128 protein-coding genes, 1 tRNA gene, 2 rRNA genes, 1 other RNA gene, 6 pseudogenes and 1 other annotated feature (1 of these 139 only partly in view) are annotated in these 113,295 nt (G+C 49.2%); of the genes and pseudogenes, 46 read left to right on the forward strand and 92 right to left on the reverse strand.

The features are described from left to right. From L350_RS0122495 to rluD, 6 genes are all read right to left on the reverse strand, one after another. A 23S ribosomal RNA gene (locus tag L350_RS0122495) occupies positions 1–1,118 on the reverse strand; the annotation flags it as partial. Positions 1,119–1,301: 183 nt separating this feature from the next. Continuing rightward, positions 1,302–1,377, reverse strand: a tRNA-Glu gene (locus L350_RS08320). Between the two features lie 84 nt (positions 1,378–1,461). Next, positions 1,462–3,003, reverse strand: a 16S ribosomal RNA gene (locus L350_RS08315). Positions 3,004–3,429: 426 nt separating this feature from the next. After that, the gene (gene clpB, locus L350_RS08310; protein WP_022649055.1) at positions 3,430–6,003 is read right to left on the reverse strand and encodes an ATP-dependent chaperone ClpB; all 2,574 of its coding nucleotides are present in this window, start codon (positions 6,001–6,003) and stop codon (positions 3,430–3,432) included. Positions 6,004–6,132: 129 nt separating this feature from the next. After that, positions 6,133–6,864, reverse strand: a complete 732-nt coding sequence (yfiH, locus tag L350_RS08305) for a purine nucleoside phosphorylase YfiH (protein WP_023298396.1) — start codon at positions 6,862–6,864, stop codon at positions 6,133–6,135. Next, entirely contained in the window at positions 6,861–7,841 is a 981-nt protein-coding gene (gene rluD / locus L350_RS08300; protein WP_022649057.1) for a 23S rRNA pseudouridine(1911/1915/1917) synthase RluD, read from the reverse strand. Before rluD ends, yfiH begins: the two co-directional genes overlap by 4 nt. Positions 7,842–7,972: 131 nt before the next feature. On the opposite strand from rluD, the gene bamD reads away from it, so the two are divergent. The 4 genes from bamD to pheA all read left to right on the forward strand — a co-directional run bounded on the left by bamD (position 7,973) and on the right by pheA (position 10,739). Next, the gene (gene bamD, locus L350_RS08295; protein WP_003863164.1) at positions 7,973–8,710 is read left to right on the forward strand and encodes an outer membrane protein assembly factor BamD; all 738 of its coding nucleotides are present in this window, start codon (positions 7,973–7,975) and stop codon (positions 8,708–8,710) included. Positions 8,711–8,977: 267 nt separating this feature from the next. After that, positions 8,978–9,319, forward strand: a complete 342-nt coding sequence (gene raiA / locus L350_RS08290; RefSeq protein WP_006811628.1) for a ribosome-associated translation inhibitor RaiA — start codon at positions 8,978–8,980, stop codon at positions 9,317–9,319. A 103-nt stretch (positions 9,320–9,422) separates the two neighbouring features. Next, positions 9,423–9,548 (forward strand) — a sequence feature (Phe leader region). After that, positions 9,424–9,471, forward strand: a complete 48-nt coding sequence (gene pheL / locus L350_RS24300) for a pheA operon leader peptide PheL (protein WP_100229775.1) — start codon at positions 9,424–9,426, stop codon at positions 9,469–9,471. (Overlaps the previous feature by 48 nt.) A 30-nt stretch (positions 9,549–9,578) precedes the next feature. Then, on the forward strand, positions 9,579–10,739 hold the full coding sequence (gene pheA / locus L350_RS08285; protein ID WP_023306733.1) for a bifunctional chorismate mutase/prephenate dehydratase: 1,161 nt from the start codon (positions 9,579–9,581) through the stop codon (positions 10,737–10,739). Here the strand turns inward: pheA and L350_RS08280 are convergent. Genes L350_RS08280 through aroF form a run of 3 tightly spaced genes read right to left on the reverse strand, consistent with a single transcriptional unit; the run spans position 10,736 to position 13,871 of the window. After that, entirely contained in the window at positions 10,736–11,608 is an 873-nt protein-coding gene (locus L350_RS08280; protein WP_022649059.1) for an SMP-30/gluconolactonase/LRE family protein, read from the reverse strand. The genes pheA and L350_RS08280 overlap by 4 nt on opposite strands. 60 nt (positions 11,609–11,668) lie before the next feature. Continuing rightward, positions 11,669–12,790 carry a bifunctional chorismate mutase/prephenate dehydrogenase gene (gene tyrA / locus L350_RS08275; RefSeq protein ID WP_032625630.1) on the reverse strand — a complete coding sequence of 374 codons (1,122 nt, stop codon included), beginning with the start codon at positions 12,788–12,790 and terminating at the stop codon, positions 11,669–11,671. Positions 12,791–12,800: 10 nt separating this feature from the next. Beyond that, complete coding sequence (gene aroF / locus L350_RS08270) at positions 12,801–13,871, reverse strand: 3-deoxy-7-phosphoheptulonate synthase AroF (protein WP_006811632.1); 1,071 nt, start codon at positions 13,869–13,871, stop codon at positions 12,801–12,803. Positions 13,872–14,348: 477 nt separating this feature from the next. Here aroF and L350_RS08265 point away from each other — a divergent pair, with 477 nt between their 5' ends. The 3 genes from L350_RS08265 to L350_RS08255 are packed head-to-tail and all read left to right on the forward strand — an operon-like array spanning position 14,349 to position 16,593. Further along, entirely contained in the window at positions 14,349–14,885 is a 537-nt protein-coding gene (locus tag L350_RS08265) for a regulatory sequestration protein YfiR (RefSeq protein ID WP_032626196.1), read from the forward strand. Continuing rightward, positions 14,878–16,098: a diguanylate cyclase DgcN/YfiN gene (gene dgcN / locus L350_RS08260; protein WP_032625633.1), complete on the forward strand. Its 1,221-nt coding sequence runs from the start codon at positions 14,878–14,880 to the stop codon at positions 16,096–16,098. Before L350_RS08265 ends, dgcN begins: the two co-directional genes overlap by 8 nt. A gap of 12 nt (positions 16,099–16,110) precedes the next feature. Beyond that, a complete protein-coding gene (locus tag L350_RS08255; protein WP_032625634.1) occupies positions 16,111–16,593 on the forward strand; it encodes an OmpA family protein in 483 nt (160 codons plus the stop codon). 2 nt (positions 16,594–16,595) lie between these two features. Here the strand turns inward: L350_RS08255 and L350_RS08250 are convergent, their stop codons facing one another. The 7 genes from L350_RS08250 to ffh form a co-directional block, all read right to left on the reverse strand. After that, positions 16,596–17,966 carry a PepSY-associated TM helix domain-containing protein gene (locus L350_RS08250; protein ID WP_032625638.1) on the reverse strand — a complete coding sequence of 457 codons (1,371 nt, stop codon included), beginning with the start codon at positions 17,964–17,966 and terminating at the stop codon, positions 16,596–16,598. Positions 17,967–18,004: 38 nt separating this feature from the next. Continuing rightward, on the reverse strand, positions 18,005–18,409 hold the full coding sequence (locus tag L350_RS08245) for a DUF2946 domain-containing protein (RefSeq protein WP_022649065.1): 405 nt from the start codon (positions 18,407–18,409) through the stop codon (positions 18,005–18,007). Positions 18,410–18,540: 131 nt separating this feature from the next. Further along, positions 18,541–18,888, reverse strand: coding sequence for a 50S ribosomal protein L19 (gene rplS / locus L350_RS08240; RefSeq protein ID WP_002914145.1), 348 nt, complete (start codon positions 18,886–18,888; stop codon positions 18,541–18,543). A gap of 43 nt (positions 18,889–18,931) precedes the next feature. Beyond that, entirely contained in the window at positions 18,932–19,699 is a 768-nt protein-coding gene (gene trmD, locus L350_RS08235; protein ID WP_032625641.1) for a tRNA (guanosine(37)-N1)-methyltransferase TrmD, read from the reverse strand. A gap of 31 nt (positions 19,700–19,730) precedes the next feature. Continuing rightward, a complete protein-coding gene (gene rimM / locus L350_RS08230; protein WP_003863136.1) occupies positions 19,731–20,270 on the reverse strand; it encodes a ribosome maturation factor RimM in 540 nt (179 codons plus the stop codon). 15 nt (positions 20,271–20,285) lie between these two features. After that, positions 20,286–20,534 carry a 30S ribosomal protein S16 gene (gene rpsP / locus L350_RS08225; RefSeq protein WP_022649067.1) on the reverse strand — a complete coding sequence of 83 codons (249 nt, stop codon included), beginning with the start codon at positions 20,532–20,534 and terminating at the stop codon, positions 20,286–20,288. 116 nt (positions 20,535–20,650) lie between these two features. After that, positions 20,651–22,012, reverse strand: coding sequence for a signal recognition particle protein (gene ffh / locus L350_RS08220; protein ID WP_032625643.1), 1,362 nt, complete (start codon positions 22,010–22,012; stop codon positions 20,651–20,653). A gap of 166 nt (positions 22,013–22,178) precedes the next feature. On the opposite strand from ffh, the gene L350_RS08215 reads away from it, so the two are divergent. Together L350_RS08215 and L350_RS08210 are read left to right on the forward strand one after the other, a co-directional pair. Then, positions 22,179–22,970 carry a cytochrome C assembly family protein gene (locus L350_RS08215; protein ID WP_014832951.1) on the forward strand — a complete coding sequence of 264 codons (792 nt, stop codon included), beginning with the start codon at positions 22,179–22,181 and terminating at the stop codon, positions 22,968–22,970. A 19-nt stretch (positions 22,971–22,989) separates the two neighbouring features. Continuing rightward, positions 22,990–24,276 (forward strand): HlyC/CorC family transporter, encoded by a 1,287-nt coding sequence (locus L350_RS08210; protein ID WP_026094274.1) that lies wholly within the window; start codon positions 22,990–22,992, stop codon positions 24,274–24,276. Positions 24,277–24,328: 52 nt separating this feature from the next. Here the strand turns inward: L350_RS08210 and grpE are convergent, their stop codons facing one another. Continuing rightward, the gene (gene grpE, locus L350_RS08205; RefSeq protein WP_003863126.1) at positions 24,329–24,922 is read right to left on the reverse strand and encodes a nucleotide exchange factor GrpE; all 594 of its coding nucleotides are present in this window, start codon (positions 24,920–24,922) and stop codon (positions 24,329–24,331) included. A 122-nt stretch (positions 24,923–25,044) separates the two neighbouring features. Between grpE and nadK the strand changes: the two genes are divergently transcribed. The 3 genes from nadK to bamE all read left to right on the forward strand — a co-directional run bounded on the left by nadK (position 25,045) and on the right by bamE (position 28,147). After that, the gene (nadK, locus tag L350_RS08200) at positions 25,045–25,923 is read left to right on the forward strand and encodes an NAD(+) kinase (protein WP_022649070.1); all 879 of its coding nucleotides are present in this window, start codon (positions 25,045–25,047) and stop codon (positions 25,921–25,923) included. A gap of 85 nt (positions 25,924–26,008) precedes the next feature. Further along, positions 26,009–27,670: a DNA repair protein RecN gene (recN, locus tag L350_RS08195; RefSeq protein ID WP_022649071.1), complete on the forward strand. Its 1,662-nt coding sequence runs from the start codon at positions 26,009–26,011 to the stop codon at positions 27,668–27,670. A gap of 138 nt (positions 27,671–27,808) precedes the next feature. Beyond that, positions 27,809–28,147 carry an outer membrane protein assembly factor BamE gene (bamE, locus tag L350_RS08190; protein WP_003863121.1) on the forward strand — a complete coding sequence of 113 codons (339 nt, stop codon included), beginning with the start codon at positions 27,809–27,811 and terminating at the stop codon, positions 28,145–28,147. Positions 28,148–28,208: 61 nt separating this feature from the next. Here bamE and L350_RS08185 read toward each other — a convergent pair whose 3' ends face one another. Together L350_RS08185 and L350_RS08180 are read right to left on the reverse strand one after the other, a co-directional pair. Continuing rightward, the gene (locus L350_RS08185) at positions 28,209–28,496 is read right to left on the reverse strand and encodes an RnfH family protein (protein ID WP_003863119.1); all 288 of its coding nucleotides are present in this window, start codon (positions 28,494–28,496) and stop codon (positions 28,209–28,211) included. Next, entirely contained in the window at positions 28,486–28,923 is a 438-nt protein-coding gene (locus tag L350_RS08180) for a type II toxin-antitoxin system RatA family toxin (protein WP_200480548.1), read from the reverse strand. The genes L350_RS08185 and L350_RS08180 overlap by 11 nt, the downstream gene beginning before the upstream one ends. Before the next feature lie 156 nt (positions 28,924–29,079). On the opposite strand from L350_RS08180, the gene smpB reads away from it, so the two are divergent. The 4 genes from smpB to L350_RS24305 all read left to right on the forward strand — a co-directional run bounded on the left by smpB (position 29,080) and on the right by L350_RS24305 (position 31,495). Further along, positions 29,080–29,562, forward strand: a complete 483-nt coding sequence (gene smpB / locus L350_RS08175) for an SsrA-binding protein SmpB (protein WP_003863115.1) — start codon at positions 29,080–29,082, stop codon at positions 29,560–29,562. Positions 29,563–29,651: 89 nt separating this feature from the next. After that, positions 29,652–30,015, forward strand: a transfer-messenger RNA (tmRNA) gene (gene ssrA / locus L350_RS23400). Between the two features lie 271 nt (positions 30,016–30,286). Continuing rightward, the gene (locus L350_RS08170) at positions 30,287–30,553 is read left to right on the forward strand and encodes a DinI family protein (RefSeq protein WP_000497436.1); all 267 of its coding nucleotides are present in this window, start codon (positions 30,287–30,289) and stop codon (positions 30,551–30,553) included. A gap of 255 nt (positions 30,554–30,808) precedes the next feature. Further along, the gene (locus L350_RS24305; RefSeq protein ID WP_144300343.1) at positions 30,809–31,495 is read left to right on the forward strand and encodes a hypothetical protein; all 687 of its coding nucleotides are present in this window, start codon (positions 30,809–30,811) and stop codon (positions 31,493–31,495) included. 49 nt (positions 31,496–31,544) lie between these two features. Here L350_RS24305 and L350_RS08165 read toward each other — a convergent pair whose 3' ends face one another. From L350_RS08165 to L350_RS23425, 60 genes and pseudogenes are all read right to left on the reverse strand, one after another. Further along, the gene (locus L350_RS08165) at positions 31,545–31,970 is read right to left on the reverse strand and encodes a tail fiber assembly protein (protein ID WP_032625648.1); all 426 of its coding nucleotides are present in this window, start codon (positions 31,968–31,970) and stop codon (positions 31,545–31,547) included. A gap of 1 nt (position 31,971) precedes the next feature. Further along, a complete protein-coding gene (locus tag L350_RS24705) occupies positions 31,972–32,886 on the reverse strand; it encodes a gp53-like domain-containing protein (protein ID WP_050595077.1) in 915 nt (304 codons plus the stop codon). After that, positions 32,886–33,566, reverse strand: a complete 681-nt coding sequence (locus tag L350_RS08160) for a baseplate wedge 1 family protein (RefSeq protein WP_032625651.1) — start codon at positions 33,564–33,566, stop codon at positions 32,886–32,888. Before L350_RS08160 ends, L350_RS24705 begins: the two co-directional genes overlap by 1 nt. Continuing rightward, positions 33,563–34,708, reverse strand: a complete 1,146-nt coding sequence (locus L350_RS08155; protein WP_050595078.1) for a baseplate J/gp47 family protein — start codon at positions 34,706–34,708, stop codon at positions 33,563–33,565. Before L350_RS08155 ends, L350_RS08160 begins: the two co-directional genes overlap by 4 nt. Positions 34,709–35,042: 334 nt before the next feature. Next, on the reverse strand, positions 35,043–35,567 hold the full coding sequence (locus tag L350_RS08150; protein WP_032625656.1) for a hypothetical protein: 525 nt from the start codon (positions 35,565–35,567) through the stop codon (positions 35,043–35,045). A 270-nt stretch (positions 35,568–35,837) separates the two neighbouring features. Then, on the reverse strand, positions 35,838–36,863 hold the full coding sequence (locus L350_RS08145; RefSeq protein ID WP_032625658.1) for a tyrosine-type recombinase/integrase: 1,026 nt from the start codon (positions 36,861–36,863) through the stop codon (positions 35,838–35,840). A gap of 8 nt (positions 36,864–36,871) precedes the next feature. Next, positions 36,872–37,456 carry a hypothetical protein gene (locus L350_RS08140; protein ID WP_032625661.1) on the reverse strand — a complete coding sequence of 195 codons (585 nt, stop codon included), beginning with the start codon at positions 37,454–37,456 and terminating at the stop codon, positions 36,872–36,874. Positions 37,457–37,762: 306 nt separating this feature from the next. After that, positions 37,763–37,942 (reverse strand): hypothetical protein, encoded by a 180-nt coding sequence (locus L350_RS08135; protein WP_032625663.1) that lies wholly within the window; start codon positions 37,940–37,942, stop codon positions 37,763–37,765. Beyond that, positions 37,939–38,601: a Gp138 family membrane-puncturing spike protein gene (locus L350_RS08130; protein ID WP_032625665.1), complete on the reverse strand. Its 663-nt coding sequence runs from the start codon at positions 38,599–38,601 to the stop codon at positions 37,939–37,941. Before L350_RS08130 ends, L350_RS08135 begins: the two co-directional genes overlap by 4 nt. A gap of 9 nt (positions 38,602–38,610) precedes the next feature. Further along, positions 38,611–38,961 (reverse strand): hypothetical protein, encoded by a 351-nt coding sequence (locus L350_RS0122510; RefSeq protein WP_032625667.1) that lies wholly within the window; start codon positions 38,959–38,961, stop codon positions 38,611–38,613. Further along, on the reverse strand, positions 38,958–40,058 hold the full coding sequence (locus L350_RS08125) for a hypothetical protein (RefSeq protein WP_032625669.1): 1,101 nt from the start codon (positions 40,056–40,058) through the stop codon (positions 38,958–38,960). Before L350_RS08125 ends, L350_RS0122510 begins: the two co-directional genes overlap by 4 nt. 56 nt (positions 40,059–40,114) lie before the next feature. Then, on the reverse strand, positions 40,115–40,789 hold the full coding sequence (locus tag L350_RS08120; RefSeq protein WP_032625672.1) for a hypothetical protein: 675 nt from the start codon (positions 40,787–40,789) through the stop codon (positions 40,115–40,117). A 215-nt stretch (positions 40,790–41,004) separates the two neighbouring features. Beyond that, positions 41,005–43,287, reverse strand: a complete 2,283-nt coding sequence (locus tag L350_RS08115) for a toprim domain-containing protein (RefSeq protein WP_408730880.1) — start codon at positions 43,285–43,287, stop codon at positions 41,005–41,007. 56 nt (positions 43,288–43,343) lie between these two features. Then, positions 43,344–43,562 carry a DUF4222 domain-containing protein gene (locus L350_RS08110; RefSeq protein ID WP_032625678.1) on the reverse strand — a complete coding sequence of 73 codons (219 nt, stop codon included), beginning with the start codon at positions 43,560–43,562 and terminating at the stop codon, positions 43,344–43,346. 3 nt (positions 43,563–43,565) lie between these two features. After that, positions 43,566–43,787, reverse strand: coding sequence for a hypothetical protein (locus L350_RS08105; RefSeq protein ID WP_032625681.1), 222 nt, complete (start codon positions 43,785–43,787; stop codon positions 43,566–43,568). Then, positions 43,784–43,978 carry a hypothetical protein gene (locus L350_RS08100; RefSeq protein WP_032625683.1) on the reverse strand — a complete coding sequence of 65 codons (195 nt, stop codon included), beginning with the start codon at positions 43,976–43,978 and terminating at the stop codon, positions 43,784–43,786. Before L350_RS08100 ends, L350_RS08105 begins: the two co-directional genes overlap by 4 nt. Beyond that, positions 43,971–44,849: a tyrosine-type recombinase/integrase gene (locus L350_RS08095; RefSeq protein WP_032625686.1), complete on the reverse strand. Its 879-nt coding sequence runs from the start codon at positions 44,847–44,849 to the stop codon at positions 43,971–43,973. Before L350_RS08095 ends, L350_RS08100 begins: the two co-directional genes overlap by 8 nt. Then, positions 44,842–45,087 carry a host cell division inhibitor Icd-like protein gene (locus L350_RS08090; protein WP_032625688.1) on the reverse strand — a complete coding sequence of 82 codons (246 nt, stop codon included), beginning with the start codon at positions 45,085–45,087 and terminating at the stop codon, positions 44,842–44,844. Before L350_RS08090 ends, L350_RS08095 begins: the two co-directional genes overlap by 8 nt. Before the next feature lie 570 nt (positions 45,088–45,657). Then, complete coding sequence (locus L350_RS08085) at positions 45,658–45,870, reverse strand: helix-turn-helix transcriptional regulator (protein ID WP_003826341.1); 213 nt, start codon at positions 45,868–45,870, stop codon at positions 45,658–45,660. A 123-nt stretch (positions 45,871–45,993) separates the two neighbouring features. Beyond that, entirely contained in the window at positions 45,994–47,226 is a 1,233-nt protein-coding gene (locus L350_RS08080) for an integrase arm-type DNA-binding domain-containing protein (protein ID WP_080686363.1), read from the reverse strand. 148 nt (positions 47,227–47,374) lie between these two features. Continuing rightward, positions 47,375–47,467: pseudogene (locus L350_RS24715) on the reverse strand (hypothetical protein); the annotation flags it as partial. Beyond that, a complete protein-coding gene (locus tag L350_RS08075; RefSeq protein ID WP_023325694.1) occupies positions 47,468–47,821 on the reverse strand; it encodes a contractile injection system sheath initiator in 354 nt (117 codons plus the stop codon). Further along, entirely contained in the window at positions 47,821–48,576 is a 756-nt protein-coding gene (locus tag L350_RS08070; protein ID WP_032625695.1) for a Gp138 family membrane-puncturing spike protein, read from the reverse strand. Before L350_RS08070 ends, L350_RS08075 begins: the two co-directional genes overlap by 1 nt. A gap of 40 nt (positions 48,577–48,616) precedes the next feature. Further along, a complete protein-coding gene (locus tag L350_RS08065; RefSeq protein WP_023150235.1) occupies positions 48,617–49,033 on the reverse strand; it encodes a hypothetical protein in 417 nt (138 codons plus the stop codon). 21 nt (positions 49,034–49,054) lie between these two features. Continuing rightward, positions 49,055–49,408: a hypothetical protein gene (locus tag L350_RS08060; RefSeq protein WP_032625700.1), complete on the reverse strand. Its 354-nt coding sequence runs from the start codon at positions 49,406–49,408 to the stop codon at positions 49,055–49,057. Between the two features lie 2 nt (positions 49,409–49,410). Next, positions 49,411–50,475 (reverse strand): hypothetical protein, encoded by a 1,065-nt coding sequence (locus L350_RS08055; RefSeq protein ID WP_032625702.1) that lies wholly within the window; start codon positions 50,473–50,475, stop codon positions 49,411–49,413. Positions 50,476–50,477: 2 nt separating this feature from the next. Then, entirely contained in the window at positions 50,478–50,780 is a 303-nt protein-coding gene (locus L350_RS08050) for a phage baseplate plug family protein (protein WP_032625704.1), read from the reverse strand. Then, positions 50,780–51,367, reverse strand: coding sequence for a phage baseplate protein (locus L350_RS08045; protein WP_032625709.1), 588 nt, complete (start codon positions 51,365–51,367; stop codon positions 50,780–50,782). Before L350_RS08045 ends, L350_RS08050 begins: the two co-directional genes overlap by 1 nt. Then, positions 51,367–51,927: pseudogene (locus L350_RS24880) on the reverse strand (lytic transglycosylase domain-containing protein); the annotation flags it as partial. The gene L350_RS08045 and the pseudogene L350_RS24880, both read right to left, overlap by 1 nt. A 117-nt stretch (positions 51,928–52,044) precedes the next feature. Next, positions 52,045–53,583 (reverse strand): annotated as a pseudogene (locus L350_RS24720) (lytic transglycosylase); the annotation flags it as partial. Further along, positions 53,573–53,737 (reverse strand): DUF6889 family protein, encoded by a 165-nt coding sequence (locus L350_RS24725; RefSeq protein ID WP_023229521.1) that lies wholly within the window; start codon positions 53,735–53,737, stop codon positions 53,573–53,575. The gene L350_RS24725 and the pseudogene L350_RS24720, both read right to left, overlap by 11 nt. A 23-nt stretch (positions 53,738–53,760) precedes the next feature. Continuing rightward, positions 53,761–54,213 (reverse strand): phage tail assembly chaperone, encoded by a 453-nt coding sequence (locus L350_RS08035; RefSeq protein ID WP_023332016.1) that lies wholly within the window; start codon positions 54,211–54,213, stop codon positions 53,761–53,763. A gap of 3 nt (positions 54,214–54,216) precedes the next feature. Then, complete coding sequence (locus L350_RS08030; RefSeq protein WP_032625718.1) at positions 54,217–54,657, reverse strand: DUF3277 family protein; 441 nt, start codon at positions 54,655–54,657, stop codon at positions 54,217–54,219. Between the two features lie 11 nt (positions 54,658–54,668). Then, on the reverse strand, positions 54,669–55,814 hold the full coding sequence (locus L350_RS08025; protein ID WP_032625720.1) for a DUF3383 family protein: 1,146 nt from the start codon (positions 55,812–55,814) through the stop codon (positions 54,669–54,671). 3 nt (positions 55,815–55,817) lie between these two features. Continuing rightward, a complete protein-coding gene (locus tag L350_RS08020) occupies positions 55,818–56,363 on the reverse strand; it encodes a phage neck terminator protein (RefSeq protein WP_023150228.1) in 546 nt (181 codons plus the stop codon). Continuing rightward, positions 56,356–56,760 carry a hypothetical protein gene (locus tag L350_RS08015; protein WP_032625723.1) on the reverse strand — a complete coding sequence of 135 codons (405 nt, stop codon included), beginning with the start codon at positions 56,758–56,760 and terminating at the stop codon, positions 56,356–56,358. The genes L350_RS08020 and L350_RS08015 overlap by 8 nt, the downstream gene beginning before the upstream one ends. Further along, entirely contained in the window at positions 56,760–57,266 is a 507-nt protein-coding gene (locus L350_RS08010; protein WP_023150226.1) for a hypothetical protein, read from the reverse strand. Before L350_RS08010 ends, L350_RS08015 begins: the two co-directional genes overlap by 1 nt. Beyond that, entirely contained in the window at positions 57,263–57,673 is a 411-nt protein-coding gene (locus tag L350_RS08005; RefSeq protein WP_032625727.1) for a DUF4054 domain-containing protein, read from the reverse strand. Before L350_RS08005 ends, L350_RS08010 begins: the two co-directional genes overlap by 4 nt. Beyond that, entirely contained in the window at positions 57,645–58,055 is a 411-nt protein-coding gene (locus L350_RS08000) for an STY1053 family phage-associated protein (RefSeq protein ID WP_032625729.1), read from the reverse strand. Before L350_RS08000 ends, L350_RS08005 begins: the two co-directional genes overlap by 29 nt. Positions 58,056–58,100: 45 nt before the next feature. Next, positions 58,101–59,048: a DUF2184 domain-containing protein gene (locus L350_RS07995; RefSeq protein WP_032625733.1), complete on the reverse strand. Its 948-nt coding sequence runs from the start codon at positions 59,046–59,048 to the stop codon at positions 58,101–58,103. 11 nt (positions 59,049–59,059) lie between these two features. Continuing rightward, the gene (locus L350_RS07990) at positions 59,060–59,563 is read right to left on the reverse strand and encodes a structural cement protein Gp24 (RefSeq protein WP_032625735.1); all 504 of its coding nucleotides are present in this window, start codon (positions 59,561–59,563) and stop codon (positions 59,060–59,062) included. Between the two features lie 11 nt (positions 59,564–59,574). Continuing rightward, the gene (locus tag L350_RS07985) at positions 59,575–60,849 is read right to left on the reverse strand and encodes a DUF2213 domain-containing protein (protein WP_032625738.1); all 1,275 of its coding nucleotides are present in this window, start codon (positions 60,847–60,849) and stop codon (positions 59,575–59,577) included. 261 nt (positions 60,850–61,110) lie between these two features. Then, positions 61,111–61,644 (reverse strand): phage head morphogenesis protein, encoded by a 534-nt coding sequence (locus L350_RS07980; RefSeq protein ID WP_032625740.1) that lies wholly within the window; start codon positions 61,642–61,644, stop codon positions 61,111–61,113. A gap of 70 nt (positions 61,645–61,714) precedes the next feature. Then, complete coding sequence (locus tag L350_RS07975) at positions 61,715–63,184, reverse strand: DUF1073 domain-containing protein (RefSeq protein WP_032625742.1); 1,470 nt, start codon at positions 63,182–63,184, stop codon at positions 61,715–61,717. A 1-nt stretch (position 63,185) separates the two neighbouring features. Further along, positions 63,186–64,802, reverse strand: a complete 1,617-nt coding sequence (locus tag L350_RS07970; RefSeq protein ID WP_032625744.1) for a terminase large subunit — start codon at positions 64,800–64,802, stop codon at positions 63,186–63,188. Positions 64,803–65,000: 198 nt separating this feature from the next. Further along, entirely contained in the window at positions 65,001–65,603 is a 603-nt protein-coding gene (locus L350_RS07965; protein WP_032625746.1) for a hypothetical protein, read from the reverse strand. A 244-nt stretch (positions 65,604–65,847) separates the two neighbouring features. Beyond that, positions 65,848–66,852, reverse strand: a complete 1,005-nt coding sequence (locus L350_RS07960; protein ID WP_032625749.1) for a tyrosine-type recombinase/integrase — start codon at positions 66,850–66,852, stop codon at positions 65,848–65,850. A 76-nt stretch (positions 66,853–66,928) separates the two neighbouring features. Then, positions 66,929–67,474, reverse strand: a complete 546-nt coding sequence (locus tag L350_RS07955; RefSeq protein WP_050595079.1) for a hypothetical protein — start codon at positions 67,472–67,474, stop codon at positions 66,929–66,931. After that, positions 67,471–67,911, reverse strand: a complete 441-nt coding sequence (locus tag L350_RS07950; RefSeq protein WP_032625751.1) for a lysozyme — start codon at positions 67,909–67,911, stop codon at positions 67,471–67,473. Before L350_RS07950 ends, L350_RS07955 begins: the two co-directional genes overlap by 4 nt. Next, entirely contained in the window at positions 67,911–68,186 is a 276-nt protein-coding gene (locus tag L350_RS07945) for a phage holin family protein (protein ID WP_032625754.1), read from the reverse strand. Before L350_RS07945 ends, L350_RS07950 begins: the two co-directional genes overlap by 1 nt. Further along, complete coding sequence (locus L350_RS07940; RefSeq protein ID WP_032625756.1) at positions 68,183–68,581, reverse strand: putative holin; 399 nt, start codon at positions 68,579–68,581, stop codon at positions 68,183–68,185. The genes L350_RS07945 and L350_RS07940 overlap by 4 nt, the downstream gene beginning before the upstream one ends. Before the next feature lie 116 nt (positions 68,582–68,697). Next, positions 68,698–69,312, reverse strand: coding sequence for a methyltransferase domain-containing protein (locus tag L350_RS07935; RefSeq protein WP_032625759.1), 615 nt, complete (start codon positions 69,310–69,312; stop codon positions 68,698–68,700). Beyond that, the gene (locus L350_RS23420) at positions 69,218–70,159 is read right to left on the reverse strand and encodes a hypothetical protein (protein WP_071993632.1); all 942 of its coding nucleotides are present in this window, start codon (positions 70,157–70,159) and stop codon (positions 69,218–69,220) included. Before L350_RS23420 ends, L350_RS07935 begins: the two co-directional genes overlap by 95 nt. Next, complete coding sequence (locus L350_RS07925; protein ID WP_032625764.1) at positions 70,156–70,704, reverse strand: motility associated factor glycosyltransferase family protein; 549 nt, start codon at positions 70,702–70,704, stop codon at positions 70,156–70,158. Before L350_RS07925 ends, L350_RS23420 begins: the two co-directional genes overlap by 4 nt. Before the next feature lie 303 nt (positions 70,705–71,007). Beyond that, on the reverse strand, positions 71,008–71,811 hold the full coding sequence (locus L350_RS07920) for an antitermination protein Q (protein ID WP_032625766.1): 804 nt from the start codon (positions 71,809–71,811) through the stop codon (positions 71,008–71,010). Then, positions 71,808–72,668, reverse strand: a complete 861-nt coding sequence (locus L350_RS07915; RefSeq protein ID WP_032625769.1) for a hypothetical protein — start codon at positions 72,666–72,668, stop codon at positions 71,808–71,810. Before L350_RS07915 ends, L350_RS07920 begins: the two co-directional genes overlap by 4 nt. Next, positions 72,668–73,642 (reverse strand): toprim domain-containing protein, encoded by a 975-nt coding sequence (locus L350_RS07910; RefSeq protein ID WP_032625772.1) that lies wholly within the window; start codon positions 73,640–73,642, stop codon positions 72,668–72,670. The genes L350_RS07915 and L350_RS07910 overlap by 1 nt, the downstream gene beginning before the upstream one ends. Continuing rightward, complete coding sequence (locus L350_RS07905; RefSeq protein WP_032625775.1) at positions 73,639–75,255, reverse strand: DEAD/DEAH box helicase; 1,617 nt, start codon at positions 75,253–75,255, stop codon at positions 73,639–73,641. The genes L350_RS07910 and L350_RS07905 overlap by 4 nt, the downstream gene beginning before the upstream one ends. Before the next feature lie 414 nt (positions 75,256–75,669). Next, positions 75,670–75,987, reverse strand: a complete 318-nt coding sequence (locus L350_RS07900; RefSeq protein ID WP_032625777.1) for a hypothetical protein — start codon at positions 75,985–75,987, stop codon at positions 75,670–75,672. Next, complete coding sequence (locus L350_RS23425) at positions 75,959–76,183, reverse strand: helix-turn-helix transcriptional regulator (protein WP_032625779.1); 225 nt, start codon at positions 76,181–76,183, stop codon at positions 75,959–75,961. The genes L350_RS07900 and L350_RS23425 overlap by 29 nt, the downstream gene beginning before the upstream one ends. Positions 76,184–76,281: 98 nt before the next feature. On the opposite strand from L350_RS23425, the gene L350_RS07890 reads away from it, so the two are divergent. The 17 genes from L350_RS07890 (at position 76,282) to L350_RS07810 (ending at position 91,152) form a co-directional block, all read left to right on the forward strand. After that, positions 76,282–76,950: a LexA family protein gene (locus L350_RS07890; protein WP_032625781.1), complete on the forward strand. Its 669-nt coding sequence runs from the start codon at positions 76,282–76,284 to the stop codon at positions 76,948–76,950. Positions 76,951–77,121: 171 nt separating this feature from the next. Then, a complete protein-coding gene (locus tag L350_RS07885) occupies positions 77,122–77,448 on the forward strand; it encodes a hypothetical protein (RefSeq protein WP_032625785.1) in 327 nt (108 codons plus the stop codon). Further along, complete coding sequence (locus L350_RS07880; protein ID WP_032625787.1) at positions 77,441–77,629, forward strand: hypothetical protein; 189 nt, start codon at positions 77,441–77,443, stop codon at positions 77,627–77,629. The genes L350_RS07885 and L350_RS07880 overlap by 8 nt, the downstream gene beginning before the upstream one ends. A 161-nt stretch (positions 77,630–77,790) precedes the next feature. After that, positions 77,791–78,156: a hypothetical protein gene (locus L350_RS07875; RefSeq protein ID WP_032625789.1), complete on the forward strand. Its 366-nt coding sequence runs from the start codon at positions 77,791–77,793 to the stop codon at positions 78,154–78,156. Further along, positions 78,149–78,361: a hypothetical protein gene (locus L350_RS07870; protein ID WP_023150192.1), complete on the forward strand. Its 213-nt coding sequence runs from the start codon at positions 78,149–78,151 to the stop codon at positions 78,359–78,361. The genes L350_RS07875 and L350_RS07870 overlap by 8 nt, the downstream gene beginning before the upstream one ends. Then, complete coding sequence (locus L350_RS24730; protein WP_023325729.1) at positions 78,333–78,554, forward strand: ParE family toxin-like protein; 222 nt, start codon at positions 78,333–78,335, stop codon at positions 78,552–78,554. Before L350_RS07870 ends, L350_RS24730 begins: the two co-directional genes overlap by 29 nt. Further along, on the forward strand, positions 78,551–78,775 hold the full coding sequence (locus L350_RS24735) for a hypothetical protein (protein ID WP_023325730.1): 225 nt from the start codon (positions 78,551–78,553) through the stop codon (positions 78,773–78,775). Before L350_RS24730 ends, L350_RS24735 begins: the two co-directional genes overlap by 4 nt. Before the next feature lie 100 nt (positions 78,776–78,875). Beyond that, positions 78,876–79,235: a hypothetical protein gene (locus L350_RS24320; protein ID WP_071993633.1), complete on the forward strand. Its 360-nt coding sequence runs from the start codon at positions 78,876–78,878 to the stop codon at positions 79,233–79,235. Continuing rightward, entirely contained in the window at positions 79,219–79,554 is a 336-nt protein-coding gene (locus L350_RS07855) for a hypothetical protein (protein ID WP_032625795.1), read from the forward strand. Before L350_RS24320 ends, L350_RS07855 begins: the two co-directional genes overlap by 17 nt. Beyond that, a complete protein-coding gene (locus L350_RS24740) occupies positions 79,544–79,753 on the forward strand; it encodes a hypothetical protein (RefSeq protein ID WP_000050710.1) in 210 nt (69 codons plus the stop codon). Before L350_RS07855 ends, L350_RS24740 begins: the two co-directional genes overlap by 11 nt. Continuing rightward, complete coding sequence (locus tag L350_RS07845) at positions 79,708–80,880, forward strand: Arm DNA-binding domain-containing protein (protein ID WP_032625797.1); 1,173 nt, start codon at positions 79,708–79,710, stop codon at positions 80,878–80,880. The genes L350_RS24740 and L350_RS07845 overlap by 46 nt, the downstream gene beginning before the upstream one ends. 325 nt (positions 80,881–81,205) lie before the next feature. Then, a complete protein-coding gene (locus tag L350_RS07840; protein WP_032625800.1) occupies positions 81,206–82,435 on the forward strand; it encodes a phage integrase central domain-containing protein in 1,230 nt (409 codons plus the stop codon). Between the two features lie 1,738 nt (positions 82,436–84,173). Then, on the forward strand, positions 84,174–87,158 hold the full coding sequence (locus L350_RS07830) for a hypothetical protein (protein WP_032625805.1): 2,985 nt from the start codon (positions 84,174–84,176) through the stop codon (positions 87,156–87,158). Next, a complete protein-coding gene (locus L350_RS07825; RefSeq protein WP_032625809.1) occupies positions 87,155–87,604 on the forward strand; it encodes a response regulator in 450 nt (149 codons plus the stop codon). Before L350_RS07830 ends, L350_RS07825 begins: the two co-directional genes overlap by 4 nt. Then, entirely contained in the window at positions 87,601–88,743 is a 1,143-nt protein-coding gene (locus L350_RS07820; RefSeq protein WP_032625812.1) for a 5'-methylthioadenosine/S-adenosylhomocysteine nucleosidase family protein, read from the forward strand. Before L350_RS07825 ends, L350_RS07820 begins: the two co-directional genes overlap by 4 nt. 751 nt (positions 88,744–89,494) lie before the next feature. Then, entirely contained in the window at positions 89,495–89,989 is a 495-nt protein-coding gene (locus L350_RS07815; RefSeq protein ID WP_032625814.1) for a hypothetical protein, read from the forward strand. A 344-nt stretch (positions 89,990–90,333) separates the two neighbouring features. Continuing rightward, entirely contained in the window at positions 90,334–91,152 is an 819-nt protein-coding gene (locus L350_RS07810; RefSeq protein ID WP_032625818.1) for a DUF4145 domain-containing protein, read from the forward strand. A gap of 31 nt (positions 91,153–91,183) precedes the next feature. On the opposite strand, the gene L350_RS23440 is transcribed toward L350_RS07810, so the two are convergent. Both L350_RS23440 and L350_RS07805 read right to left on the reverse strand, forming a co-directional pair. Next, positions 91,184–91,456, reverse strand: a complete 273-nt coding sequence (locus L350_RS23440; protein ID WP_071993634.1) for a hypothetical protein — start codon at positions 91,454–91,456, stop codon at positions 91,184–91,186. Between the two features lie 397 nt (positions 91,457–91,853). Further along, positions 91,854–92,879, reverse strand: a complete 1,026-nt coding sequence (locus L350_RS07805) for a RelA/SpoT domain-containing protein (RefSeq protein ID WP_032625820.1) — start codon at positions 92,877–92,879, stop codon at positions 91,854–91,856. A 1,318-nt stretch (positions 92,880–94,197) separates the two neighbouring features. Between L350_RS07805 and L350_RS07800 the strand changes: the two genes are divergently transcribed. From L350_RS07800 to L350_RS07770, 7 genes are all read left to right on the forward strand, one after another. Beyond that, the gene (locus L350_RS07800; RefSeq protein ID WP_032625822.1) at positions 94,198–94,638 is read left to right on the forward strand and encodes a hypothetical protein; all 441 of its coding nucleotides are present in this window, start codon (positions 94,198–94,200) and stop codon (positions 94,636–94,638) included. A 15-nt stretch (positions 94,639–94,653) separates the two neighbouring features. Further along, positions 94,654–95,607 carry an ankyrin repeat domain-containing protein gene (locus L350_RS07795; RefSeq protein ID WP_032625824.1) on the forward strand — a complete coding sequence of 318 codons (954 nt, stop codon included), beginning with the start codon at positions 94,654–94,656 and terminating at the stop codon, positions 95,605–95,607. Between the two features lie 201 nt (positions 95,608–95,808). Continuing rightward, positions 95,809–96,216, forward strand: a complete 408-nt coding sequence (locus tag L350_RS07790) for a hypothetical protein (RefSeq protein ID WP_032625827.1) — start codon at positions 95,809–95,811, stop codon at positions 96,214–96,216. Continuing rightward, the gene (locus tag L350_RS07785; RefSeq protein ID WP_032625829.1) at positions 96,213–97,412 is read left to right on the forward strand and encodes a relaxase/mobilization nuclease domain-containing protein; all 1,200 of its coding nucleotides are present in this window, start codon (positions 96,213–96,215) and stop codon (positions 97,410–97,412) included. The genes L350_RS07790 and L350_RS07785 overlap by 4 nt, the downstream gene beginning before the upstream one ends. A 188-nt stretch (positions 97,413–97,600) precedes the next feature. After that, positions 97,601–97,873: a hypothetical protein gene (locus L350_RS07780; RefSeq protein WP_032625830.1), complete on the forward strand. Its 273-nt coding sequence runs from the start codon at positions 97,601–97,603 to the stop codon at positions 97,871–97,873. A gap of 48 nt (positions 97,874–97,921) precedes the next feature. Continuing rightward, positions 97,922–98,308 carry a hypothetical protein gene (locus L350_RS07775; RefSeq protein WP_032625831.1) on the forward strand — a complete coding sequence of 129 codons (387 nt, stop codon included), beginning with the start codon at positions 97,922–97,924 and terminating at the stop codon, positions 98,306–98,308. A 26-nt stretch (positions 98,309–98,334) separates the two neighbouring features. Further along, a complete protein-coding gene (locus tag L350_RS07770) occupies positions 98,335–98,655 on the forward strand; it encodes a hypothetical protein (protein WP_032625832.1) in 321 nt (106 codons plus the stop codon). A gap of 137 nt (positions 98,656–98,792) precedes the next feature. Here the strand turns inward: L350_RS07770 and L350_RS07765 are convergent, their stop codons facing one another. Further along, positions 98,793–99,218 carry a hypothetical protein gene (locus L350_RS07765; protein ID WP_032625833.1) on the reverse strand — a complete coding sequence of 142 codons (426 nt, stop codon included), beginning with the start codon at positions 99,216–99,218 and terminating at the stop codon, positions 98,793–98,795. Between the two features lie 985 nt (positions 99,219–100,203). Here L350_RS07765 and L350_RS07760 point away from each other — a divergent pair. Beyond that, complete coding sequence (locus L350_RS07760; protein ID WP_032625838.1) at positions 100,204–100,767, forward strand: helix-turn-helix domain-containing protein; 564 nt, start codon at positions 100,204–100,206, stop codon at positions 100,765–100,767. A 543-nt stretch (positions 100,768–101,310) separates the two neighbouring features. Here the strand turns inward: L350_RS07760 and L350_RS07755 are convergent. The 3 genes from L350_RS07755 to L350_RS07745 form a co-directional block, all read right to left on the reverse strand. Next, positions 101,311–101,586: a hypothetical protein gene (locus tag L350_RS07755; RefSeq protein ID WP_032625841.1), complete on the reverse strand. Its 276-nt coding sequence runs from the start codon at positions 101,584–101,586 to the stop codon at positions 101,311–101,313. Positions 101,587–101,789: 203 nt separating this feature from the next. Then, positions 101,790–101,996 carry a helix-turn-helix transcriptional regulator gene (locus L350_RS07750; protein ID WP_032625843.1) on the reverse strand — a complete coding sequence of 69 codons (207 nt, stop codon included), beginning with the start codon at positions 101,994–101,996 and terminating at the stop codon, positions 101,790–101,792. A gap of 122 nt (positions 101,997–102,118) precedes the next feature. Continuing rightward, complete coding sequence (locus L350_RS07745) at positions 102,119–102,973, reverse strand: DUF6387 family protein (RefSeq protein WP_032625845.1); 855 nt, start codon at positions 102,971–102,973, stop codon at positions 102,119–102,121. A 226-nt stretch (positions 102,974–103,199) separates the two neighbouring features. Here L350_RS07745 and L350_RS24885 point away from each other — a divergent pair. After that, positions 103,200–103,328: pseudogene (locus L350_RS24885) on the forward strand (IS3 family transposase); the annotation flags it as partial. A 65-nt stretch (positions 103,329–103,393) separates the two neighbouring features. On the opposite strand, the pseudogene L350_RS23455 reads toward L350_RS24885, so the two are convergent. Then, positions 103,394–103,535, reverse strand: a pseudogene (locus L350_RS23455) (ATP-binding protein); the annotation flags it as partial. A gap of 180 nt (positions 103,536–103,715) precedes the next feature. Here L350_RS23455 and L350_RS07740 point away from each other — a divergent pair. Next, positions 103,716–104,708, forward strand: coding sequence for an ankyrin repeat domain-containing protein (locus L350_RS07740; protein ID WP_032625850.1), 993 nt, complete (start codon positions 103,716–103,718; stop codon positions 104,706–104,708). Positions 104,709–105,620: 912 nt separating this feature from the next. Further along, positions 105,621–106,526 (forward strand): hypothetical protein, encoded by a 906-nt coding sequence (locus tag L350_RS07735; RefSeq protein ID WP_032625852.1) that lies wholly within the window; start codon positions 105,621–105,623, stop codon positions 106,524–106,526. A 331-nt stretch (positions 106,527–106,857) separates the two neighbouring features. On the opposite strand, the gene L350_RS07730 is transcribed toward L350_RS07735, so the two are convergent. Then, positions 106,858–107,259: an RNA-binding protein gene (locus L350_RS07730; RefSeq protein ID WP_144300344.1), complete on the reverse strand. Its 402-nt coding sequence runs from the start codon at positions 107,257–107,259 to the stop codon at positions 106,858–106,860. A 272-nt stretch (positions 107,260–107,531) separates the two neighbouring features. On the opposite strand from L350_RS07730, the gene L350_RS07720 reads away from it, so the two are divergent. After that, positions 107,532–108,652 (forward strand): IS3-like element ISSen4 family transposase gene (locus L350_RS07720; RefSeq protein ID WP_085950818.1). Its coding sequence is split into 2 segments (ribosomal slippage): positions 107,532–107,790 and positions 107,790–108,652, totalling 1,122 coding nucleotides; the frame shifts between segments, so codons are not numbered across the junction. Here L350_RS07720 and L350_RS0122530 read toward each other — a convergent pair. Continuing rightward, entirely contained in the window at positions 108,645–108,920 is a 276-nt protein-coding gene (locus tag L350_RS0122530) for a PD-(D/E)XK nuclease domain-containing protein (RefSeq protein WP_032625857.1), read from the reverse strand. The genes L350_RS07720 and L350_RS0122530 overlap by 8 nt on opposite strands. A gap of 199 nt (positions 108,921–109,119) precedes the next feature. Here L350_RS0122530 and L350_RS07715 point away from each other — a divergent pair, with 199 nt between their 5' ends. Continuing rightward, positions 109,120–109,344, forward strand: coding sequence for a DUF2188 domain-containing protein (locus L350_RS07715; RefSeq protein ID WP_032625860.1), 225 nt, complete (start codon positions 109,120–109,122; stop codon positions 109,342–109,344). A gap of 37 nt (positions 109,345–109,381) precedes the next feature. On the opposite strand, the pseudogene L350_RS24750 reads toward L350_RS07715, so the two are convergent. From L350_RS24750 to L350_RS07700, 4 genes and pseudogenes are all read right to left on the reverse strand, one after another. Beyond that, positions 109,382–109,501 (reverse strand): annotated as a pseudogene (locus L350_RS24750) (Presumed portal vertex protein); the annotation flags it as partial. 215 nt (positions 109,502–109,716) lie between these two features. Next, entirely contained in the window at positions 109,717–111,027 is a 1,311-nt protein-coding gene (locus L350_RS07710) for an amidase (protein ID WP_032625863.1), read from the reverse strand. A gap of 54 nt (positions 111,028–111,081) precedes the next feature. After that, a complete protein-coding gene (hisD, locus tag L350_RS07705; RefSeq protein WP_032625866.1) occupies positions 111,082–112,377 on the reverse strand; it encodes a histidinol dehydrogenase in 1,296 nt (431 codons plus the stop codon). Next, positions 112,378–113,295, reverse strand: partial view of a nuclear transport factor 2 family protein gene (locus L350_RS07700; protein WP_015571629.1) — the 3' portion only. 225 nt of this gene lie beyond the right edge of the window; 918 of the gene's 1,143 nt are visible here — the last part of the coding sequence; its start codon lies beyond the right edge, outside the window; it ends in the stop codon at positions 112,378–112,380.

The raw sequence follows: 113,295 nt of genomic DNA on the forward strand, positions 1-113,295 counted from the left end.
CAGGCCGACTCGACCAGTGAGCTATTACGCTTTCTTTAAATGATGGCTGCTTCTAAGCCAACATCCTGGCTGTCTGTGCCTTCCCACATCGTTTCCCACTTAACCATGACTTTGGGACCTTAGCTGGCGGTCTGGGTTGTTTCCCTCTTCACGACGGACGTTAGCACCCGCCGTGTGTCTCCCGTGATAACATTCTTCGGTATTCGTAGTTTGCATCGGGTTGGTAAGCCGGGATGGCCCCCTAGCCGAAACAGTGCTCTACCCCCGAAGATGAGTTCACGAGGCGCTACCTAAATAGCTTTCGGGGAGAACCAGCTATCTCCCGGTTTGATTGGCCTTTCACCCCCAGCCACAGGTCATCCGCTAATTTTTCAACATTAGTCGGTTCGGTCCTCCAGTTAGTGTTACCCAACCTTCAACCTGCCCATGGCTAGATCACCGGGTTTCGGGTCTATACCCTGCAACTTAACGCCCAGTTAAGACTCGGTTTCCCTTCGGCTCCCCTATACGGTTAACCTTGCTACAGAATATAAGTCGCTGACCCATTATACAAAAGGTACGCAGTCACCCCATAAAGAGGCTCCCACTGCTTGTACGTACACGGTTTCAGGTTCTTTTTCACTCCCCTCGCCGGGGTTCTTTTCGCCTTTCCCTCACGGTACTGGTTCACTATCGGTCAGTCAGGAGTATTTAGCCTTGGAGGATGGTCCCCCCATATTCAGACAGGATACCACGTGTCCCGCCCTACTCTTCGAGTTCACAACCTGTGCATTTTCGTGTACGGGACTATCACCCTGTACCGTCGGACTTTCCAGACCGTTCCACTAACACACAAGCTGATTCAGACTCCGGGCTGCTCCCCGTTCGCTCGCCGCTACTGGGGGAATCTCGGTTGATTTCTTTTCCTCGGGGTACTTAGATGTTTCAGTTCCCCCGGTTCGCCTCGTTAACCTATGTATTCAGTTAACGATAGTGCAACGGATTGCACTGGGTTTCCCCATTCGGACATCGCCGGGTCAAAGGTTCATATCACCTCGCCGGCGCTTTTCGCAGATTAGCACGTCCTTCATCGCCTCTGACTGCCAGGGCATCCACCGTGTACGCTTAGTCGCTTAACCTCACAACCCGAAGATGTTTCACTTCATGATTGCGAAAATTTGAGAGACTCGAACACACATGAGCTGTGTGTCGTTTCAATTTTCAGCTTGATCCAGATTTTTAAAGAGCAAATATCTCAAACATGACTCGCAAGTCAGTTTTGAGATATGACGGCAGGTGACTTTCACTCACGAACCAGCAAGTGGCGTCCCCTAGGGGATTCGAACCCCTGTTACCGCCGTGAAAGGGCGGTGTCCTGGGCCTCTAGACGAAGGGGACGTACAGTCTCAATCGCAAGACGCCTTGCTATTTACTTTTCATCAGACAATCTGTGTGGACACTGCAAAGGCAGGTTCTTTAAGGTAAGGAGGTGATCCAACCGCAGGTTCCCCTACGGTTACCTTGTTACGACTTCACCCCAGTCATGAATCACAAAGTGGTAAGCGCCCTCCCGAAGGTTAAGCTACCTACTTCTTTTGCAACCCACTCCCATGGTGTGACGGGCGGTGTGTACAAGGCCCGGGAACGTATTCACCGTGGCATTCTGATCCACGATTACTAGCGATTCCGACTTCATGGAGTCGAGTTGCAGACTCCAATCCGGACTACGACGCACTTTATGAGGTCCGCTTGCTCTCGCGAGGTCGCTTCTCTTTGTATGCGCCATTGTAGCACGTGTGTAGCCCTACTCGTAAGGGCCATGATGACTTGACGTCATCCCCACCTTCCTCCAGTTTATCACTGGCAGTCTCCTTTGAGTTCCCGGCCTAACCGCTGGCAACAAAGGATAAGGGTTGCGCTCGTTGCGGGACTTAACCCAACATTTCACAACACGAGCTGACGACAGCCATGCAGCACCTGTCTCAGAGTTCCCGAAGGCACCAATCCATCTCTGGAAAGTTCTCTGGATGTCAAGAGTAGGTAAGGTTCTTCGCGTTGCATCGAATTAAACCACATGCTCCACCGCTTGTGCGGGCCCCCGTCAATTCATTTGAGTTTTAACCTTGCGGCCGTACTCCCCAGGCGGTCGACTTAACGCGTTAGCTCCGGAAGCCACGCCTCAAGGGCACAACCTCCAAGTCGACATCGTTTACGGCGTGGACTACCAGGGTATCTAATCCTGTTTGCTCCCCACGCTTTCGCACCTGAGCGTCAGTCTTTGTCCAGGGGGCCGCCTTCGCCACCGGTATTCCTCCAGATCTCTACGCATTTCACCGCTACACCTGGAATTCTACCCCCCTCTACAAGACTCTAGCCTGCCAGTTTCGAATGCAGTTCCCAGGTTGAGCCCGGGGATTTCACATCCGACTTGACAGACCGCCTGCGTGCGCTTTACGCCCAGTAATTCCGATTAACGCTTGCACCCTCCGTATTACCGCGGCTGCTGGCACGGAGTTAGCCGGTGCTTCTTCTGCGGGTAACGTCAATCGACAGGGTTATTAACCCTGTCGCCTTCCTCCCCGCTGAAAGTACTTTACAACCCGAAGGCCTTCTTCATACACGCGGCATGGCTGCATCAGGCTTGCGCCCATTGTGCAATATTCCCCACTGCTGCCTCCCGTAGGAGTCTGGACCGTGTCTCAGTTCCAGTGTGGCTGGTCATCCTCTCAGACCAGCTAGGGATCGTCGCCTAGGTGAGCCGTTACCCCACCTACTAGCTAATCCCATCTGGGCACATCCGATGGCAAGAGGCCCGAAGGTCCCCCTCTTTGGTCTTGCGACGTTATGCGGTATTAGCTACCGTTTCCAGTAGTTATCCCCCTCCATCAGGCAGTTTCCCAGACATTACTCACCCGTCCGCCACTCGTCAGCGAAGCAGCAAGCTGCTTCCTGTTACCGTTCGACTTGCATGTGTTAGGCCTGCCGCCAGCGTTCAATCTGAGCCATGATCAAACTCTTCAATTTAAGTTTGATGCTCGTGAATTAAACTTCGTAATGAATTACGTATGTTCACTCAGAGACTTGGTATTCATTTTTCGTCCGAGGACGTTAAGAATCCATGTCACTTTGAGTGCCCACACAGATTGTCTGATAAATTGTTAAAGAGCAGTGCCGCTACGTTTTCGCTGCGGCGCGGGGTGTGCATATTACGCTTTCCCGCTTCAGAGTCAAGCGTTTATTTTGCTTTTCTCTGCTGACCCGGCGGCGTGTGTGCCGTTGTTCCGTGTCAGTGGAGGCGCATTATAGGGAGTTCTTCTGAGGCTGCAAGTGCAAAGTGAAAATTATTTACTGACTGCTCACTTTCCAGGCAAAACACATCTCAGACATTAATTCTTGCCTGGTTTTTAAACAAAAACGAGCCGCAAGCGGCCCGTTTTTGCGTTTTGTGACTTACTGCACTGCCACAATTCGGTCTTCGTTGGCTTCCAGACGGATAACTTTGCCCGGAACCAGCTCCCCGGAGAGGATTTGCTGCGCCAGCGGGTTTTCGATCTGCTGCTGGATTGCACGTTTTAACGGACGCGCGCCATAAACAGGATCGTAACCATTCTCGCTCAGCAGTTTCAGCGCATCATCCGAGATGTGGATTTCATACCCACGCTCTTCCAGACGCTTGTACAGACGCTGCAACTGGATCTGCGCAATCGACGCAATGTGTTTCTCACCCAGCGGATGGAACACGACCACTTCATCAATACGGTTGATGAACTCCGGACGGAAGTTTTGGCTGACCACACCCAGCACCAGATCTTTCATATGGCTGTAATCCAGCTCACCGAAGCGTTCCTGAATCAAATCGGAACCCAGGTTCGAGGTCATGATCACCACCGTGTTACGGAAGTCGACCGTTCTCCCCTGCCCGTCCGTCAGGCGTCCATCATCCAGCACCTGCAACAGGATGTTAAACACATCAGGGTGTGCCTTTTCCACTTCATCCAGCAGGATGACGGAATAAGGACGACGACGAACCGCTTCCGTCAGGTAACCGCCCTCTTCATAACCGACATATCCCGGAGGCGCACCGACCAGACGCGAGACAGAGTGTTTCTCCATAAACTCGGACATATCGATACGCACCATCGCGTCATCGCTGTCGAACATAAAGTTAGCCAGCGCTTTACACAGCTCGGTTTTACCGACACCGGTTGGCCCCAGGAACAGGAACGAGCCGATGGGACGATTCGGATCGGACAGCCCCGCACGGCTACGACGAATGGCGTTAGATACCGCTTCGACCGCTTCGTTCTGGCCAATGACGCGCTGATGCAGATCCTGCTCCATACGCAGCAGTTTTTCGCGTTCACTTTCCATCATGCGAGCTACAGGAATCCCCGTCCAGCGCGCCAGCACTTCGGCAATCTCGGCGTCCGTCACTTTATTACGCAACAGACGCATGGTTTTGCCTTCCGACTGCGTGGCGATCTCAAGCTGTTTTTCCAGCTCAGGGATCTTGCCGTACTGTAGCTCGGACATCCGCGCCAGGTCCCCTACGCGACGCGCCTGCTCAATGGCAATTTTCGCCTGCTCCAGCTCCGCCTTGATTGTCTGGGTGCCAGAGAGGGAGGCTTTCTCAGCTTTCCACTCTTCTTCCAGCTCAGAATACTGACGCTCTTTCTCATCCAGTTCTTCGTTGAGCATATCGAGGCGTTTCTTACTCGCTTCATCAGACTCTTTGTTCAATGCCTGCTGTTCCAGCTTGAGCTGAATAATGCGGCGATCGAGTCGGTCCAGCTCTTCCGGTTTCGAGTCAATCTGCATACGGATGCTGGACGCCGCTTCATCGATAAGGTCGATGGCTTTATCCGGCAACTGACGGTCGGCAATGTAACGATGCGAAAGCGTCGCCGCCGCAACGATGGCCGGGTCAGTGATCTGCACATGATGGTGCAGCTCATAACGCTCTTTCAGACCACGCAAAATCGCGATGGTATCTTCAACGCTTGGTTCTGCGACAAACACCTTCTGGAAGCGTCGCTCCAGCGCGGCATCTTTTTCAATGTACTGACGATACTCGTCCAGCGTAGTGGCACCGACGCAGTGAAGTTCACCACGTGCCAGCGCAGGTTTCAGCATGTTCCCGGCATCCATTGCGCCGTCAGCTTTACCTGCCCCCACCATAGTGTGCAGTTCGTCAATAAACAGGATGACGTTGCCTTCCTGTTTCGCCAGATCGTTCAGCACGCCTTTCAGACGCTCTTCAAATTCACCGCGGTATTTCGCCCCGGCCACCAGCGCGCCCATATCCAGCGCCAGTACGCGACGGCCTTTCAGCCCTTCGGGCACTTCGCCATTAACGATACGCTGCGCCAGCCCTTCAACGATGGCGGTTTTACCGACGCCAGGCTCACCAATCAGCACCGGGTTGTTTTTGGTACGACGTTGCAGTACCTGAATAGTCCGGCGAATTTCTTCGTCGCGACCGATTACCGGGTCAAGTTTGCCCTGCTCGGCACGTTCGGTCAGATCGACCGTAAATTTTTTCAAAGCCTGACGTTGGTCTTCGGCTCCCTGGTCGTTCACGCTTTCACCTCCGCGCATTTTCTCAATCGCCTGGGTCACATTAGCGGTGGTTGCACCGGCGGATTTCAGCAGGTCGGTTAAGGTACCGCGTGATTCAAGCGCCGCCAGAACAAACAGCTCTGACGAAATAAAGTTGTCCCCACGTTTTTGCGCCAGCTTGTCGCAAAGGTTCAGTACACGCACCAGATCCTGTGACGGCTGTACGTCGCCACCGGTACCTTCTACCTGCGGTAAACGACTCAGCGCCTGATCGATGGCGGTGCGTAACTGGCCGGCATTAATGCCAGCGGACGTTAACAAAGGACGTATCGATCCCCCTTCTTGATTCAGCAAGGCGCTCATTAAATGAAGAGGTTCGATAAATTGGTTGTCGTGCCCCAGTGCGAGGGACTGGGCATCGGCGAGAGCAAGCTGGAATTTATTAGTAAGACGATCCAGACGCATAACTCCTCCCATAACAGGTCAAATTTGCTACTGGAGATTAAATGAGGTCATCCCTCAATTATTCAAGGTTAATAACCTGAATTATGTGAAAAGAAAACGGCGCGTACCGGATCGTCTTGATTCTTTAGGTTATATCAGCCAAATGAAACTTGCCATACGGCCTGTCGTCTTGTCACGGCGCCAGGAGAAAAAATCACCCTTTTCGGTGAATGTACAGCGATCTCCGCCAAAGATCTGGGTCACGCCGACATTATTAAGGCGCTGGCGGGCAAGCTGATAAATATCGGCCAGATATTTATCGCCGGACGCCACAAACGCATTAACCGCCTGAGGATCTTTTTCCATAAAAGCTTGCCGAACCTCAGGCCCCACTTCAAATGCCTGCGGGCCAATCGCCGGGCCAAGCCAGGCGATGAGATTTGCAGAATCGTCCTGGAAGCAGGCAACGGTCTCTTCCAGCACGCCTTCACACAGGCCACGCCAGCCCGCATGCGCTGCTGCAATCTCCGTACCGGCACGGTTACAAAACAACACCGGCAGGCAATCAGCGGTCATCACCGCGCAAACCGTTCCCGGCGTATTGCTGTACGAAGCATCGGCGCGTTTAGACGCATAGGGCTCACCCGTAAGCTTCAGCACCGCTTTACCGTGCACCTGCTCAAGCCAGACCGGTTTTGAAGGAAGGTTTCCCGCAGCAAACAGACGTTTACGGTTCTCTTCGACGTGCTCCAGGTTATCGCCACAGTGCGCACCGAGGTTCAAAGACGCCCACGCACCCTGGCTCACGCCACCGATACGGGTTGAACTACAGGCGGCCACGCCTTCAGGCAGTGGCCACTCCGGGACAATCAGTTTGGTCATAACCAGTCCACGTGATCCTTATGTTCTTCGAAATCTGCGCGCATCGCGTCGATAAGTTCCACCATATCCTGTGGGATAGGCGCATGCCATTCCATCTGAATTCCGGTGATTGGGTGGTAAAGACGTAGCATCGTCGCATGCAGCGCCTGGCGATCGAATTTACGCAGCACGGAGATGAATTCATCCGATGCGCCCTTTGGTGGACGCGGACGACCGCCGTAAACAGGGTCACCCACCAGCGGATGGGTAATATGCGCCATGTGCACGCGGATCTGGTGAGTACGCCCGGTTTCCAGACGCAGACGCAGGCGCGTATGAATACGGAAATGTTCCATGATGCGGTAGTGGGTCACCGCCGGTTTACCCATCGGGTGCACGGACATATGCGTACGCTTGGTTGGATGACGACTAATCGGCTCTTCCACCGTGCCGCCAGAGGTCATATGACCAATGGCCACCGCTTCATACTCACGGGTGATTTCGCGCAGCTGCAAAGATTCCACCAGTCGAGTCTGGGCGGGGATCGTCTTCGCCACCACCATCAGACCCGTGGTGTCTTTATCCAGACGGTGAACGATACCGGCACGCGGTACGTCAGCTATCGGCGGGTAATAATGAAGGAGTGCGTTAAGTACCGTACCGTCAGGATTACCCGCGCCCGGATGGACGACAAAGTCACGCGGTTTGTTGATGACCAGAATATCGTCATCTTCGTAGACGATATCCAGCGGGATATCCTGCGGCTCGAAGCGGACTTCCTCTTCGATTTCAGCATTGATGGCGACAGCTTCCCCACCAAACACTTTCTCTTTTGGTTTGTCCCAGATCTTGCCGTTTACCAGCACGCGCTGGTCAAGGATCCATTCTTTTATACGTGAACGCGAATAATCAGGGAACAATTCGGCCAAAGCCTGATCTAAGCGTTGACCGAGCTGATTTTCGGAGACTGTTGCGGTGAGTTCTACTCGTTGTGCCATAAACTGCTTCTTCGTTTAACGTTGGGTTTTACGGCTTTGCCGTTTAATATAGTGTGCTATTGTAGCTGGTCTTAATCGGGAGCAGGAACTGAGTTTCTCCCGGACAAACATTTGAGGAAAGTCAAAACGTCATGACGCGCATGAAATATCTGGTGGCAGCGGCCACGTTGAGCCTGGCTTTGGTGGGCTGCTCCGGTTCGAATGAACAGGTCCCTGACAATCCGCCGAATGAAATCTATGCGACTGCACAACAAAAGTTGCAGGACGGTAACTGGAAACAGGCGATAACGCAACTGGAAGCGTTGGATAATCGCTATCCGTTTGGTCCGTATTCACAGCAGGTACAGTTAGATCTGATCTACGCCTACTATAAAAATGCCGATCTGCCGCTGGCTCAGGCAACGATCGATCGTTTCATGCGTCTGAACCCTACCCATCCTAACATCGATTACGTGATGTACATGCGCGGCCTGACTAACATGGCGCTGGATGACAGTGCATTGCAGGGCTTCTTCGGGGTGGATCGTTCTGACCGTGACCCGCAACATGCGCGTGATGCTTTCAATGACTTCTCCAAACTGGTGCGTAGCTACCCGAACAGCCAGTACATTACCGATGCCACTAAGCGTCTGGTGTTCCTGAAAGATCGTCTGGCGAAATACGAGTACTCCGTTGCGGAATACTACACCCGCCGTGGCGCATGGGTTGCCGTGGTTAACCGTGTAGAAGGCATGCTGCGTGATTATCCGGATACCCAGGCCACGCGTGATGGCCTGAAGCTGATGGAGAATGCGTATCGCCAGATGCAGATGACGGCTCAGGCTGACAAAGTGGCGAAAATCATTGCCGCGAACAGCAGCAATACCTGATACCGCTACAACGCATAACGGCAGCCCGCAGGCTGCCGTTTTTTTATTCTTTCAGACTTAAGCTGAAGCGGTTTAGCTTCAACACATCCAGTCAACTATGACCGCAATTGCTGGCTTCGACAAGGTAAATCTCACCTCTTCCTGCCCTGCCTCACAAAAAAGATTCCCTGACAAAAACCGACAAAATAACGTGATCTAAATCACACATTTTGACATTAGGTCGGGTATGCTGGAATCACCAAGACGGAAAGACAAGAGGTAAAATTTATGACAATGAACATTACCAGTAAACAAATGGAAATTACTCCGGCAATCCGCCAGCACGTCGCAGACCGTCTCGCCAAACTGGATAAATGGCAAACACATTTGATTAATCCACATATCATCCTGTCCAAGGAGCCGCAGGGTTTCGTCGCTGATGCAACTATCAATACTCCAAACGGCCATCTGGTCGCCAGCGCTAAACACGAGGATATGTACACTGCAATTAACGATTTGATCAACAAGCTGGAACGGCAGCTCAATAAAGTGCAACACAAAGGTGAAGCCCGTCGCGCCACAACATCGGTGAAAGACGCCAGCTTCGCGGAAGAAGTTGAAGAAGAGTAATCCTTTAAATTGAGTGTACCGACAACGCGCCTTCGGGCGCGTTTTTTATTGACAGGATCAAAACAGTACAGGTACTTTAACCCTATCAATTTCAGGATGACCTAATGAAACAGACGCCGTTTTTCTTCGCATTCTTTTTTACCTTCCCCTGACCGGGAGGCGTTTCGTCGTGTGATAAAGAATGCGAAGACGAACAACAAGGCCTCCCACACCGGGAGGCCTTTTTTATTGATAACGATAAAATGAGACAGACAACACTATGACACCGGAAAACCCGCTCCTGGATTTACGCGTAAAAATCAGTGCACTCGACGAAAAGTTACTGGCCCTGCTGGCAGAACGCCGCGCGCTCGCCATTGAAGTGGGCAAAGCCAAGCTGGATTCTCATCGGCCGGTGCGCGATATCGATCGCGAGCGTGATTTACTGGAACGGTTGATACAGCTCGGCAAAGCGCATCATCTTGATGCCCACTACATCACCCGCCTGTTCCAGCTCATCATTGAAGATTCCGTTCTGACGCAACAGGCCCTGCTCCAGCAGCATCTGAACAAAACCAACCCGCACTCTGCTCGGATCGCTTTCCTCGGCCCGAAAGGTTCTTATTCTCATCTGGCGGCTCGCCAGTACGCAGCCCGTCATTTCGAAGAGTTCATTGAGAGCGGTTGTGCAAAATTTGCAGACATCTTCAACCAGGTCGAAACCGGCCAGGCAGATTACGCCGTGGTGCCTATTGAGAACACCAGTTCCGGCGCCATCAACGATGTTTACGATCTGCTCCAGCACACCAGCCTGTCGCTGGTCGGTGAGCTGACTATTCCTATCGATCACTGCGTGCTGGTCTCTGGCTCAACCGATCTGAGTCAGATCGAAACGGTGTACAGCCACCCGCAGCCGTTCCAGCAGTGCAGCCAGTTCCTGAACCGTTATCCGCACTGGAAAATTGAGTACACCGAAAGCACCTCGGCGGCGATGGAAAAAGTGGCGCAGGCAAACTCTCCTGCCGTCGCGGCACTCGGTAGCGAAGCGGGCGGCGCGCTGTATGGCTTACAGGTGCTGGAACGCAATCTGGCCAACCAGACGCAAAATATCACCCGTTTCGTGGTTCTTGCCCGCAAGGCCATCAACGTGTCCGACCAGGTTCCGGCGAAAACCACCCTACTGATGGCGACCGGCCAGCAGGCGGGTGCGCTGGTTGAAGCGCTGCTGGTGCTGCGTAATCACAACCTGATCATGACGAAGCTGGAATCCCGCCCAATACATGGCAACCCGTGGGAAGAGATGTTCTATCTCGACGTTCAGGCCAACCTGGAGTCTGCATCCATGCAGAAAGCCCTGCGCGAACTGGGCGAGATCACACGCTCCATGAAAGTACTGGGCTGCTATCCGAGCGAAAACGTGGTCCCGGTCGATCCGGCTTAATGTTCGATAAAGCGGCTTTTCTTCATCCCTGCCACATTTACAGGCAGGGTGAAGATGGCACCGGAAAGCGGGTATTTCGCCAGCTCCTCCGCCTCCATATTTTCCCGCGTGGTGGTGATAAACAGCGTTTTCATATCGTCGCCGCCAAAGCAGACCATTGTCGGGCAGCGTACCGGCAGCCGGTATTCTTCCAGCTGTTCGCCTTGCGGTGAAAACCGTGCGATACGCCAGCCGTCAAACAGTGCGCTCCAGTAGCAGCCTTCCTCATCCATTGCCGCTCCGTCGGGTATACCGTCTCCCTCACTAAAACGGCGAAACTCTTCGCGCTTACCGGGTTCCCCCTGCTCATCAAGCGGCGTACGGTAAATCACACCGTTCGGCGTATCAGAAGTAAACATCCACCGTTTGTCAGGACTAAACGCTAAACCGTTATGCCCCTGAATATCGCACTGGATCACTTTCGGTGTCAGGTCGTTGTCGATACGCATCAACATGGCGCCGTTATAATCTCCCGGCCCCCAGAACGTGCCCGCATAAAACCGTCCCTGATGGTCGGTGCCTCCATCGTTAAAGCGTGCAAGCTGCGGGTTGGACGGGTTATCGCAAACCTTACGCTGGAGCAGGCCGTGTTTATCGGTCAGCCAGATGGCGTTTCGCATCGCGACGATAAATCCGCCGCGTTCACGCAGGGCAAAACACCCAACTTCTTCATGGAATGAGAGCACCGAGTGTTCCGCGGTGGGCAGATGGTACCGATGAATCTCCCCTTCCAGAATATCCGCCCAGTAGAGCGCCTTCTCTTCAGCACTCCACGTCGGGCATTCGGGCAGATGCCCGGTATAGTTCAACAGCAGCTGTGGTTCAGCCATGACAGTTCCCCAAAATGAAAAAAGCCAGCATTGCTGGCTTTCAGTATATACATCATCAGATTACTGGCGACTGTCATTTGCCTGGCGCAACAGCGTGCGGCTTTCATTCTGGAATCGCGTGGCGTAATCACCGAACCAGTGCTCCACTTTACGGAAACTGTCGATAAACGCTTGTTTATCGCCGTGTTCCAGCAAGGTGATCGCTTCGCCAAAACGCTGATAGTAGCGCTTGATCAGCGCCAGGTTATTTTCAGACGACATGATGATGTCGGCGTAAAGCTGTGGATCCTGGGCAAACAGTCGCCCGACCATCGCCAGCTCCAGACGATAAATTGGCGAGGAAAGCGCCAGCAATTGTTCAAGCTGAACGTTCTCTTCCGCCAGGTGCAGACCATAGGCGAAGGTTGCAAAGTGGCGCAGCGCCTGAATAAACGCCATGTTCTGATCGTGCTCAACCGCACTGATACGGTGCAAACGTGCCCCCCAGACCTGAATCTGTTCCAGGAACCACTGATACGCTTCCGGCTGACGACCGTCGCAGTAAACCACTACCTGCTTCGCCAGGCTGCCGCTGTCCGGGCCAAACATCGGGTGTAACCCAAGCACGGGCCCGGTGTGCGCCGCCAGCATTGCCTGTAGAGGGCCATTTTTAACGGACGCCAGATCCACCAGAATGCAATCTTCCGGCAGCGGAGGAAGTTTCGCGATAATCTGCTCCGTCACATGAATCGGTACGCTGACGATAACCATTCCGGCATCCTTAATGAGCTCCGGCGCATGCGGCCAGTCCTCTTTTTCCAGGATGCGCACCTGATAGCCAGAAAGCGTCAGCATTTTTTCAAACAGACGCCCCATCTGGCCGCCGCCACCGACAATCACCACCGGACGCAGCGACGGACAGAGAGTTTTGAAGCCCTTGTCGTTTTCGCTGGAATAGGATTCCCGCATCACACGACGCAGGACATCTTCAATTAAGTCCGGTGAAACGCCCAGCGCCTGTGCCTCTTTACGGCGGGAGGCGAGCATAGAGGCCTCACGCTCCGGAACGTAAATTGGCAGGCCGTATTTGCTTTTAACTTCGCCGACCTCAGCAACCAGTGCCATGCGGCGCGCCAGCAGGTCCAGCAACGCCTTATCCACTTCATCAATTTGATCGCGTAATGCGGTCAATTCAGCAACCATAACTACCCTCTTATGCCAGACGCGTCGCCAGCTGGCCGTTCAAATCTTTGTGGATCTCACGCAGCAGCGCATCGGTGGTTTCCCAGCTAATGCAGGCATCGGTGACCGAGACGCCGGGCTTCATCGCGCTACGCGGCTGTTCCGATGACTGATTGCCTTCATGAATATTACTTTCAATCATCAGGCCGATAATGGAACGGTTGCCATCTTTAATCTGAGCAATAACAGATTCTGCAACCGCAGGCTGGCGACGGTAATCTTTATTCGAATTACCATGACTGCAATCTACCATCAGCGCCGGACGCAGTCCCGCCTGTTCCATCTCTTTTTCACACTGCGCGACATCCGCCGGGCTGTAGTTTGGCGCTTTACCACCGCGCAGGATCACATGCCCGTCCGGATTGCCCTGCGTTTGCAGCAGGCATACCTGGCCCGCCTGGTTGATCCCGACAAAACGATGGGGCATAGCGGCGGCGCGCATGGCGTTAATCGCCGTGGCCAGGCTGCCGTCGGTACCGTTTTTAAAACCAACCGGCATAGACAGGCCAGACGCCATCTCGCGGTGGGTTTGTGACTCGGTGGTGCGCGCCCCAATCGCAGACCAGCTAAACAGATCGCCGAGGTACTGCGGGCTGTTCGGATCCAGCGCTTCGGTTGCCAGCGGCAGCCCCATGCTGACCAGCTCCACCAGCAGGCGACGCGCAATCTTCAGGCCCGCTTCCACATCAAACGAGCCATCCATGTGCGGATCGTTAATCAACCCTTTCCAGCCAACCGTTGTACGTGGCTTTTCAAAATAGACGCGCATCACCAGATAGAGGCTATCGCTGACCTCCTCCGCTAATGCTTTAAATCGACGAGCGTACTCAATGGCGGTTTCAGGATCGTGAATGGAGCAAGGACCACATACCACCAGCAGGCGCGGATCGCGGCCTGCGATAATGTCAGAAATGGTCTGGCGAGAGTGCTCAATCTGAGCTTCCTGCGCGACGCTCAGCGGGAATTCCGCCTTCAGTTGATCCGGGGTGATTAACACCTGTTCGTCAGTGATATGTACGTTGTTCAGCGCGTCTTTTTGCATGATTGCGATCCTGTAAAACTCGTTTGCGATAGTGGTTTTCCTCGAAGAGGTGACACAACGATAACACATCAAGTAAAGATTTCAATCCAAAATGCGTACAGATTATTTTACAGCAGCCATTTAAATGCCAAATCACAGGTTAAAATCGTAAACATAAAATTACACATACGCTTTTAACGCCAGTCTACGCTCACACCAGGCACGCTATCCCGGCGCTGGCCGTTAGCTTAATTATCCTCGGGTGAATTGAGGGAAAGTTGCGTGGCTACATAAATTCTGGCAACAAAAATGAATAAAAGTATGAATTCCAGCAGACTTAATTGAGCCTGCCTAAATTACTTTGAATATCGTGCTCTGTAAGATTTAGCTTAGGTCAAGACAGGGATATTTCTGACATAATGACGGCTTTGAGAAAGAATGGTATTCTGCCGGAAATTCATAAGGACATCTATTTCCGGGGCGGTTTGGCGGATTCTGATGAGAAATACATTCTTGATCGCTTTGCTTCACCTCCCCCTGGCGCTAATGCTGTTCATTTTGGTGAGCCCTGCAAGGGCAGGCTCGTTCACGGAAACGGATAAATCAGTACGTTCGATTGTTTCTGGCATTGTGAGCTACACCCGATGGCCAGCACTGTCCGGCCAGCCTAAGCTCTGTATTTATGCCTCTTCCCATTACAGACAGGCGCTCAGCAGTGAAGATGAACACAACCCGTTGCCCTATAGTCCTGTCATTGTGCATAGCGATCGGGAAGCACTCGCAGCAAGGTGTGATGCCCTCTATTTCGGGAGCGAGTCGCCGACAAAACAACAGGAAATAATAAATCAATATCAGGGCCAGGCGTTGCTATTAATGTCAGAGCAAAATCCTGAATGCGTTATTGGCAGCGCATTTTGTCTGATAATAGAGCACAACAAGGTCAGGTTTTCCGTAAATCTGGATGCGCTGACGCGCAGTGGCGTAAGAGTCAATCCGGATGTATTAATGCTCGCACGGAATAAGAAGCATGAATAAGGAAGTCACACCAACACCGCGTCCGACGTTTAAAAGAACGTTGCGGCGAATCAGCATGATAAGCGTCATTATAACGATGACGTTTATATGGTTGCTGCTGTGTTTCGCTTCCGTGGTGACATTAAAGCAATACGCGCAAAAAAACCTCGAACTCACCGGCGCCACCATGAGCCACAGCCTTGAGGCTTCTCTGGTGTTCAACGATGCCGTGGCGGCAAATGAAACGCTGGCGACCCTCGGCAAGCAGGGGCAATTTGCTGTGGCGGAAGTGCTTAATGCACATCATAAACGGTTTGCCTGGTGGTCGTGGAACCCGGCGGATAATACCGACACGCTGGGCGCGCTGGTCAACCGGTGGTTGTTCCCTGTTCCTGTCGCACAGCCCATCATACATAACGGTAATGTGATTGGCGAAATTCGTCTGACCGCACGAGACAGCCTGATTAGCCACTTTATCTGGCTCTCATTTGCGGTCCTCACCGGCTGCATTCTTTTTGCCTCTGCCGTCGCATTGACCATCACCCGCTCGCTACATCATGGCATGGTTGTTGAAATGCAAAACATCACTGACGTTGTGCATGACGTCCGTACCAACCGCAACTTCTCTCGCCGGGTAACGGAAGGCCGCATCGAAGAGTTCCACCAGTTTGGTGAAGACTTCAACAGCCTGCTGGATGAAATGGAAGAGTGGCAGCTCAAGCTACAGGCGAAAAACGCTCAACTGTTGCGTACCGCCATGCACGATCCGCTCACGGGGCTTGCAAACCGCGCCGCGTTTCGCAACAACATTGCGGCCTTAATGAATGACGCTTCGGCAAAGACCAATTCTGCCCTGCTCTTCCTGGATGGTGATAACTTCAAGTTTATTAACGACACCTGGGGCCATGCCGCGGGCGACTGCGTACTGATCGAAGCCGCAAAAAGGATGGTCGAATTTGGCGAAAAACGTCATCAGTCTTACCGTCTTGGCGGCGACGAGTTTGCCATGATCCTTTATGGCGTCCACACCGCGCGTGAGGTCGAATATATTTGCGCTGCGCTGTCGCAGCAATTTATCCGTCCGTTTGATCTGCATAACGGACACACAGCATCAATGTCACTCAGCATTGGCTTTGCTCTGGCGTGGGAAAATGCCTCCGTCGAGGCATTACTGGAGCAAGCCGATCGCAATATGTACCTGGTCAAAAACCAGCGTTCGAAAACAACACCCTGAAAGGAAGACGATATGTTGAAGCGATACTTCGCGCCGTTGTTACTGGCATCTCTGGTTATGTCCGGGTGCCAGACGCCGGAGGGTAAATTCACACCAGAGCAAATCGCGGCCATGAAGTCCTACGGCTTTAACGAACTGAATGGCGACTGGTCCCTGGGCCTGTCGGATAAGATCCTGTTTGATAAAAATGACGCCAGACTGCGTCCGGAAAGTGAAACGCAGATCCAGACTATGGCCTCACGTCTGGCGGCAACCGGTCTGAATCACGCCCGGATGGACGGCCATACGGATAACTATGGCGAAGAGAGCTACAACGAAGCGCTTTCGTTAAAACGTGCCAATGTTGTAGCGGATGCCTGGGCGAAGGGCGCGAACATCCCGCGCAGCAACCTCACTACGCGGGGTTTAGGCAAAAAATACCCTCTCTGCAGCAACCGTACTGCGCAAGGGCGCGCTGAAAACCGCCGTGTTGCGGTAGTTATCAGCACGCCTTAAGGCTATTTAGCGGATGTGCCGGCGAGCGACACGCCTGAAGCCGCTCGCCAGCGCAGCCAGTCAATCACGATAAATACCGCCAGACTGACGCCCATTACCGGCAACGCCAGCCCCAGCAGGAGGCTTATCATGAACGTCACTCCTCTTCCCCACAGCGGCAATGCCAGCCAGCTTTGACAGAGCGTCTGTACCGGGTTCGCGGCTGACGTCGCAGGACGACGCATCCACCACATCCGGTATCCCCAGATAATCAGCACGCACAGCGCAACGCCAAACGCGATGAGCAGCAGCTGATTTGCCAGACCAAACAGGATCCCCATATGGAAATCCACGCCCCAGCGGGTGAGTTTAGCCATCAGCGGGAAATCCCCAAAGCGAGTCCTGTCCAGCACCTTCAGAGAGTGGGGGTCCACGGCAACGGCATCAACCTGCGTCGGCCAGCGGCGATCGATTTCCGTCACCGTCCAGGCCTGGTCGACCCTGCTTGCCGGACGGATCTCAACGTTGTTAGCATCAATTCCTGACTGGCGGGCGGCCTGCAATACGCTGTCAAAAAGCGACAGTTCAACAGGCATTTCAGGCATCGACATTCCGCCGTGATGACCACGATGTTCGGCGTGTTCATCCATCATTTCCGGCGCACCGGAAAGGGTGGTGTTTACCTGCGGCGTCAGCCAGTTCATCTCTGCACGCAGCTTATCGACGTTGCCACCGGCCCATTGTGACCAGGTTAACCCGGTGACTGAGAACAGCAGCATTCCCGCCAGTAAGGTCCAGCCTAAGATCACATGCAGGCGACGACGATTCTGGAAACGATTGTTAATACGGCGCTTCGGTCGGGTATAGAACCACAGCGCGATCCCGCCCAGGGCAGCAACCCACATCCACGAGGCGGCTAACTCGCTATAGAGGCGTCCGAGGTTGCCCAGCATCAGCGAGGTATGCAGGTAATCGATAGTCTGACGCAGCGGTAAAATCCCGCTGGTGCCGTAGACGGTCATATCCCCTCGAACCTCAAGGCTGGCGGGATCAATAAAAATAGCCCGATGCTCGGAGGGACCCAGCGCCGGGTCGGCAAACATCACGCGGGTCGTTTCGCCCTCTTCCAGCCCCGGACGAACGGCATGCAGACGCAGGTCTGATTCTACAGCCTTTTCGGCCGCGGCAATTTGTGCAGCAAGAGGCTGCACCTCACCCACGGCATCCGTGTGGAGTGCATGATGGTACAGCGCATTTTCAAGCTGCGGCGTGGCGACATACAGCGTACCGGTCAGCGCTGCGAAGAAAATAAACGGACCAACAAACAGCCCGATATAGAAATGGAGGCGACGCAGCAGGTTTCCCCATGCCGCGCGCGGAGTGCAGGTAGTCATACTTTTCCTTTTTAAGGCAAAAAGTGAGTGATTTTGTTTTAAAGGGAGAAAGCAGACCGACGCGGCGGCGCGCGGGTATCGGGGTAAAGCCAGGGGAAAAAGTGCCAGTGGCTGACCGCCTGACGAGGCGGCTTCATGCGCAACCGCTGCAACACCACGCTGAGCAGAACGATAAGCGCCAGCATCACGCCCGGCACATGCGCTAACAGCACGCAGTAGCCGCAGGCTTCCGCATGGTCAACTGGCATGGAATGCGGCATATCCCCATGATGCTCGTCCATCGACATCATGCTCATGTCATGGTGCATGCCCGGCATGGCGCTCATGGGATCTTTTTGCAGCGAGACGGAGATCAGCGGCGCCACGACGATCAGCAGGATCGCAAACAGCGCGGTCAATGCCGCTGCGCGTTTCCAGCTATGCTGATGCAGTACGTTATCCACTTACCCTCCACCCAAGAGGCGAACATTGTAAATGATTTATGACGGAAGGGTTAACGCGAGAGTTGCTATGAGATAAAAAAAGGCCAGCCTTTCGGCCAGCCCTTTCTGACAGGATGTCGCTTAAGCGAATCTTAGTTCAGACGCTCTTTAATACGAGCAGACTTACCAGTACGCTCACGCAGGTAGTACAGTTTAGCTTTACGTACAGCACCACGACGTTTAACAGCAATGCTGTCAACTACCGGAGAGTGAGTCTGGAAGACACGCTCAACGCCTTCGCCGTTGGAAATTTTACGAACAGTGAATGCAGAGTGCAGACCGCGGTTACGAATAGCGATAACCACGCCCTCGAATGCCTGCAGACGTTTTTTGGAACCTTCAACAACCCATACTTTCACTTCCACGGTGTCACCTGGACGGAAGGAAGGTACGTCCTGCTTCATCTGCTCTTGTTCAAGTTGCTTAATAATGTTGCTCATAATTTAATCTCTTATCCTGGGTAAACTGATATTCGGGAGCGTATTACGCTTTCCCATCATGTTCATGCTGCTGGTGCGCTTGTTCGGTTTTGAACTCGGCCAGCAACTTTGCTTGCTCTTCAGTCAGAGCCAGGTTTTCCAGAAGTTCAGGTCTTCTAAGCCAGGTCCGGCCCAGCGACTGCTTCAAACGCCAGCGACGTATCTCGGCATGGTTTCCAGACAGTAACACTGCCGGGACTTCCATCCCTTCTAACACTTCAGGACGAGTATAGTGTGGACAGTCCAGCAATCCATCGGCAAAGGAATCTTCCGTTGCCGAAGCTTCATGGCCCAGAACCCCCGGAATAAACCGGGCGACGGAGTCAATCAGCGTCATTGCTGGTAACTCACCACCGCTGAGAACGTAATCGCCGATAGACCATTCTTCGTCAATCTCGGTTTGAATTACGCGCTCATCTATCCCTTCGTAGCGACCACAGACCAGAATCAGCTTTTGATTCGTCGCCAGTTCGCTCACGCCCGCTTGATCAAGCTTGCGTCCCTGAGGTGACAGATAAATCACCTTCGCGCCTTCACCTGCCGCGGCTTTTGCTGTGTGAATGGCGTCCCGTAAGGGTTGCACCATCATCAACATCCCCGGTCCGCCGCCGTAAGGACGATCGTCCACGGTACGGTGCCGGTCATGCGTGAAGTCACGAGGACTCCAGCTCTGGATGCTCAGCAGGCCATTCTTTACTGCCCGGCCAGTTACCCCGTAATCGGTAATCGCGCGGAACATTTCAGGAAACAGGCTAATTATGCCAATCCACATAGCGCCGTCTTTTACCGTTTATCCGGAGAATTTAAAAACCAGGATCCCAATCTACTTCAATGGTTTGAGTAGTGAGATCGACTTTCTTGATAACCTGTCCATCGAGGAACGGGACCAACCGCTCCTTGATGCCAAATGCATCTTTCAGGTTTGCCTTAATGACGAGAACGTCATTTGACCCGGTTTCCATCATGTCGATGACTTTCCCCAGGCTGTAGCCTTCAGTGGTCACTACCTGGCAACCCATAAGGTCTTTCCAGTAGTAGTCACCCTCTTCCAGTTGCGGCAACTGCGACGAATCCACGACAATTTCACAATTAGTCAGCGCATTCGCGGCATCTCGATCGTCAATGCCTTTCAGCTTGATGATGATGTCCTGATTGTGGTGACGCCAGCTTTCCAGCTCGACCTCTTCCCACTTACCGGCTTTCTGGATAAACCAGGGCTGGTAATCAAAAATGCTATCAGCGTCTTCAGTGGAGGAAAACACTCTGAGCCAACCACGGATACCGTAGCAAGAACCCATTTTTCCCAATACGATCGGTTCAACAGGTGCTTTATTGCTCATCATGACCACCGTGACAGATTAAGCTGCTTTGTTTGCTGCTTTGATCAGCGTAGCAACGCGATCGGAAACAGTAGCGCCCTGGCCAACCCAGTGAGCGATACGATCCAGATCCAGACGAGTTTCTTCTTCTGCGCCAGAGGCCAGTGGGTTGAAGAAACCAACGCGCTCAATGAAGCGACCGTTGCGTGCATTACGGCTGTCAGTCACAACAACCTGGTAGAACGGACGCTTTTTAGCGCCGTGACGTGCTAAACGAATAGTTACCATAACATCCTCTTGTGTGAATAAAACAACCGGGCCCCATCGAGGAACGGAGCCCGGGTGTCATATTAAAAGCCCGAAAATTTTACTCATTTTCGGGCAAAAAGCAATCTCAAAAGCGATTATCGCCCAGGAAAACCGGGCGGCATCATGCCTTTCATGCCGCGCATCATCTTCGCCATGCCGCCTTTCTTCATTTTCTTCATCATGCGCTGCATGTCGTCGAACTGTTTCAGAAGGCGGTTAACGTCCTGGACCTGCATGCCGCAACCGGCTGCGATACGGCGCTTGCGGGAACCTTTGATGATTTCTGGCTTCGCGCGCTCTTTCAGCGTCATCGAGTTGATGATTGCCTCCATACGCACCAGCACTTTGTCATCCATCTGGGATTTGACGTTGTCCGGGATCTGCCCCATACCCGGCAGTTTACCCATCAGGCTTGCCATACCGCCCATGTTTTTCATCTGACGCAGTTGCTCAAGGAAGTCGGTCAGATCGAAACCGTCACCTTTTTTCAGCTTGCTGGCGAGTTTTTCAGCCTGCGCGCGGTCAACCCTGCTTTCGATATCTTCGATCAGCGATAGCACGTCGCCCATGCCGAGGATACGGGAGGCAATACGATCCGGGTGGAACGGCTCCAGCGCTTCGGTTTTCTCGCCCACGCCGAGGAACTTAATTGGCTTACCGGTGATATGACGAATAGACAGCGCCGCACCGCCGCGAGCGTCGCCGTCGACTTTGGTCAGCACCACGCCGGTTAACGGCAGGGCTTCGTTAAACGCTTTCGCGGTGTTCGCCGCATCCTGACCGGTCATGGCGTCGACAACAAACAAGGTCTCTACCGGATTGATAGAAGCATGAACCTGCTTGATTTCGTCCATCATCGCTTCGTCAACGTGCAGTCGACCGGCGGTATCCACCAGCAGCACGTCGTAGAATTTCAGCTTCGCCTCTTTCAGCGCCGCGTTAACGATGTCAACAGGCTTCTGCGCCACGTCGGACGGGAAGAAGTCTACGCCAACCTGCTCGGCCAGCGTTTCCAGCTGTTTGATCGCCGCCGGGCGATACACGTCCGCCGAAACCACCAGCACTTTTTTCTTGTGCTTTTCGCGCAGGAATTTCCCCAGCTTACCGACGCTGGTGGTTTTACCCGCACCTTGCAGACCCGCCATCAGCACGACGGCCGGTGGCTGAGCCGCCAGGTTAAGCACCTGGTTCTCTTCGCCCATCGCCGAAACCAGCTCGTTACGGACGATTTTGACGAACTCCTGACCCGGAGTCAGGCTCTTGTTAACTTCATGACCAACCGCTTTCTCTTTCACGCGGTTGATAAAATCACGCACGACCGGCAACGCAACGTCTGCTTCCAGCAGCGCCATGCGCACTTCGCGCAGCGTTTCCTTGATGTTCTCTTCGGTGAGGCGTCCACGGCCGCTGATGTTGCGCAGCGTGCGCGACAAACGATCGGTTAAATTATCAAACATTGTCTCTCGCCTGGGGTAGAAACGTTAGGTCGCCTGGGCGACACATACACAGAATTTTGCCGGAGTATAACATGAAGGCGCCTTTGTTGTTATGCAACGGTTGGAGCAGGCGTCACGTAACGTTATACTGCTTCTCTTTCTTATTAAGACAACTGTCGACGCCTATATGCCTGTTTTCGCACTGATCGCCCTTGTTGCCTACTCTGTCAGCCTCGCGCTGATCATTCCTGGCCTGCTGCAAAAAAACAGCGGCTGGCGGCGCATGGCTATTCTTTCGGCAGTGATCGCACTGATTAGCCATGCGTTTGCGCTGGAATCACGCATCATTCCCGGCGACGGCAGCGTGCAAAATCTGAGCGTGCTGAACGTCGGCTCGCTGGTCAGCCTGATGATCTGTACGGTCATGACCATTGTCGCGTCTAAAAATCGTGGCTGGCTGCTGCTGCCGATAGTCTACGCCTTTGCGCTGATCAACCTGGCGTTAGCCACGTTCATGCCCAATGAGTTTATTACCCATCTGGAAGCCACGCCGGGGATGCTGGTGCATATCGGCCTGTCTCTATTCTCCTACGCGACGCTGATCATCGCCGCCCTTTACGCCATGCAGCTCGCCTGGATCGACTACCAGCTGAAAAATAAAAAGCTGGCGTTTAACCATGAAATGCCGCCGCTGATGGTGATTGAGCGTAAGATGTTCCATATCACCCAGGTCGGCGTGGTTTTGCTGACGCTGACGCTGTGCACGGGCTTGTTTTATATGAAGAACCTGTTCAGCGTGGAGAATATCGATAAAGCGGTCCTCTCCATCATCGCGTGGTTTGTCTATATTGTCCTGTTATGGGGCCATTATCATGAAGGCTGGCGCGGACGTCGCGTGGTCTGGTTCAACGTTGCGGGTGCGGGCATTCTCACGCTTGCCTATTTTGGTAGCCGCTTCATACAGCAATTTGCTGGCTAAGTAACAAAAGGAGTTCCCCCTGGAACACATCTCTACCACCACGCTGATCGTCATTCTGGTCATCATGGTGGTCATCTCCGCTTATTTCTCTGGCTCTGAAACCGGCATGATGACGCTGAACCGCTACCGGTTACGTCATCGCGCCAAGCAGGGTAACCGTGCCGCGCGTCGTGTCGAAAAGCTTCTGCGTAAGCCGGACCGGCTGATTAGCCTGGTGCTTATCGGTAACAACCTGGTCAATATTCTCGCCTCTGCACTGGGCACTATCGTCGGGATGCGTCTGTACGGCAATGCAGGCGTGGCGATTGCCACAGGTGTGCTCACGTTTGTGGTACTGGTGTTTGCGGAAGTGCTGCCCAAAACCATCGCGGCGCTTTACCCGGAAAAAGTCGCCTACCCGAGCAGCTTCCTGTTAGCACCGCTGCTTATTCTGATGATGCCGCTGGTCTGGCTGCTGAATATGGTGACACGGGTGCTGATGCGCATGGTTGGTATAAAGGCAGACGTCACCATCAGTAGCGCGCTCAGCAAAGACGAACTGCGTACCATCGTGAACGAATCCCGCTCGCAGATCTCCCGTCGCAATCAGGACATGCTCCTGTCGGTGCTGGATCTGGAAAAGGTCAGCGTTGACGACATCATGGTGCCGCGCAATGAAATCGTCGGGATTGATATTAACGACGACTGGAAGGCCATTGTCCGCCAGCTGACGCACTCCCCGCACGGGCGTATCGTCCTCTATCGCGATTCTCTCGACGATGCCATCAGCATGCTGCGCGTGCGCGAGGCCTATCGTCTGATGACTGAGAAAAACGAGTTCACCAAAGAGGTGATGCTGCGCGCCGCCGACGAAATTTACTACGTGCCGGAAGGCACCCCGCTGAGCACGCAGCTGGTGAAGTTCCAGCGAAACAAGAAGAAAGTCGGTCTGGTAGTGGATGAATACGGCGACATACAGGGACTGGTGACGGTCGAAGATATTCTGGAAGAGATTGTCGGGGACTTTACCACGTCAATGTCGCCTTCCCTTGCAGAAGAAGTCACCCCGCAAAACGACGGGTCAGTGCTTATCGACGGCAGCGCCAACATTCGTGAAATCAATAAAGCGTTTAACTGGCATTTGCCGGAAGACGAAGCGCGGACGATGAACGGAATGATCCTGGAAGCGCTGGAAGAGATCCCGGCGGCAGGCACGCGCGTGCGCATTGAGCAGTATGATATTGATATTCTGGACGTTCAGGACAACATGATTAAGCAGGTGAAGGTCCTGCCCGTTAAACCTTTACGCGAAAGTATCGCCGAGTAATGTTGTAGGCCGGGTAAGGCGAAGCCGCCACCCGGCACTACGGGTCGGCAAATTACGCTTTCGCTTTCGCCACGGTCACCATCGCAGCGCGAATAGTACGACCGTTCAGGGTATAGCCTTTCTGCATCACGCCCAGCACGTTACCCGCGGCAACGTCTTCGGATTCCACCATCGCAATGGCCTGGTGAACGTTTGGATCCAGCGGTACATCCGTATCGGCAATCACTTCAACACCGAACTTACGCACCACATCCAGCATGGATTTCAGCGTCAGCTCGATGCCTTCAATCATCGCCGCGTTATCCGGATTAGCTTTATCCGCCACTTCCAGCGCGCGATCCAGGCTGTCGATCACCGGAAGCAGTTCGTTGACGAATTTCTCCAGCGCAAATTTGTGCGCCTTTTCAACGTCCAGCTCGGTACGACGGCGCAGGTTTTCCATTTCCGCTTTGATACGCAGTACGCCATCGCGTTCGCGATTCTGCGCTTCTACCAACTGAGCTTCCAGATTGGCAATTTTTTCATCGCGCGGGTCCACCTGCTCAGCAGACGTGTCTGGCTCTACTGCCTCAACTTCATCGTGCTGTTCCGTGATAATTTCTTCAGGGGCTTGCCCCTCAGGCGTTTTCTGTTCTTTACTACTCATGAATTTCTCCGCGTTTTTCTGCATTCATCTCGCTAACTTCGCTTATTATGGGGATCAGTTTCCTGGATTCAAGGGAACAAGGCAGATTGTCATCATTCATCAGGCACAAGGACCTCCAGAAAATGAATAATCATTTCAGGTGTATTGGGATCGTCGGCCATCCGCGTCACCCTACCGCATTGACGACACATGAAATGTTGTATCGCTGGCTGTGTGGTAAAGGCTATGAAGTGATGGTCGAGCAGCAGATCGCCCAGGAGTTGCAGCTTAAAAGCGTCAGAACCGGCACGCTGGCGGAAATTGGCCAGCAGGCGGATCTCGCCGTGGTGGTCGGCGGCGACGGCAATATGCTGGGCGCGGCGCGAACGCTGGCTCGCTATGATATTAAGGTTATTGGTATTAACCGTGGCAATCTTGGTTTCCTGACCGACCTCGACCCGGACAATGCGCAACAGCAGCTGGCGGACGTGCTGGAAGGTCACTATATCAGTGAAAAACGGTTTTTACTTGAAGCCCAGGTCTGCCAGCAGGACTGCCAGAAGCGCATCAGCACCGCTATTAACGAGGTGGTTCTCCACCCTGGTAAAGTGGCGCACATGATCGAGTTCGAAGTCTATATCGACGAAATCTTCGCTTTCTCGCAGCGCTCTGACGGGCTGATTATTTCAACCCCGACGGGGTCAACTGCCTACTCGCTTTCAGCCGGAGGCCCAATCCTGACGCCCTCGCTGGATGCGATCACCCTGGTGCCGATGTTCCCGCATACGCTCTCGGCGCGTCCGCTGGTGATAAACGGCGACAGCACCATCCGCCTGCGTTTTTCACATCGCCGCAGCGACCTGGAGATCAGCTGCGACAGCCAGATTGCGCTTCCCATTCAGGAAGGAGAAGATGTCCTCATTCGCCGCTGCGATTATCACCTGAACCTTATCCATCCAAAAGATTACAGTTATTTCAATACATTAAGCTCAAAACTCGGCTGGTCAAAAAAATTGTTCTGATTTTACATCCAGCGCTTTACTGTATATAAAACCAGTTTATACTGTATACAAACACAGTTATGGTTTTTCATACAGGAAAACAATTATGCTGGCACAACTGACCATCAGCAACTTTGCCATTGTTCGTGAGCTTGAGATCGACTTCCATAGCGGAATGACGGCGATTACCGGTGAAACCGGTGCAGGTAAATCCATTGCCATTGATGCCCTCGGCTTGTGCCTCGGCGGTCGTGCAGAGGGTGATATGGTGCGCACAGGTGCGGCCCGTGCCGATCTCTGCGCCCGCTTCTCGTTAAAAGACACGCCTGCCGCCCTGCGCTGGCTGGAAGCGAACCAGCTGGAAGATGGACGTGAGTGTTTACTTCGTCGCGTCATCAGCAGTGATGGCCGCTCCCGCGGTTTTATCAATGGTACAGCGGTTCCCCTTTCCCAGCTTCGCGAGCTGGGCCAGCTGCTCATCCAGATCCATGGTCAGCACGCGCACCAGCAGCTAATCAAACCCGAGCAGCAGAAAGCCTTGCTCGATGGCTACGCGGGTGAGTACGCGCTTACTCAACTCATGGCTGAGCACTATCGTCAGTGGCATCAAAGCTGCCGCGAACTTGCGCAGCATCAACAGCAAAGCCAGGAGCGTACCGCGCGCGCCGAGCTGCTGGAATATCAGTTGAAAGAGCTGAACGAATTTAACCCTCAGGCGGGTGAATTTGAGCAAATCGACGAGGAGTACAAGCGTCTGGCCAACAGCGGTCAGCTGCTTTCCATCAGTCAGAATGCCCTGAACATGCTGGCGGATGGCGAAGACGTGAATTTGCAGAGCCAACTATATACCGTGCGTCAGCTTGTGACCGAACTGACCGGCATGGACAATAAGCTTTCTGGCGTACTGGAAATGCTGGAAGAGGCCGCAATTCAGATTTCAGAAGCCGGGGATGAGCTGCGCCACTACTGTGAACGTCTGGATCTCGACCCGAACCGTCTGTTCGAGCTTGAGCAACGCATCTCCCGTCAGATTTCACTGGCGCGTAAGCATCACGTTACCCCGGAAGAGCTGCCGAATTACTATCAGTCTCTGCTGGAGGAACAGCAGCAGCTGGACGATCAGGCCGATTCCCTCGAAACCTTGTCTCTGGCGGTTAATCTGCATCATCAGCAGGCGCTGGAAACGGCGAAACGGCTGCACGACGTGCGACAGCACTATGCTCTGGAGCTTAGCCAGCATATTACCGACAGCATGCATACGCTGGCGATGCCGCATGGGGTGTTCACTATTGATGTTCGCTTTGAAGAGCATCACCTGACGGCGGAAGGCGCAGACCGCGTTGAATTCCGCGTCACCACCAACCCAGGCCAGCCTTTACAGGCGATTTCGAAAGTGGCTTCTGGCGGTGAACTGTCGCGTATCGCCCTGGCCATTCAGGTGATTACCGCCCGTAAAATGGAAACCCCGGCGTTGATTTTCGATGAAGTGGATGTGGGTATCAGCGGCCCGACCGCGGCCGTTGTCGGCAAACTGCTGCGTCAGTTGGGTGAATCGACGCAGGTTATGTGTGTGACTCACCTGCCGCAGGTCGCCGGCTGTGGTCATCACCACTTTATCGTTAGCAAGGAAACCGATGGCGAAATGACGGAAACGCACATGAAGCCGCTGGATAAACGCTCACGCTTGCAGGAGCTGGCACGCCTGCTGGGGGGCAGTGAAGTCACCCGTAATACGCTCGCGAATGCGAAAGAACTGCTGGCGGCATAAACTTTTTCGGGATCTCAGGGTCATACAGAACAACAAAAACGCCGCCAGACCGGTTTCAAAGTGGGGCAAGGTCTATTATCATCGGCATATTACATATGAGCCGCGTACTGCTCGGGCCCGAAAAGGAATCAAATCACTATGCGCTGTAAAACGCTGACCGCTGCCGCAGCGGTTCTTCTGATGTTGACCGCAGGCTGTTCCACTCTGGAGAAAGTGGTTTACCGTCCTGATATCAACCAGGGGAACTACCTTACCCCTAACGATGTGTCCAAAATCCGCGTGGGTATGACACAACAGCAGGTCGCTTATGCCCTGGGAACCCCGATGATGTCCGATCCGTTCGGCACAAACACCTGGTTCTATGTATTCCGCCAGCAGCCTGGTCATGAAGATGTGACCCAGCAAACCCTGACGCTGACCTTCAGCAGTGCCGGTGTGCTGACCAACATCGACAACAAGCCTGCCCTGACCAAATAATCAGGCGTCAGCAACGCAAAAAGGTGCTCAATGAGCACCTTTTTTGTGTATGTTTATTTGGCTACTTACCGGATTTCTCTGCTCGCTGACGGCGCAACTCTTTCGGGTCGGCAATCAGCGGACGATAGATTTCAACCCTGTCGCCCTCTTTCAGCACATCACCGAGCTTAACCGGACGGCTATAAATGCCGACTTTATTCTTCGCCAGGTCAATATCACGGCGAAGTTCAAGGATGCCGGAGGCCCGGATAGCCGCCTCAACGGTGGCGCCCTCTTCAAGCGTCACGCGCTGCAAATACTGCTTCTCCGGCAGCGCATACACCACCTCAACAGCAATCTTATGCGACACTGTAAACCTCTTTGGCGCGCGTGGTGAACGCCTGAACCATATTCGAGGCCAGCTCTTTAAATATTCGGCCAAACGCCAGTTCGATCAGCTTATTGGTAAATTCAAAATCCAGATGAAACTCAATGCGGCAGGCGTCAGCGCTCAGTGGCGTAAACTTCCACCCTCCCATCAGTTTTTTAAACGGACCATCCACCAGATGCATCAAAATACTCTGATTGCTCGTCAGGGTATTGCGCGTGGTGAACGTTTTGCTGATCCCCGCTTTGGAGACATCCACGGCCGCAGTCATCTGCGTCGGGCCGGATTCCAGCACCCGGCTACCGGTGCATCCTGGAATAAATTCCGGATAGGACTGAACGTCGTTCACTAACTGATACATTTGTTCCGCGCTGTAGGGAACAAGCGCAGTACGGCTAATATGAGGCATAGCATTTTCCATGGTCACACAACAGACAAATAATAACATTTATCACCTGTTAAAAAAACGCTAAGCCTTATCTCGTGCTAAGATAGCGCGTTAGACCTCACAGGACGCAATGAGGTGACTTTTTAAAATCAGATTACCGACGGCTTTACGACACTTATGACGAAGAAAAAAGCACATAAACCTGGTTCGGCGACCATTGCGCTCAACAAGCGTGCTCGCCACGAGTATTTCATCGAAGAAGAATTCGAGGCTGGCCTTGCGTTGCAGGGCTGGGAAGTAAAATCGCTGCGTGCCGGGAAAGCCAATATCGGCGACAGCTACGTGATCCTGAAAGACGGTGAGGCCTTCCTGTTCGGCGCGAACTTTACGCCGCTGACCGTCGCCTCTTCACATTACGTTTGCGATCCTACCCGCACCCGTAAGCTGCTGCTGAACAAGCGCGAGCTGGAATCCCTCTACGGACGCATCAACCGCGAAGGCTTCACCGTAGTTGCGCTCTCTTTGTACTGGAAAAATGCCTGGTGCAAAGTGAAAATCGGCGTGGCGAAAGGTAAGAAACAGCACGACAAACGTACTGACCTGAAAGCACGCGAGTGGCAGCTCGACAAAGCACGTATCATGAAAAACGCAGGACGTTGATTCTGCGCGCTTATTGTACTATTCAATAAGTTAGCGTTTCGGGCTGGTATCGAGGACGAGAAATCTGGTATACTGAGTTCAACACTATTGGGGCTGATTCTGGATTCGACGGGATTTGCGAAACCCAAGGTGCATGCCGAGGGGCGGTTTGCCTCGTTAAAAGCCGCAAAAAAATAGTCGCAAACGACGAAAACTACGCTTTAGCAGCTTAATAACCTGCTAAGAGCCCTCTCTCCCTAGCTTCCGCTCTTAAGACGGGGATCAAAGAGAGGTCAAACCCAAAAGAGATCGCGTGGAAACCCTGCCTGGGGTTGAAGCGTTAAAACTAATCAGGCTAGTTCGTTAGTGGCGTGTCTGTCCGCAGCTGGCGTGCGAATGTAAAGACAAACTAAGCATGTAGTACCGAGGATGTAGAAATTTCGGACGCGGGTTCAACTCCCGCCAGCTCCACCACTTTTGATAGGACTGCAACCGGACAGCGGCAATAAAAACAGCCACTTACGGACACTGACCAGACAGTGCGCAGACCGAGAAAAGACAAAAATATGCACGTGAAATGCACGTGCACTTTAAAAGAACCCCAGATCTCACGGTCTGGGGTTTTTCTATTTGTAACTAAGGGTAACAAAAACACTTCCCTTTCTCGCGCTGCGCTCGCCTTGACACTGTTTATTTTTACAGTAAAAATACTGTATACAACCACAGTGGTTTTCCGGAGGCTTTTATGTTCGTTGAACTGGTTTATGACAAGCGAAATGTAGAGGGACTTGAAGGGGCCAGAGAGATTATCCTGGCAGAGCTGACGAAGCGAGTGCACCAGATCTTCCCTGATGCCGAAGTGAGGGTGAAGCCGATGCAGGCGAACGGCTTGAATAGCGATGCCAGCAAAAGCGATCGGGAAAAACTGAACCGCATGCTGGAGGATATGTTTGAAGAGGCCGATATGTGGCTGGTTTCCGAGTTCCCGACAGTTCGCCAGGTTGGGCTCTAAAATTTGCAGGCTGCCAGTCTCAACCTCCACTGGCGGCCTACATCATGTCTAACTGCTTTCAACCAAAACTACCTGAATGCTGCTCCTTGTTACTCGACAGTGATTTTGCCATTCTCGCGACAGCGATTCTTTCAAAAATGTAGAAACTTGATAAAGTAAACATTCAAAATCTTTTTCTTACTCTAATAGCTAAAGTTAACCATTACTCCAAGGGTTGAACAAAAAATGTCTAAACAGAAATAAGGAAATTTAACAATGCATCTCTATAAATTTTTACCAACCGTTTATATGGAAAGTTTTTTCGAAACCGGATGTCTTCTATTGGGAACAGTTCATGATTTTAAAGATGTTGTTCGCCATGTCGGTTCTAGAGGGGATGATAATGAAGGGCTGCATAGGATAAGACGAGTCATTGATGAACCAGTGATTATTACTGAGGGTAGCAATGAACCAATTGCATCTGAAATGTTTATTGTTAAATCAGGCGGGCGAACAATATTAAATACTGGCACAAAATTAACTCTTTCTAGACGCGCCTCTGATTCGTTTTTATTTTGCACAAGTAATAAATATACAGAGGAGCTTTTCTTAAGATGGAATAAAGAAGATAGCAATAAGGACTCTTGCTATGTCATACATGATCCATTAGCCTTCACATCTGCTATAAGCAAAGTAATAAATAAATATGCACAAATAATTTATGACGGCCCAGTCGCCTACACTGATGACCCAATACCGTATGATTCTCTTATATCAAAACTTGACCCACGCATAACTAAAAACAAAACAGAATTCTCTTGGCACTATGAGCATCGAACAATGTGGGCCCCTGTATTAGCCCCATATGTTAAGCTTTCGCCGTGGTTAATTCATGCGCCGGAAGCAAGAGAATTTTGTCGCCGTTATTCATCTTTAAAGAATGGGTCGATAACTTATTATTAACTTATAAGAATGGCGAAATTAATCGTTTCGCCATTCTTAAGCTATCTTTTTAAGGTTTATCAGGCCATGTGATATCAGGTGCGGTAGATGTATCAACCGCCTCCAGTGCATCCAGATAATCAAGCCACACGTTATACTGTTCCTTCTCTGAATCTTTCAGTCGCCCCATTGCAACCTTCCCGGGCCACTGCTTACTGTTCATATAGTCGTTAGCTTGGTCAATCCTCTTTTGTTTTTCAGTATTGGCAGAGGCAACAAGTTCTTCATGAGTTGGCGGTGGAATATCAGCCCACGACGGCATTCCGTTTTTTGCCACCCTGACCTTACCCTCAGGCGGCGTTGCTGAGTATTCAAGATAAACGGAATCATCAACCTCTACGCCATCCTCAGGCCAGGAGTTTGCATCGCGATAGGCATCCTCCAGAGACACAGGGTAAAACGCGTTTTTCTTTGCACTATAAAAGTAATTTCCCATTTCAATATCCTATTGCGAACCATTGTACGTAGATTGATGAGACTGGTTGCAAACCAGAAGGGATATTCCGGTTTAGTTGCCCAAGGTTGTATGCCGAAAAACCTGTTGTGGTTATATATCCCAATTGGATCATGCTCATTATAGGGGCTGTGCCCTGGTCATGCTCCGTAATAAACAGACATGCATTTGGAAATGTAATATTGAAGTTGACGGAGTTATCCGGCATTGATGGTGTAAGTGGTCCCGCCTTTCCCCATTGAATAATTAGACCGTTGGGTAGCTTGCACCATCCGTTTACGGATGTGGATAGCCCAAACGATGACATATCAGGTATCTGATTCGCCCCGGTTCCTACATCGCGCACACCCGCAGACTTCACACCGATATTCGCTCTGAATGTTGCTGCATCAGGTATATCAGCACCGTTCTGGCTTTTGGCTAATTTCCCTGAGAGGGCATTATTAACAGATGAATAAAATGAAGGGTCATTATTAATTGCTGCTGCCAGTTCTCTTAATGTATTCAGTCCGTCAGGAGCATTATCAATAAGTTCATTCACTACATCACGAACAAATTTTGTGTTTGCAGCTTGCTCACCATAATTACCTGTATGAGTATCTGGTACTGTTGGCACGCCGGTAAAATTGGGGCTTTCTGCAAGCGCAGCGATGAATTGATTAATAAAACCGTTAATATTCCCGTTATCCAGGACATCCTGATTCGTTTTGTTTACCACATACTGAGCAATCGCGGCAGCGATAAAACTAGCCTGACGAATTGCTTTGTTTACCTGTGCACTGGATGCTTTGCCCGCCGTGAACCCAGAGAGCAGAGCGGGAAGGGCCTCCCAGTCAGCCTGTGATGTGACGTTAGCGTTAGGATCAAGTGCGAACGCTTTAAAGTTATTTGTTGCCATTAGAGTATTGTCCCCCATGCTCCAACATCGAACCCGCCGATGTATTCGTTATCCATATCAAACCCAAAGAATTTAGAACCCTCGGATGGTGCTTCTACCGAGGGCGTTTCAACGTCACCGGCCCATACGCCAGCTGCTTTAACGGTGAGATAGCCCTGTTTGATAGCGGCGATCAGTTCGAGAGACACATCAGAAATATCAGTCTCGGGAAAAACCCAGACCGAGATCGTCATGTCCTGGTTGTCGACGATTTGCATCTTCAGGCCAGAACCTGCGGTCGCAGCGTCAAGGATGGGTGGCAGCGAATCATTGCGGCCGTCCCAGTTGTTGATGGCGATTTTTGCTTTAAGAACGATGCGGTATGTCTCATCACTCAGAGTGGTGTAGCCCGCATCAGGATCATACGGGCCTTGCCATACGCCCTGGTCATATCCGAGCCCGTCAGTGTCCCAGCTAAAATACACCCCGCTTATCGGCTGGCTGACGATGCGACTGCGACCAATCCAGAGGCCAAGCGTATCGAGCTGGACGCCGACAGCGGTATCAATATCGAAAGCGCTTACCAGCCCCCGGGTGGCGCCGGTGATATCAATCAGTGGCCGCGTGCTCAGGTCAACGTGATCAAAAAATTTCGGCTTCGTGGCGTGATAGTTGGTGATTAGGTCCGTGTACTTGCTCATGACGTCACCGTTAGAACAATGTTTTCGGGTTTACACGACGCGGATTCGTTGTAGGCGATGATGATGTTTGCCGCCGCTACGCTACCGGCTGATTTGCCAATCAGCAGCTCCTGTATGTCGTAGTAGCGCGCATTGCCGCCACTCACTACGCCGAGGTTCGCCGGAGAATAAATCCTGCTCAGCAGCACATCGTCACCGATCGTCAGCCCGTTGATGTAATCCGCGACAGCCTGCTGAATCTGTACGCCAATTTGCGACGTGTAGCCGTTGAATGCTTTCAGGGTGATATGTCCATAAATTGGCACATCAATAGACCGAGAAAAGCTGATCACGTGTGGATTGCCGTAGGTGTCCGGTACCGTGACAGAAGTTGTCCCGTAAGTTGCCGTTCCCTGCCCTTTGTTTCCCCGGATTGTCTGGGTTATTTCGGTAACATCCCCTCCATCGACGATGGCAGAAATGGAATGAGGCGGCAGCCCGTTGCTGTCGGTTGCACCAGTATCATTCTCGTAGAGCTTGTGACGCGTCACGCCTGCAACGTTGGCGATCGCACCGTCGACACCTTCAAACGGTGTGAGGGATGGTAGCGCTACGCTTTGCCCCTGCCTGATGCGCAGCTCTGCGTCCGTTTCAGCCGGTGCGCCTACGGTGGCCGCCGCCGGGTTGGTTACTGAAGCCCAGCCACGGGTCGGCGTGTTGATAGTGGTAATTGTCCCGGCCAGCGCCGCAACCGCTCCGCTGTTTGAACAGGTTGCAGTTACCGTCACGGTACCGCCGACACCGATTGTCACCGAGGCAGGAAGCCGCCAGATCACGTTATTCGTGTCTTTCACGGTCCCGTTTGTGATGGATGTCCCGGCGGTACCGGTCAGAAGCAGATCCACGGTAGAGTTCGTCGCTCCCCGGCGCGCGATACCGTTAATTTTTACGTTACTCGTCAGTGCTGCACCGTAACCCGTAGCAGGTGAGAAGCAGTTATAAACGGAGATGGCCGTGTTGTTGGCATCGTGAATAGCCAGAGCCACCAGCGCCACCATCTGACCGTCTTTGCTGTCCGGCTCCAGATAAGCGTCACTGCCGTAAATCTGCTGGAAATAGCTTGTCAGGGTATCGAGTATCGTCTGGTAATCAGGCGCGCTGATTCAATAACAATGATAATGTTATTGATATATATAGCTTTTATTTTAAAGGTAGTGAGAATCTAGTCCGTTAACTGTTCTTAGGTGTGCGAATTGCTATCTGCGAGGTGCAGGCTTACTCCAACGATATTCCGGGGCTGTCATGCGCTGGCGGTGCCTTTCCTTTGCGGCGAGCGCTCCTGCCACCCTGCGGCGTATCTCCAGCATGTCAGTAGCGTCTAAATCTCGCCCTTGCTTTGTTACCATCTCTGCTATTGCAGATTCGATTACATCAGATTTCAGCATGTAAGTTACTCATTACCAGAAGTGAAACTTAACGGCTACGGTCGCTCAACATTCACCAGTACCGCCGGACAGTACTTAGCGAACATGACAGGCTTTCTGCTGCCAGCACCTGAGTTAATCCTGACCGTTTACAGCATTGTACCGCCTCACGCCGCTGCGCACTAATCCGCTCAAGACGTAGAGCACCATCAGTAACCCGGCGCGTTCTCTGCTTTCGCTGCTCATGTCGAACTACCCGCTGCCTTTCCCTTTCCTCCTCTGCGGCTATCAGTATTTTTCTGGCCTCGATGTCTTCCGGGTAATTGTTGTACCAGTTGCGTTCGCGATACTGTGCTGGCCTGCTCCTGCTGAGTTTCGCTTCTTCCATCAGGCGCAGTATCACCCCATTGGCGGTATCGCTGCGTGCTCTCAATTTCCTGACGGCTTTTTCAGAAACTCCAAAGTGAAAAGCCACCCGGTGATTACTCATAGCACGGTGCAGGTTCAGTACCGTGCGTAATACGTCAGTAAAGGTCTCCTCCGTCCACCAGATCCCCTTAAACCGGAAGCCATTTTCAGCGGCTGCTAAAACGTTCATTTTTCCTCACTCTGTCCACCATTGGCAAAAAACGGGACGTGCTCACGAACCCTCAAAAAGTCCGCGGCGTATCGATAACGGTAGAATGCGGCCTGCGCTCATGTGATATGCCGCACTTTGTCGGGCTACAGGCCGCGTCATTACTCATTTCTCCGCATTTTGTTGCTCACCCGTCCGGAAAGCGTGAAAAAGTGCGGTATTATCCAAAAATGGCTAGATCGTCGCTTTCAGTCGATGAACCCGCATCACACCGGGAAAGTAAGGAGTTTACTATATTCTCCTTACCCCTCCTCTCAGAGCGTTCTTGAGTGACGGTTTTTCGCGGAAAAGATGCCCGTAAATATTCAACGTCACCGACGGCCGGGAGTGGCCCACCATGTCCGACACGTCCAGAATATCAACGCCGTTTTTTACCAGGCTGGACACCGCAAAATGCCTCAGGTCATGAAAGCGCGCTATCCCGAATTCAGAGAGCAGGCGTTTCATCACGCCGGATGTGCTGTAGTTCAGGCTCAGCCTCTGTCCGTTGCTCCCGGCAATCAGCGGTGTATCCGTTCCCAGCAGCGTTTTATCGAGGCACTCATACAGGCCAACCGGCATATCGACGGAACGGCCCCTGCCGCGCTTTCTGCCCCGGATAATCCCGCGTGAAGTCAGATGGCAGCGAACCTGTATTTCGTCAGCGCTCACATCCCGATAGGTTAACGCCAACACTTCGCTGATACGCAGGCCGCAAGCCGCGCCCAGCCAGATAGCAATCCTTTCGCGCCGCTCTGCGCGATCCAGCATGGCTAACACGGTATCTTCATCCGGGATTTGCCACGGCCTGTCTGCCGGCGAACGGCTCTGACGAACCGGATTATGCGCAATCATCCCGGACCGCATGAGATAAGCAAAAGCCGCGCCGATGTACACAAGCGACTGTCGGTTAAGCCGCTCGCTAAGCTGGCGTGAAGTGATTTTATTCAGGTTTTTATTCAGCAGGTCAGACGGAAGGTTTAACAGGCAATAGCGGTAGCGGTCGTAACTGGTTGCCCTGATCCTGTTCCGGTTCAGCCTGTCACGCTGATATCCCAGCCAGAACCAGGAAAGTTTCTGCAGCGTCCAGCGTTTTACCGCCTCCGCATTGTCTGCCGTTCGCCAGTCGAGGGCTGCCACTTCCAGTTGATACAGCAGCGCCGCCGCATCGTCGATGCTGTGAAAGGTATTGCGTCGCCCGGTGCGGGTTTCTTTATCCAGCCAGTTAACGACATAACGCAGGCGCTTTCCGGCGCCAATCTCACGGATAGATGCCATGTTTCCCCCTACACACCCTGCAAAGGTAATTCCAGAGGACACCAGCTAAACACTGCTACCGGATGCTCATCGTTTCGCTGGCGGATCATGTTGATGAGAATATCCGCACGGGGTGATGACCTCATAATCGCGGCCAGCGTGGCTATTTTTGACGCCTCCGGGTTTCTCGCCTGATATTCGCCAATTTCAGCGCCCACAAGAGTTTTCAGCAATACATCGCCCTCCATGTCCGGATTTTCCCGCCGCATCTGGTCAAACTCTGCAGCGGCCGTCCGGCGGATAGGTATGTAAATCCGATCCTCTAAATCGCGTAATTTTCGGTGCGCATGCATCAGTACAGTGCCTCGTTTACCGCCCTCCTTCAGTTCCCCGAGTAATCCGGCGATGCGGCCACGAAATGCGGACACCTCGTCCTGTGGTACAGGCGAATCAGGAATATAGCTCTCCAGAAGCGCTAACCTTGCCCGTATACGTTCTACAGCAGACACATTATTACTTACCGCTTCATCGGCCAGCACCTGCCTGTATGCAGGTAAACTTTCAATTTCCTGCGTATCAGAGCTGGTGTTTGCATTAGTAACACTATTTTTCATTTTAAGTTACCGTTCTCTCGGTCTGACATTTAATACGGCTAACTCGATGGTTATTTTTTGCTCGTAAAACGCCATGAATCACCCAAATTAAAATGATACTAAATTGTTAACGCATATTCTTTTTGGGACTATAAAAATGATTTTTATGTCTTTCCCATTGCATTTAGGACGTGTTTTAGAGAACTTGCTCTCAAGGTGTTCATGGTATTCATATTCGCGATATTAATCATAATATTCATATAGATAAAGCATGAACACCAGTATTCATAACCCTTCATAAGTGTACATAGGTGTTCATGCCCGCCGTTATTTACATAACATTTTATTAACAGTAAATCCGTATGAACTTCTCTGCAATTGTCTTTCTACAATGGTGCTGTTGCTGTCGAGGTGTGGCTGGCTGTTTAAATCATCCTGCCATGTACGAACATTCTCTTTTTCTTCTGCCTCATGCTTTTGAGGCTTAATCTTTTCGATGTTACTCATTGTGGTTTTCCTGTATTGCTTCCGCCGGACTGTACGCCGCCGTGAGTATGATTAACCTGGCTAATACCGTTAGCAGTCTGGTCGCCAGTGGAAGTTATCGAGCCGTTTACCTGTACTGGCCCGTTAAGGGTGATCTGTGGGCTGGTAATAGTGATAGCCCCACCAGCGGCCACTTCAACGAATGCCGAACCATCATCAGTGCGAAGTTGTGCAGCGCTGGTGCTGATACCGCTGATTTTTCGCGCCTGCGACTGCGGACCCGGTATAACGAACGCATCAGACAGATCCAAAACTCTCCCGTCAGCCCTCTCCTGTACACCGCCGTTCTGCCACCAGAAATCAATACTACGCGACGAAAACACAATCAGGCATTCATCACCTTCTTTAACCGGGAAAGTCAGCGTAACGCCGCCACCGCGCGGGAAAACCACGGGCAAATCCTCAAGGATCGGATGGCGAACGGATTCATACTGGAAATCCTCAACCATTGTGCCGGCCTTTGTCATTCTTGCCGTAATGGCTATATCAACGTCGCAGGTGACAGTTTCCGGGTCGAATGAACGAATAACTCCGGGTAACGCATTGGTCACAGCTGCTTTGGCGTTATCCTGTACAAGCTGTGCTACATCCTGCTCGTCTGCAGGTCGAATGAATGGCATAGTCTCCCCTCACTCCTTCACGCGCTTACAATCAAATGTGCCAATTATCCGCCCCTGATTCAGGTTTGTGCGGATAAGCTCGACGTTTAACCAATGCTTTTTGCTGCCGTCAGGATGAATATATTCAAACCCATACAGATTCCCATCACTAGCAGGCATGAGCGTCATCTCGACTTTCATTCCATTTTGTCCAAGCTCAGTAATCTTTTGCGATGTGACCATTTCACCGTTTATCTCAGTCATTTCCCCTACTCTGGCAACCAGTGTAAAATTTCCACATTGAGTAGTTACGACGCTATTCGCTTCTGCCATACCGTTATATGAAATGACAACAGCCAGTAGGAAAAGTAGTTTTTTCATTCCGCTCCCCATCTATCATTTGTTGATTGTGAATATAGATCCGTATTGCCTCTCGCCTCGCACGCCAAATCCATATACCATGCTTGGCCTCGCGTGTCGCCTGTGTAACTGATATACCTGACCTTATACACACCATCAGTTGCTACACTGGCAGGCTGAGAAGTTGGCGGCGCTTCAATATATTGGCCTTTATCATCCTTGATATTTCCAATGGGGATAAGGTTGCCGTTTGTTTCTTTCTCAGAAAACCGCCCACTGTAAATATCCTGACGGGATAGCGCGGTACGATATACAGAAGCCTGATCCAGCTGAATGAGCCCGTTCAGGTGTATCTGTGGATTAATCAGACATTTGACATTAACACCTGCGCCGATTGTCTGTTGTGGCATGCCGATAAGCCCAGTATTAGCGTTAAGAACCACCGCTTCATGAGTCGCCTTGTCTCTGGAAACAATATCGACTTTTCCATAGTTGAATTTCCAGGTGGCTTTGCACTGCGCGGCCACTTCATCGAGATAGTTGTGAACATAGCCAAAAAGTGCTCGACCGCGAGGAAATACCGTTGGTGGAAATTCAGGAACAATACCGCGAGAAATACCGTAAGGCTCCAGATTGATCATTAGCGCCTCATAAATATCTTTCGTGGTATACCCCTTACTAATATTTGTGTTTATAAATGCGCTGGTAAATGCCTCCAAAGAATCACAGGCTTGCACCTGAATCCACGAATCAACGCCATTATCTTTACCTGTCCAAGTAAAACGTATATCACCGCTGAAAATGACGCCGTGGTTTACACCGTTAACCTGTCCCACTTCGCTTGCTGATATTTCACGCGCGATACCCACATCACTCGCCCTTACATCCGGTGCAAGACCGTCATACCCCGTAATCATGACGATTTTTGCAAACTCACGTTGCATAATCCGATTTTGCGTGTGCGAGGAAAGGTTGTAAATCTTAACAGTGGCTACAGCAGGCCATTTGTTATCGTTACGCTCTATTTGAAAAGTAACTTTGAAGTCACTCAGGCTGACCCCTTGCCCGTTCTCTCCCACAAGTTGTAGTTCGAAATGCCTCATCCAGTTTTTTGACATAATTGGTTCTCTATATTCAAAAAGAAAAAACCCGGCCTAATCGCCGGGCGTGAGAGTTAATAATGAGCATATGGGCGCATGTGCTTATCGATGGTTTTTTGTCTTTCCTTCTCATCGACTTTCTGCTGCTCCCAGTGCTGATCAAGCTGACGTTGAAGCTGAATGTTTTTATTCACATCAGCATCGAAATCCCGGCGCTTTTGAGCTGCTTCTTTAGCATTGATACTAGGGATATATGGTTTCGATTTGATGTTGTTCGCCTCCATGTATTCCCCGGCAATTTCCAGTAACGAGACAGCCTCACTCCGTGGAATATTGTCAGGCAACGTATAGCCGGAAATGGCTTTCAGAACAGCAATGGGCACAAAGCGAAGTGCCTCAATGGCGATGTTTTCCGGGTTGCGTTCAACGCCAACCGTGAAATCTGGCACGGCTTTCCATACTGACTTGAGAAACTCAGCATGGGATTGAGGCGGCTGGCCTGAGCCTGCAGGCTGCTGATCGCCAGTTCTTTTCTTTAGCCGGTCTGCTGTTCGGTTAGCAGCTGCTGCACGATTTTCAGCGGCGATAATCCGATCGTTAGCCGCAGCCAATGCTCTCACGATGGATGTCATGAAATCAGCAGATGCGGGGTCTGTAGGGAATTGAATCTCCGTATCATTATCAAAATTTGCAGTAATGATTACGCCAGATCCGGAAGGGGTCGCATTAAAGCGAGTCATGTTTGGCATGGTCAAATTGTCCTGTAACCTCGACGGGATTGTCGGTATGAATATTATACACGCAAACCATAAAATCAGATACAAAACATAACATCAACCACAAAAAGTGGTAAATAGGTGTAGAGTTCTGCTATTCTGTATTCGTGGGTACGGAATCCCCCACCGATTGCACAATCGTGATACTAAGCAAAGCCCGCGCCTTCCTTCGCGGGCTTTTTATTTGCTTACTTCTTCGTCGGGTTGGGATAAGGCTGTGGCAGCCAGTCCTCAGCACTTCCTGAAAGTTCCACGTTGGTTACAACTCCTCGCGTCTTTCTCTCTTTCCGGTATTCGTGATTAAACTCGCGCATTGCGCTCTCCATGCCCTCAGCGAATTTATTAAGGGTTAGCGGCTTATCGAATCCGTTAGCCTCCAGAAAGGCCAGATACGCATGATAGAGATACACGCGCGGGTATAGTGGCGGATTGCGGTTCCCTACCAGCATTCCCGTACACTCTGACAGCTTTTCAAGGTATGCGCAGAAAGCATAAAGCGGGTCTGTTTTCTGTTTAACCTCCAGCGCTTCCTCACTGTTCCTCTGTTCCAACAAAAGCGCCCTTGCTTTCTCTGGATCAGAAAAGTTAGCCAGGAGCCGGCGGACAATAACCGGGATTTCTGCGGATATCTTTTCCGACAAATCGGGGTCTTTGTCTTCCTCTCGAACCCGGTTATTAAACTGAAAAATAACCCTACGGCGGGCAACGCCTCCGGCTCGTTCAGTGAAAATCATCGGAGTGTTGTTTGTAGCGACTACAACGGCCCTCAGAACGGCGGTGTACTGGTGTTCATGCTTCGGGTCAATCTCTACGGCATCGCCGCCCGTAATCGCTTTTATACCCGTTCCCTCGCCTGAATATTTTGGCTGGTCTGGTAGGGTTATCATACTTTTGCCTACGAACTGCGCCCGACCTCTGGCGCTATCCAGTGCGGCCATATTTCCGCTGGCCGTGTTGTGTTCGCCAGCCAGCATAGTAGCAATGTGAGTGAAAACGCTTTTGCCGCTACCTCCCTCCCCGGTTATCTCAAGAAAAAGCTGCCAGTCGTAGCGGTTCGCCAGCACCATAAAAAGCCCAGCGGCGATCCGCTTCATTTTAAGTGCGTCTCTTCCTGCTGTGTAACTTAGCCATTTATGGAAGTTTGGCGCATGGTCATGAAGGTTTTCACCAGGCTCCGGCGGCGTATAGATCACGCCGTTATCGTTAGTGAGCCAGTTGTGTAATGAATGCTGCGAGAAAGTCCCGGTTTCCATGTCGTACACGCCATTTTTGAACGGGATCAGGCTGCGGCGAGGTTGGCCCATAACCGGAATAACAATCTTCAACGCTTCAATAACGTTGTTTACTGAACGTTTGCTGAAATTAGTCTGATTTTCGTTGTAGATAGCTACCATTTCGCGGCTTAGTTCTAATGGTGCCGCTTTTATCCATACTCCTTCGCGGTACAGATACACAGCCTCGCTCTCTGCGTGAATGGCTATGCCCTCGTAGCGGTCTGCCAGCATCAGCGCTTTTTCATTATCCGCCATCTGGATCAGGTTGAGTTCTCCGCGCCCGCGCTTTTTACCGCCATCGACTACTTTAAGTTTTGCGCCCACACTTTCCCCCTCCGGCTGATACATCGAATCGTTAAATGCTGCTATAGCGGCTTCCAGTCCGTTTTGTCGGTGGTAGTCGTTCCAGTCCGCCTTGCAGTCCACAGGGGGCAAAGAAACCCAGCCAGCAACGGCTTTAGCGGCTTTCTCTGCACACTCCTTACCTGTGTTAACTTTCACTTCTCCGCTTCTGTCACTTTCGGCGCACTGGTCATTATCTGCAGCAATGATGATCCACGCGTTCTGGTATTTTTTGCGCATCACCTGAGCAACGGGCAGCAGGTTCCCGGCGTCAATAGCTGCGATAATTGTCGCCTCAGTGCGGAACTGCTGAACCGAAAGCGCCGTTGCCAGCCCTTCGGCGATAATCACCGTTTCCGACGTTGCGCCGGAATTAACCACGCAAAAAGAGCCTTTCTTCACCGTTCCGGCCACCAGCCGCTTACTGCCATCAGGTTTAATCACCTGTGCGCCAGTCGCCGCACCAGCACCGTTTTTCAGCACCAGCAGCAGCGATCCGTCGGACAGCATCGGGAAGGGGCATTGAAGCCCCTTTGATGTAAGGTAAGCAGACTGCCCCGGAGAGGCTTTCGCGGCCAGCGCCGCAACTTTCCCGGCGATATCCGTTTGAGGCTTCTCTCTGGCTTGCTTCGGTTCCGGCATAGGCAGCGACATAGCTTCGGCCACCAGCTCAGCCGCTTCTCTCGGGCCGCACTGGTTGACCTTCATCACCAGATCCAGCCCAGTACCCGCACCACAGTGCGAACAGAAATAAGTTCCCCGGTTATCTTTATTGTCGAACCGGTAGCGAGTGTTGCCACCACACGCCGGACATGGCCCTTCTGCGCTGTTTGTAGGAATGGCAAGGCGCTCCATAATTGCAGGCCAGTTATTATTAGCCCTGCTACGAATTTCATTAATGAAATTATCTTTCACGGCATCACCTCGCCTACCAGATTAAATTCTTTGATAAATCGTGATTCATTCAGAGTGCATGGAGATAAATAACCATCACGAATAAATGTCACTCTGTTGAATCGGTAACTTTCGACCGTCACAATATCTCCCCATCCATCACGCCATTTATCGCCGTGTCTGATTTCAGGCTGAGTTAACCCGCTGGCAATTAAGCCAGATTTTTTCTTTTTCATTGGTTACACCCCTGTATTCGGCTTGTAAGCGTCCCGAACTTTCACCAGCTCAATAATGCCGTCATGCAGTAGCGACATGACTGCACTCACTTTGCATGCCTCTGCGTGGCGTTCAGCGTCATTAGGAATGCTGTCGATCCACATACTCAGAACCGCCATAGCTTCTTCACTGGAATTAAGCGCACTTTCTGCATGAAGCAGGACTTCAAAAGGAATCTGTTTCATTTCTTATCTCCCTTACCCAATTCGGCAATTAATGCGCGGTGTATTTCATGATTGAAGTCACACGCAATGGAAATCAGGTTTAGAAGCGTGACAGAGCATTCATCTGTGGCTTTCTCCAGAATAGTTTCGTAGAGCGATGCGGCCAGTGCAGATTTATATTCGGCCTGGATCAAACTGATTGACTCACGCATTAGATACCTCCATTGCCAGGCGAGACTGAATCGCTGCGGCTTTGCTGCCTAACTGCAGATAGGTACGAGTTATCGCTGGGTTGCTATGCCCAAGCATTTCAGAGGCAATTAAAAGCCCCTGCTCGCCACCGGCTGACATGAGGTTAAATGCTGCGATCTTCCGGCTTGAATAGGCACTTAGGCGCAATTTTGTATTGATAAAGCGGGTAAACCACGCCATCACGCTTTGGAGTTTTCGCCAGATGGTCTGGCGGGTAACGCTACCTTCCAGACACTGGCAACGGTTACTTTCGATTTGAGAGCGGGAAAATATCAGGTCGTCCTCTACCAGATTCCGATCCTGACGTTCGCGAAGCCGTTTGATGATGCCCGGCGGTAACTGTTTGGTGTCGTGCTTAACGTCTGCTTTAGCCACCAGCCCGAATACTATCGCCTGTTCTTCGTCGGTCATATCCGCTGCCAGCGCATCACAGTTGATGCTGTCCCACTTCATGTAGGCGATATGGTCAGCGGCAAGCCTCGCGGCGTCCTTGCGCTGCTGGCGCACGATTTCAATGCCTTTGCGGGTCGCCCGCGCTTCGGCAGCTTTGGTCTGTTTGGCAACGATAATTGTCGCCTGCCCCGTTTCCCAATTGATGCAGGAATAGCGCAGGTTGCAAACGTCGCTGGTACGCCAGCCGGTTACGGTCGCAATGTCCCACCAGAGCAGCACCCAATCCGGTTGTGTCTGCTGTATGCGTTCGCGTAGCTTGCGCTGTTCGTCACGGTCATAAACTGGCGTCATTGTGCGACTGCCCTTTGTGCTTGCCGCTTTAACGACATTGCCGCGCAGTTCACGGGCTTTGGCTGTCAGTGTCTGGAGGTTAAACATTGTGCACCTCCAGCATTTCCGGAGTCAGGAGGTTCAGGCCATAAGATCCACAGCCAGAATCACGCAGGCTGCTTTCAGTGCGGATTTTTGCGGCAAAGGTCAGATTCCAGCATGGAAAGGTATCGCGGGCTTCTTCTTCGGTATCAGCCATTGTGCGCAATACGATTGGTGTGCAGTCGTGTTTTTTCGGTGTGGCCAGAAACAGCCAGGTATATTTGGGGCAGGTTGGTTTAGCCATTTTAGCGGCTCCTATGTCGAATGAAGGAGTCTCGCCAGATGCTGCTAAACATGGGTGGCGAGACGTGACGGGGTTAGCAGACTGGTGACATAGAAACCAGCAGGCCGAAGCCTCCCCACCACGCCCCGCCATAAATCGGGGGTATAGGTGAATTACGGGCGTAAAAATACCGCTATACGGAAATCAGCGGCTACCCGCTATGTCAGTCAGGCTGCTAAACCCGGCACCCGTTTTGTGAGGTGCGAAATAATCATAACCATGCCCGCCATGTTGACGCAAGCGCTTTATAACATCCGGCGAATTTTTCCGGGGAAAGAACCTCGCTTTATGAACACTATGAATACCCTATGAATACCTTAGATAAAGGTGTTCATAGCCTATCTATCTGATTTTTAATACCTATATTCAAATCATGAACACTATGAATACCTTTGTGCATTTTTCTGCAAACATTCCACCGCCGCCCGATGAAATGCCTTTCTCTGGCTGGTGTAAGTTACCGTTGCTGGCAACAGACAATAAAAAAGGCTTGCCCCTTTCGGTAACAAGCCCCGTCTATTTGCTCCGCTTTCATGCGGTACAGATCCCGCGCTTTTCACTTTGTTTCCCGATCCACGCTTCAACCTCGTCACGATACCAGCAGTTACGGCCTCCCACTTTAAAAGGCATCGGAAAACCGTTTCCCTCATCTTTGAGGAAATCATAGAACGCAGAATCAGAACGGTAGCGAAGACGCGCTTTAACCTCGCCTTTAAGTAGTATTTCACTATTCGATTCAGACATAAAAACCTCCGTATATATATGAATCAATTATAACAAATTTGAATAAAAAAGATACATTTCGGCGTTTGAATGGAATAAAAAAAAACTGGCATCTAGCCAGCAATAAACGTCGAGTTTTGAGGACTAACCTATCAGCCTTAATCCTTTATCGCCCTTTGTCTCAAGCAGTTCTCCGCGCTCTGCGCTATCGACATAATCCCCCCACCACTGCATGAGCATACGCCGCTGTTCAAAGTAATCAGTACGATTGTAGATATTGCGGATCGCGTTCCTGCTTCTGTGAGCAAGTGCCGCCTCAATAACATCAGGGTTAAACCCTTCTTCATTCAGCACAGTAGATGCAAGCGACCTAAGCCCGTGAGTAACTACCTCTCCGCTTAGCGATGTTTTATGAATAGCGATCTGCCCGGTACATTTCCCAATCGGCTTATCTCCCTTTTTGCCGGAAGGAAAAATAAACGCCCCGCGCCGCCATTTTTCAGCATTGCGTAAAACAGCTATTGCTTGCGCGGACAGCGGTACAGCGTGTGGCCTTTTCCCCTTCATTCTTTCAGACGGAATTTTCCAAACAGCACTGTCTAAATCAATTTCGTCCCAAACAGCCAGGCGAGCCTCAGAGGGCCTTACCATCGTTAAAAGCTGGAAGTAAACACACAGCCTTATCGGCTCCCACATACTCAGCCCCAGCCATTCAGAAAGGAACACAGGCAATCTGCCTTTATCCATCACGGGCATTGGTACGCTTCTTTTGGCTGGGAAAGCCTTGCCGATTTTTAGCAGGCAATTATGGTCAATGACTCCGGTGTTTACCGCATAATCCATTACCGAATTGAGCACAACTATCATCTTTTCCACAGAGGCGGGACGATCTGCAAACTCTCTCATTGCCTGAATTGTTGAGGCGGCATTCATTTTATGTACCGGCTCGTCACCAAGAACACTATTCAGCGTTTTTAAAGCCCCCTCGTAGCCTCGAATTGTATTGCTGCGGATTCCCTCCGTGATTTTTATTTTCAGCCAGTTATCAGCGATAACAGAAAACTGCTGTGCATGTTTTTTCCGCTTGTCGCTGAGTTCTTCTTTTTTAACCTCATTCGGATCTATCCCTCTGGCAACTTTCCTTCTGGCTTCTTCTCTCGCCTCTCTCGCTTCTGCGAGACTAAATTCAGGATATCGCCCAATAGTTAAGGTCTGCCTTTTTCCGGTTATGGGGTGCGCATAGCGGAATCGCCATGATTTCCCACCGGACTTAGTTACATACAGAAGGAGTCCAAAGCCATCATGAAGACTGTAATCTTTAAGCTGTGGCTTCGCGTTCTTAACTTCTGCGTTGGTAAGTGGTTTAACAAGCATCATCAGCCCCTTTCACTGCTTCCGCTGTGGTTTCTTTCGTAGTCCCACTTATGGCGAATTGAACCCCAGATAGACGAATGCAATCGAATGGATTCAAACACCATAAGCAGGGACTAAACCCAGCAACACCGCGCTTTATTGAACGTTAACGTATTGATTCATAGATATTAAAATAATCAGGCGCACTGATCCCCTCAGCGGTTACCGTTGCCGATAAGCCGAGTGTGTCCAAATTGAGGGCCATTTATGCCTCGCTGGTTACTGTCGTTGTTCCGTAGATAGTGTCGATTTCAGCGAAGAACTGGACGCGGCGCGTCGTAGTGTTCACTGTCGTATTGAAAGAGAGAATGGATTTAACGCCCCGCGTTTCGAGGATACGCTTACGGATCGCCAGGTTGTAGGTTTCTGGCTTCTGTTTACCGAGTACGGACTGAATCCACGGTGTGCCCTCGGTAGTGTCGAGGAACCATTGCCCATACCATAATTCGAATCGCGTTTTTACCGCCTGGGCCACGGCCTCGGGTGAGTTAATCAGCCAGGTATCATCGCCGCTGCCAAAGGTGTAATCACCGTCGGCGTCTTCACGTCTGTATCGCATCAGTTTGGCGCTCCTGTATTACCGCCGCCGGTCTGTACTCCGCCGTGCGTATGCGTCATCAGACTCTTACCACCGGCTTTTACATCGTTAGTCACCGTGACAGGGCCGAGCATCGTCGCGGTACCGCCACTTGCGCCCATACCCTGAGAGAGATTCCCGTTTATTGTCACGTTCCCGTTAAGCGTGATAGTGGGTGATGTGATCGTGGTTCCTCCTTCTGCTGTCGCCGTCAGCGCGCCGGGGGTTTTAACCGTGATGTTATGACCTGCGGCCACTTCAACAAACGCAGCGCCATCATCAGTGCGCAGCTGCGCGCCACTGGTGCTGATTCCGCTGATTTTCTGTGCCTGTGACTGGGGCCCGACGATACAGAACGCATCCGATAAATCATGCACCCGGTCGTCGACAGGCTCCTGCACCCCGCCGTTCTGCCACCAGAAATCGATGCAGCGATCGGCGAAAATCACCAGGCATTCATCACCAGCTTTAACCGGGAACGTTAGCGTGCAGCCGCCCCCGCGCGGAAATACCACCGGCACATCCACCAGCAGCGGGTAATTTTTGGTAACGCGGTTGCCGTCGTTATCGGTTTCAACAGAGCGGATAGCAGGCTGCACAACCGCCGTCACCGCGTCAGGGTCGAATGACTGAACGATTCCAGGCAAAGCGACGCGGATCTGGTTTTTTGTCGTGTCCCGCTCAGATTTGAATGTTTCGGCAAGGTCGCCGCTGCGGGTCTGGTCAGATACTGCCATTTGGTAGGCTCCAGAAAGCAAAAACCCGCCGGGTGGCGGGTTAGTTGAATGTTTTATAGGTAACAGTTCGGTTTTTGTCTCCTACCGTCCCGTAGCACTCTATTGTATGAGTGATTCGACTATTGAAGGCGTTCATTCCAGAAAAATGCAGGGTAAAGTAATAAACTTGCTTTCCATTTTTCTCGTCGATCCCGCTTTCAGTCTGTTCGGTTTCGAATGTGTCCGGCAACGATAAAGAAGATCGGGCGATATCCTTACAGGTAAATATCACTTCATTCTTTAAAAGAACATCCTCTGACAAAGTAGGAGTATTACTTGATTGTTGCGCTGCAGCCTTTTCAGGGGCTTCGGTATTACCAGACACTTTGTCAGTTTCATTGTTTTTATGGTTTCCAATTAAATAACCTACAACAATGACAACTAATAAAACTATTTTCTTTGACCTGCTGACCGCCATAAACAAAGTCCATTAATTACTTTAATCAGAAACTTTTTTGCATGGGAAAGAGCCGATAACTTTCGGCGCGTCCATACTATTCTGCAGCAGTTGGACATTCAGGAATCGCGTTTCGGTACCCGGACGGCGAATGTATTCAAAGCCATAATTGTTGCCATCTTTAGCAGGCATAAGCCCCATGTCTGCCTTCATACCGTTTCCATTACCGAGAGTTTTGATTTTCTGGGAGGTAACAGTCTCACCATTAATCCTGAACAATGAGTCAGGAACCAACTCCAATTTGTAACCACCACATTGCAATGTGATGCCGCCGGGATTTGCAGCAAAAGCTAACCCAGGCAGGAAACAGAGTCCGATAACAATCAACTTTTTCATTCTTATCCTTCCCGCTGTAAAGACGACGACGAACGGAGGTCCGCCGCGCCACGCGCTTCGCACATCATATCCATGTACCACGCCTGGCCCCTTGTGTCGCCAGTGTACATAATCCCGCGCACAATATAAACGCCATCCGTTGCGATGCTGGCAGGCTGCGCCGTGGTGCCGCTGAGCGTGATATTTCCGTCCGTGTTCTGGTCGGTGATCTGCCCACCGGCCATAGCGATATCGTTGTTCGACAGTGCGGTGCGATACACGGAAGCCTGATCCAGCTGAATGAGCCCGTTAACCCGGATGTTCGGGTTAATCAGCGCGCGGACGTTTACGCCGTTGCCGATGGTCTGCTGCGGCATGCCGATCAGCCCGGTGGCGCTGTTGAGCACAATCGCGTCGTGAACATACTCGTTATTCGCCACCATTTGGCGCTGACCGTCCACGAATTGCCATGTTGCCCCACATTGTCCGGCCACGTTATCCATAAGATGCCGTGTCATGCCGAACAGCACCCGGCCCCGGGGGAAGACGGTAGCAGGCATTTCAGGCGTCAGACCTTCGGTAGCACCTTTGGCCTCGAAGTCTTTCATTAGCGCGCGGTTCACGTCAGCGACCGTATAACCGGCCGCCAGCGTCTGCGAGGTTATGCTGGTGGCAAAAGCCAGATCCGTATCGGCTGCCTGAATCAGGACGTAGGAATCAATAGGGCTGTCTTTACCAGTGACCGAGTAGCGAATTTCGCCGCAGAAAATCAGCCCGTAGTTGCGGCCATCACTCTGGCCCACGTCCGCCGCGTCGACTTCACGCACGGTCCCGACGTCGCTTGCCGATACCTCCGGCGCGATACCGTCGTAACCTGCAATCAGCCGCACTTTCGAAAATTCCTGCCCGGTGATGCGGTTCACCGTATCGGCTGACAGGTTGTAAATCTTGAACGTTCCCACCCGGGACGCGCTGCTGATGTTGAACCAGTCGATCGTAAAGGTCACTTTAAAATCGCTGAGCTCAATACCCTGCCCGTTCTCGTCCACGAGCTGCAGCTCGAAATGTCTCATCCAGTTCTGTGACATGCTTACTCCATTGATACCAGTAAATGACTGCGGCCGCCCAGGTCGGTTTTTGTCGGATAATCCTGTGTGCTGTCGTCACAGACCACCACCAGCTTAAAGCCAAGCCCCATATAGGCGTACTGCGCCAGCAGGTCAGCGCCCGTGACGAGAGGAATACCGGAGATTACCGGCTCCCCTCTGTCGTTCTGCAGGTCCATAATCCAGTACATATCGCGCCAGGTGATACTAATCCGCCAAGTGGTCCCCGCCAGGATGATGCTGAATTGCTGGTTATCCGCTGTAAGCGGGATTTCCTGAATTGCCATTAGCCGAGTCCCAGTAATGACGCCGCGTTACCCGTGATGCTTTTCAGCAGCGAGGTATTTGGCGGCTTTGTGGTTTTGTTGCCGGTATTCAGTACCGCCGACGTGCTGGCCCCGTCCTTCATGTTGGTTTTATCCGCGACGGTGATCTGCTGAGTCTGCGAGATAAGAACCTCCCTCAGGGTGAGGACGGCGGACAGGACGTTTTCGGTTGTCTTGTCTGTCGTCACTTCCAGCGCGCGGATCAGCATGTTGCTATACAGCCGTTTGCCGGTCACCACGTCGAAAGGAATACGGCTCGCCTGCAGGTCAAGTATCTCCTGATACGTCTGCTGGGGACTCAGCCCGAGAAGACTGGTGGCCGTCAGGTTACTGGCAAAGTCCAGCAACGATCCGCCACCAGCGAAACCGACCTCCATCACCACTTCAGACGGTTTTTTGTAGGCATGGTCGGCGATGGCGGCCCCGACCTCGACAGGGTGCTCGGTTATCTCCAGCGTGTCGGTATGTTTCTCAGAAACAACCACGCTGGGGACAATCATCCCTATTTTCCGGGTCTGCTGTTGAAAGAGAGTTGAGAGAATATCCATTAGCCCACCTTCGTTTGATTACCGCGCATAACCTGGGCGTTTGCCGACTGCTGTCGACGCTCGACCTCGGTACCAACAGAACGCGGATCACCACCACCGTAAATGTGATAGGTGTTCTGCTGCTGTACCTGCGCACCCTTTCCGGGCATGTTACTCAACACCTTAGGAATGTAGTTGCGGGTTTCCTGCGGCATCAGGGCCATCCCATGTTTCTGCACGTTCCCGATCCCCCAGTTGTATGAGGCCAGCGCCTTGCTCAGGTCACCGCCATTCGCCTTCAGCAATTGTGAGAGATATTTAGCGGCTGCCTGCGCGGCCTTTTCAGGATTGAATACGTCGTTCCCGCGCAGTCCCATGTCACGCGCGGTACCGTCCATAAACTGAAACAGCCCTTTAGCGCCAGCCCCTGAAACAGCAAACTGATTACCGCCCGATTCTGTTATGGCCACACTACGCAGCAAACCTTCCGGAAGCCGGTAGAGCTGTTCCAGGCTGGTGAGCATCGGTTGCATCCATCCCAGCAGCTCAGAGCCTGCTTTTGTAGGCTGCGGCTGCTTAACCCCTGAAAGAGGTAAGCCACTCGCATCTGTGGGGGTGAATGCTGCCGCCTCTGCAGTCGGGAACATACCATCAGCAATTTGTTTTATACCCTCTGCAATTTTGCCGAGCACGCCGGTACTACGGCCGTGATATTCAGCAGCCTCTTTCCGTGATTTTTCCTGTGTGCCGTTCAACTCATCAATTTGCGGATCACGCTTGTCCTCATGAATCCCGCGAGCCTCTCCAGCCTCGCTACCAAACAGCCAGCCTTTGACGGTTTTACCCACATTTCGCGGATCGAACCCCAGATTGTCGTTAAACCATTCCGCCGTCTGGTTAGCGCTATCCGTCACTTCAGGCATTGCTGACGGTTTATCGCTCCCCTGATTCAGGAGCTGCTTACCAACACTGGCCGCATCAGCCCAGCGCCCGTCTTTAATGGCGTTCAGCAGGTCGGCGATCATATTCAGCATCCTGCTGAACTCGCCCATCTGGTCGATGAAGTTGCTGAAATCCCACTTCAGGGACCATGATTTAGGGTCAATGTTGAGCAGTTTCGCCAGCGCTTTCGCCAGTTCGTTAACGGTCGTTTTAAGGTCACGAACCATCTTCAGCGCGGCATCGACTTCCGGCTTCCACTTGCCCCAGTCAATCAGGCTGTCCCCGCCTTCCTTCCAGGTCTGATAGTCCTCCCACAGAAGGGCAATCCCCGCCGCCAGCGCGGTAATGAGGCCAATCGGCGACATCCAGAACGTACTGTTCAGAATGCGCAGCGCAATCGTCAGCGCGCCGAACAACGAGATTAGCTCCCGCGTTTGCTTATCCAGCGATTGCCACCAGGTGATAAGGCTGGATGTCCCCTCAATAAGCCGGAAGAACAGCCGCCCAATAATGTCCCCGAGCGCCAGAATGCCTTTTATGGCTTTCGTCAGGGTCTGCTCGATGCGCGGAAAGTTATCCAGGATGTGGCGGCGCAGCGTGTCCAGCGAACCCGCCAGACCACCAGCAAGATTAGAGCCGATTTTGTCACGGGCCATGCCTGCCATCGCGCCGAACTCGCGCAGGGAGGTCATGAATTTGTTGGAGCTTCTGGCCGCCTCGTCAGCATTGAAGCCGATAGCTTTCGCCATTGCGCTGTACTGCCCGGAGAAACCGCCCACACCCCGACGCATCGCCATGAGGGTATTTTCGTCAATGCCCAGCATCTGCGCATACTGGTTAGCCCGGTAGTACGGCATGCTGCTGAGCTTCTGGCCGACGCCCGTAAAGATAGCGGCCATGTCGCGCATGTTGCCGCTGGCGTCACGGGTCTGTACGCCCAGGCGATTCAGAAAGCCTTCCGCACCGGGATTGTTACGAACAAACCGGGAGAGGTTTTCCAGAGAGGATCGCGCCGCGTCAACGCTGCCGCCTACCTGCGAAACCGCATAGCCAATAGACTGAATCCCCTGAACCGTCGCGCCGGTGCGCTGTGACGCCCAGTAGAGATTATCCAGACCGGAGGCGATCTTAGCCGTGAAGGCCACCACGGTAAGCGCGGCACCTTCGACGGCCAGCCCCATTTTGATGGCGTTTGCGGTCGTACCGGCGAGAACAGAATCGAACTTTGACGCGCCCGCTTCATCGATATCGAAGCCGAGCGAGACGAGAAAATCTTTAATAGTCTCAGCGTTCATTATCCTCTCTCCATTTCTCAATACGGCGCTGGTTGTCAGCTTTAACGGCAAGGTGGTCATTCATCAGCGCGATATCGCACAGATCGACAGATCCATCCTTCAGCGCGTAATAAGGGATTAACCCGGCGTCAACCGGGTCAAGGAGATAAGACAGCCCGTCAGGCAGGCTGTTGAGGGTTAACCCTGAGGCTGGCCCGGCGTCGCGCTGGTAGGGCTCACGGGCAAAAAATTTCCCAGTGAATCGGCGACCACCCGCGCCACCAGCTGCAGCATGGTCAGCAGGTCGATATCATCGAACATCAGCTGACCGCTGTTAAATACCGGCGTCCATCCGTCCATGTGCTTGCGTGATACCACAGCCAGGCACGGATGAATAATCGCGTTGGTGTCTTCTTCGGTCAGGGAAGACAGTTTTTCAGCGATACACGGCAGCAGGGTTTCAAACACCGGTTGTAGTTTATCGAATTTCACGTTGTCGATTTTGCCATCAGCAGGCAGAAGGGAGCGAATGCTCCCGAAATCTGACATCATCCCCGCCAGCACCGGCAGCAGTTTGCGGGTCACTTTCAGCTGGTCAAAAACGCTGAGTTTTGCCACGCGGTAATCGTGGCCTTTGATTGAGCATTCCATCTGTTAAAACTCTCCGAGAACCTGGTCGATTTTGCCGCAGTCAAACACCCAGGGCATCGTATTACCGGCTTTAGCGTTGGCGTTATCCGGCTGTTTCTGGAACGCCACGCTGCGCGCCGTGATGATGTCACCGCTCACCTTGTTTCGGATCACAATGACGTTGTTTCCCCAGGTGCCTGAGGACTGACTCTGCGCGTTGTACGCCAGCGACAGCTTTTTGTTTGTCGGCGAGGTCTTCAGCAAATTGACGGTTACCGTGCCGCTTTTATCCGCGTGCAGGCTGTGCATCACTTCGCCGTCAGCGCCGATGGTCATGGTATTTTTGGGGCCGCCCATTGCAACGATAATCCCCTCCTCTGAACTGGCGGAACCGTAGCCCAGATCAATCTCGCCGGTCGGGCCGGAGAGGGACGCCGTGACGTCCATAAAAGAATAAGTAGCCATTCATGTTCTCCTTAGCGAACGACGTTGATCTGAACATCAGCGAAATGAACCGCGCCAGCCAGCTTACAGGCCACCTGAATAACCGGTGCCTTACGTGCTTCACGGTCTGCCTGCGCCTGCTCTGAAATCGGCTGCGCGTAGACGTAATAGCCTTTTGTCAGCGTGTCGCCGGAATCCAGCTGCCCAATCGGGCCACCGTTCCATACGCCAGCAGCCACCAGCCCGTTCGTGACTGACTGATCCATCGACTGTTCAACATTGGAAAGCAGACGCGTAACGCCAGCATCGGTCTGTGGGACTTTGGTTGTGCTGGTGTAGAGCAGGTTGTACAGGTTGGTCTGAACGTAGTTCTGCAGCCAGTCGAGCCCGTGGCGTTCGTCGAAGAAATCACCGCTGGACATGACGCCCTGCTGCAGGATGGCTGTATCGTTCTGGTAGTACACAAATACGTTGCAGTTCTTGGCATCCAGCGCCGCCGCCTGATTGGTGGTCAGGGTTTCATACGTGATCCCCGGCTCCTGTTTGAACTTCAGGGTAATGGTGGTGTTACTGCCGTTGAAATTCACCGTAAACGCGCGGCCAAATGCAGACAGTGCGGCGTACTTGCTGCTGGTGGAATACTGCACAAACGTGCGAGCGTATTTTGCCGCCTTCAGCTTATAAGCCAGATCGGTAGTGGAGGTCGCGTTTACTGTCTCAGGATCTGCAGTGGTAATTGCCAGAATTCGGCTGAGACTGGAGGCCTCGATCGCAGCGGCCACGCTCAGCCAGTCGGCATCGTCGATATCTTCATCGTCAGCAACGGCCAGACCGTACCAGTTCGTGTAATTCAGAACGGCGTTAACGGCCTGCAGCAGCGTTTCCGTCGAACCACTTTCAGCCGATACCAGCGTTTTAGCCCAGCGACCGACATACACCTGCTGAGGTTTCGGTGATTGCGAGAAATACACCGTAGCGGCTTCATATTCCGGGCTATCCACGCCGAAATCTGTGCCGATATCTTCCGGGGATGAGTAGAGGCGAATGCGCTCAGAAACCGGGATAACTGTAGAGCTCCCGAGAATTAGCAGCGAACCAAAGTTTCGACCAGTAGCCGCACGCGGCCCAATGATCACGTCGACATTAACGACGTTCGATACAGGTAATCCCTGCGGCATAATTTAGTCTCCGAAAAATGAGACGGGCGCATCTTGCAGCGTCCGGACGTTGTAGGTACGAATGTTTTTGCGGGACAGCGTGATGGTGAGGTCGTAGCGTCTCACCCACTGGTTGTTAATAAGTTCTGGCAGGTTGTAGATAGTCCCGGCCTCCACCAGCGAAAGCCCCGAGCGATTCAGTTCGGCGTTGTTTTGCTCAACGAATATCCCCGCGCGGAAAGTTGATGCAGTGTTGGCCCCCAGAGGGCCATAGAAGCAGCAAATCACCGTTACCTGTTCCCATGTCCATTGCTCGGACTGTTCTTCCGAAACCTGAACATCGGACTGGCTTAACGGCTGGGGAACGGTAGTGATACCGAAGGCGCACCACGTCACCCCGTTGTTTGGGATCTGCGGCTGCGGGTCAGTCCATCGGGGGAAAACAAGCGCGGCCGGCAAGCCAGAAACGCCACGAATCCACCGGCTGATTTCACGCTCCAGCGCCTCGTCATACTGGGGGCTATCCCCGACAGGCGTCAGATAACCGCGCGCGGTGCTGTCGTTACTCAACTGGCGTCCCTCCGTTAAAGTCCACCAGCTCACAATGCGCCTGGACGAATCCGGCTCCGTAACTGGTGTACGGATCGACAAATGTCACCCGGTAAGCACGCCCGTTATAGCTCACGATATCGGCATCAAGTCGCGGGGCGCTGTCTGTACCGGGCTGGCCCTGGGTTAATCTGAACTGCGTCACGATGAGGATAGCGCCGCTAATGTTCTGGCCTGCCGCCATTCGCCTGGCTTCCAGAGAACGGTCGACCGTCACCACGCCAGAGAACGGGATATCTTGAGCTGTGTTTTTCGTGAAATTGTCCTCATCCACCGTCTGAACCTGTCGGTGACAAACCAGACTGGTGTCCATGAAGTCGGGATCGAGAAGAACATCGCTCACATCGAGAAGAGGCATTATTTTTTCCTCACAACGTAGTTAATTGAGCGCAGCAGGTAACCGTGGGCATACAGCGGCTTGTCGCCGGGAATGCCCTCGGCCCGTCTGCGTTCGAGGGTTTTCTCAGAAAGTGGGTGCAGCCGGTCACCAGCACCAATAACGGCTTTTGCAGCGTCACGGGCAATCTGTCCGGCGCTTTCCAGCTCACGCACTGCTGCTTCAGTCTGCCCCTCCAGCGCGGCGGTTGCCGCTGCCTTGAGGTGTGCAGTGGTTCGGGGTTTTGAATCCTCGATCCCCATATCCAGAAAAGGACGCGGGGGGAGCGTGACCGTTGTACCGTCGATTTCCACCGTTGCGCCAGTCGAGTGGAGGTAGCCCAGTTCCGCGTTATTAATCGGAGAGCCATCCTCACGCCCTGCCTTGTCCTCAGGTATTCCCACCAGCACGTCCATTCCGGATAGCTGGCGGAGGGATTCCAGAACAGCCACGGCGTTATCAGCACGAACCGTTAACCCGCTTTTCATAGCAGCTGCCTGCCACCAGCACCGAACATCGACCACCACCAGTAGAACTCGCGCCCGTAGGCGGTGCTGTTCCAGAAACCGGCATCCGGATTGATTACTCCGGACACGTCATAGCTCACTGAAACCTTATCCACTGATTTAGAGGACACGACACCTGCTGCGCCGTTGCTGTTCACACCACCAGCGGCAGCGGCGGCCAGCGTGCGGCCGCGCAGCTCCGTATAGTGAGCCGTGAATAGTTCGGCCAGGTAGACGAACTGATCGCCCTGTACGTCCTGATTCAGAATCGAATCGGCCTGCCCCAGATAGAAATTCACTGAGGGGTCAGGGTAGCGGGTTGTATCGGCGAACTCGGGAAAGTCGGTGCGGAACTGCTCGTTAGTCGGAAGCCTGCTGTTTTTTGGCATTTTTCGCGTCCCCGCCGGTGTTATCGGTTTTGTCCGCGCTGTCGGCAGGTTTACCGCCTGCTGGTGCCTGAGCGGCTGCCAGCTGCGCTTTCAGGTCTGTGTTTTCATTCCCCAGCGCTGTGATGGTTTTTTCATGCTCAGCCAGCTGCGCTTTCAGGGTGTTATTTTCTTCTGCCAGGAGAACAAGGCTCGCGGAAAGGTCTTCATTGCTCTGCTCGTTCGCCAGGTCGGCTTCGTCAATCGGGCGCGCATAGGCTTTAAAGGCCCAGTGGTCCTTAACTTCTTTCGGGAAAGAGGAACTGTCGTGGATGCCCTGAGACAGCTCAAATTTAGAACCGTCGGCAAAGCTGAGAGTAGCGCCACCGGAAACAACGTATTTCATGTTTTTGCTCCATAAAAAAAGGCGGGTTTCCCCGCCTGTTTCAGGTTAAGACGCCGGAACGTCCAGGTAAGAGATCGTATTGGAATACGGGGTTTCCACCTGGCCCAGCTTGCCGTAGTAAGTGGTCAACTGCTGCAGGCCGCGATATTCCAGCGGCGTGTTCAGCAGAGGGACCATTGGGAAGCGAACGTATTTTTCGTCCTGGGTGTAAGCAACGATACGATGCGCGCCACCAGCGCCACGCTTGGAGGCCCACTTCATGGAGACGATCTCCAGTGGTGTGCCGTTTTCCTGAAACGCGATGGTGTTAATCTTCACGTATTCGAGCACGGAGATATTCCCTGCAGAGGAAACCTTTTTGCTCGCCAGCAGGCCGAACAGTTCCGGAGCCAGGCCGATTTTCGCCGGGCAAACTGCATAACCAGAACGAACCCAGCCATCAGACAGCACCAGGTTGATATCCTGGACAATCACATCCGGATCGGTGGTTGCGGTCCACGCTGCAGCTGCAGCAACAGGAGTAACATCCGGCAGGTTTAGAAGGCCAGCAACGCCGAGTTCGCTATCACCAATATAAACCTGTTCATCGGTGTCCATGTTCCATTTCAGCTTCATGCCTTCGTATTTCTGGACATCAACCGGTCGGCCCAGCTTCTGGGCAGAAATAAGCTCCGGTACCGTCCAGCTGATTTCCTGGCCCCACAGGGTGAGGTTATTACGGGTAGGCTGAATATCGATCTCGATACCAGGAATGGCTGTGGCTTTTTTACCGATCCAGTTTTTACCGTTAGGGTTTGGACCACCTACACCGACGAAACTGGTATTAGTGAAGGATGACACTTCATCGGCGATAGAAATGTCGCTGCGCAGCGGCATGTCGCGTGACCATTTGTAGGACACCAAAGGCATGTTTAGTGCCTGATCCATACGCTCCAGCTCGCCGATGAGAAACGCGCCGGTGGAGTCGATGGTCGCTCTGTCAAATGTAAACATTACTTATTCCCTCAGATGTTATAAGCGATTTCAATACGGCCATCGGCTTCACCCGGCCCCATGACCTCTGCATTTGGCAGCTGAGGTGTATTTGATGCGGTAGAGTCCGGCGACAGCACAAAGGAGCCAACCGGGCTTTGAGTGGTACCACCAGCCACGCGAACGTAAACCGGATCGCCTTTTTTCGCGGTCGCCGCGTTGCCTGCGGTAGCAGTTACGCAGATGTAACCGCGTTTAAGGTTGTCACCAACCTGATTAGCCGTCACACCGATGTAAGCAAGGTCCAGAGCAGAGGTAATCGGGAACGGACGAACCAGAATCCCTTTCACTTTGTTGATGGTGTCGCCGGACTCCAGCGGAACGAATTTATCGTTCACGTATTTACCCGGCAGCCCGTAGGAGGCGAATTGCTTCGAGTGGTCCAGGTTGACCGGCTCAATGGTGAGATCACGAGGACGGGTAACGCCCCCGGCAATGCCCAGGGGCATGCGCGTTAAATATGCAGTACCTGCCATGATGATTTACCTTATTTGTTTTTTGCCCAGAATTCGGCATTGACTTTGTTCAGTTCTGCCGGGGAAAGGTGTTTAGTGCTGATTCCGCTGTCCGTGGTGCGGGTGATGTTATTCAGCGGGACCAGCTGATTTTTCGCCTTATGCAGCGCCACAGCGGCAGTAAACACCGCGTCGACCGTTGCCTTAGGCGCTTTGTAGAAATCATCCACACCGAACGATTTCAGGCTGTCACCGGTGCGCATTGCGTGATTCAGCACCTGACGTTTCAGGCTCTTATCGCCAGCAGGCTGGAAGCCAGGGCAAATAATTTCCGCGTCGGCGATCAGGTTGCGCTTAAAGGCTGCGTCGCCCGTCACTTTCCGGTTTTCTTCTTCGTCTTCGTCGGTGGTCATGTTGCCGGGGTCCGGATCGTTATCGGTGGTTTTACCCTCCAGCTTTTCCAGACGAGCCAGCAACGCTTTCGCCCAGGCTGGAATTTCTTCATCACCCGTGCCGGTTTTGTCTTTGTTCGGATCGCCTTCGTCCGTGGTGGTGGTGCGATTGCCTTCAGGCAACGCGGTGGCCTGTGAAGGAATGTTGATGGTGATAGAGGAACCGGGGATTGAAGGCATGCCATCAGACGGCATATCCGGCGCTTCGTCGATGAGTTTTGCCAGTGCATCCTCATCTTTCGTTTTAATGGCCTGAGCCAGTTTTTTAAGCCATGACATTACAGGCTTCTCCTTTGTTGTTGATGGGATGGAATCCCCGATTGCACAGCGGCCACCAGCACGCCCCCGGTCGATGCCGACAGCGAGGTGGTTACCTGTGATTTGGTATTGCTTGCCCTTACCGGGGGCCAGCTGCTTGTACTGCGCGTCATAGCCACAGCTGACATCGGTCAGGCCAGAATTCACCGCGTCGATTGCTTCCTGCCGTTTAATCAGTACGTCAGCAATGAGCAGATCCGATTTATCGCCGGTGCCGCGCCGGACGTTCTGAATGTGTCCGTGTGCCAGCTCTGCGAAGTTAGAGGGGTTTACGAAAACGATGTTGCCCAGACTGTCCTCTGGATGCCCCAGCGTGACGGCTACGCCCTCAAAGCTCGCCATCGTCTCCGGGGAAAACACCTCGTCTTCCGTTCGCCAGACCGTCACCGTGCCGGTGCCGTCCGGTTCGAGGTCGATTTCCTCAGGTAAATAGACCTGCGTCCCTGTGCGTGCGATCGGCACGTCTTTACACAGCAGAGAGCCGTCCGCCTGCAGATAGCGCGTTTCTCCCAGGCGTGTAGTGAAGAAATATTTCATGGGTTACCTGCTCGATTACGGGCAACAAAAAGGCCGCCCGGAGGCGACCTTGTGAGATGGGAAAAATGTTCGAAATAACGGGCTATTTAACATAAGGGTTCTTACCCGCACCGACGAAAATGGACTGGATTAAAATGTCCCCTTAAAGCCGTAAAAGTAGCGATTAACTGGGCTGAAAATCGGCCTTTTCGAATACAACATTTTCATAACATTTCGCAGGTATTGCAGTTCGCATGAAATGAATGCTCAAAGCCGTATTTTTCATTTTCTCGGTGCTGGAATCTGTACTTCAGGCCAGCATTTGCAGTTCGGCAAACATCCGGCGTGTCCGGTCATACCGTCCAGCGTCGGCGGGTTATCCCAGCGCACAAATTTATCTTTCATCTTGCGGTGAGAATCCCGCGTTCCGGCCCCCTCAATACGCCACCAGTAGCCCTCTGAGCCAACCGAAAGGGCTCTGGCCTGCGTCAGCGCGCCGGTAGCACGTCCAATCTCTGTACGGGCAATCAGCTGCGCCCTGCTGGCGGCCACGTCACCGGAGGCCATGATCATCTCGTAGAGCTCGTCCGGACGTTCGCCACTGATAACCGCCTGCATTGCGCGCTGTTGTATGTCCATCACGCGATCGGCGGCTTCCAGCGGCAGGGACTTCATCAGCTGAATCTGGCGGTATACGATATCCTGCGCCACCTGCCCGACAGGGGTATTACCCACCACATCGCGCAGGCCAGCGCCAATTTCCTCTGATACCGATTTCCACAGGTTCCATTCCTCCTGCTCGACCTGGGCAAACATCCTTCGCCCGACCTGCTCTGCCCAGTCGCTGATTACCTCGGAATAGTCCACCAGCGTTTTCGAAATGCTGTCAGCGCTGGCCTGTGAACCATCGTAGGTACCATCGACGATCTGCCCTATCTGGTTTGCTATCGCCAACATGCTTTTTCGATACTGGATCTCCGAACGGCGGCGGAGGGATGGTTTCAGGTTCATCCTCCTCCCACTGGGCCTTCGCATCTTCTATGTCCTCGTCAGTGATAGAACCACCGATCCCAATCACATCAGAAATGTTCCTGAGGTCGTTAAGCGCGGCTGCCGGAGGCATTCCGAGGTCACGAACGGCGGTACCGAGTGCAGTAACCACATTGTTCGCCATCGTTGCACGGTCCACGTCTGACATCTCCCAGAGCTTGTTAAACTCGAAAGTAAAATCGTCAGGCAGTGGCTCACCGAACAGAGAACGCCAGGAGATATCGAGCAGCCAGCGGATATGGCGGCGTAAGCGTCTCTCCTGCAGCGAGTTAACCCGGCTGTAGTAGTTTTCCAGATCGCCGTCGCCGGTATTGAAACCTGCAGGGGACTGCCCGAACAGACGGACAAGAGGAATTCCCGTCGCGCCAGAAACCTGCTCAGCGAAGCGCAGGAGGACATCCGCGATACCGGCGAACGTATAGCTGTGAGTCTCGAATTTATCCCTTGAGTCCATCATGGTCATGCCTTCGATGGTCTGAAACTCACGAATCATGTCCATGTGCTTCATCAGCGACTTTTCCAGATCACCGCCTTTGGCAAGGATGTCACGAAGCTTTTCAATGCTGTAGGTTCGCAGATGTGCTTTGTGGATCAGCTGTGTGGTGCCGACCGTTGCAGTATCGAACGCCTCGATACGCTCGAAAATACGCTCCACAACAGACATCCCCCAGCCGTTTTCCGTCTGGGCCTGCTGGAAAGGTAGCGTATCACCCTCCATGCGGATAACGCGGCTATGGTGGATCTTCCAGGGGGGGATCCCCTGCTGGTTCGTGATTACCTTGTAATATTTCGGTTTCCCAAAATCGGGACCGTAATCAGTAACGAGATCGTAATAACTCGGGTTAACCATCCAGCGGTCAAGGCTCATCACGCCCTTAAACTGCCCCTCTTTAATACGATCCAGTTTCAGTGGGGAGGACATATCCTGCCCTTCAAGCAGGACCACCAGCACCGCGCCACCATACAGTCGGGACCATTTGAGGTTATCGTTAAGCCCATCCCATATAGCGAGCTCATCCCAGAAGGTTTCGAGCTTGCCTTTTTGGCCGGGTTTCAGCTTTGAGCTGATGTTAATGCCCTTGCGGGTCATATCATCGGCCATCGCATCCACACCGGCCCCCACGAGGAACGATGAACGATACGCAAACTCCAGCATCACCCTGTTACGGCTGATGTACCCCGGCATGTACATTCCGCCCGTCTGGATGTTTCTGGTGTCGCTGCCAAGTTTGGCCGTGAAATTGTTGTACCCGTCAGATGTCCTAACGGGCTGCTGTGCGCCGTTCTGGCGTTTCTTTCGGGACATGTCACGCTCCGGCCAGTTTGGCCCAAGTATCAAGAGAGGAATCCATCGGCGCGTAATTAATCATTACGGCGTCTGCAAGGTTCGGCGATTTTGTGCCTTCCGGCTGTTTATCCACGAGGATTTTACCGACGGCGTTTTTCGACCATGTAGGCTGTGAAAGCTCCATCAGCAGGCGGTCAATATTTTCTATCTCGCTGCTTATCGAAATGATTTCGTCGGGGTTGTAGTCCATCCCGTTCAGCGCGCGGAAGGTGTTACGAAACAGCTTGCGAAGATGCCACCAGCTCTGTGCTTTCGCGTTCGCGAAGAAGTCTTTATTCAGGCGCGCCGCTTTACCGTTATCACCAGGAACGGCTTCATCTTCCGGATCGAATACGCTACCGCTACCACGGAAAGGTGTAGCTGTGATTGTTCCCCGGCCTTCAGCCTGCCTGAGCTCGTTTATCACGCGAGCATCGCCACGCGCACCAGCACCCAGACCGTCCTCATCGAAACGGAACTCATCCAGACCGTAATCGTCACAATACCCAAACGATTTAACGACAGAAGCGTAGATGTCGCTCCCAATGCCAGACCATTCGTGAACGTTCTGCAGAAGGAAGCCATAGCGGCAAGAAAAGCCGTTTTTGTCTTTCCCTTCGTCCGCGATATCCATTGCGCCGAGGCGCTGGCCGCTGGGCTGAATACCCAGTTTGATATGCGCGTCGACGGCAGCCTGCACCCATTCAGAAGGAATGAGAATCCCCTCTGTTGATGCGCTGTAGTTCAGGTCCAGTTCCTGAGCAACGATAATCGGATCATCAATTTTCAGACATTCGTTGCGGTACCACTCGTCATCCTTGCGCGGGTCGCTGCGCCAGTGGAACGTAAACACCGGGATGTTTCCGCTGTGGCGCTTTTTAGCAAACGGGTTATTCATGCCGTTGACCGAAGAGAGGTCTATACGGCAGCGGGTGGTCTGTGATAGCGCAGCATCGATGAGATATGGCCGTTTGAGGAATGCCGACTCATCCACAAAATAAAGCGTGGTACGGTCACCACGGCCAATGTTATCGCCAGCCTCTCCCTTGATGATCGCCCCTGATTCTGGAAATTCCACCTCCATGAATCTGGAGTGTTTTTTTTCATTCCAGCCACCGCGAAACTCTACCGGGAGCAGTTCGATAAATTTTCTTGCTTTCCAGAAAAGTGATTTTGGGTCGCTCGTTGAATCGACGTACATCTCTTTACGGCTACCAAAACCAATCACCATATCTTTGTTAAACAGACACAGGGAACAGGCAAGGCCGACAGAAGTCCAGCTCAGCCCCATTTCACGGCTTTTCTCTGTGAGCCCATTTTCACGATTTCCGCGCCTGTCCATGATCCAGTGAATCCATTCCTCCTGGCGTGGGAACAGCAAAAACGGGATGGTGGCAGGCAGGCCATAATCGAGGTTACGCGGGTCCGTCGTCATACCCCAGTCGATGATGAACTGAGCCGGGTTAGTGCGGTAAAACTCACGGAGTGCCGGAAGCATTTCAGGCGCTTTCCTGATCCGCTCCAGCCTCTCCATTCTCCACTCAAACACGGCGGTATAGTCCGGTTTGCGGAAGTCAAAGGGGAACGGGATCGGCACAGAAAAATTCCTCAAAAACGCCCCGATTTAACATAATGGTCGTTACCCGCACTGGCGCAACAGCACCCATCACGCAAATGGCGTGAAGCCTCTGTTTTGAACAGAAAAGTGATCAAATCGGGATGAATAAAACGTGCATAAAACGGGTCAAAAAGTGCATAGCGTTTTTACGGTTCGAAACGCCTGTTTTTGCAATTTTCAGCCCAGGTATTTTTTGTAGATATCGGCTGCTTCCTGCGGGGTCAGGTTCGCCGCGTCGGCTTTGGCTGCCTCGTCCATATTGTTGAACGGTTCGAAAATTTTCGGTGCCCCCAACTCCATAAGCAGGGTTGCCGGAACTTTCACTCCCTCAGCCTCAAGCAGCTGCGCCGCCTCCAGCGCGGAGTATTTCCCGGCTACCTTATGTTTCATCACCTCGCGAAGCACATCACGCTGACGTTCTTCCTCGCTATAGACGCTGGTACCAAGACCGAGCACCTTTGAGAAAACAGCAATATCGTTGTGCGTGGGCAGCACATCTTCAATCGTGGTTTTCACACCATCCGGCGATGTGGTGACAACCTTCCGTTTACGAACGTCCAGGCTCTTACCGGCGACGCGGTTTATTTTTTCTCTGAGAGCTTCGCGAGCCTCAGTGAAAGCGCGCTCAAACTCGATATTCTCTTTACGCCAGCGACGGATCGTCGTCTCGTCCACACCTAAGCGCTGAGCAACCATCCGATTGCTGATTTTGCTACGGGCTAATGCCATGTCCATAACGATACCGACGTAGGCTTTTCTGAAGCTTTTTTTAGGAGCCATACTTCCGCCTAAGTCAATGTGATTATTTTTTGTTCAAAATCCAATTTCTCCGATCCGGGTGCGGCGTATCACGCGGTAAATTCTGGCGTGCAGGCCGCGTCCTCTCTGGTGCCAAGTTCGGCATATCAGAGGGGGTAAAAATGCGGCATATCCTTTTTTTCGGGAAAACTGCGATTTGATGCCCGGAGGCCGCGCAGAATGGGGAGATAGTGGATCGCCCTAATATTTCCACTATGTGGATAACTCAGTCCAAATCCATCTCCACCACTTCACCGAACAGGTGACCGTAAACATCCATTGTGGTTTTGATGTTCGAATGCCCAATAAGTCGGGAAACCTTCAGGATATCGACGCCTTTGTTTGCCAGGCGAGATACAGCAAAGTGGCGAAGATGATGGAATCGCTTAATGCCATAGTCGTTCAGAGTTCTGACGAGAACGCCCTGAGTGCCGTAGCTGGTAGCGAGGCATGCGCCGGTAAACTGGTTGCAGATAAGAGGCTCAGAGGTACCGAGTTTACTTTTATCCAGCAACGCGAAAAGCTCACGCGGCATCCGTACCCGGCGCTCCACTCCTCTTTTCAGCCCCTCATGTATAACGCCGTCAACAACATGCCCCCGGATGTCGATCCAGTCGGCTGAAACGTCGTTATACGTAACCGCCAGAGCCTCACCGATTCGCAGGCCACAAATCCCGAGCCAGCACGCGATACGCTCACGAACTGGCGCGTTATTCAGTAGCTCCCTGACCGATGATGATGGCGGTATGGTGATGGGTCGACGCTTCCGGCGCGCGGGACGGTCAACAGGGTTAAAAGTGATGAGCCGTTTTTCCACCAGCAGGAAGAAAGCCGAACGAATCCAGCGATGGCAGCCGGTGCGAACCGAATCAACGATATCGCGATGGCTGATATGGAGAATGTTTTTTCCCAGTATCGGCCCGTCTACAGCGAGAAGATCGTGACGGCATTTCGTATATGACGACAGCCGTATGATATTTTTTTCCAGCTTGCCGGCCTGATACCCCAGATAAAACAGAATTAACTTTCGGAAAGTCCAGGAATGGTCTATTCCGGTCCAGCTGGCGGTTCGACAATCCAGTTCGATATTCTGTTTTTGCCAGAAAAGATGTGCGGCATCATCAATATTCTTAAAAATGCGGCGGCGTCCATGACCGGATTTTTCATCCTTCCAGTGGACGTAATATTTTGATTGTCCATTGGCATCAGTGGATTCTTTTATTGAAGCCATACTGAACAATCCTCACTCAAAAAACATTATCAAAGCCACTCAGTGAATGACTTTTGTAATGTCATGCTGGCAATAGTCATTGCCTGCCCTTCTCAATTTCACGTATCCCAGCCAGCTGGTTATTCGCTTTTTCGATAGCGGCCAGCAGCGGCTTGATCCAGAGAACAGCCTGGCAATACGTCAGCGTGCTGGGGGTAGTGGCGCTATCACTGGCTGCGTCAGCGTTCCCGGAATTGGTGTGCATTGCGCTGGCACGTAAACTGTTCGCGTAGCTGAGCAGCCCACCAGCGACATCAGCAGGAACAGGCAGATCACAGGTTTTTTCACGGCGGAGGATCTCCCGGTATTCGATAACCGTATTATCGGAGCTGGCATCAATCAGTGAATTTAGTCGGCTGGCGTTTTCGGCCACCTGGTTAAACCGGTTGAAGTTGAAAGCCTGAGCAGCGATAACCGTCCCCTGCAGGGTGTTGTCACTGCGCAGAACGTCATTATCACTCTTTAGCGTAGCAACGTCAGATCGGCTGTTTGCCAACAGGACACACAGTACGGCGACTACCGCAATGACGACCACCAGCAGTATCAGACGCCATGAGGCTTTAATATCAGCAAGGGTAATCACGACAGGAACAGAGCACGCTCCGCCTCACGCCGACGGGTCAGCCCATTCAGAACTTTGCCACCGGCTTTATTCCAGCGCAGGAACTCGTCGGCAGCGCCAGCGTAATCACCGGCGTTGAGTTTGCGCAGGAGGGTCGATGTCGACAGGGAGCGAGCGCCGAGGTTATACGTGAACGACACCAGCGCATCGAACTGGCCCTGAGTCAGTCCGACTTTGACCAGGCGCGAGACGTCATTTTCGTAGCTGACCAGCCCTGTTTTCAGAAGGCGCTCTGCAGTCTCCTGTTTAATGAGCATCCCGGCGCGAATTGGCTTTCCATCGACAGGCTGGGTCCACCCATAACCAATCGTCCAGACGCCTACGCTGTCCTGGTAAGCGGCAAGTTTGCATCCTTCAAACTCTTTAATCAGGGAAATCCCTTTATCACTGGTTTGCATTACGATGCCCTCACAAATTTTGCCAGATTCCCACCGGCCAGCCATACCGCAACGCAAACCGTCGCATTCAGCATGAATTCACCAGGGTCAACCTGCATGTAATCGCCGTGGATGATCCGGAATGCGGTATACCCGGCGGACAGAATTATCAGATACGCAAACAATGAGACGCCACGCCGGTACGATTTTCCCGTCTTATTGAAGAACATCAGACGGAACATTATCAGCAGGCAAACCACCGCGTTTGCGTGAGGAATCAGCGAATCCCATATCATTCATCACCCCCATCCAGTCCGGGAAGGCTCCCGTTTTTGGATTTGGACAAAATGCGAAGAAGGATAGCGACCGAAATGGACGCGGCCACCAGCGCGCCGATATTTGGTGAAACTTCGATGGTCACTGGTGGCGTCAGCAAACTAAGTGCTGAGTTAATAACGCCTGCCATAATTGTCGCCATAGGCACCGCGAACGAGACGCCACCAAGAAACGAAATAATCGCGAATATCGCCTGTTTCCATATCTGGTGCGGCTCAGACGTCAACACATAGAGCGCAGCACCTCCGAGAGAGAAAAGCATTACGCCGGGAGTGGCTTCGGGGAAAAGGGTAGCAAGCGTCACCCCCACAGTCCCGGCAGCAAACCCACCAGCTACAGTTAATGGATCAGACATATGATTTCCGTGTGTAGGGTTCAGGCTATCGGGCTGGATTTAACACAAAGCACGTCGAGGATGATTCCCGTAGCCTGAAAAAGAAGCCCGCCGAAGCGGGCAAAATGAGGGTTAACTCAAGTACGCCTGAAAGCGTAAGTACCAACATCTTTGCGCCCGAGCTCACACTCGATATTGTTGTGTTCCACGCATTCGAAGCCCTGCTCTGCAAACCAGCGCCTGATACCTTCATCAGTGAAATACCAGATGTGCTCGTTCTTTCTGAAATGATGGGAGCGGAGAATGTCTCCGGCATCAGTGAAAATCGGGATCGACACGAACACGTATTCACTGGCCTGCTGTACCGCCAGCTCCGGCTCGTCGATGTGTTCAAGTACATCCCACATCGTCAATGCTCGCCACTTATTGGCGTAGAGATCTGCGAATGCGCCCCGCTCATTCAGCCAGGCAATACCAGCCGGATTAACGTCATACCCAAGCGTTCCCGGTCGGGTAGAGACGAACTGACCGGCACCGATACCAACGTCGAGAACAGGGCCGTGAAAATGGCGCTCCACCAGCTCAATACGGGATTGCGTTAAAGCTCTGCCCGTTTCGGTGTCGGCCAGTTGCTGATACTTTGCGAAATACTGCTCGTCATACGGGCGTGATGCCGGAACGGGATAACGTCCGATCCCCAGCTCCGGTAAAAATACCAGCCCGCTTTCCAGTTCCTGATAAAACGACTTCATGGAGCCAGGCCTCGAATTTATCGGAGAAATTTGAAATCCGCTTGTCGCAGTGGTGATCCCATGCTTCACAGCGGCAGTAATTGTCGGGAATTGCCCAGCCAACCCGGGAGAGGTCCATCGCCGGATCGGTTACGATTTCCGGTGCGTTGTGACCACCTCGCCCACCAGCGACAACGTACACCGGCGTTTTATAGGCAATAGCAGCAGGAAGCGCCCAGCCCACCGGAGTAACCACCACGGCGGCATGTTCAATCAAGCGCATCAGCGATTTGAAGTTGAGCTGGCCGGAGTGCATGCGCAGATCTGCTTCGGGAAGTTCACCAACGGCCCACTCCTCCCCCTCCTGCAGGTCAGCCACGCTGATTACGCAGAAATGCTTTCTTAGTAGCCGGGATGCCTGCAGCAGGTAATCCGGATCAGGATTACGGGAGTCGCTGCGCCATTCGCTGCGAACAGTTGCCGGACGAATTACCGCGAGCGGCTTTTCAGACGTAAATTCAGCGGGTCCGTAAGAGGGCAAGTCGAGTTCTGACGGCTCGGTGCCAAACTGCTGGCGCATCGCGTCAAATATTGAACCGCGCCGTAGATGATCCGGACCGTAGAAAATCCGTTTTGTCTGGCGCATATCTGGCGGCAGGTGAAAAGCAGCCTGCGTCCGGTACTCGTTTTTGCGCTGCGTGCGGAGCGTTGTAAAACTGCGAACGGGCAGAACGGGCAAATCTTCATACAGTTCGGGCCAGGCGGTCCGGATATAAGTACCGGCTGGCAACTGCTTAACGAAAGCGCGCTGGTAGATGTTGTCACCCATGCCCAGCATGCCTTCAATGAATAGAGGAACGTTTATCATGCTACCTCGCGTAAAGCCTCATTGAGGCCGAGACGCCGGAAGCACTTAAGCGCTGTCTGGCGGCTACTGTTGATGATATTCACCTTACCGGCCAGCGCTCTGGCGGTATTGGCAAACTCCCCGCGCCATCGCGTAACACTCTCTGCTGTAGGATTATCCAGCCCGACGTGATCACCATGCCAGTGACTACCGCCATTAATGGAGCAGTCAAATCCTAACAGGATGATGTTTTTCGCCCCTTGGCTGGCAGCAAACAGAATCGAGCGCTGCCCGGAGTTGAAGGCCCACCGGGTATCTGTATCAAACAGATTTAGCCCATAGCGTTTATGAGCCCGGTAATTACAGGTCCAGCGAGAGGCGGAGGACGGCAGAACATCGATGTTTGCATCCCACCAGCGCAGATCACCCGCGTAAATGTATTCACAATCAGGCACGGCTCGCCAGGTGGAGTTAACAGCAATAACCGGCAGCCCCGATCCGGAGATCAGTTCGCAATCTGATTTATTGAGAGACGGGCCGGATGCACAAATGATGAATGTATTCATTCGTGTTGACCTGGTTCGGGAGTAATTGGTTACGGTTGCCGATGCTTATCTTCGGCTTGTCTCTAAGGACTGCAATTAACCGTAACGGGGAGAGCACTGAGCCTACTGTGACGGGTTATCGTCACTCTTTCCCCCGAAGGGTGGCCCTCGACGCAGAACGCCCGTAAGCCCAATGCTCTTCCCTGTTACGGCCATAAAAAAACCCGCTCGGAGGCGGGTTTGTTTTCGTGTAGGCGCAATAACCTACGATTTGAAGCATACACGACAAGTTCGGACAAAATCAAGCTTAAAGTCGCTAATATGCTAAATTTTGTTCGCAACGTCACGAAAGCTCGTTGCGTCCTGAAACGCAGAGTCTGCTTTTTGTTCTTCCCTGTGACAGACGTCGACAAGCACCTCCAGGAACGGTTTCCAGTTACGGGTCCACGTTCTGACGTGCAGATCCGGGACTCGCTTCAGTATCGCTTTATAGGCTGCAGTAGACGGTACCCCAGAAAATCCATTTCCGCTGCAGCGCTCGCAGGTTTTAAACACCGGCGCGCCGCGCTCGCTTGTGGCTTTGCGGTCGAGCACCTCACCTTTGCCGCCGCAACGGCATCGGGCCAGCAGCTCACCTTTACCGTTACATGCCGCGCATTTGCGCTTGACCAGTTCGTGCTTGATTTTCGGCGGTACGATTTCCATTCCGTCAGAGTTGAAGACTCCAGGATGTTTGATCACATCCTCATACTGAGAGGTTAATCCGCTGCCGCTGCAGCTGTGACACGTCACGCTGGTTTCCGCAGAACGGGAGTATTCGGCAAAGGCGAATTGTGCGAGCACCATCATGCACCAGCCAAACTCACCTGCCGCTGCTTTACGTACATTCCTGGGCGCTGATTCCATTGCATGACGCGCCAGAGCCTGTACAGCCAACTGCTCATCGCTTTTGCTGATCCCGGTCTTACCAAAGAAGGCAGCCAGACCAAACCGCGCTCGGCTGCTGGTGGTACCAATGGCCGCCATAACATCGGTGCCGGTGATACGATCCGGAGAGGTTCCTTTCACGTCGTCGCTGATGTGCATTCCCTGAGGGCTAAAATGTTTTAGTGATGCCTCCAGTTTCATTCTTCACACTCCCCTACCAGGTTAAGAATTACCGCCGCGCCGTTGTCTTCCATAAATTCGTCCTTTCCGCTTGCCAGAAACCAGCGGCATACTTCCACGGCTTCAGATCGCGTCACGGGTTTGATGGTTGCGAGCAGTTTTTCCAAGTAGCACTCACGGTCATAAACTGATTTATGATGCTCTGAATAGCCAAAGTCATAGCCGAGTTCCTTACCTGCCGTATTGCGTACACTGTAGAGCCAGTCCCAGTAAACGAACTCACGGACGACATCAGAAAGGGTGTTAGGCGTTGGCAGAACTTCACGATATCCATCAACATATTTACGACGCTGATCGTCAATTTCAAACATACGGCCGCCACCAATATGACCGGCTTCGAGTTCCTCCGGAGTCCATCCCCATTCGTAATCATCAATAAATTTCTCGGAAGATTTGATTACTCGCTCGGCCTCCACATCTTCGAACGCTGCCTCATAGTTGCCGAACGTGGCCCTGACTGATGCTGCTTTTTTGATGCTCTCACGGGCGTTCTTGATAGCCCGAGCCGGGTTATCCATACCGATGGTACCGAAAGCAACCTGGAAAGGATCGCCACCATTCGCCAGTAGATAACGCGAATAGCGTTCCTCGGCCTCTTTTGGGGAGATTTTAATTTTCTCCAGCGCGGCTTCAGCTGCGTCCAGATGCGCGGGTTCGTTCAGGCGGATAACCTCCAGCACCCAAAGATAAGCATCCGTCTGCTTATGCCCGGTGATTCTCCGTTGCTCGGGCAGAGGCTTGATGTTTGCGAGGGCGGAGCTGTGCGCTGCCGTCGGGATGGTGAATAGTGCTTTATGTTCGTTGTTATCAGTACGCATTACGCAGCCGCCTTTTTCTTGAAGAAAACCACCTCACGAACCTGATCGCCGTTCATGAGCATGTCGTTAAAATCCCCGTAATCCGGGTAGTAGATGCTGATTTTTTCCAGGTCATTTTTTGCCAGTAAGTTGGCATGGGCGCATTCCGTGGCCGCAGCCAATCCGGTGGCGCTGTTTACGTCTCGATCTGCGAAAATAATCAAATTTTTCACACCTGCAGGAACACGGAATTTCTTCATGAATCCGCTGGTCATGGTGGCCCAGGTGTTAACGTTGTACAGCTGCTTGCAGGAAAGAGCCGTTTCGATACCCTCGGCAATTCCGAGGGTCGTCGCTACCGGGAACATGCGAATAGCGACAGAACGGGCATGATCCAGATAACTTTCGTCCTGAAGAGATTTCTGGCGCTTCGCTCCGGCAGAATCCCTTAGTTGGGCTTTCCGGTTACCGTCCAGTAAGGTTCTGTGCAGATAGCAAAGCTCGCCTTTATCGTCGGTTGCGAGTGAATACAGACACTGGTAAACCTTACCGCCGTAGCGTTGTTTATCATTGAACTTCACCGCCTCTTGTGGGAGCTGATAAATTCCCCTGGCCTGCAGATAATCCGCCCCGGTAGTTCCTTTCAGGTTGACCAGTTTCGAAAATTTGGACAGAACCCGATCACGGGCGCTTACTGCATCTGAAGTGCGCGGGAACGCTTCGCGGGTAAAGTTGTTACCAATCAGCTGGTCTATTTCCCTGCAAATTTCATTGAATGGCTTCCCTTGTGTCAGAGTGACAAGCTTCATTCCGTCACCGCTGCCGCAGGTACAGATCCATGTTCCCCGGCCATCCCGATCATCAATACGCAACTTTCCCCGCGCACCACATACCGGACATTCGCCTTTAAAATGATTTCTGGCATTAATGGGGGGTAACCCGAAGTGCTCAAAAATCATTGCCCATTGACCTTTTGCTGCTTCTGCCGTCTTCATGCTCGTTTTCCTAACTGCTGTTTGATATCGCTAATCGCTTTCTGTGCTTGTTGTACTGAGGATGGGGCAACCGTGCCTGATGCCTCCTGCAGGCGCTTGGCCTTCTCCTGCCCTTTCGCATACGCAATCAATTTGTGCCGGATGAAATTAGAGACGGTCGGCGTGATCTCCATCGGGAAATCGCTCAACCCGTTAGGCCACTCGTCAAACCGTTCGCGAAAGGTATTTGCACACCAGCCATCGCTGACGGGCTTTTTCCCCTGCGATACGCGCTGGCGCTGATAGAATTTGATCTGACTCCACCAGGCCTGTTTCTCTGCCTTAGTGGGCTGATGCTGGTTTTTACCCAGCTTTTTGAGTTTGCGGCCGGTGTCGGTTTCGACGTCCTCACCGCCCAGCGGCTTATGCCCACATTTCGGGCATACATAGACGCCAGCTGGCTTCATGTAATGGCATTGAGAGCATTCGTGTGGCAGCTTTTCGGCCCGTTCCTCAGCTGCGCGGCGCGCGCTTTCCTCCATGCCGTCAGACTTACCGGGAAGATCGTCGTACTCGATTGAATCCGGATAACCCAAACGGTGTACGGTGCCGCTATGATCGAAGATGAGGCAGGACTCTTTACCCGGTGCTGTGCGCAGTCCACGGCCGAGCGCCTGCAACCAGCGAATTTCGCTTTTTGTTGGCCTGGCGTAGATGATGCAACGAACGTCACTATCGAAGCCGGCCACCAGAACGCCCACACTAACGATGATTTTCGTTGCACCGGTTTCAAAGCGGTGAATGATGGTCTGGCGCTCATCCACTGGAGTGTCGGCGGTCATGACCTCAGCATTAACACCCGCCAGGTTAAACTGGATTGTCAGGTAATTGGCGTGGGCTACGTTGACGCAGAAAGCGATGGTAGGCAGATCCCGGCCATTCTCCAGCCAGTTCTGTACGATGTCGCCCACCAGCGTAGAGCCGCACATGATTTCAGCCAGCTGCGTTTCGTTGTAATCGCTGCCGTACTCAAGCGATGCTTTGGTTTTAACACCTTTAAGATCCGGCTTAGTTGGCGCGTAAAATTCGTATTTACTCAGATCGCCACGCTGGATTAACTCGCCAATGGTGGTCGGCTTAATCAGTCGGTCATAGTATTTGCCCAGGAACGGGGAAAACGGAGTACCCGACAGGCCAATCACCTTTACGCCTTTGCCGCGCAGACGTTCGATATCCTTCAGGATGCGTTTTTTACGCAGGTGTGCTTCGTCGATAATCAGCAGATCGATGTTTTCAGGAAAAACACGACGAATAAGCGTGTCGGCGCTGGCAATCTGAATTTTCCGGTCCGGATCGTAGTTCGGGTGATCTGCCCAGATATAACCGATTTCATCCCCCGGTAACCCATACTCCACGAACCGATTAGCCGTCTGACCGATCAGGATGGTGTACGGTGCACAGAACAGGACGCGCATACCACGGCTGACAAACCCGGCGACGATGAAGGCGGCCAAACCTGTTTTACCGCTACCGGTTGGCGAGTACACCATGAAGGTGTCGTTTGCCTTCCAGTCACGGCGCAACATGTTTAGCGCTCGTTCCTGTGCAAAATTCGGCGTGATCGTCAGCTCCATTGTGCTGCCCCCGTGCTGATGAGATAATAATTTTGTGATGTGGTTTTCATGGATTCCCCCTCACATGGCTGGTGGCCTCCCCAAAGGCTGCCAGCCTCCCTTCTGATTCAGCTCCTCTGAAAAAATCACTCTTCCAGGAAGAACCCTTTTCGTTTCTCAGCGCCTGAGCGCTTTGTACTACCTTGCTGATACAGGCGTTTTTTTAAATTGCGCCCTTAAGACAGTGATCTACCTAACCAATGGATCTCTCCTGTTGGAAAAGACCCTATTCCTGCCCCTACACCCAATCCCCCCTTACCCCCCTTTCCCTCTTCCCCATAAAAACGTACTACTTCCCTAGTACATATGAGGAGTTGGGTCAGTTGGTTGCCAACCTGAACAGGCACCTTTAAGCCTGTTTCTGTTCGGGTACCTTTAAACCCGAAACAATGAGGAGCGCGATTGCGTTCCAGCCAGGGGAGGTTCGGCGGTATACCCCTGTAAAGCTCTGCCCTGATTTCTCACAAACAGGCGAAGCCTTGTGTTTGCTTCATGCCTTGCCCGGTTCTCCTTGCGGTAGGAAACGGGTTCAGCTTCGAACGTCTCCTGATACACAGCTGCATAACGCTGGATAGCTTTTTGTCGTGCAGTTGGTGTCAGGCTAAGTAACTGCTGCTTGATCCACTCGGCATCAGCTTTTGAGTGGGTATCCGGCAGCAGTGCGTTATCGAAGTTGCTCTCCGGTATGTTCATCGGAAAAAACCTCATCCAGACTGGTTTCATATCCGAGCTGCTTAAAGGCGCTCACAATGCGTTTCCCAACTTCAATATCTGGGATTCGACGACCAGTTTCGTAGTGGCTAACGGCCCCTTGAGAGCTAGCGATCAACGCTGCCAGCTCCCCCTGGGTCACTTTTGCTTTCAGCCTTAGGCTCTTAATACCGCTCATTCGGATAGTTCCTATCTAAATAATACATAACGTACTATACACACATAAAACAATAATACAAAATGGAAGTTGCTCAAAAAATACGGATTGTAATAATCATGTCTATGAAACAGAGATGGCAGGACCTGGCGAAATCCAGGATGAAAGAAGTCGGAATGACTCAAGAACAGCTAGCTGAAGCACTCGGTATGACACAGGGTGGGCTAGGCCATTGGCTAAACGGAAGACGTGAACCTAACCTGGAGGTCATAGCAAAAATTTTTAAAATTCTACAAATGCCAGGTTTTGTGGTTGACGCTGACGGCGCAGTGAGCGACGCAAGAGCTGATCACAATGTGTCATTTCACGCGATGAATGAATCGAAAGGAAGCTACCCCGTAATCAGTTGGGTCAGCGCAGGGGATTGGATGGAAGCAGTGGAGCCATATCATAGGCGCGCGATCGACCGCTGGTATGATACAACCGTGGAATGTTCAGAAGATTCATTTTGGTTAGATGTCAGAGGGGATTCGATGACATCGCCAGCTGGGCTTAGCATTCCCGAAGGCATGGTTATACTGGTCGATCCTCAGGTTGAACCCATCAACGGAAAGTTAGTTGTCGCTAAGCTCGATGGGGATAACGAGGCCACTTTCAAAAAGCTGGTTATCGATGCTGGTCAACGATTCCTCAAGCCGTTAAACCCTCAATATCCCATCATTCCCATAAACGGTAATTGCCGTATTATCGGCGTCGTGGTTGACGCAAAGATAACCAATCTGCCATAGAGCACAAGCCGCGCAAGCGGCTTTTTTTATGCCATGCGCCCCCAAAAAAGACAAAAACACCTTTACAAACAGCAAGATAAAAATTAATACATCAGATTAATCCGTTTTGTATTGACGAGATTTAATACGTTATGTATTGTTGTTTCATCGGCAACAAATGGAGCCCATGAAATGAAAGCTAACCCGACAACTAAAAAAGTTTTCCAGCTTGTAGATATTCCTGATTACCGCTTCGCAGGTGACAAGGAAAAATGCAGTCATATTGATTTTGACCAAATCGCAACAGATTGCGATACAAAAACCATTTCTTTGCTAGAAGCTATCAATCACTTAGGGATCAGCATAATGAACGAGGCAGAGGAAAAGAACATCGATAAAAATAAACTCATGATGTTATCTGGCGCAATTGCTGATTTAGCAGAATTAGCAATTGCCACAAACAAGATCGCTATTTCATCTACTTATTCCTCCGGTTATAAGGATGCTGAAAATGCCTGATTTAACCTTGCAAAAAGCGGCTGCCAAAGCCTATCAAGCTGAAGTTGTCGCGCGGATGCTTGAGAACTATCCCCACAAGCTGACAGATTCTGATGTGGAAGCTGTGGCATCACTTTTGGCAGATCTTATTGGTCCGGTGGCTGCTTACCTTATTGAGGAAGAGTCAAAAAACCCAGCTTAAGAAATAATAAATATTTCTATTACAGGAGTAATCCTGGGGATTCTCACAATCAAATTAAGGTGAATCATGATTAATCGACAGGCATTTAAAACAGCCCAATTATTTAGCTCAATAGGTTATTGGTCTATAGGCATGCTTTATTTAAAAAAGGCATATGGCAAATGAATAATTTCATTACCACTTATCGCCGACGAATTTTAAAGGCTGCGTTATTACGCCACCAGCGTAAAACCGGAAGCACCTGCATCATTATCAATATGCCTAAGGGGGGAATAAACACCGTCGAATTAACAGAAATATTGCTTGATGGTCTGTTGAGACGATTCGAAAAGTTGGCTCTCAGTGAATACGGGAATATTGACGGCGTAAAAGCCATCAGAGGAATTTACAGCAACGCCGTAGATGTGAATGGCAGCGGTGAGTTCCTGACAGAAAGCGGAAAGGCATTAATCGACGATCTCATTGCTGAGCTGGTCGAGTTCGCCAAGAAACAAAAATCAGTCACAGCGGAGACAAGCCATGAGTGATCAGACACCAATTATCACGCACGAACCAGTAAATATCGTGCTGACAATCGAGAACGGGAAAGTTATCCACGCGCGCCCGGTTCAGAACGGCGAGGTTACAGCATCGCTGGAGACTTTTTTATGGATGGCTGAACGCGCCGGTTACACGATCACCCCACCTGCAGGAGAGAAGGACAATGGCCCTGACAGCGATACGAATTCCTGAATGGGTGCACCTGCAGGCGGTCCATGTCCTCCGCCAGTTCAGAGCCAGGCGGATTCATCCCTGCCGTATGCACGGCTCCGGAAACCTGAGCCTGAGGGTTAATCGCCGCTGGCGGCTGCTGTCCCGAGACGGCGGCCAGAATTGGGAAGTAATGAGCCATGAACGATACAGCAAACTGAAGGACAGAAAATGAAAATTCAACATCAGGACTATGGCGCCGTGGCGAACATCGTTATCACAAGCACTCTGTTTGAGTTCCGTAAACATAACAGAGTGGTAGATGTCACGCTGCTACACACACCCGGAATCGTAGCAACCCGTAGCGGGATGTTCTTCATGAGAACGGTTTTATCCGGCAAGTCCCGGGACATGCTCCGTGCGTACAGAGCTGTTTTTCGGGAGGCATCACGATGAAGTATTTCCTCCTCTCTATGCTGTTTAGCCTGTTGCTGGTGGCCGTCGTTTTCGGCGCGCTGATTGAGTATAAATTTTTGATAGGTTTCTGAGGTTAGATATGGGCGAAGTTAGCAATGGTCCGGTATCAAGTTTACCAGGGCACCTTTCGAGGGTTCCGGAAGGAACTAAATGCGATGTTCACCCCGATCGTGATGCCGTTCGCCGCGTTCAGGGTGAAACAGATTCATTTGGCTGCGAGTATCACGATATGTGCCAGGAATGCCACGTTGAATATGTGCGGGAATCTCAAACCGCCGATTATTTCGGTAAATGCAACTGGTGCGGCAAACACGCCGAGATTTTAATCCCTCATAGGGATATTGAAGAAGGTAGCTACGGTCGCGTCTATGAGGTGTGCAAACCCTGTATTGATGCTGAGCGCCAGCGCTGGGAGGAAGAAGATGAAGAACGGTGGTGAAGCCATGAACACAATTACCAATAAACAGTTAATAGCGCACATCACCGCAAAGATGGCGCGGATAAAGCCAAATTCGCAGATTAACGACAACCTCCGCAATGAAGCGCTGATGAATAAGCGCGCGTTGGAAATCGCACTGGTCGCGCTAACTGCCGAACCTGCGGCCGGTGGTTACCAACCAGCGATCGACATCTTGCGCGACAGAGCTGCTCGCGAACTTGATGGTGGTTTTCGCGCGCATCACAACGCCCTGATTTATGCCGCTAATGAACTGGAAAATGCCCAGGCTTTCGGGCAGGAGGTCAGCCATGAGTCTTGACTGTGTACCCCTTTCTACATACTGCAGGGACGCGGGGGAAACGGTAGAAGCCGTTAACAAACGGATACAAAGGGGGTTATGGAAGGAGGGAGTACATGTATTAAAAGTCGATGGCGTTAAAGAACGCTGGATTGACTTAACGGAGGTTTCAAAGTGGGCAAGAAAGAACAAGGATCATTATCTCTCCCAAGAGGAGTAACCATCCGCCAGCATAAAACTGGCGACACTCTGGTTATCACGTTCACATACAAAGGGGTTCTGTGCCGGGAGCCCCTCTCCAAAATGGAAGCAAACGCGCGCGGTGTGAAGTACGCCGAGCGCCTGCTCGGGGAGATACAAAACCAGATCGTCAGTGGCACCTTTGAATATGCGAAATATTTCCCCAACTCCAAAAAGCTGGAGCTGTTCGGGGTGGTGAAGAAAACCAAAAACATAAAGTCCTACCTGGACGAGTACCTGAAAATCTGCCAGAACCGCAACCTGTCCCCGTCGACTATAAATGGTTATGAAAAATGCCTGTCGGCGCTGTCAGCTCTGCATAAACTCCACGTATCAGAACTGACGCCAGCGGTCCTTAAAAACTGGATAGCCAGCCGGAAAACAAAGCTGAAAACGACCAGGAATAACCTTTCGTTTCTGCGCAGCGCCATCGACGAAGCTGTTACGGATGGCCTGCTGACCATTAACCCGGTAACCCTCGTCAGCGCCAGCCGGTACCACGTGATCGACAGCAGCCCGAGCGCCGACGATTACGAGGTTGACCCGTTCACGCCAGCGGAGACCCTCGCCATTTACCAGAGCTGCAGGTACCCGGAATGGGAAAACCTGTTCCGCTTTGCTTTCAATACCGGTCTGCGGAGCTCCGAACTGTGCGCGCTGCGCTGGCCTGATCTCGACACCATCGCGAACACAGCCCACGTCCAGGCGGCCAGTGTCGTAGGGGTACTTAAAGGCACCAAGACAAAAGCCGGTACCCGTAAGGTGGAGCTGAACAGTGAGGCGCTGGCGGCCCTGCAGGCGCAGAAGCAATACACCTTTATGAAAAGTGAGTTCATATTCAGCGATCCGAAAACGGGAGAACCCTGGGCGAACGCCGACGCTATCCGTAAAAAAGCATGGGTGCCGACCCTGAAAAAAGCTGGCGTGCGCTATCGTAACCCTTACCAGACGCGGCACACATTCGCCACCAAGCATATTAGCCAGGGCGTTAACCTCTTCTGGCTTGCCGGACAGATGGGCCACAAAGGGCCGGAAATGATATTCCGCAACTACGGTAAATACCTGGCTGAATATGACGGTAAAACCGCGATTTCAGCCGCGCTGTAGCGGGGTAAATATTTCAAAATGTTGGACAGAATCAGGACGTTAGACAGACCTCAATATGCACGTAAAATGCACGCGAGGCCTGTCAAAGTGACAGAATCCTTTATTTTCAATGAGTTAAATAACTTTCAGACGCGAGTTCAACTCCCGCCAGCTCCACCAAACATTGATGTACTGAAGTTCAGTAAAGTCTACTAAGCCCGCACAGCACAAGCTCTGCGGGCTTTTTTATGTCCATTGACGTCTAGTGAGAATTGCTGAGAACTACAAATTATGGCACCCTGAATGGGACCCAACGCAAAGGGGTCCAAAAATCGAGGGTCCCAAAATGGCAAAACTCGCTAAAAAACTCACCGACACTGAAATCAAGAACACCAAACCAGCAGGCAAAGAAATCAACTTGTTTGACGGAGATGGCTTAATTCTACGAATCTCCCCCCTCTCAACAGGTGGGAAAAAGAACTGGTATTTCAGGTATTCAGTGCCAGTGAGCAAGAAAAGAACCAAGATGAGCCTTGGGACATACCCTCACCTTACCTTGGCAAGAGCAAGAGCCTTACGTGATGAATACCTCTGCTTGCTTGCGAATGGAACGGACCCTCAAGTCCATAACAACGATAAAGCTAATGCATTAAAGAATGCCACAGAACACACCTTACAAGCCGTAGCGAGAAAATGGCTGGATGAGAAGATAAAGACCTCTGGCATCTCACAGGACCATGCGGAAGACATCTGGCGAAGCCTTGAACGAAATATTTTCCCCGGTCTGGGTAATGTGCCAATCAATGAGATCCGTCCAAAGCTCTTGAAACAGCATCTTGATCCAATTGAACAACGAGGAGTACTGGAAACTTTGCGACGGCTTATTTCCAGGTTGAATGAAATCTTCCGTTGGGCGGCTACAGAAGAGCTGATTGAATTTAACCCCGCAGATAATCTGGGCCAACGTTTCAGTAAGCCTAAAAAACAGAATATGCCTGCCTTGCCCCCCTCTGAACTCCCTCGTTTTCTGGCAGCACTGAACAATGCATCTGTCCGTTTAGAAACAAGACTACTGATTGAATGGCAACTTCTCACATGGGTTCGCCCCGGTGAAGCTGTCCGCGCAAGATGGTCTGATATAGATATGGATAACAGCATGTGGAACATCCCGGCTGAATTTATGAAGATGAAAAAACCTCATAAGGTTCCATTAAGCAAAGAATCTCTTCGGATACTTAAATCTATGGAATCAATCAGTGGGCACCGCGAGTGGGTATTTACCAGCATAAAGGCTCCCTTAAACCATATGCATGAACAAACAGCCAACGCAGCAATTATCCGTATGGGTTTTGGAGGTGAACTTGTTGCCCATGGAATGCGATCTATTGCAAGAACGGCAGCGGAAGAGTCAGGAAAATTCAGGACAGATGCACTTGAAGCGGCCCTTGCCCACTCAAAAAAAGACGAAATTATCGCTGCATATAATCGGGCGGAATATATTACCGAACGAGTAGCTCTCATGCAGTGGTGGGGAGATTATGTCCAGGCGCAACAGCTTAAAATTTTTGCTGCCTGAATGGACGAAAGGCTACTAATGAGTAGCCTTTCCAATATCCCCAAACGTGGGGCAAATAACAAACTGTACATAGTACAGGATTCATATCAGCAAAAACTATTGATGACATATATTATTAATAAATCATTTTTAAATAATGTCAATGACTGTGAATAATTTATTTTTATAATTAATGCTAAATCTGGCTATACCATTGTATTTTTTAAAAATAAAATCCACACCACTCCCCTCGTTACTTACAATTAAATGAAAATATAATTCATCACAACCCTGTTAAACAAAATTAATCTTTCACTTACAGGTAATCAATTTTAGAAAAAAAGAACTAAGAAAATTTTATGTCCGATAATAATCTCACACCTACATACTTACCATTCACTGTTATAGCTCATTATAATATTGATCTGAAAAAGTGTATTTCAGGGCTTCACTTGCACAATCGAAGATATATATTAGAAGCCCTACCCGCTCTGCAAGAGAAACCTTTAAAATCAATGCAAGTGAAGCATTTAAACAACCTTTTCATTTAGCTTCCTTTGAGCTACCGAAGCGATGAATTTGGTGTTTCTCCTGCACTATAAGAGAAACTTTTAAAATCATTGTAAGCGAAGCATTTAAACAGCTTTTTCATTTAGCTTCCTTTAAGCTACCGAAGCAATGGACTCGAAGCTTCTCCTGAACTGCAATAGAAGCTTTAAAATAAATGCAAACGAAGCTGTATGTATTTATATAATAACATCGTCCACTACGATTTTTTATTATTATACGAAATGAAGCAAGGGCTAACTCTACGAAGCCGCTGCGCTTGCTTCTCCGAGTTCCCCTTGCTTTTCAGCCCTTCGGTTAGAAAAGAACAGCCAGACCCAGTAAGCACATATCCATTGAACTGCGCCCAATGTTTTGTGACAGATTACTATAGAAAGGTCGACTTTGGCACGGAGCGTTCAAGCTAACTGAGCTGAAGGTCCGCTGTGAGCGAAAAAACGGACATTGAGATTGAGTGTCAGAAGCACTGGTCACACTCTGTCTCCGAATCCTCTGTAGCAGGATGAATTGCACAATCAGAGCAGCGAAAAATATTGAAGATGTTGTTGAACTATGTAGGATATGTAGAAGCATAAGAAGATTTGTCAGGTTAAGGATTCCTGAGGGCGGTAGCATTTTAGAAGAAGAATGAATATCTTACATGATCCTTATAGGTTGGCGAAGGTGGTTTTTCGTTGAAAAAAGATAACCTTGATAGATAGTAAATCTGAAGAGACATAGGTTAATATGATGCAAGAGCATGCTTGGAAATATTTTGAACTACACTCTCAACAAAGAATGACGGTATTTAATTTCTATATTACGATAATAAGTCTTTTGATAGCAGGTAGTGGAATATGCTTACAGCAAGGAGGCAATCTAATTTATCTGACATCTGCCTTGGGTATATTTATTATATTTATAACCTTTATTTTTCATAAACTTGACTCAAGGGTGTCATTTCTTATAAAAAATGCAGAGAAAGCCTTGAGAAAAGCAGAGGATAATTATGATAATGAAGAAATGAAAATTTTCACCTCTGACCACAATAATGAAAACCTCAATAAAACCATGCGCTCACTATGGAGTTATGGGAAATGTTTCAGGCTATCGTTCGCTATCATATCATGCCTTGGCTTTATGATTTCAATAACTCCGATGGTTATAAATTTCATGGGCTAATTTTTTATAAATTTTATAGGACTGAAACAAAATGGACTATACCAAATGGCAATCAAAGTCAGAAAATAGCTTAAAGTTGCTAAATACATTATCTAAAGTTAAAAATAAAAACAAAAGAAATTTATTGAGGGGATATTTGAATAAATCAAGAATTAATAAGTTTGAAATCCAGAAAATTAGAAAAGATAATAATCTTTCTGATTGCATGATAATAGGAGCAGTAATAAAGGGAAGAGATGGGTTACTAAAAATAAGTGAAAAGCCAACGAGTAGTGAACTTTACACTATGATTACACCTAAACCATTATCATGGAGAGAAGAGCTAAGCTACCTATCTGGTTTTATAAATTCATTTGAAGATGTTTCATTAAGACATCTGGAAGTTATCAAATCGCTATCATATTTAGAGCAATTAGAAACAGACACGGCTCTTAGATTGATATTAAAGTATAGCGAAGAATATGGAGCATCTAATTTCTTATCATACAAACTAGCTTATCTCATAAGCTCACGTGATCTAACATCAAATGATCAAAAGATAGTCACAAAAATTGAAGATGAATTCGGACATAAAGATAGACCTGGATTTCATTTCAGCGCATTAGAAAACTTGAATTCAAGAATATCCTTATTTGTTGTTGCCAGAAGAAGAGTAAGCGCACTAATTGGAAGAGTAGATGGGAATATAAGAAAGGCTATATCGCTTAATAACTTTATACCTACACCATTATCTATCGATGACTTAGCGGAGTTCTTGTTAAGAGCCTCTGAATCAGCTCTAATTGATGCTATATACTCGCTAGTCGTGCTTTTTAATTTGGATGATGAATTTAAAGAAGCTAAGTTTGAATTAGAAAAAAGACTTAACTCTAAACTAATATCTGGAATCCATAATTTATTGTTATACACCTCCGAACTTAAAAATAATGAAATAGTGACTGATTATTACCGTTCTCTTAACGACGAGGGAGATTATTCATTAGATTTATATAGAAACTCTTCCGCATTTTTAGAACGTAAAGATCTAGCAAGATATAGAAACAAAATTGATAAGGTTATAGGGGCCAGATTATTAAATGAAATAGAAATCAAACACAGCCACTCAACTGCAGAATTCGAAGATGAAAAAAGATTATTATTAGCTAACGATGGTATAAGCACTAATGAGAAATTAGAAATAAAGCAGGATACATTCTATAGAACCTACTTATTTTTAAATATTCTTAGAAATAGAAATAACCTGTTATCATTAACAGGAGAGAATATAAAGTTTATTTTTGAAAATACTTTGAGGCTAGATACATTGCTGACCGAAGATGAAATGCAGACGCTTCTGTTAACATCATCGGAAGACAATAAAAGCTTAGTGACTGTACTGACACTTGCATTATATAGGAAAAAATCAGCAGACCCTGATACTGACTTTGACTTTAGAACAGATTTTATATCATACGTTAAAGAAAAATTTAGTGGCTCTATCGTAAAATTTATTTCTGATTTACTTGAAAGCAGCCCTGCAATAGCCAGCTATATAGTTGTATCACTAGATGAAGTCACTCTGGAGAAAATGTACGGCCTTGTATCTAATGCTTCAGAAGCCTCTTCGATACGACGTGAGATTTTAATGTCGGTTGGAAAAAAATTAAATCAAATCGAGTACATAATAGAAGCAGAATCAATAAATACAAGAGAAAAGGTATCGAAGCTTCAAAAATATTTTGATAGTAGTAGAATTTATGTTGATAGCGTATCGATGAAAAATTGGTTAGACAGTAACCCTACGATGTCCACAGAACAATATCGTTCACTATTCAGTCGCTCAGAGGCTATTATATCAACTGCGCAAAGTGATAATGAAAATGAATCAGATATATTATATATACAGCTAGTAAATAGTGGTGACTATCTTATACCTCAAATTGCAAAAGACGCTTTTGAACAATTTTGCCTTAATAACGAATTTGGTATTCAGTCTTACCTCGGCAGACGAATTAGACATAATACTCTAGATGGTGTAACAACAGATACTGTAGATGCGGTACTTCGGAAACCTGAACATAGAATAGTACTTGCAAATCAACAGATGCAAAGGATAGTTGAATCCTGGCTTGCATCTTATAAAGCTATTGTTGATAAACTCAGGCGTGAACACCTTCAATTTAAGTCTAGTAATTCCTTATTTAACGCATCGATTGACACTGATGATTCCGCGACCAGTGAAAATATTCGCCTCTTAACAAACACTCTTCGTTCAACCGGTAGAAGTGAATTGCTAAATGAGCTCATCATTGCGTTTTGCTGGAAGCAAATAACACCTCAACTTGAAAATGCCGCAAGGTTTATTAGGACAACACTATTACAACAAGCAAAGGATTCTATCGATAAACACTTCCAAAATCACAGCATTGGGGAGACGCAGATTGTAGCTGAGCTACACGAAGCGGTAAACGAAGTATTTATCAAAGTTTCTGATTGGTTCCAAGTTCCTGATACTGGATTCATCTCAGCTTCAATTAAAGATTTATGTCAAATAATTCTAATTGATCTAAATAGAAATAATAATGTAGAGTTTAATGGTGAAGCAATAGACAACAAATACACAGGTATAAGTGTTCATCGATTGTATGACTGTCTCGCCGTACTATTACAAAACGCGCATACACATGGAGAGGAGAATAGTGTAATACATATTGATGTCTCTGTGCTAAAAATAGACTTAGAATCAGTATTAGAGTCTGTATCTGTAGATATCACATCAAAAGTAGCAAAACATAACTTTGAAGAATCTAAACTAAGAATTGAAGAAGCAATTAGTGCAGAAGAAGATAGTACAGATATGGTTACGGAAGGTTATTCTGGAATTAAAAAGATAAAATTCATTACCAGAGCTAACGAAGGCAAACAGACTATGAGATTTCGTTTTGATAATGATAATTCGCAGCTGACCTTAGGGTTTTCGATCCACGCAGAAATAGCTACAGAAGAAAATGCAGTCACTTCAGGAGCAATTGCATGAAAATACTTTTGGTTGAGGATGAAGTACATAAAAGAGATGAGTTAATACAATGTGTTAAAACAGTTTACGGAATTGAACCACAAATAGTCGATTGCGTGAATGATGCGGTTTTGGCTGTTATTGACAATGATTTCGATTTGATTATTTTAGATATGGCCTTATCTACTTTTAGCGATAACTCAGGAGATAAGAAAAAAGGACATGACCAAGCTCAAGGTGGAATAGAAGTTTTGAGAGCATTAAAATCGCGTAAGAAAACAACAAAAATAATAATTATCACCCAATATCCTGATTTTTACATTGGCGGCGTTAAAGTGAAGTTGCAAAAATCAATAAGTGTTGTCAAAGAAAAATATAATCAAGATATAATTGGTGCCGTTTTATATACTTATAAATCTCAACCTACTTTGCAAAAGATAACATCTATACTGAGAAAACATGCATGAAAATAATGCTAATTGAAGATAATAAAAACAAAAGAGATGATATCAAGAGTTTTCTACTATCAAAAAATATAGTTGATAGTGATATTATTATAGCCAAGAGCATGACCGACTTCACTACAAATCTACATCATGATATTGGATTATTCATAATTGATTTAAAACTACCTAATATTGACGGTGGTGAAGCGCAATTTAATGGATTAACGATATTAGAGACTATCAAGAAATCTAGTAAACAAGAATCTCTTTTATTAGCTATCAGTTCATTTCCAGATGAATTCCCAAAGCTCAGAGATTTCTACGAATCACATGGTTGTATTCTTTCTACTTATTCTAACAAAAAAGGGTGGAAGTCGACACTTGAGCATTTACTGATTCAACTAAATAAAAATACAACTCTCGACTTTTTGATTTTTTGTGCATTAAAAGAAGAGCGAACTCCTTATATTACCATGATTAATGGTAAAAAATGTAATAGACGGGGAATTGATTTCTATGACATTGATATCGGAGAGAAAAAAGGTTCAGTCGTCCTTCTGCCATCCATGGGACTTGTTAATGCAGCTATCATCGCAGGGGCTTGTATTGATCGTTATAAGCCATCAATTGTAGCAATGAGTGGGATTTGTGGTGGTTTTACAGATAATGTTAAACTGGGCCAATTACTTGTTTCAAAAATGGCATACGAATACCAGTCTGGTAAATGGACTGATGATGGCTTTAAGCAAGAGCCTTACCAAGTATCCACCGATCAGAATACATTGACAAATTTAAGCATAATGATCGACCAAGATGATTTTCTTAAAGAACTTGAAGAAGGTTATAGTGCGACTAAACCTGATGAACCAACTCCACCTATTTTCTCCATTTTTACTAGTGGTTCAGCTGTAGTAGCATCTAAAGAGTTGTTAACAAACATACAAAATCATCATCGTAAATCAGGTGGCTTGGATATGGAGATATTTGCAATCCATCGTGCTACTGAGTTATCCATCAATAAACCATTATGTATTTGTGCAAAGACCGTCGTAGATCTTTGCGATTCGAATAAAGACGATGATTTACATATATACGGAAGTTACATTTCTGCTAAATTTATTATATTAGCCATTAAAAATCATTACAAATTAAATACATAATACTACTTTTATTAATCATTAACTATCTATGACCTGAGTTATGTCAGGAAAAGTGACACCAGAGATTGTTCATACCAAGCGGCCCGGACGGGCGATAACGTTTCTGCAGACGGCTGCAGGGGTACGGCGGGATACCGAGCATTTAGGAAACCTTGCCAGGACGCGGCTTGTGATCGATGACATCCTGTAGGAGCCTGAGTCGATTCATATCGCTCAATTTCCGCAGCCTGATCGGGACACAGATTGCGGTCGATTACATCCTTAAGAATTTTGAGACGGTTGATTTCTTTCCGCTGGCCTGCCCTGACGTATATATCATAGAAGTTGGTCGGCGGGATGGCTACTGTTGGCACACCTGTCATGTGATTCGAACGCTGCACGGTATCCCCAATTGCGTCATCCGACTCAGTGCATTCACCATCTCCAGCGCTTCACACATAAGCGCATCATAACCCCTCCCCCAGGTCTGCTCCCCCGCAGATTATGCAGGTAGATGTGAACAATGTCCGCACTTGGCACGTAGCGGGCTAGCTCACTGGGCAGAAGGTCCGCTCTGAGCGAGGAGCGGACGTTGGTCTTGGAGGGGCTCCGGAAATTATCTAAAAGCGAATGGTATGGATTACAGGAATGCTTGCAATTCCCAACAAACTAAAGACAGTGCGAAATCGCGATTTTTTCTGCTACTGAATAAAGTTTTCAACATTTTGGTCGTTAATTATCTTTTACGTAGTTGTTTTTCAGGAGAAGTGCAATGACATTTACCGTCGGTGAAAACTATCCATTCAGGGACATACAGAAGCGTTATAAATCCCTGAAACCGGGCGAAAAGGGACTGTCGCAGGGCGGGTTTTTAAATCCCTCGCGTGGCAATTCCTCTACATTAATTCGAGCCATCTTTGCGCGCAGAGGCGTCAATGGCCCTTTGGATAATCTATTGTTCATTTCTGGCGATAATGCGTACCGAAACTACTTCAACCGTCTTGTGAAAGTGCAAAAGGAATGTAGCCCATTCCTCTATTTTAAAGAAATCAATGGCGAGTGGTCTTATATGGGGCACAGTCAGGTGGAGCGTTTACTGGAACCCGACTCAAAAGCATTAACCCTCTTGCTTGACAAAATGGGGTGCACGCTGGAAACGGTTGGTGAGGTGGGTGGCAAACCATTGTGGCAGCTTTCCGCATTAGGAGGGCAAGGTTTTATCAGACCGCGTAGACTGGAATTTATAGCGGTCTTACAGCAGGATTGACCTGCTCCCCGTTGATTGACTCAGTGTAAAGTTAGTACGTCCGTTTTTGACACAGAGCAGGCAGTTCTGGAGACACCGATGTCTGCTATGAGCGAGGAGCGGAAGTCAGTCCAAATTAGCTAAAAAATGACTACTAAAGCAGTGGAAATTCAAAATGTGCGATCGATATCTGATGACATCCGACTAGATTTACTTGAATACACCTTTTTTAGATAGTTTTGTCGCACAAACTCGCCTGATGGTGTCCCGCACTCGACCATTGACTCACCTGAAGGGGGCAAACCCTCAGTTTGGATGTGGTAAACTCATTCGCGACCATTCATAGAGGAATCAGCGAGAAAGAAATGGATAAGTTTTCATTTGGTAAACCTTTCAAACTTAATGACTACGTTATATACCCGTGCCCAGGTTGCGGAAGAAGCAGTCTGAAACTCGATAAAGAAACATTTAACGCAAGGGTGACCGGTGAATCACATAGCATTATTGAATTTCTCGGCTTTGAAACAGAATTGATTAAAGAGGTTTTTACATCGGTTCTGGTTTGCGAAAATCATGAATGCGAGGAAGTTGTTGTCTGCTCTGGCACAGGTCATGTTGAGATGGATATTGCCGTAAATGAACGCGGCGAGCAGATACAGGAATACTTTAGCTATTACACACCCAAAGTATTCATACCAACCCTACAGTATATAGATATCCCCACAGAATGCCCATCCGAAGTATGTGAAAATTTACAAGAGGCATTTTCACTGACACTACTTTCGCCTGGGTCAGCAGCAAACAAGGTAAGAGCGGCGATAGAAAACCTTTTGTCTGAATACAATATTCCAAAATACAAACTAGTTAAGCCGAAAGGTAAGGCCAAGCGCGAGCGGCGCCTCATATCTCTGCACGAGCGAATTGCCATAGCTGCACATAGAAAGAAAATATTTGAAAAGTTAAATGAGCTTTTATTTGCCGTTAAATGGCTGGGTAATGAAGGGAGTCACGCAACATCAGGTTTAACTCAAAGTGATCTCTTTGATGCGTACCGGTTGACTGAGCACATTCTCAACGCGCTCTATCCATCAGGTGTAGACCTTCAGAAAAGGGCGCGGGAAATAGTAAAAAACAAAGGTGTGAAAAAGCAAAAAAAGAAGTTTTCCCGAACATCAACTGTTTAATGAAAAGAGTGTAGGCTGGACTTTCGCCAGCCTATTTAGGTTCGTACCAATCTACATTGCCCTCTTCGTCTCTGTATCTCTGCAGCCCTATTGTAAAGTCAACAAAAAGACCATCGCCCAGATCGGCTTCTTGCTCTACCCGATTGCCGGTGAAATAGTCATGACCAGACAGTTTGAAATTGCTCAGCTGAGGAGTTGGTGGCTGATCACCCCGCGGTGTCAAATCTATAAAAGGCTTGTATTTCGGATCATACTTTCTATACAGCCATTCTTCATATTGATAACGGCTAATTCCGTCAAACAAAATTTCGTACTCAACGCATGATGGATAGTACTTTTCTATAAAAAACTCAACTAAATTTGAATGTAACTTTGACAGAATTCTTTACAAGCAAAGTTGTAATATCCGTCTTGGGCTAAGTTAAGATGTGCGTTGTTAATAATCAACAAGAATTTCGCTGAGCTCTGACATGCAGTGCAATAGCCAAATTCTCGCAACAAGCTGTCGCCACTATACCGACCAGGGACAAATAATTCACTTAAACCTCCATGAATTTGATTGAATAACTTTAGAATAGCCACCACCGGCCGGCTTTGTTTTTTTACGTTGACTATCATCAGATCCTTACAGGCCATTGTGGTCAGAAGTGGTCTAAAAAAAACTAAGTTAGTAGAGTTTAGACCACTCCAGAGAATAGTATTTATTTTATAAAAACATACCTGCTGAGATAATTTAAAAAAGTTTTCGTATCTAAAAAATAAGCAGGATATGCATTTTTTAATTCACTAATTGAACTAACAGAAACCATAGCTACTTCACAGCCTTTATTTTCCGCGCAGTATTTTTCAGACTCGACATAAGCTTCTGCCGCCTTTGCATGATTGTGATTTTCGAAGCTCTTTATATTTATATTCCGCTTTACGGTGTCAACAACAATTATGCAAAGTCCTTTATCATATTCTTTGCTACCTTCAATATGGCTAACTACGGCATTATAAGCAGCTAAAATATCGAAAACATTCAACTCGACGGATAAATGGCTTAATTCTTCTGATATTTTTATATAACTCCCAGATGGTTCTTTTTCATATTCAACTTTATAAAAAAGCTCTGATACCAATTCAAAAAACCTAAGCCATCTTGCATCACCAAAACCAGATTTCAATGATTCCTTTCGAAACAAACCAACCATTTCAACTGCTGTAGCCCAGCTATGTTGAATAGCTGTTCTTATTTGCATTTCAATGCGTAATCCATTTAAAGATGGAAATTTTTTATTTTGGAATGAATAGACCATGTGAAAGCTTCTATAACCGGAATCTTTCACGTCTATCATGTAATCATCCATTCTAACTAGTTCATGTGAGAATTTAGATGATTTTATTTTATTAACTAAATCATACACTTGATCTAGATTATTTAAAATAGCCCGGCACCCACCAAGATCCTGCATCTTATTTAGCTTCATGTCAGGAAATCTAGAAAGTTTAGTAACAATGGAAGGCATCCTCTTAATTCTAGAGGATAGTAACGCATTTTTGTTTAAGGAAATAGCCTCTCTTTCCATATAAAACTGTATTTTACTTAAAGGGTATAAATGCAACATCCTCCACTCATGAAGAATTTGTACATCTTCCTCTTTATATTTTTCACCTGTACCAAACTGAGAAACTAATCTATCCCCAGCTCTTCCAACTTCCTTTTTTGAAACAGATAAAGTGTACATAGTAAGACGCCTTATAATAAGATTATGCTAATTTAGGAATTACAACTTACAAAGACCCGACAGCGAGCAAGGGTAACAAACCACCGCCAATTAAGAGGGGCTAGCCCGTGCCGGTATGGGATCAGGGTAACTGAAATGAATTGGATGCACCAGACGTGCTACAAGGAACCCGCTTGAAAAAGGGAATTAAAGCTGTTTTTTAGCCAATTGGCTGGTCGCTACTCATCAAATTGCGGATTTATGGCGTTTTAGTGCCCGAAACTGAATGTGATCATTCGTTGGAGTGGCTCGAAAAAATCCACGAAAATGCTCACATCAGATTAGAAGTACCGTCCATGAGGGCATTTGTGAATGCCACTTCGCGGGATGGAGGTGACCTGCTCCAGTTTTTAACTCACAGTTTCGTTAGTAACGTCCGCTGTAGGCACTGAGCGGACAAGCTTAGTGAGCTGAAGGTCTGCTGTGAGCGAGATAGGGTCATTCGCACCCTGAGAATTAGACTTTGAAGTGATTCAGGGTATGCGCTTACTGGTTACGAATATTAAGCGAAAATCACGTGAGGATCGCCACTTTTCTTTCGAGCCAGTAGGTGCTCTGAACCTACCCACATAATGTGTACGCGACCCTAAGCGATGTTCTGGTTTTCAAACTGTTCCGGGCTGAGACTGATCCTACCTACGAATATTGGACACGCGACTAAGAGAGTAGACTCTTTGCCAGCATGCCGAAAATACCTTCCTTTTGATAGGAATGATTATCCCTGAAAATCAACTATCGATCAGAGCAGCGGAGAAAGCAGGTCGTAAATGTTTTCTCAGATATGAATTTCTTAACTTTATTGGTACACCTATGAACAATAGTTTGATTCGAATTAACGGTTATACCTGAGCACAGAATAACTGAGATGATATGACCCAATTTTTCTCCTCACTCTAACAATCACACTATGGATAGAGTTGAAGCAATTTTTTATTGATGGAACACTGTTACTGAAAAACCTTCCCGCCATATAAAATTTCGAAAAATGCTGCCCTGCTCTCTAATTAGCATATACCTCAATTTATACTCCTATTAACACCTGATATTTTTCAGTCTCTGCTCCTGACAATCATGCCCCCCCACAAACAAGAAAGTTTATTAATGATAAATAAAAATAGCACTTTTTGATAAACATCATATTTCCTATATAAAACATCGAATTAAATTAATTAAATAAAAAGAAAACGCTTGCTTATTTTTTATTATTAAATATAAATTTGATTTTTATTTATTTGATAATATATATTCATTTCATAAAAAACAATAAAGGAGAATAAAAATGAAAAAACAAAACCACTCAACCCTGACAAGTTACCTCTCTAAAACAAAAAAGAATACAGATCTCTACCGTCTGTATAACCCTCACTTCTCAGTATTCTGTAAAAACAGCATTGAAGATCATGTTTTTTATCTTAATTATTTTTCCAGACATATGGTGACGGAAAGAAACATTTTGACCATATTTGCTATCCATACCTTTTTCTCTTATGGCATGGACAAAAAAGAGACCATAAAATCCTTTATTCGCTTCCTTAAAGAGGAGAATAACGACGCTTTTTATCAGTCATTTTCTTTTCGTGGCTGCAATATCATTTACACAAACAAAAAAAGAGAAGTGAAAGAGATCTCATGGTTTTCCTTTTCACGGATCTATGACGAGATCGTTAAGATAAAAGAATATGAATACAACAATAATACCTGGCACAAAATGGCCGCTTAAAAAAGGAGAACCCCCATGAGTAACTATATAGAAGATAATTTATTTGACAGCAAATCTAAAAAAGACGTCCAGAATTGCATTGCTACAGGCATTGACATTAACACACTAAATGAAGGCGGTGAAAACGCCCTTTTCGGTTGCGACAGTATCGGGGCTTTAAAAGCCATGATTGAAGCAGGCATAGAGCTGAACCATACAGATTGTTATGGTAATAATGCCCTGTTTAGCAGAAAAAGCCCACGGGCACTGGGGCTATTGATAAAATCAGGTATTAACGTTCACCACAAAAATAATAAAGGCCAGTCCTGTCTTCACTGGCAGCACTACGATATAGATTGTGCGGAACTCCTCATTAACGCGGGCGTTGATATCCACAGCACTGATAACGAAGGACAAACGCTTCTTTACAACCTCCACGATCATAACATTTTTGATTACTGGGTAAATAAAGGGTGTGACATAAACCACAGAGATTATAATGGCAAAGCGGTGCTGGAGCTTCCGACTGACGACGAGTGGTGGATATATGATTTCAGTATTAATGCCCTCAAACGCCATGTTGATAGAATAGACAGCACGCCAGTTTTATTTAAACATGTTTCAACTGAGGCTTTGCCTCTAATTGCTTTGCTTCATGAAAAAGGGCGTAATATCCTTATCGCTGAACACTGTTCCTTCGCATTATATGTCAAAAACATGAAGTCCTTCTTTACCTCCCTGAAAAAATATACCGATATCAGTCATGTTCAGTTTTATAATTGTTATCATGATGAACATATTGGTATCTACACCGGCATAGAGAGAGTGAAATGGTTTATTCGAAATGGTATCCGAATGGACGACGATATACTCAGACAGCGTTCTGACTCTGATAAGATTTTTTCTTATATCGCAGGGAGAGAGAAAAAAGATCTGTTAAAAGAAATGAAGCCAGAGATCCCCCGTGCACCTTTGCGAAAAAGACTCTAAAATTCTGGAGTAAACAACCCTTTTCTTAGTCTGAAAGATTTTATTTCATGATCATTAATCCGATATATCCTCGTGGGTATACTATTTGTCAAATGGTATACCTTTTTTAATCCAGCCAATTAAATTATTTACCCCGTAACAGCTTGACTTATTCACTTCATCGGTTATCTGTAGTAATAAACATGCAATAAAAGGATAACTATGAGCAGTGACATGAGTAATGATGATGATATAACCAGAGTATCAAAACGCGGTAAATTCCATACGGACAAACTTCCTGAGAATGAAATACGACATTACTGCGTCAGTGTCAGATTAAATGAAGAAGAGTTAATTATTCTCGACAGTAAAAGAGGTCAGTATAAAAAAGGAGAATGGCTCAGGATGGCTTCCCTGAATAAATTCCCGCCGGTTCTGCCAGAAATCAATCGTGAAGCATGGATTAAACTTGGCAGCCTTTCACAGGATTTAAACCACCTGCTGAGTCATCTCGACAGCAAAAGCTCTGACAGCGAACTGACCCGAACAGAACTCTTTGCCCTGCGCAGACAAATCAAAACGCTTCGCGATCACCTTATTCCTTCAGCCTTTCTGGATCCAAATCAATGAAAGGCATGCAGAAAATAAAGCGGGGTAAACAATTTACAGGTGTAGTTCTCTATAGCCTGAAGTCAGGCTCTCACCACAAAATCACGCCTTATGTCATCGGTGGTAATATGACCGGAAGTACTGCTGCTGAGCTTATCAGTGAATTTGAAGGCACCCGACTGCTGCGCCCCGACGTCGCTAAACCTGTCTGGCATAATTCGCTTCGACTGACCAAAGGAGAAACACTGTCAGTCAGACAATGGGCGGCATTTGCTGACGATTACATGACACGGATGGGGTTCACTGACACTCACCTTCGCTGTTATATCGTGCACGACGATACTGACGGGCAGCATATTCATATTCTTGCCAGCAGGATTGATATAGCCGATGGAAAGTTGTACCTGGGAAAAAATGAAAATCTCATCAGTACCCGGATTATCAGCGAACTGGAGAAAGTCCACAAACTCACTCAAACCACACCTGCCACCGGTAGTCAGCGTCAGGAGAAAAGAAAGCCTTCCCGCAATGAGCTGATGATGGCTGAACGAACGACAACTCCCTGCCCTAAGTCCACTCTGCAGAGCCTGATTGATAATGCGTTAACCGGCCGTCCCGATTTACTGACTTTTATCGATATGCTGGAACGGAAAGGTGTGACCTGTAAACCCAATATCGCGTCGACAGGAAAAATGAACGGCTTTTCATTTCAGTACCAGGGCATTGCCTTTAAAGCTTCTCAGTTGGGGAAAAAATATGGCTGGTCTTCCCTGCAAACACTGATTGATTTTACACCGGAGCATCTGACTTTACTGAAACAAGAGCAAAACCCAACAGAGCCTGCTTCTGTGCCAGTGCCATCATGCAGACCTGAAAAACAGACTGTAAACCGGGAAACAATCCTCGAGAAAATCCATCAGCTTGAAGAAAAAATTTGTCGGGAAAGACAGCAGGAAACCGTGGGTATCATTCAACTCAGGAGCAAACTGCACAGTACAGCTCGTCAGATACCCCCCCAGCGTCGTCTTCAGTCGTGGCTTTTATTACTCAGTCATATTGTTGTACTTCTCAAACGTAGGGGGCTGTCTCTGCTGAATGCCACCAGACATCCTTTCCGCCAGATCCTGCACCTGGAGTTGTTGACCCCTGTTCATTTCAGAGCAGTTCATTCTCTTAAGGAACAAACAGTTAGCAATCACACTCATCGCATACCATAATTCAATTAGTACATAAATCAAGGATAGTCAATAAAATATTGATCGTTTATATAGATCGATAATATAGTTATGATAGTTATAACCTATCATAAGAGATCCATCGATCGGTACAAGCAATTTTACTAAAGAGGATCATTCAACGAAAATGCTCAAAAAGACATCATCTTAAATCAGGCCCCGGAGTCGCAATGAGTAACCAGACCGTTCAGTGCCCCTTCTGCTTTACACAAAGTCCCCACGGCGTGCGGATTTGCAAAGGCTGCCATGCAAAAGTGGCCTATGGTGAAAGCCCGCTCAGTGTGGCATTCCTGTTTCAATTCGTGGCATTAGCTCTCGCTTGGTTAGTATTTTCATTGACCGGCAGCACTCCTACCTCAGTCATTACTTTTTTTGCCAGCGTCATTATTCTTCTCTGCATTATAAAAAAGAAATATGCAGACAGAGTCGTTTTTATACGGTGATATTAATTTCGCACCACCGCAAACATAAAAATTAAATTGAGAGAACTTATGAACAGACTCATTGCTTCTGTATTTTTTATTTTTACTTTCCTTATCGCTGGATGTTCAACATCAGGCAATCAGCATCTTAAAAATGAAACATCACAAAGTCTGCAGTCAAAAATTATCAAAAATAAAACAACCAAATCAGAAATAACGGCCAGTCTGGGTGAACCAGATACCCGGACCACGCTGGATGATGGCAATGAAGAATGGATGTACACGATGGATAACAATCAATTCGATGCCACCACATTTATTCCCGTGATTGGGCTATTGACGGGGGGTTCACAGACGCAGGCCAGAACGCTGGAAATCGAATTTAAAGGCGAAACAGTCAGCAAGTGGTCGTTCTCTGAAAATAACAGCAGAATGAACACGGGTCTTATTCAGTAATTCATCCTACAGCCAGGAATCAATTTATGAAAACCTCTGCCGTTATCACACTCGTTACCGCTGTCTTTTTGCTGAGCGGCTGTAACAGTGAGCCCTCTGAACAGGATCTTTATAATGCCATGAATAAGGTCGTGGAGCAGACGAATGCCATCGTTAAATCCATAGCAGGTAAAGATGTCCCGAAAGACGCACTGCGGGAATTAAAATCTGTCAAAAAGCATGACTGCGTAGAAGTATCGGATAAAAGCTATAAATGTAATGTGACGGTTGTTGTTGATAACGAAAAGCGTACTGCTGCTGTAATCCTTGTCAAAACGGATGATGGCTGGCAGGTCGTTGATAAGTAAACCTACCGTAAAACCATCACGACAGGCGGGACACCGAATGGGTGGCCCTGCCTTTTTTATTGCATCTGGTGTCCTGCCGGATACGCCAGCTCCATTTATCTCCAGTATCCCATGCCCTATCCACGCCGCTGTCGCTGTCACAGTCTTTTTCTGATCACTGAGCCAGGAGGAGTATAAGCCAGAGAGCCTGTAATGCGTTTCTTTTCATACTGTGCCAGCAAATCAGCATAAATATGCTCTGCTTCATACAGATTGCCTGAAATATAATTCACGAGTGAATTCAGGCAATGCAGCAACGTGTCGCTATTTGCAAGCTTCCTGAGCAGCGTTGTGTTCAGGGTCGAAACGACTCCTGTAAACATCTGCATAATATTATCAACGTGATAACAAGAGTTGCGGTACTGCGCCCGTGAATAAAAATACTTTAGATGATACCCAGCGAAGAGAACATAAAGTTTTTTATAAAAGGTATTGTTATTAACGCTGTTGTGATGATGGGTTATAAATTTATCAACAACATGTATAAATTTTTCTTCCTGAGATAAAACACTAATAGCACTCATGATTTCCTCCATTTTTTGTTTTTATAATTAAGTACTATCATCTTAAAAATTAAAATCAATAGTAAAATGGAATATTTTATTATTTATATATGTTTTTCTTCTTCCATAAATAAAAAACAGCTTTTACTGTGGAAATGTTTTGTCTTACCGATTGCATTACTGTTTCATATTTCAATTATCTGAGTTATTTCCCTATTGCAGATAAGAAACCACAGGAATATTTTTGAGAGCGTGCTACGCACTGGCTTACGCCCTTACTACCGATAAATGTTAATTATTTTTACCGAACAATTGAAAAACCGTAATTTTGTTTCCCTAGCAGCGCCGCTGAGTGCCCGCAGCACTCACTCGCTGAAGCAGAAAGGATTTTTCCGAAGGGTCCCGGCGTGAGCCGTAGTCAGCAAACGGGTAAATCATGTATCTGTGTTCGCTTTCCCGATCAACTCAGCCTCCTGATTTTTTGCGCGAAGCGTATTTGTGCTGACAGCTAACCCCATTTGTCTGAACTTCTGCGCGAAGCGTATTTATACTGACAGAAAACACTATAGCAATGTTCTGAAGCCCAATGGCGCAACACACAGTTGGGCAGGCTTCACTTAAGAAATGATATTATTTAAGAAAAGCAATAATAAAAGTGTTTTCATCAGGTACACCAAGGCCTTGAGTATCGATCTAATGCAAAACTGTGGTTTCTTATTTCTTTATCACTCTTTTATCTTGCAGATAAAAATCGAAAATTACATAATAAAATCATATATTTACACAAGATCTGCCGTTATTGATTTCAGCACCAAAAATTATCAATCACATAACAGGTGATGGTTAAATTTAGCACCCCTTGTTTTAAATTCTACAACCTGTTACCACCACAAAATAACGGATAAAAAATTCAAGTAAAATATAATTAAAATAATATTACCAAAGCCGTTGACAAATAAATTAAATATGCCATATCTGTAATGATAACAATAAAAAAGGAGCCATTATGTCAATCACAAGTGTTGTATTAACTAAAGAACAAAAATCCATTATTGCAGAAGCATTAGAGGTTATGCCCGAAGATCTGGAAGAAATAAAAATTAAAGCAAACAGCTATAAAAAAACGTCATTCAGAGACGATTTTTCAATGATCTTCAAAGGTAATATGGCTACACTCGCCAGAATGGATTTGACGCCCACAGCATTTAGAATTGTGCTTTATCTCTTCTCAGCCATTGATTATGGAAATATTATTCCTGATTTTTCACAGTCACGTACTGCCAAAGAGCTTGGGCTGAATAAATCAAATGTTTCACGTGCATTCAAAGAGTTATTTGGGAGGAAAATACTTATTCGTGACACCATAGATAATCAAGTATACCTGAATTCAAATTTGTGTGTTAAAGGAATTCCTCGTCGTTTCAATGAGGATCTGATGGATAAATTCAGAAAGTCCAGACTGGAGACAGAAGACTTTGCCAATTCGTTTAATTTTTATCGTGCAGGGAACAAAACCAAGCCAGTTAAAAACTCCAGAAGACGATATCCTGCAGACGGCATTCCATTTTAAAAAACATTACAGCGTGGTAATTTTCTACACGCGAGTGAAAACTTTAACAAAACAAAGGATATCTATATGCAACAAAGACTCTCCACTTATCTTCAAAAGAATAAATCATCAGCTGAAAGTCATAATCTGTATAATACTATTCACTATGTATTCTGGTTGCTTACATTAATCGCGTCGTATACACCAGATAAGAGCATAGTTTACCTGAGTTTTCATCGCGCTACATCCATTGCACAGCAAGAAGGGTTACAAAACACACCTGCCCATTTTATAAAACCATCGATAAATTGATTGATGTTAAGGTTATTATGCCTACTGAATTAAAATATAAGTATCGTTTAAACCCTGTATTTTTCAGTTTTCTAAAAAAACAAACAGCAGGAAATAAAAGCCCAGGATATTATTACCCCTATAATATTTACTATAGCAAAACCAGATGACCACGATCAAAAGAACATAATTTTCATATATTATAACCAGTTGAATTTAAATGATAGGGTACAGACTTGTGCTGTCTGTACCCATGATAATTTACTACAGACCTTACATCTTTTTATCCACATTATTATTTATGGCACTATTTTTTTCATTGACAATTTGCTCAATACACATTCGTAACTCATCATTAATGGTAATATCTGTACCACCCTCGACGAGTATAGAACACAACACATAAAGAAGCACGTGCTCAAACGCTATCTCTTCGACTGGATCTACATAATCACAATAGGCCTCAATAGCTTCATACAAGCTATTCGGTGAAGCTACAAATGCACATACAAAATCTTTATCTTCCGGCACTCTGATAGAATCATTCATTTTAAATCCCCTATTCTTATTAATATATAGTGTCACGGCGAACTATCATAATAATATTCCCCCATAACTATTTTTATTACTTCCTAATACGAAAGCCTGACCTAATACTACTTATGACATATCAGGTGGCCCTCTGCTCACTGCTGAATATCGCCATTTGTTTTTACATACTAAATTTAATATATTCATCGTTAACCCCGTAATCAGGCTGCATTATTACGTGAACGTTCAATTGCAGATGCGATCCATTCATCAATTTCACTTTCAACAAATGCAATTGCACGCGAACCAATTTTTATTGGTTGTGGAAATAAACCTTCGTTGATTAGACGATAAATCCAGGCTTTACCATAGCCGGTTTTATTCATAACTTCAGGAAGTCGGAGCAGGCGTATATTTTTATTGTTCATTTTGTTTTCCCTTTGTCGTTGTAATGGGGTCACTATACGAACAGTTGGGAAAAGAAAGGAGCGAGCTTCCTAACTGCAGGGTCATGGTCTGCCCTGCAGTAGTAGACTTCGGGAATTTGGGATCAGTTAGAATCAGAGAGTTTCATCACATCTGAAACTCTCATGTTTTTCAGGTGGGGATTTCGGTTCATGAAAAAATTGAACTGCCTAATGAAGTCTATCGTTGCAGCTTTCATCGCAAGTGGACGATCTGAGTCTTTAATGTGATACCCTAAACGGATAGTTGTTTCTTCATCTTCATCAGTATAAAGAAGCCGGGAGAGGCGATCATCTGAGATTCTTAGTTCTTTCCTTTTTGCCCAAAGTAAGATGTCCAGCATCGCAATCAACCTATAATTTATGATTTTTTTAATGGTTCCATAGCCGAAACGAACGATACCGGTTTCATTAACTTCCACTCCTTTGACCGATCTCCATTGTGGCAGGGCCGCTTTTATCGATTCGGCTATTTCATCGTCAGTACCACTACCAAGATCGATTTCAAGCAACACCGTTTTCTCGCATAAGGGGGACAAGAGTTGTGACACATAAGCTTCGTGATGAGGCGCATTAACACAATATTCATCGTTTCCTTCCTCCCAGGTGAAAAGATTGACACTAAGGGCCATCACACTAAGTTCAGCAAGCCTGGTGATATCGGTGATAAAAATGTGTGGAGGACTGTAGAGGGTATAGTTAACGGTTGGATAATCGAGTTGCTTCCCTTTGAATAGATGGGGGTTCCCACTGAAAATTTCAGTCATGTACACCCAAAGCCCTTTCTTTTCTTCTTCAGTAGGACATGGCTTGTACAGAAGTGCTCTTGCCCAAAGTTCGTGATACAAGGCATTTAAACTGATGTCTTCGAGCTTGCGATAGTTATCTATGTCAAGCCAAGCTTTGATTTCTTTAGTATGCTCTGGTGACCAGTTTTTCAAAATTCAAATCTCCTGCCTTCTTAAAGATTTAAGTCATACGAATACATTTCATTTAGTTTGAAAAAACTACCGTATTCACTAATCGATGAAAAGCAGTTCCTGCTTGCAAGTTAACCTAGACAGAAGGAAGTTGGACTGAGAAATTTGTTAACTTTTGATGCATCTTGCCAAGGTCTACATCCTGGCAGGGAAATGGCCCGACTACACCCTGCCTCTTACTTTACTCTGGGCGTATCTTGTCGTTGTTCTCGACCTGTTCGCCAGAAAACCCAGAGGGGTGGGCAATGAAATTCAATTCTCACCTGAGAGCAAACTTGCCATCAGAGCACTGGAAATGGCGTGGGAGCGCCATGGGTCAACAACGGGTAAAAAGTGATCCACATACCGCACCACCTACGGTCTAGTGTTGATCCACCTTGTTTACTCAGTATTAGTTTCAGCGATAACCCCGGCTTTCTGTTTTTGCTTCAGTCGATAGCCTTCTCCTTTTATTTGCACGACGTGTGTGATGTAAAATCCAGTTCAACATTGCCGATGTAATGGTAGCATCTCCCGCGAAGGTTTAGTCCTATAGTCCGGACGGCAGGTTACAGGCGTAAATTTACGGCAGGTGTTTCTGATGTTTCCATGGGTGGTTTGTTAAAATTTTACTTCCTTACATCAGAAACGCCTGTCCCCTCTGTTGCATTTCTCAGAATTTCTGATATCTAATGAATTTAAACATTTTTTCATGGGGGTGTTTATGGACTTAGTTACGTCATTATTACAAAGGGGATTATTAGAAAGGGCATTAGACCTTGCCATTTCTGAATCATTCTTCAATCCAAGATCACCTGATGATATAAAGCATGCTTTAAAAGCTGGCTATGATATTAATGCTGTTAACAGTAACGGCAATAATGCCATTTTTGGCTGTAGAACCCCTGAAGCACTGGATTTTCTGCTCAGCCATGAAATTAATGTGCACCATATTAACGAGCAGGGACAAAATGCTCTCTTTCATCAAAAAAATCCCGAAATACTAAAGAAGTTGATTGAACTAGGTTTAGACACCTCGCATACAGATGCTAAAGGCTATACCTGCATTTTTGCACATTACATGGATGCTGAAGGGCTACAAGTTTTACTTAATGCCGGTTGTGATATAAATCACGTTGATAACAAAGGAAGAAATATTCTCTTCCTGCCCCTCTCCCCGGAGGTTTTATCCATAGCAATAGATTCCGGATGCAATGTCAACCATATTAATCATGCAGGAAAAGGTTTTATTGAAGAGGAATATGACGATGAATTGCATAATATCATTCTCCGCCATATTCATAAATTTGAAAGAAGAACGTTGCATGTCGATTTCTGCAATACCAACTCAGTATTATTTTTATATGAGCTCTCTGAATATGGATTCAAAATAGAGCTCAATAAAGATCGTTTCGTAATTAACAGTTACATTAGCGATTACAAAGATATTTTAAGCACTCTTGATTGTATCAGTGACATTCAAGATGTTAATTTCTATAATTATGACGGTGGCCCTCTTTACAAAGATATCGATAAGAGAATTGTAAAGTGGATGATAAGAAATGAGTTCCTCATTGATCTAACCAAAATTTCTGATGATAAGAATTATGATGACATATTAAAATACAAAACCAGCCATGAACAAAAAGAAATATCTAGGCATTTAAAACCTGCTAAAAATAAATCTACTATAGTCAAAAACGGTGGAAGGCTGTGAGATTTTATATATGTATTTCATTCGCATTCATTAAACATACTGTCTCAGTATGAATAAAGAAATTCAGCATCAACTTTATTGGGTGTTGATCTATGATGCGTATGGTACTAAGGGTCAGACTCCCCTGCCCGGTGATGTAAAAGTTGTCGGCAATTTGAAAATATCCCTTATCGTTTAGTGAACTTGCCTATCATTCTCCGAACGATTTTTGTTATAAGCACTCGCGCTGAATCATGGGACTTATGGAAATATAAAAATGAGATTAAATCTTGTTATATGGATTCAGCAACTGCCCATTGCTGATAGCCAGTATAAATGTCAGGCCAATTCTGAACTCCAGATTGTGCTCTCGCGCCCAGTTTTGCATAAAAATAGTATCCATTATACTCATAAAGGCAATATCCCTCCCTAAAAAAGCTCCGGTCTATCTGGCTGAAACTATGACGCTAACCCATTAGGGAATCTGAAAAAGTTAAGGCGATGTGATTTGATAGCTTGATTGCATTGTAATCCCACGTCACTGCTGATATTGCTGGAACACCATCGGCAAATAGACGATAGTCCACACGAAGAAACGAGGACACATGCCAGCTTATGTTGTCCAGAAACTTCCGCTTAGTGTCATAAGTTGACTCAGTTGGCACGCACATAGTGTGCAACCACAAGCGACCTACTTATTTTGTTCTAGTTTTGTCACTCATGCGTATAGTAATGATAGAAAATTTAATGAGTTATAAGTATTCTCTGGCGGGATAACTCGCATACGTGCTATCGTGAATAAATGGATTTGACAATTGTCAGTAATTGTCTGACTTTAAGTAATGATTCACAGCATGGTCGTGCTGGCTGAACGCGCATGCGCGTTATTAAAATATTAGCCGGTCAAGAGTTCACTTTCACGGATGCAGAAAAATGAAGTTCAAAAATCAAGTATATGAAGATTTAGTTAAAGATTTAATTAATGACGCCTTTTACATTGAATCAAGATCAAATAGAGGTAAAATCTCTACAATTCGACAATATTCAGAAGTTGTCATACGCAAATTATGTGACATCCCTCAAGGCGAAGAAGTTACCCTCGGTAATTTCGAAGTTATTAAAAAGTTAAAGGCCACAAGTTCAGATGATAAATTTTTAATGGGAGCAGTTAGAAAGCTACAAAAATTAGGGAATAAATGCACCCATACAAAAAACACAAAACCTATTCTTGATACTGATGTGGATTCTGCAATTGATGCGTTGTTTAAGTTGTATGCAAGCTTGTTTATTTTGTACTTTAAAAAGTATAAATTTGGTTCCTGTAATGAAATTGTGCGCGCATTTTCCATACTCCCTCCAATCATTAGATTTTTTGTTCTCGACAATCTGTATGACAGTGATAAAAAAAATTTACTAGTTATTGATAAGTTATGTTTGGTTCTGCTCAAAGCATTTGACAAAAAAGATGCATTAAACTGGCTAACTGAAAGGAAAAGTGAGTTATCTGACATATTGCCGTACACGCCTGAAGCTATTTCTGACATTGAAGTTGCCCATGGAAAACTGTATGCGAAGTTAGTTGTAGCTAACGCTCCTGCTAATATGTACATTTGTTGCCTAGACCGATTGGAGGAAGTCGACTTAATACTTAAGAAGCAAGGGTTGCTTTACAATAACTTTGAGCAGGCAAAACCACTCTATTTAGATGAAGGAGTTCTCGATAATAATAGTGCGGAGAATGAGGAATTTAATGACATAATGGAATTTGTCTATCTTGGACGAAAATCCGAAATAAATGAAAAGCTTAATAAACGGCATTTATACAGTATTACGGTTTAGAATAAATAGCTCAACTAAAAAGGCGTTCATCAGATAAACCGTTGAACGCGGAGTTAATGTCTGCTACTCGCTGTGAGTTCAACTGATGGATAGAGAGCTAAACTAGCACCTTATGATTGAGCGGGTCGAAATGATTGCGCGACTAGCAACAGAGGGCGTGTGCTAGGAAAGAGATCGTTGGATATCATTGGGGCTCATTGCAGAAGTCGCAAAGGAACAAACGATGAGAAATAATAGTTCCTCAGTTTTTTAGGCCAGCTTAATAGAAAAATTATAAATTGATTATTTTTGATAAAAGCACTCTGTTCTTAGAGTGCTTTCTTAGAATGCTTCAACTAGTGAAATTTTCAACTGTAGAGAAAATCTCTTTGAATATATCCTCTGAAAAATTTATCGAACCATTAGTATTCACTTCTAGAGTTTCAAAGCCACTAAAGGTTTTAACATTTAGCTTGACTTTATCAATCGTGAATTTTGCATTTTTGAAAATATTATTTATTTCTTCAATGGCATCGCTTGAGGATTCAAGCTCCAATGTTCCAGATGTCGTTTTGCTAAAAGTAAGATCTTTTAACTTAGCCTTGTGTACCTTAACCCTCTCGAAATGAGGGGTAATGCATTGTATGAAATCATCAATTCTAATATTGATACACGACACATTGAAATCAGCTTGCGTTTTTTTAATAATATTGGATATAAAGCTTTTTATGCTTCTAGGCGGAGATTCAATCACTAAAATAAAGTTATTTTTTTGAGTTTTGCAAAACCAAAATTTAAACTGAATATACTTGAAGTGATTGAATTCTGTTTCATTACCATAAGGGTCAATAATAATTTCATTTAGTTCAACTCTTTCAATATACTTTGATGAGATGGTATTATCTTCATACGAATTAATGCTAAAACCCCATCCTTTGTCACTGTCAAACGGAGTTGACCTGCTCCCCGTTGATTAGTACACCCCGATGTTAGTAATGTCTTCATAAGCCACATGAGGACATCCCCATGAAGAAGCGTTTTTCCGACGAACAGATCATCAGTATTCTCCGCGAAGCCGAAGCTGGGGTACCCGCCCGTGAACTCTGCCGCAAGCATGCCATTTCCGATGCCACGTTTTACACCTGGCGTAAGAAGTATGGCGGTATGGAGGTGCCTGAAGTTAAGCGCCTGAAGTCGCTTGAGGAAGAGAACACCAGACTCAAGAAGCTGCTTGCCGAAGCCATGCTGGATAAAGAGGCGCTTCAGGTGGCTCTTGGGCGAAAGTACTGACGACAGACCAGAAGCGGGAAGCCGTGATGTTGATGTGTGATGCGACCGGTCTGTCGCAACGTCGTGCCTGCAGGCTTACAGGTTTATCCCTGTCGACCTGCCGCTATGAGGCTCACCGTCCGGCTGCTGATGCGCATTTATCAGGGCGCATCACTGAGCTGGCACTGGAGCGCAGGCGTTTTGGCTACCGTCGTATTTGGCAGTTGCTGCGCCGTGAAGGGCTTCATGTTAATCATAAGCGCGTGTACCGGCTTTATCACCTCAGTGGCCTGGGCGTAAAACGCAGAAGACGTCGTAAAGGGCTGGCAACAGAACGTCTGCCGCTGCTCCGTCCGGCGGCGCCCAATCTGACCTGGTCGATGGATTTCGTCATGGACGCACTTTCCACCGGTCGCAGGATCAAGTGTCTTACCTGCGTCGATGATTTCACAAAGGAATGCCTGACGGTCACTGTTGCCTTTGGGATTTCAGGCGTTCAGGTCACGCGTATTCTGGACAGCATTGCACTGTTTCGAGGCTATCCGGCGACGATAAGAACTGACCAGGGGCCGGAGTTCACTTGCCGTGCACTGGATCAATGGGCCTTTGAGCATGGTGTTGAGTTGCGCTTAATCCAGCCGGGCAAGCCAACGCAGAACGGATTTATTGAGAGCTTTAACGGACGATTTCGCGATGAATGTTTGAATGAGCACTGGTTCAGCGATATCGTTCATGCCAGGAAAATTATTAATGACTGGCGGCAGGATTATAACGAATGCCGCCCGCACTCCACGCTGAATTATCAGACACCGTCTGAATTTGCAGCGGGCTGGAGAAAGGGTCATTCTGAGAATGAAGATTCCGACGTTACTAACTGAGTGTTGTATCTAATCGTGGGGGCAGGTCAGACCCTTTTACATAACTTTTTAAGTCTGTATTCAAAAATATTGTTCTATTTAAGTAAGGATCTTTGTAGGAGAAAACTACATCTGTAGGATGTTTTCCAGCCTTCGTTTTATGTTGATCTGACTTCATGCATGGAAAATTTTCATTAGTTGCCCCAACTAACTCCCACTTGAACCACTTAAATAAGTCGGCAGAAATTTTTTCTGCCATTTCTGAAATATTTTGAGTTTCACCAGCCATGTATTGTCACCTTGTTATTTATCCTAGGTGGTTATAAGGTCGCTAGCATCAAATGTAAAACAATGAGATAAGCATAACCAACCGATCATTACCACAAACACACATTGTAGGATGAGATCTGTCGCACAATCCCACGGCTGCGCTTCCGTTAATATCCTCATCGGTATGTCATGTTTCCCACCAACAGATGGAGGCTTTAATGGATAACTACCACATTACCAAAGATGGCGATAAGTGGAAGCTTCAAAAGGAAGGAAATGAACGATCTAGCAAGACTGCAACAACTAAGGCTGAAATCATCAAAGCTACTCAGGATTACATGTCCAACAAGACTGGCTCTGTAAAAATCCACAAAGAGGATGGGAAGTTTCAGGAAGAGCGCACTTACCCTCGCAAAGCTGATCCTAAAAAGTCTAAAGGTTAATGAAGTCAAAGCCGCCATGATTGGCGGCTAAACTGGATTATACCGGATTGTCGAGGCTGTACTCTTTGAACTTGATGACCTTCATGCCGAGCCAGTCGTTCACCTCCCTGAACCTGTCCTACAGTGGCAACACCTCGTTACGTACGAATACCTTTGAAGTCGTTAGGCATGTTGGAACCATGTGATATAGTATGGCTCTAATTTATGGTTCCTCTTTGGAACCCACAACAAAAATAATTTTAACAAAAACATTAAATATCAATCAACTAAAATTAAAAACACAGGGACGCCAGCCCACCAAATAATGATCCGGATATGTCCGGTGAAGTACAGAAAGCCCGCACTGCGCAAGCTCTGCGTGCTTTTTTGTATCTATCCCTTCTCGCCCAGCGCCCCCTCACACGCCAGCGCCAGCACCATCAGTGCCGCCTCATCCTCCTGCACCGATAACATCTCCATCCCCACCGGCAGACCGATACGGCTTACGCCGCACGGTAACGTAATGGCAGGCAGGCCGCTGATAGCGGCCAGTTCTGGCGCGCAGCCTGGCGGCATCTTCGTCATACTTTCTGGTAACCGTTGTACGGTGGGATACACAAATCCGACGATGCGTTGCGCCTCAGCCACCTGGCAAAGGTTCTGCCGCAACAGGCGCTGAAAGCGACGCCCCGCCAGCCAGTGCGGGGTTTTCAGCGTGTTACTCACCAGCATCTGACGTAGAAACGGCGCAAACTCTGGCAGGAAAGCGCCGGAGTCCACAATGCTTGTCAGTCCGGAGGGAGCGCCAGGCTGTTTGCCAAGCCAGTCGTCAATCGCCACGCGAAATTCATACAGGCTCAGGCATGTCGCCTGACTTACGTCGTCCAGCAAAGGTAATGATACCTCCACCAGCGTTGCTCCGGCACGACGCAACGTGTGCAGCGCCGACTGCCAGACCTCCAGCTGTACCTCATCCTCTCCCTGTAACGCGGTTACCACACCAAAGCGAACGCCTTTCAGCGAACGCACAGGAAGCGCAACCGGTGGCAAACCATGGATCACCGCATGCAGCAAGGCGGCATCTTCAACGCTATGTACCATTGGCCCAACGGTATCTTTGCTGGGCGAGAGCGGCGCCACGCCATCCAGCTGTGAACGGCGAAAAGCAGGCCGTAGCCCCACCAGCCCGGTATAGCTACAGGGAATGCGGATAGAGCCGCCGGTATCGGTACCCAATGCGCCATCCGCCATCCCCGCCGCCACCGCCGCGGCGCATCCTCCGCTGGAACCTCCGGCGGTGAGTGACGGGCGAAGCGGGTTTGCCACATCGCCCCCCAGCGAGCTTCGCGAGCGCACGTCAAAAGCAAACTCGGACATATTCGCTCTGGCGAGGATAATCGCTCCTGCCCTGCGCAACCGCTGTATAACAAGCGCATCCGACGTCGCGTTAAGTGAGGCCAGCGCCCGGCAGCCAAGAGTAATAGGCATCGGTGCGCAGGCAATATTATCTTTGACGATCAACGGCACGCCGTGCAGGGGGCCGATCGGCTCCCCGCGTCGACGCTGCTGCTGATGCTGTTCCGCCTGAGACATGGCGTCAGGGTTAACCCCGAGGATCGCGTTGAGCGCCCGGTGCTGCTGAATGACGTCGAGACGGCGGGCAATTTCCTCCGGGCAGTCGTCTGGCGGTATCAGGCGCTTCATAGTCTCAGGCTCCCTCGTGATGAAAACCGGGCAGAAGGCTGCCCGGGATACGTTTTAGTCCCGCATGCCGGTAGTAATGGCATCAATGTCCTGCGGACGCAGACGAATTTCCGCCGCCCGTCGGTGCCCCTGCATCCCCTCGGTACGGCTCTGGCGGATCGCCGGTTCTGCGATTGCCGGGATACCCTGCTCGTCAATCCACTGATGGGTACAGATTTTGACGTACGCCCCAACCCACAGACCGCCGGTATAGCGTGCCGCCGCCATCGTCGGTAACGTGTGGTTGGTGCCGCAGCATTTATCAGAGAACACCACGCTGGCGTTCTGACCAATAAACAGCGAGCCATAGTTGCGGATCTTCGCCGCCGTCGCGTGCGGATCGCGGGTATGCACCTGCAAATGCTCCGTCGCCATATGGTCAGCAAACGCAATCAGCTGCGCTTCATCTTCACAGAGCACAATCTCACCCTGCCGGCGCCACGCCTCCCCCGCCGTGGCGGCCGTTGGCAGGCTGGCAAGCTGACGCTCAACCTCCGCCAGGGTACGCTCAGCGATATCCCGGCTGGTTGTCGCCAGCCCGACGCGGGTATGAATATCGTGCTCTGCCTGCGCCAGCATATCGGCGGCCAGAATGCGCGGATCGGCGCTGTCGTCAGCGATAGTGAAAATCTCGCTCGGCCCGGCGAGGGCATCAATGCCGACTCGACCAAACACCTGGCGTTTCGCTTCGTTAACGAAGGCGTTGCCTGGCCCAACGATTTTGTCCACCGATGGAATGCTCTCCGTTCCCCAGGCCATGGCCGCAATGGCCTGCGCGCCACCTACCCTGAAAATGCGGTGCGCGCCCGCCAGATGGCAAACCGCGATCATCGCCGGATGCGCTCCCGGCGGCAGACAGGCGATGATCTGTTCGCAGCCCGCCACCGTCGCAGGGACAATCGACATCACCGGCGCTGAGAGGATCGGGTAACGCCCACCCGGTACGTAGCAGCCCACCGTCTGCACCGGGATGATCCGGTGACCGAGATGCACGCCAGGCAGCGTCTCAACTTCCAGCGGCTGCATGGTCGCCAGCTGCGCCTGCGCAAAACGACGCACCTGATTAATAGCAAACTCGCTGTCGCGGCGCGTCTGGGCATCCATCCCCTGCAGTGCTTCGGCGATCTCATGCTCGCTCACCTCAAACTGCGTCGGCACGACGTTATCAAACTGCTGCGAAAAGGCTCTTAGCGCCGTATCGCCTTCGGTTTTCACGCGCTCGATAATGGCGCTGACCTTCTCCGTCAGGGAACGATCGGCCTGCGCATCCTGCCCCTGCGGGCACTTAATCCAGCTCACCTGATTTAACATTTACGCGTCCTCCATCTGGCCGAGTTTGATTTGCGCCAGCAGCGCCAGGTGGTCATACACGACCCATTCATCAACAATTTTGCCGTTGACGATGTGGTAGTGCGACATGCCCATCACGAACAGTCGTTCTCCGGTCGGCTTGCCCAGTTCGCCGTAACCCAGGTGATGCCCTTCGATGATCCAGCGAACCGCCACTTTGACGCCGCCTTCATCGCACGGGTTGGAACAGATATGCTGCGGCAGCCACGCGCCGTCAGGGATCATCCCCACCAGCGCCAGCGTCTGATGGGTTACCGCCGCGGTGCCGTACAGCTCTTTCATCAGCGGGCCATGCCACTGCACGTTAGGGGCGTAAACCTCTTTGATTTTGCCGAACATCCGACGATTGTAGATCTCATGCAGCCAGCGCAGGCACTGCTCTTCCGTATCGGTGTGTGCAATGGATACATCGCACTCCATCTCCGGCGGATATTGTCCCAGCATGCGGCCATTTTCGCCGATGTCCATCACGCGGAAGCCTTTATCAAACTGCTCCTTTGCCATATTAAATGCGATTTGATCGGTATTCAGGCCAAGCTGTTTCATTAACGACATGTTGTCGCTGACCACCCACTCCCGGTAAATTTTATTCTCGTGGATCATGCAATCTGCCACGGTACGGGTAACGAAGGTGCGGTTGGTCGGCTTGCCTAAATGGCTGTGCTGGGTATGCCGCCCGCTTCCCGTCACCAGGTGAGAGGTATAAAAACCGTCAACATCATTTCCGTTCCAGATAACCTGGGTTGCCATGCCGCGCCGCTCCGGGAAGGCAATTAAGCGTTGCAGCGTATCCTGTACCACCTGCTCACGGTTATAGAGTGTCCCCAGCGCGTTATACAGCACGCAGTTATGGGTATAGTGAGAATAAATTAAGCCGAC

This window comes from Enterobacter sp. MGH 4 (genome assembly GCF_000534735.1).
Lineage (GTDB): Bacteria > Pseudomonadota > Gammaproteobacteria > Enterobacterales > Enterobacteriaceae > Enterobacter > Enterobacter intestinihominis.

Coding starts and splice junctions, on each gene's coding strand:
- L350_RS08080 (WP_080686363.1), bottom strand. CDS start 47,226: ATGATGCTTGTTAAACCACTTACCAACGCAGAAGTTAAGAACGCGAAG.
- L350_RS07740 (WP_032625850.1), top strand. CDS start 103,716: ATGGACTTAGTTACGTCATTATTACAAAGGGGATTATTAGAAAGGGCA.
- L350_RS07925 (WP_032625764.1), bottom strand. CDS start 70,704: ATGAATACATTCATCATTTGTGCATCCGGCCCGTCTCTCAATAAATCA.
- L350_RS08000 (WP_032625729.1), bottom strand. CDS start 58,055: ATGAAATACGTTGTTTCCGGTGGCGCTACTCTCAGCTTTGCCGACGGT.
- L350_RS07830 (WP_032625805.1), top strand. CDS start 84,174: ATGGACTATACCAAATGGCAATCAAAGTCAGAAAATAGCTTAAAGTTG.
- L350_RS08090 (WP_032625688.1), bottom strand. CDS start 45,087: ATGGCTAAACCAACCTGCCCCAAATATACCTGGCTGTTTCTGGCCACA.
- L350_RS07775 (WP_032625831.1), top strand. CDS start 97,922: ATGAACAGACTCATTGCTTCTGTATTTTTTATTTTTACTTTCCTTATC.
- L350_RS08035 (WP_023332016.1), bottom strand. CDS start 54,213: ATGGAATGCTCAATCAAAGGCCACGATTACCGCGTGGCAAAACTCAGC.
- rluD (WP_022649057.1), bottom strand. CDS start 7,841: ATGGCACAACGAGTAGAACTCACCGCAACAGTCTCCGAAAATCAGCTC.
- L350_RS08075 (WP_023325694.1), bottom strand. CDS start 47,821: ATGCGATACAGACGTGAAGACGCCGACGGTGATTACACCTTTGGCAGC.
- L350_RS24730 (WP_023325729.1), top strand. CDS start 78,333: ATGGCCCTGACAGCGATACGAATTCCTGAATGGGTGCACCTGCAGGCG.
- bamE (WP_003863121.1), top strand. CDS start 27,809: ATGCGCTGTAAAACGCTGACCGCTGCCGCAGCGGTTCTTCTGATGTTG.
- dgcN (WP_032625633.1), top strand. CDS start 14,878: ATGAATAAGGAAGTCACACCAACACCGCGTCCGACGTTTAAAAGAACG.
- L350_RS08160 (WP_032625651.1), bottom strand. CDS start 33,566: ATGAGCAAGTACACGGACCTAATCACCAACTATCACGCCACGAAGCCG.
- tyrA (WP_032625630.1), bottom strand. CDS start 12,790: ATGGTTGCTGAATTGACCGCATTACGCGATCAAATTGATGAAGTGGAT.
- smpB (WP_003863115.1), top strand. CDS start 29,080: ATGACGAAGAAAAAAGCACATAAACCTGGTTCGGCGACCATTGCGCTC.
- L350_RS07940 (WP_032625756.1), bottom strand. CDS start 68,581: ATGTCTGATCCATTAACTGTAGCTGGTGGGTTTGCTGCCGGGACTGTG.
- L350_RS08115 (WP_408730880.1), bottom strand. CDS start 43,287: ATGGAGCGCCTTGCCATTCCTACAAACAGCGCAGAAGGGCCATGTCCG.
- L350_RS08030 (WP_032625718.1), bottom strand. CDS start 54,657: ATGGCTACTTATTCTTTTATGGACGTCACGGCGTCCCTCTCCGGCCCG.
- L350_RS08150 (WP_032625656.1), bottom strand. CDS start 35,567: ATGAACGTTTTAGCAGCCGCTGAAAATGGCTTCCGGTTTAAGGGGATC.
- L350_RS07820 (WP_032625812.1), top strand. CDS start 87,601: ATGAAAATAATGCTAATTGAAGATAATAAAAACAAAAGAGATGATATC.
- L350_RS07825 (WP_032625809.1), top strand. CDS start 87,155: ATGAAAATACTTTTGGTTGAGGATGAAGTACATAAAAGAGATGAGTTA.
- L350_RS08110 (WP_032625678.1), bottom strand. CDS start 43,562: ATGAAAAAGAAAAAATCTGGCTTAATTGCCAGCGGGTTAACTCAGCCT.
- L350_RS07750 (WP_032625843.1), bottom strand. CDS start 101,996: ATGAACAATAAAAATATACGCCTGCTCCGACTTCCTGAAGTTATGAAT.
- L350_RS0122530 (WP_032625857.1), bottom strand. CDS start 108,920: ATGGCTGGTGAAACTCAAAATATTTCAGAAATGGCAGAAAAAATTTCT.
- L350_RS24735 (WP_023325730.1), top strand. CDS start 78,551: ATGAAAATTCAACATCAGGACTATGGCGCCGTGGCGAACATCGTTATC.
- L350_RS08255 (WP_032625634.1), top strand. CDS start 16,111: ATGTTGAAGCGATACTTCGCGCCGTTGTTACTGGCATCTCTGGTTATG.
- L350_RS07795 (WP_032625824.1), top strand. CDS start 94,654: ATGAGTAACTATATAGAAGATAATTTATTTGACAGCAAATCTAAAAAA.
- ffh (WP_032625643.1), bottom strand. CDS start 22,012: ATGTTTGATAATTTAACCGATCGTTTGTCGCGCACGCTGCGCAACATC.
- L350_RS07885 (WP_032625785.1), top strand. CDS start 77,122: ATGAAAGCTAACCCGACAACTAAAAAAGTTTTCCAGCTTGTAGATATT.
- L350_RS08010 (WP_023150226.1), bottom strand. CDS start 57,266: ATGAAAAGCGGGTTAACGGTTCGTGCTGATAACGCCGTGGCTGTTCTG.
- L350_RS07855 (WP_032625795.1), top strand. CDS start 79,219: ATGAAGAACGGTGGTGAAGCCATGAACACAATTACCAATAAACAGTTA.
- L350_RS08265 (WP_032626196.1), top strand. CDS start 14,349: ATGAGAAATACATTCTTGATCGCTTTGCTTCACCTCCCCCTGGCGCTA.
- rplS (WP_002914145.1), bottom strand. CDS start 18,888: ATGAGCAACATTATTAAGCAACTTGAACAAGAGCAGATGAAGCAGGAC.
- L350_RS23425 (WP_032625779.1), bottom strand. CDS start 76,183: ATGAGCGGTATTAAGAGCCTAAGGCTGAAAGCAAAAGTGACCCAGGGG.
- aroF (WP_006811632.1), bottom strand. CDS start 13,871: ATGCAAAAAGACGCGCTGAACAACGTACATATCACTGACGAACAGGTG.
- L350_RS08085 (WP_003826341.1), bottom strand. CDS start 45,870: ATGTCTGAATCGAATAGTGAAATACTACTTAAAGGCGAGGTTAAAGCG.
- L350_RS08165 (WP_032625648.1), bottom strand. CDS start 31,970: ATGGGAAATTACTTTTATAGTGCAAAGAAAAACGCGTTTTACCCTGTG.
- L350_RS08145 (WP_032625658.1), bottom strand. CDS start 36,863: ATGGCATCTATCCGTGAGATTGGCGCCGGAAAGCGCCTGCGTTATGTC.
- L350_RS08280 (WP_022649059.1), bottom strand. CDS start 11,608: ATGGCTGAACCACAGCTGCTGTTGAACTATACCGGGCATCTGCCCGAA.
- L350_RS24305 (WP_144300343.1), top strand. CDS start 30,809: ATGCATCTCTATAAATTTTTACCAACCGTTTATATGGAAAGTTTTTTC.
- trmD (WP_032625641.1), bottom strand. CDS start 19,699: ATGTGGATTGGCATAATTAGCCTGTTTCCTGAAATGTTCCGCGCGATT.
- L350_RS07800 (WP_032625822.1), top strand. CDS start 94,198: ATGAAAAAACAAAACCACTCAACCCTGACAAGTTACCTCTCTAAAACA.
- recN (WP_022649071.1), top strand. CDS start 26,009: ATGCTGGCACAACTGACCATCAGCAACTTTGCCATTGTTCGTGAGCTT.
- L350_RS08120 (WP_032625672.1), bottom strand. CDS start 40,789: ATGCCAAACATGACTCGCTTTAATGCGACCCCTTCCGGATCTGGCGTA.
- grpE (WP_003863126.1), bottom strand. CDS start 24,922: ATGAGTAGTAAAGAACAGAAAACGCCTGAGGGGCAAGCCCCTGAAGAA.
- hisD (WP_032625866.1), bottom strand. CDS start 112,377: ATGTTAAATCAGGTGAGCTGGATTAAGTGCCCGCAGGGGCAGGATGCG.
- L350_RS07785 (WP_032625829.1), top strand. CDS start 96,213: ATGAAAGGCATGCAGAAAATAAAGCGGGGTAAACAATTTACAGGTGTA.
- L350_RS08015 (WP_032625723.1), bottom strand. CDS start 56,760: ATGCCTCTTCTCGATGTGAGCGATGTTCTTCTCGATCCCGACTTCATG.
- L350_RS08170 (WP_000497436.1), top strand. CDS start 30,287: ATGTTCGTTGAACTGGTTTATGACAAGCGAAATGTAGAGGGACTTGAA.
- L350_RS07710 (WP_032625863.1), bottom strand. CDS start 111,027: ATGAAGCGCCTGATACCGCCAGACGACTGCCCGGAGGAAATTGCCCGC.
- L350_RS08050 (WP_032625704.1), bottom strand. CDS start 50,780: ATGGCAATTCAGGAAATCCCGCTTACAGCGGATAACCAGCAATTCAGC.
- L350_RS08095 (WP_032625686.1), bottom strand. CDS start 44,849: ATGTTTAACCTCCAGACACTGACAGCCAAAGCCCGTGAACTGCGCGGC.
- L350_RS07875 (WP_032625789.1), top strand. CDS start 77,791: ATGAATAATTTCATTACCACTTATCGCCGACGAATTTTAAAGGCTGCG.
- yfiH (WP_023298396.1), bottom strand. CDS start 6,864: ATGACCAAACTGATTGTCCCGGAGTGGCCACTGCCTGAAGGCGTGGCC.
- L350_RS07735 (WP_032625852.1), top strand. CDS start 105,621: ATGAAGTTCAAAAATCAAGTATATGAAGATTTAGTTAAAGATTTAATT.
- L350_RS08130 (WP_032625665.1), bottom strand. CDS start 38,601: ATGCCATTCATTCGACCTGCAGACGAGCAGGATGTAGCACAGCTTGTA.
- L350_RS07905 (WP_032625775.1), bottom strand. CDS start 75,255: ATGGAGCTGACGATCACGCCGAATTTTGCACAGGAACGAGCGCTAAAC.
- L350_RS08125 (WP_032625669.1), bottom strand. CDS start 40,058: ATGTCAAAAAACTGGATGAGGCATTTCGAACTACAACTTGTGGGAGAG.
- L350_RS07980 (WP_032625740.1), bottom strand. CDS start 61,644: ATGTTTGCCCAGGTCGAGCAGGAGGAATGGAACCTGTGGAAATCGGTA.
- L350_RS24705 (WP_050595077.1), bottom strand. CDS start 32,886: ATGGCAACAAATAACTTTAAAGCGTTCGCACTTGATCCTAACGCTAAC.
- L350_RS07915 (WP_032625769.1), bottom strand. CDS start 72,668: ATGCGTACTGATAACAACGAACATAAAGCACTATTCACCATCCCGACG.
- L350_RS07805 (WP_032625820.1), bottom strand. CDS start 92,879: ATGTACACTTTATCTGTTTCAAAAAAGGAAGTTGGAAGAGCTGGGGAT.
- L350_RS08215 (WP_014832951.1), top strand. CDS start 22,179: ATGCCTGTTTTCGCACTGATCGCCCTTGTTGCCTACTCTGTCAGCCTC.
- L350_RS08250 (WP_032625638.1), bottom strand. CDS start 17,966: ATGACTACCTGCACTCCGCGCGCGGCATGGGGAAACCTGCTGCGTCGC.
- L350_RS08135 (WP_032625663.1), bottom strand. CDS start 37,942: ATGAGTAACATCGAAAAGATTAAGCCTCAAAAGCATGAGGCAGAAGAA.
- L350_RS07715 (WP_032625860.1), top strand. CDS start 109,120: ATGGATAACTACCACATTACCAAAGATGGCGATAAGTGGAAGCTTCAA.
- nadK (WP_022649070.1), top strand. CDS start 25,045: ATGAATAATCATTTCAGGTGTATTGGGATCGTCGGCCATCCGCGTCAC.
- L350_RS08045 (WP_032625709.1), bottom strand. CDS start 51,367: ATGGATATTCTCTCAACTCTCTTTCAACAGCAGACCCGGAAAATAGGG.
- L350_RS08065 (WP_023150235.1), bottom strand. CDS start 49,033: ATGGCGGTCAGCAGGTCAAAGAAAATAGTTTTATTAGTTGTCATTGTT.
- L350_RS07945 (WP_032625754.1), bottom strand. CDS start 68,186: ATGATATGGGATTCGCTGATTCCTCACGCAAACGCGGTGGTTTGCCTG.
- L350_RS07985 (WP_032625738.1), bottom strand. CDS start 60,849: ATGAAATATTTCTTCACTACACGCCTGGGAGAAACGCGCTATCTGCAG.
- L350_RS08105 (WP_032625681.1), bottom strand. CDS start 43,787: ATGAAACAGATTCCTTTTGAAGTCCTGCTTCATGCAGAAAGTGCGCTT.
- L350_RS07950 (WP_032625751.1), bottom strand. CDS start 67,911: ATGCAAACCAGTGATAAAGGGATTTCCCTGATTAAAGAGTTTGAAGGA.
- L350_RS07810 (WP_032625818.1), top strand. CDS start 90,334: ATGGATAAGTTTTCATTTGGTAAACCTTTCAAACTTAATGACTACGTT.
- L350_RS07935 (WP_032625759.1), bottom strand. CDS start 69,312: ATGAAGTCGTTTTATCAGGAACTGGAAAGCGGGCTGGTATTTTTACCG.
- L350_RS07900 (WP_032625777.1), bottom strand. CDS start 75,987: ATGAACATACCGGAGAGCAACTTCGATAACGCACTGCTGCCGGATACC.
- L350_RS07815 (WP_032625814.1), top strand. CDS start 89,495: ATGACATTTACCGTCGGTGAAAACTATCCATTCAGGGACATACAGAAG.
- L350_RS23420 (WP_071993632.1), bottom strand. CDS start 70,159: ATGATAAACGTTCCTCTATTCATTGAAGGCATGCTGGGCATGGGTGAC.
- rpsP (WP_022649067.1), bottom strand. CDS start 20,534: ATGGTAACTATTCGTTTAGCACGTCACGGCGCTAAAAAGCGTCCGTTC.
- L350_RS08060 (WP_032625700.1), bottom strand. CDS start 49,408: ATGAAAAAGTTGATTGTTATCGGACTCTGTTTCCTGCCTGGGTTAGCT.
- L350_RS08140 (WP_032625661.1), bottom strand. CDS start 37,456: ATGAAAAATAGTGTTACTAATGCAAACACCAGCTCTGATACGCAGGAA.
- L350_RS07965 (WP_032625746.1), bottom strand. CDS start 65,603: ATGGCTCCTAAAAAAAGCTTCAGAAAAGCCTACGTCGGTATCGTTATG.
- L350_RS0122510 (WP_032625667.1), bottom strand. CDS start 38,961: ATGAAAAAACTACTTTTCCTACTGGCTGTTGTCATTTCATATAACGGT.
- L350_RS07975 (WP_032625742.1), bottom strand. CDS start 63,184: ATGTCCCGAAAGAAACGCCAGAACGGCGCACAGCAGCCCGTTAGGACA.
- L350_RS07990 (WP_032625735.1), bottom strand. CDS start 59,563: ATGGCAGGTACTGCATATTTAACGCGCATGCCCCTGGGCATTGCCGGG.
- L350_RS07890 (WP_032625781.1), top strand. CDS start 76,282: ATGTCTATGAAACAGAGATGGCAGGACCTGGCGAAATCCAGGATGAAA.
- L350_RS07840 (WP_032625800.1), top strand. CDS start 81,206: ATGGCAAAACTCGCTAAAAAACTCACCGACACTGAAATCAAGAACACC.
- L350_RS08100 (WP_032625683.1), bottom strand. CDS start 43,978: ATGCGTGAGTCAATCAGTTTGATCCAGGCCGAATATAAATCTGCACTG.
- pheA (WP_023306733.1), top strand. CDS start 9,579: ATGACACCGGAAAACCCGCTCCTGGATTTACGCGTAAAAATCAGTGCA.
- bamD (WP_003863164.1), top strand. CDS start 7,973: ATGACGCGCATGAAATATCTGGTGGCAGCGGCCACGTTGAGCCTGGCT.
- L350_RS24740 (WP_000050710.1), top strand. CDS start 79,544: ATGAGTCTTGACTGTGTACCCCTTTCTACATACTGCAGGGACGCGGGG.
- clpB (WP_022649055.1), bottom strand. CDS start 6,003: ATGCGTCTGGATCGTCTTACTAATAAATTCCAGCTTGCTCTCGCCGAT.
- L350_RS07765 (WP_032625833.1), bottom strand. CDS start 99,218: ATGAGTGCTATTAGTGTTTTATCTCAGGAAGAAAAATTTATACATGTT.
- L350_RS07780 (WP_032625830.1), top strand. CDS start 97,601: ATGAGTAACCAGACCGTTCAGTGCCCCTTCTGCTTTACACAAAGTCCC.
- L350_RS07960 (WP_032625749.1), bottom strand. CDS start 66,852: ATGGCTTCAATAAAAGAATCCACTGATGCCAATGGACAATCAAAATAT.
- L350_RS07760 (WP_032625838.1), top strand. CDS start 100,204: ATGTCAATCACAAGTGTTGTATTAACTAAAGAACAAAAATCCATTATT.
- L350_RS08070 (WP_032625695.1), bottom strand. CDS start 48,576: ATGGCAGTATCTGACCAGACCCGCAGCGGCGACCTTGCCGAAACATTC.
- L350_RS08005 (WP_032625727.1), bottom strand. CDS start 57,673: ATGCCAAAAAACAGCAGGCTTCCGACTAACGAGCAGTTCCGCACCGAC.
- L350_RS08025 (WP_032625720.1), bottom strand. CDS start 55,814: ATGCCGCAGGGATTACCTGTATCGAACGTCGTTAATGTCGACGTGATC.
- L350_RS07920 (WP_032625766.1), bottom strand. CDS start 71,811: ATGAAACTGGAGGCATCACTAAAACATTTTAGCCCTCAGGGAATGCAC.
- L350_RS07790 (WP_032625827.1), top strand. CDS start 95,809: ATGAGCAGTGACATGAGTAATGATGATGATATAACCAGAGTATCAAAA.
- L350_RS08055 (WP_032625702.1), bottom strand. CDS start 50,475: ATGTCACAGAACTGGATGAGACATTTCGAGCTGCAGCTCGTGGACGAG.
- L350_RS07910 (WP_032625772.1), bottom strand. CDS start 73,642: ATGAAGACGGCAGAAGCAGCAAAAGGTCAATGGGCAATGATTTTTGAG.
- L350_RS07755 (WP_032625841.1), bottom strand. CDS start 101,586: ATGAATGATTCTATCAGAGTGCCGGAAGATAAAGATTTTGTATGTGCA.
- L350_RS07870 (WP_023150192.1), top strand. CDS start 78,149: ATGAGTGATCAGACACCAATTATCACGCACGAACCAGTAAATATCGTG.
- L350_RS08180 (WP_200480548.1), bottom strand. CDS start 28,923: ATGCCTCATATTAGCCGTACTGCGCTTGTTCCCTACAGCGCGGAACAA.
- raiA (WP_006811628.1), top strand. CDS start 8,978: ATGACAATGAACATTACCAGTAAACAAATGGAAATTACTCCGGCAATC.
- L350_RS24320 (WP_071993633.1), top strand. CDS start 78,876: ATGGGCGAAGTTAGCAATGGTCCGGTATCAAGTTTACCAGGGCACCTT.
- L350_RS07880 (WP_032625787.1), top strand. CDS start 77,441: ATGCCTGATTTAACCTTGCAAAAAGCGGCTGCCAAAGCCTATCAAGCT.
- L350_RS07995 (WP_032625733.1), bottom strand. CDS start 59,048: ATGTTTACATTTGACAGAGCGACCATCGACTCCACCGGCGCGTTTCTC.
- rimM (WP_003863136.1), bottom strand. CDS start 20,270: ATGATGAGCAATAAAGCACCTGTTGAACCGATCGTATTGGGAAAAATG.
- L350_RS07770 (WP_032625832.1), top strand. CDS start 98,335: ATGAAAACCTCTGCCGTTATCACACTCGTTACCGCTGTCTTTTTGCTG.